102 protein-coding genes, 5 tRNA genes, 1 other RNA gene and 2 pseudogenes (1 of these 110 cut by a window edge) are annotated in these 115,343 nt (G+C 51.7%); 50 read left to right on the top strand and 60 right to left on the bottom strand.

Going from position 1 to position 115,343, the window contains the following annotated elements; all coding sequences use genetic code 11:
- Positions 1 to 76: the beginning of a biotin synthase BioB gene (gene bioB, locus OGV89_RS19415; RefSeq protein ID WP_003837062.1), read on the bottom strand. The gene continues 965 nt to the left of window position 1, outside the view; 76 of the gene's 1,041 nt are visible here — the first part of the coding sequence; the start codon lies at positions 74 to 76; its stop codon lies off the left edge, out of view.
- 76 nt (positions 77 to 152) lie between these two features.
- On the opposite strand from bioB, the gene bioA reads away from it, so the two are divergent.
- Together bioA and OGV89_RS19405 are read left to right on the top strand one after the other, a co-directional pair.
- Entirely contained in the window at positions 153 to 1,442 is a 1,290-nt protein-coding gene (bioA, locus tag OGV89_RS19410; RefSeq protein ID WP_058842497.1) for an adenosylmethionine--8-amino-7-oxononanoate transaminase, read from the top strand.
- A gap of 57 nt (positions 1,443 to 1,499) precedes the next feature.
- Positions 1,500 to 1,976: a kinase inhibitor gene (locus tag OGV89_RS19405; RefSeq protein WP_003845384.1), complete on the top strand. Its 477-nt coding sequence runs from the start codon at positions 1,500 to 1,502 to the stop codon at positions 1,974 to 1,976.
- 95 nt (positions 1,977 to 2,071) lie between these two features.
- On the opposite strand, the gene hutH is transcribed toward OGV89_RS19405, so the two are convergent.
- The 5 genes from hutH to hutI all read right to left on the bottom strand — a co-directional run bounded on the left by hutH (position 2,072) and on the right by hutI (position 8,384).
- Positions 2,072 to 3,592 (bottom strand): histidine ammonia-lyase, encoded by a 1,521-nt coding sequence (gene hutH / locus OGV89_RS19400; protein ID WP_088902527.1) that lies wholly within the window; start codon positions 3,590 to 3,592, stop codon positions 2,072 to 2,074.
- A gap of 1 nt (position 3,593) precedes the next feature.
- The gene (gene hutU, locus OGV89_RS19395; RefSeq protein ID WP_003837071.1) at positions 3,594 to 5,279 is read right to left on the bottom strand and encodes a urocanate hydratase; all 1,686 of its coding nucleotides are present in this window, start codon (positions 5,277 to 5,279) and stop codon (positions 3,594 to 3,596) included.
- Between the two features lie 136 nt (positions 5,280 to 5,415).
- Positions 5,416 to 6,135, bottom strand: coding sequence for a histidine utilization repressor (locus OGV89_RS19390; RefSeq protein WP_003023059.1), 720 nt, complete (start codon positions 6,133 to 6,135; stop codon positions 5,416 to 5,418).
- Between the two features lie 87 nt (positions 6,136 to 6,222).
- Positions 6,223 to 7,164, bottom strand: coding sequence for a formimidoylglutamase (gene hutG / locus OGV89_RS19385; RefSeq protein ID WP_199998447.1), 942 nt, complete (start codon positions 7,162 to 7,164; stop codon positions 6,223 to 6,225).
- The gene (gene hutI / locus OGV89_RS19380; RefSeq protein ID WP_032938576.1) at positions 7,161 to 8,384 is read right to left on the bottom strand and encodes an imidazolonepropionase; all 1,224 of its coding nucleotides are present in this window, start codon (positions 8,382 to 8,384) and stop codon (positions 7,161 to 7,163) included. The genes hutG and hutI overlap by 4 nt, the downstream gene beginning before the upstream one ends.
- Positions 8,385 to 8,608: 224 nt before the next feature.
- Between hutI and OGV89_RS19375 the strand changes: the two genes are divergently transcribed.
- Positions 8,609 to 9,892 carry a putative acyl-CoA thioester hydrolase gene (locus OGV89_RS19375; protein ID WP_003837077.1) on the top strand — a complete coding sequence of 428 codons (1,284 nt, stop codon included), beginning with the start codon at positions 8,609 to 8,611 and terminating at the stop codon, positions 9,890 to 9,892.
- 47 nt (positions 9,893 to 9,939) lie between these two features.
- Here the strand turns inward: OGV89_RS19375 and OGV89_RS19370 are convergent, their stop codons facing one another.
- Positions 9,940 to 15,507, bottom strand: coding sequence for a hypothetical protein (locus tag OGV89_RS19370; protein ID WP_286559147.1), 5,568 nt, complete (start codon positions 15,505 to 15,507; stop codon positions 9,940 to 9,942).
- 317 nt (positions 15,508 to 15,824) lie between these two features.
- Complete coding sequence (gene pgl / locus OGV89_RS19365; protein ID WP_003023041.1) at positions 15,825 to 16,820, bottom strand: 6-phosphogluconolactonase; 996 nt, start codon at positions 16,818 to 16,820, stop codon at positions 15,825 to 15,827.
- A gap of 165 nt (positions 16,821 to 16,985) precedes the next feature.
- On the opposite strand from pgl, the gene OGV89_RS19360 reads away from it, so the two are divergent.
- On the top strand, positions 16,986 to 17,804 hold the full coding sequence (locus tag OGV89_RS19360; protein WP_048216686.1) for a pyridoxal phosphatase: 819 nt from the start codon (positions 16,986 to 16,988) through the stop codon (positions 17,802 to 17,804).
- On the opposite strand, the gene modC is transcribed toward OGV89_RS19360, so the two are convergent.
- From modC to OGV89_RS19340, 4 genes are all read right to left on the bottom strand, one after another.
- On the bottom strand, positions 17,805 to 18,863 hold the full coding sequence (modC, locus tag OGV89_RS19355; RefSeq protein ID WP_286559145.1) for a molybdenum ABC transporter ATP-binding protein ModC: 1,059 nt from the start codon (positions 18,861 to 18,863) through the stop codon (positions 17,805 to 17,807). It abuts the gene before it with no gap.
- Between the two features lie 2 nt (positions 18,864 to 18,865).
- Positions 18,866 to 19,555 carry a molybdate ABC transporter permease subunit gene (modB, locus tag OGV89_RS19350; protein WP_003023032.1) on the bottom strand — a complete coding sequence of 230 codons (690 nt, stop codon included), beginning with the start codon at positions 19,553 to 19,555 and terminating at the stop codon, positions 18,866 to 18,868.
- Positions 19,555 to 20,328: a molybdate ABC transporter substrate-binding protein gene (modA, locus tag OGV89_RS19345; RefSeq protein WP_003023029.1), complete on the bottom strand. Its 774-nt coding sequence runs from the start codon at positions 20,326 to 20,328 to the stop codon at positions 19,555 to 19,557. Before modA ends, modB begins: the two co-directional genes overlap by 1 nt.
- A 199-nt stretch (positions 20,329 to 20,527) precedes the next feature.
- A complete protein-coding gene (locus OGV89_RS19340) occupies positions 20,528 to 20,677 on the bottom strand; it encodes an AcrZ family multidrug efflux pump-associated protein (RefSeq protein WP_003023026.1) in 150 nt (49 codons plus the stop codon).
- Between the two features lie 130 nt (positions 20,678 to 20,807).
- Here OGV89_RS19340 and modE point away from each other — a divergent pair, with 130 nt between their 5' ends.
- From modE to gpmA, 7 genes are all read left to right on the top strand, one after another.
- A complete protein-coding gene (modE, locus tag OGV89_RS19335; RefSeq protein ID WP_003023018.1) occupies positions 20,808 to 21,596 on the top strand; it encodes a molybdenum-dependent transcriptional regulator in 789 nt (262 codons plus the stop codon).
- A 67-nt stretch (positions 21,597 to 21,663) separates the two neighbouring features.
- Positions 21,664 to 23,136 (top strand): molybdate ABC transporter ATP-binding protein ModF, encoded by a 1,473-nt coding sequence (modF, locus tag OGV89_RS19330; RefSeq protein ID WP_286559142.1) that lies wholly within the window; start codon positions 21,664 to 21,666, stop codon positions 23,134 to 23,136.
- A 217-nt stretch (positions 23,137 to 23,353) separates the two neighbouring features.
- Entirely contained in the window at positions 23,354 to 24,370 is a 1,017-nt protein-coding gene (galE, locus tag OGV89_RS19325) for a UDP-glucose 4-epimerase GalE (RefSeq protein ID WP_003837100.1), read from the top strand.
- Positions 24,371 to 24,379: 9 nt separating this feature from the next.
- Positions 24,380 to 25,426: a galactose-1-phosphate uridylyltransferase gene (galT, locus tag OGV89_RS19320; protein ID WP_003837102.1), complete on the top strand. Its 1,047-nt coding sequence runs from the start codon at positions 24,380 to 24,382 to the stop codon at positions 25,424 to 25,426.
- Positions 25,427 to 25,429: 3 nt separating this feature from the next.
- Positions 25,430 to 26,578 (top strand): galactokinase, encoded by a 1,149-nt coding sequence (gene galK, locus OGV89_RS19315; RefSeq protein WP_049002444.1) that lies wholly within the window; start codon positions 25,430 to 25,432, stop codon positions 26,576 to 26,578.
- Positions 26,572 to 27,612 (top strand): galactose-1-epimerase, encoded by a 1,041-nt coding sequence (gene galM, locus OGV89_RS19310; protein ID WP_003845359.1) that lies wholly within the window; start codon positions 26,572 to 26,574, stop codon positions 27,610 to 27,612. Before galK ends, galM begins: the two co-directional genes overlap by 7 nt.
- A gap of 234 nt (positions 27,613 to 27,846) precedes the next feature.
- A complete protein-coding gene (gene gpmA, locus OGV89_RS19305) occupies positions 27,847 to 28,599 on the top strand; it encodes a 2,3-diphosphoglycerate-dependent phosphoglycerate mutase (RefSeq protein WP_003022999.1) in 753 nt (250 codons plus the stop codon).
- A gap of 107 nt (positions 28,600 to 28,706) precedes the next feature.
- On the opposite strand, the gene aroG is transcribed toward gpmA, so the two are convergent.
- Positions 28,707 to 29,759: a 3-deoxy-7-phosphoheptulonate synthase AroG gene (gene aroG, locus OGV89_RS19300; RefSeq protein WP_003022997.1), complete on the bottom strand. Its 1,053-nt coding sequence runs from the start codon at positions 29,757 to 29,759 to the stop codon at positions 28,707 to 28,709.
- A 317-nt stretch (positions 29,760 to 30,076) separates the two neighbouring features.
- Between aroG and OGV89_RS19295 the strand changes: the two genes are divergently transcribed.
- Both OGV89_RS19295 and zitB read left to right on the top strand, forming a co-directional pair.
- Entirely contained in the window at positions 30,077 to 30,451 is a 375-nt protein-coding gene (locus OGV89_RS19295; protein ID WP_003837110.1) for a YbgS-like family protein, read from the top strand.
- 113 nt (positions 30,452 to 30,564) lie between these two features.
- The gene (zitB, locus tag OGV89_RS19290; RefSeq protein ID WP_003022992.1) at positions 30,565 to 31,506 is read left to right on the top strand and encodes a CDF family zinc transporter ZitB; all 942 of its coding nucleotides are present in this window, start codon (positions 30,565 to 30,567) and stop codon (positions 31,504 to 31,506) included.
- On the opposite strand, the gene pnuC is transcribed toward zitB, so the two are convergent.
- The 19 genes from pnuC to cydA form a co-directional block, all read right to left on the bottom strand.
- Positions 31,503 to 32,222 (bottom strand): nicotinamide riboside transporter PnuC, encoded by a 720-nt coding sequence (pnuC, locus tag OGV89_RS19285; RefSeq protein ID WP_003022990.1) that lies wholly within the window; start codon positions 32,220 to 32,222, stop codon positions 31,503 to 31,505. The two genes, zitB and pnuC, sit on opposite strands and share 4 nt — an antisense overlap.
- Positions 32,223 to 32,248: 26 nt before the next feature.
- Positions 32,249 to 33,292 carry a quinolinate synthase NadA gene (gene nadA / locus OGV89_RS19280; protein WP_003837113.1) on the bottom strand — a complete coding sequence of 348 codons (1,044 nt, stop codon included), beginning with the start codon at positions 33,290 to 33,292 and terminating at the stop codon, positions 32,249 to 32,251.
- Between the two features lie 281 nt (positions 33,293 to 33,573).
- Positions 33,574 to 33,707, bottom strand: a non-coding RNA gene (locus OGV89_RS19275) — RtT sRNA.
- A gap of 22 nt (positions 33,708 to 33,729) precedes the next feature.
- Positions 33,730 to 33,805: transfer RNA gene (locus OGV89_RS19270), tRNA-Lys, on the bottom strand.
- Between the two features lie 133 nt (positions 33,806 to 33,938).
- Positions 33,939 to 34,014 (bottom strand) — tRNA-Lys (locus OGV89_RS19265).
- Positions 34,015 to 34,059: 45 nt separating this feature from the next.
- Positions 34,060 to 34,135: transfer RNA gene (locus tag OGV89_RS19260), tRNA-Lys, on the bottom strand.
- Positions 34,136 to 34,138: 3 nt separating this feature from the next.
- Positions 34,139 to 34,214 (bottom strand) — tRNA-Val (locus tag OGV89_RS19255).
- A gap of 137 nt (positions 34,215 to 34,351) precedes the next feature.
- Positions 34,352 to 34,427, bottom strand: a tRNA-Lys gene (locus OGV89_RS19250).
- A 165-nt stretch (positions 34,428 to 34,592) separates the two neighbouring features.
- Positions 34,593 to 35,384, bottom strand: coding sequence for a cell division protein CpoB (gene cpoB, locus OGV89_RS19245; RefSeq protein ID WP_003847309.1), 792 nt, complete (start codon positions 35,382 to 35,384; stop codon positions 34,593 to 34,595).
- Between the two features lie 9 nt (positions 35,385 to 35,393).
- Entirely contained in the window at positions 35,394 to 35,912 is a 519-nt protein-coding gene (gene pal / locus OGV89_RS19240; protein WP_003022983.1) for a peptidoglycan-associated lipoprotein Pal, read from the bottom strand.
- A gap of 34 nt (positions 35,913 to 35,946) precedes the next feature.
- Entirely contained in the window at positions 35,947 to 37,239 is a 1,293-nt protein-coding gene (tolB, locus tag OGV89_RS19235) for a Tol-Pal system beta propeller repeat protein TolB (protein WP_003022981.1), read from the bottom strand.
- 128 nt (positions 37,240 to 37,367) lie between these two features.
- Entirely contained in the window at positions 37,368 to 38,624 is a 1,257-nt protein-coding gene (gene tolA, locus OGV89_RS19230; RefSeq protein WP_003022980.1) for a cell envelope integrity protein TolA, read from the bottom strand.
- A 64-nt stretch (positions 38,625 to 38,688) separates the two neighbouring features.
- Positions 38,689 to 39,117 carry a colicin uptake protein TolR gene (tolR, locus tag OGV89_RS19225; RefSeq protein ID WP_003022978.1) on the bottom strand — a complete coding sequence of 143 codons (429 nt, stop codon included), beginning with the start codon at positions 39,115 to 39,117 and terminating at the stop codon, positions 38,689 to 38,691.
- Positions 39,118 to 39,120: 3 nt separating this feature from the next.
- Complete coding sequence (gene tolQ, locus OGV89_RS19220) at positions 39,121 to 39,813, bottom strand: Tol-Pal system protein TolQ (RefSeq protein WP_003022976.1); 693 nt, start codon at positions 39,811 to 39,813, stop codon at positions 39,121 to 39,123.
- Entirely contained in the window at positions 39,810 to 40,214 is a 405-nt protein-coding gene (ybgC, locus tag OGV89_RS19215) for a tol-pal system-associated acyl-CoA thioesterase (protein WP_003835413.1), read from the bottom strand. Before ybgC ends, tolQ begins: the two co-directional genes overlap by 4 nt.
- Positions 40,215 to 40,364: 150 nt before the next feature.
- Complete coding sequence (gene ybgE, locus OGV89_RS19210; RefSeq protein ID WP_003022971.1) at positions 40,365 to 40,658, bottom strand: cyd operon protein YbgE; 294 nt, start codon at positions 40,656 to 40,658, stop codon at positions 40,365 to 40,367.
- Positions 40,658 to 40,771, bottom strand: a complete 114-nt coding sequence (gene cydX, locus OGV89_RS19205; RefSeq protein ID WP_003022970.1) for a cytochrome bd-I oxidase subunit CydX — start codon at positions 40,769 to 40,771, stop codon at positions 40,658 to 40,660. Before cydX ends, ybgE begins: the two co-directional genes overlap by 1 nt.
- 14 nt (positions 40,772 to 40,785) lie before the next feature.
- The gene (gene cydB / locus OGV89_RS19200) at positions 40,786 to 41,925 is read right to left on the bottom strand and encodes a cytochrome d ubiquinol oxidase subunit II (RefSeq protein WP_003022968.1); all 1,140 of its coding nucleotides are present in this window, start codon (positions 41,923 to 41,925) and stop codon (positions 40,786 to 40,788) included.
- A gap of 15 nt (positions 41,926 to 41,940) precedes the next feature.
- Entirely contained in the window at positions 41,941 to 43,509 is a 1,569-nt protein-coding gene (gene cydA / locus OGV89_RS19195; RefSeq protein WP_003022965.1) for a cytochrome ubiquinol oxidase subunit I, read from the bottom strand.
- A 1,217-nt stretch (positions 43,510 to 44,726) separates the two neighbouring features.
- On the opposite strand from cydA, the gene glmS reads away from it, so the two are divergent.
- The 10 genes from glmS (at position 44,727) to cobO (ending at position 55,882) form a co-directional block, all read left to right on the top strand.
- Positions 44,727 to 45,176 carry a methylaspartate mutase subunit S gene (gene glmS / locus OGV89_RS19190; protein WP_003022963.1) on the top strand — a complete coding sequence of 150 codons (450 nt, stop codon included), beginning with the start codon at positions 44,727 to 44,729 and terminating at the stop codon, positions 45,174 to 45,176.
- Entirely contained in the window at positions 45,176 to 46,564 is a 1,389-nt protein-coding gene (gene glmL, locus OGV89_RS19185; RefSeq protein WP_003835417.1) for a methylaspartate mutase accessory protein GlmL, read from the top strand. Before glmS ends, glmL begins: the two co-directional genes overlap by 1 nt.
- Positions 46,565 to 46,582: 18 nt before the next feature.
- Positions 46,583 to 48,028, top strand: a complete 1,446-nt coding sequence (locus tag OGV89_RS19180; RefSeq protein ID WP_044712647.1) for a methylaspartate mutase subunit E — start codon at positions 46,583 to 46,585, stop codon at positions 48,026 to 48,028.
- A complete protein-coding gene (locus tag OGV89_RS19175) occupies positions 48,028 to 49,269 on the top strand; it encodes a methylaspartate ammonia-lyase (protein ID WP_003022953.1) in 1,242 nt (413 codons plus the stop codon). The genes OGV89_RS19180 and OGV89_RS19175 overlap by 1 nt, the downstream gene beginning before the upstream one ends.
- A 3-nt stretch (positions 49,270 to 49,272) precedes the next feature.
- Positions 49,273 to 50,643 (top strand): acyclic terpene utilization AtuA family protein, encoded by a 1,371-nt coding sequence (locus tag OGV89_RS19170; protein WP_003835421.1) that lies wholly within the window; start codon positions 49,273 to 49,275, stop codon positions 50,641 to 50,643.
- Positions 50,640 to 50,957 (top strand): DUF4387 domain-containing protein, encoded by a 318-nt coding sequence (locus OGV89_RS19165; protein WP_008320068.1) that lies wholly within the window; start codon positions 50,640 to 50,642, stop codon positions 50,955 to 50,957. The genes OGV89_RS19170 and OGV89_RS19165 overlap by 4 nt, the downstream gene beginning before the upstream one ends.
- A gap of 168 nt (positions 50,958 to 51,125) precedes the next feature.
- Positions 51,126 to 52,430: a dicarboxylate/amino acid:cation symporter gene (locus OGV89_RS19160; protein ID WP_003022946.1), complete on the top strand. Its 1,305-nt coding sequence runs from the start codon at positions 51,126 to 51,128 to the stop codon at positions 52,428 to 52,430.
- A 125-nt stretch (positions 52,431 to 52,555) separates the two neighbouring features.
- On the top strand, positions 52,556 to 53,557 hold the full coding sequence (gene glsA / locus OGV89_RS19155; RefSeq protein ID WP_032942734.1) for a glutaminase A: 1,002 nt from the start codon (positions 52,556 to 52,558) through the stop codon (positions 53,555 to 53,557).
- 60 nt (positions 53,558 to 53,617) lie between these two features.
- Entirely contained in the window at positions 53,618 to 55,270 is a 1,653-nt protein-coding gene (locus OGV89_RS19150; protein WP_003022941.1) for a class I fumarate hydratase, read from the top strand.
- Between the two features lie 9 nt (positions 55,271 to 55,279).
- On the top strand, positions 55,280 to 55,882 hold the full coding sequence (gene cobO, locus OGV89_RS19145) for a cob(I)yrinic acid a,c-diamide adenosyltransferase (protein WP_003847316.1): 603 nt from the start codon (positions 55,280 to 55,282) through the stop codon (positions 55,880 to 55,882).
- An 82-nt stretch (positions 55,883 to 55,964) separates the two neighbouring features.
- Here cobO and OGV89_RS19140 read toward each other — a convergent pair whose 3' ends face one another.
- Entirely contained in the window at positions 55,965 to 56,867 is a 903-nt protein-coding gene (locus OGV89_RS19140) for a LysR substrate-binding domain-containing protein (RefSeq protein ID WP_003022936.1), read from the bottom strand.
- A 405-nt stretch (positions 56,868 to 57,272) separates the two neighbouring features.
- Here OGV89_RS19140 and cobA point away from each other — a divergent pair, with 405 nt between their 5' ends.
- On the top strand, positions 57,273 to 58,061 hold the full coding sequence (cobA, locus tag OGV89_RS19135) for a uroporphyrinogen-III C-methyltransferase (RefSeq protein WP_003835432.1): 789 nt from the start codon (positions 57,273 to 57,275) through the stop codon (positions 58,059 to 58,061).
- On the opposite strand, the gene OGV89_RS19130 is transcribed toward cobA, so the two are convergent.
- From OGV89_RS19130 to sdhC, 9 genes are all read right to left on the bottom strand, one after another.
- Positions 58,040 to 58,930, bottom strand: a complete 891-nt coding sequence (locus OGV89_RS19130) for a PocR ligand-binding domain-containing protein (RefSeq protein ID WP_193339442.1) — start codon at positions 58,928 to 58,930, stop codon at positions 58,040 to 58,042. The genes cobA and OGV89_RS19130 overlap by 22 nt on opposite strands.
- Before the next feature lie 225 nt (positions 58,931 to 59,155).
- Positions 59,156 to 60,025 carry a succinate--CoA ligase subunit alpha gene (sucD, locus tag OGV89_RS19125; protein WP_003022929.1) on the bottom strand — a complete coding sequence of 290 codons (870 nt, stop codon included), beginning with the start codon at positions 60,023 to 60,025 and terminating at the stop codon, positions 59,156 to 59,158.
- On the bottom strand, positions 60,025 to 61,191 hold the full coding sequence (gene sucC, locus OGV89_RS19120) for an ADP-forming succinate--CoA ligase subunit beta (RefSeq protein WP_003022927.1): 1,167 nt from the start codon (positions 61,189 to 61,191) through the stop codon (positions 60,025 to 60,027). Before sucC ends, sucD begins: the two co-directional genes overlap by 1 nt.
- Positions 61,192 to 61,281: 90 nt before the next feature.
- Positions 61,282 to 62,505 (bottom strand): 2-oxoglutarate dehydrogenase complex dihydrolipoyllysine-residue succinyltransferase, encoded by a 1,224-nt coding sequence (gene odhB / locus OGV89_RS19115; RefSeq protein WP_003022925.1) that lies wholly within the window; start codon positions 62,503 to 62,505, stop codon positions 61,282 to 61,284.
- Between the two features lie 14 nt (positions 62,506 to 62,519).
- Positions 62,520 to 65,321 (bottom strand): 2-oxoglutarate dehydrogenase E1 component, encoded by a 2,802-nt coding sequence (gene sucA, locus OGV89_RS19110; RefSeq protein ID WP_044701036.1) that lies wholly within the window; start codon positions 65,319 to 65,321, stop codon positions 62,520 to 62,522.
- Positions 65,322 to 65,724: 403 nt separating this feature from the next.
- Positions 65,725 to 66,441: a succinate dehydrogenase iron-sulfur subunit SdhB gene (gene sdhB / locus OGV89_RS19105; protein ID WP_003022921.1), complete on the bottom strand. Its 717-nt coding sequence runs from the start codon at positions 66,439 to 66,441 to the stop codon at positions 65,725 to 65,727.
- A gap of 15 nt (positions 66,442 to 66,456) precedes the next feature.
- Complete coding sequence (gene sdhA / locus OGV89_RS19100; RefSeq protein ID WP_003022919.1) at positions 66,457 to 68,223, bottom strand: succinate dehydrogenase flavoprotein subunit; 1,767 nt, start codon at positions 68,221 to 68,223, stop codon at positions 66,457 to 66,459.
- Complete coding sequence (gene sdhD, locus OGV89_RS19095) at positions 68,223 to 68,570, bottom strand: succinate dehydrogenase membrane anchor subunit (protein WP_003022916.1); 348 nt, start codon at positions 68,568 to 68,570, stop codon at positions 68,223 to 68,225. The genes sdhA and sdhD overlap by 1 nt, the downstream gene beginning before the upstream one ends.
- Positions 68,564 to 68,968 (bottom strand): succinate dehydrogenase cytochrome b556 subunit, encoded by a 405-nt coding sequence (gene sdhC, locus OGV89_RS19090; protein ID WP_003831406.1) that lies wholly within the window; start codon positions 68,966 to 68,968, stop codon positions 68,564 to 68,566. Before sdhC ends, sdhD begins: the two co-directional genes overlap by 7 nt.
- Before the next feature lie 383 nt (positions 68,969 to 69,351).
- On the opposite strand from sdhC, the pseudogene OGV89_RS19085 reads away from it, so the two are divergent.
- The 6 genes and pseudogenes from OGV89_RS19085 to OGV89_RS19060 all read left to right on the top strand — a co-directional run bounded on the left by OGV89_RS19085 (position 69,352) and on the right by OGV89_RS19060 (position 75,284).
- Positions 69,352 to 69,462 (top strand): annotated as a pseudogene (locus OGV89_RS19085) (hypothetical protein).
- Between the two features lie 203 nt (positions 69,463 to 69,665).
- A complete protein-coding gene (locus tag OGV89_RS19080; RefSeq protein ID WP_003831404.1) occupies positions 69,666 to 70,949 on the top strand; it encodes a citrate synthase in 1,284 nt (427 codons plus the stop codon).
- 219 nt (positions 70,950 to 71,168) lie between these two features.
- On the top strand, positions 71,169 to 72,908 hold the full coding sequence (gene tssD / locus OGV89_RS19075; RefSeq protein ID WP_286559135.1) for a type VI secretion system tube protein TssD: 1,740 nt from the start codon (positions 71,169 to 71,171) through the stop codon (positions 72,906 to 72,908).
- Positions 72,895 to 73,179 carry a bacteriocin immunity protein gene (locus OGV89_RS19070; protein ID WP_016149801.1) on the top strand — a complete coding sequence of 95 codons (285 nt, stop codon included), beginning with the start codon at positions 72,895 to 72,897 and terminating at the stop codon, positions 73,177 to 73,179. Before tssD ends, OGV89_RS19070 begins: the two co-directional genes overlap by 14 nt.
- 170 nt (positions 73,180 to 73,349) lie before the next feature.
- On the top strand, positions 73,350 to 74,024 hold the full coding sequence (locus OGV89_RS19065) for a bacteriocin immunity protein (RefSeq protein WP_230122146.1): 675 nt from the start codon (positions 73,350 to 73,352) through the stop codon (positions 74,022 to 74,024).
- A gap of 213 nt (positions 74,025 to 74,237) precedes the next feature.
- Entirely contained in the window at positions 74,238 to 75,284 is a 1,047-nt protein-coding gene (locus OGV89_RS19060) for an AbrB family transcriptional regulator (RefSeq protein ID WP_286559133.1), read from the top strand.
- Here OGV89_RS19060 and nei read toward each other — a convergent pair.
- From nei to ybgI, 8 genes are read right to left on the bottom strand one after another with little or no spacing between them, the layout of a single operon-like run.
- Positions 75,281 to 76,072: an endonuclease VIII gene (nei, locus tag OGV89_RS19055; protein WP_286559131.1), complete on the bottom strand. Its 792-nt coding sequence runs from the start codon at positions 76,070 to 76,072 to the stop codon at positions 75,281 to 75,283. The two genes, OGV89_RS19060 and nei, sit on opposite strands and share 4 nt — an antisense overlap.
- Positions 76,073 to 76,086: 14 nt before the next feature.
- Positions 76,087 to 76,731, bottom strand: coding sequence for a pyroglutamyl-peptidase I (gene pcp, locus OGV89_RS19050; RefSeq protein ID WP_016149798.1), 645 nt, complete (start codon positions 76,729 to 76,731; stop codon positions 76,087 to 76,089).
- 9 nt (positions 76,732 to 76,740) lie between these two features.
- Positions 76,741 to 77,736, bottom strand: a complete 996-nt coding sequence (locus OGV89_RS19045) for a DUF979 domain-containing protein (protein WP_003847337.1) — start codon at positions 77,734 to 77,736, stop codon at positions 76,741 to 76,743.
- Entirely contained in the window at positions 77,733 to 78,455 is a 723-nt protein-coding gene (locus OGV89_RS19040) for a DUF969 domain-containing protein (protein ID WP_003835449.1), read from the bottom strand. Before OGV89_RS19040 ends, OGV89_RS19045 begins: the two co-directional genes overlap by 4 nt.
- 53 nt (positions 78,456 to 78,508) lie before the next feature.
- Positions 78,509 to 79,243, bottom strand: a complete 735-nt coding sequence (gene pxpA, locus OGV89_RS19035; protein WP_286559129.1) for a 5-oxoprolinase subunit PxpA — start codon at positions 79,241 to 79,243, stop codon at positions 78,509 to 78,511.
- Complete coding sequence (gene pxpC, locus OGV89_RS19030; protein ID WP_032938517.1) at positions 79,233 to 80,165, bottom strand: 5-oxoprolinase subunit PxpC; 933 nt, start codon at positions 80,163 to 80,165, stop codon at positions 79,233 to 79,235. The genes pxpA and pxpC overlap by 11 nt, the downstream gene beginning before the upstream one ends.
- Positions 80,159 to 80,815, bottom strand: coding sequence for a 5-oxoprolinase subunit PxpB (pxpB, locus tag OGV89_RS19025; protein WP_003835457.1), 657 nt, complete (start codon positions 80,813 to 80,815; stop codon positions 80,159 to 80,161). The genes pxpC and pxpB overlap by 7 nt, the downstream gene beginning before the upstream one ends.
- A gap of 15 nt (positions 80,816 to 80,830) precedes the next feature.
- The gene (gene ybgI, locus OGV89_RS19020; RefSeq protein ID WP_102190817.1) at positions 80,831 to 81,574 is read right to left on the bottom strand and encodes a radiation resistance protein YbgI; all 744 of its coding nucleotides are present in this window, start codon (positions 81,572 to 81,574) and stop codon (positions 80,831 to 80,833) included.
- A 289-nt stretch (positions 81,575 to 81,863) separates the two neighbouring features.
- Here ybgI and dtpD point away from each other — a divergent pair, with 289 nt between their 5' ends.
- Positions 81,864 to 83,345, top strand: coding sequence for a dipeptide permease DtpD (gene dtpD, locus OGV89_RS19015; protein ID WP_003847348.1), 1,482 nt, complete (start codon positions 81,864 to 81,866; stop codon positions 83,343 to 83,345).
- Between the two features lie 50 nt (positions 83,346 to 83,395).
- Here dtpD and OGV89_RS19010 read toward each other — a convergent pair.
- The 4 genes and pseudogenes from OGV89_RS19010 to OGV89_RS18995 form a co-directional block, all read right to left on the bottom strand.
- Positions 83,396 to 83,711, bottom strand: a pseudogene (locus OGV89_RS19010) (Rpn/YhgA-type helix-turn-helix domain-containing protein); the annotation flags it as partial.
- The gene (gene phrB / locus OGV89_RS19005; RefSeq protein WP_003847350.1) at positions 83,708 to 85,126 is read right to left on the bottom strand and encodes a deoxyribodipyrimidine photo-lyase; all 1,419 of its coding nucleotides are present in this window, start codon (positions 85,124 to 85,126) and stop codon (positions 83,708 to 83,710) included. The gene phrB and the pseudogene OGV89_RS19010, both read right to left, overlap by 4 nt.
- Positions 85,127 to 85,146: 20 nt before the next feature.
- A complete protein-coding gene (locus OGV89_RS19000; RefSeq protein WP_003847351.1) occupies positions 85,147 to 86,100 on the bottom strand; it encodes a YbgA family protein in 954 nt (317 codons plus the stop codon).
- An 89-nt stretch (positions 86,101 to 86,189) separates the two neighbouring features.
- On the bottom strand, positions 86,190 to 86,396 hold the full coding sequence (locus OGV89_RS18995; RefSeq protein ID WP_003022870.1) for a YbfA family protein: 207 nt from the start codon (positions 86,394 to 86,396) through the stop codon (positions 86,190 to 86,192).
- A 308-nt stretch (positions 86,397 to 86,704) separates the two neighbouring features.
- Between OGV89_RS18995 and kdpF the strand changes: the two genes are divergently transcribed.
- The 6 genes from kdpF to kdpE are packed head-to-tail and all read left to right on the top strand — an operon-like array spanning position 86,705 to position 94,486.
- Positions 86,705 to 86,794, top strand: a complete 90-nt coding sequence (gene kdpF / locus OGV89_RS18990; protein ID WP_001670793.1) for a K(+)-transporting ATPase subunit F — start codon at positions 86,705 to 86,707, stop codon at positions 86,792 to 86,794.
- Positions 86,794 to 88,473 carry a potassium-transporting ATPase subunit KdpA gene (kdpA, locus tag OGV89_RS18985; RefSeq protein ID WP_003847354.1) on the top strand — a complete coding sequence of 560 codons (1,680 nt, stop codon included), beginning with the start codon at positions 86,794 to 86,796 and terminating at the stop codon, positions 88,471 to 88,473. Before kdpF ends, kdpA begins: the two co-directional genes overlap by 1 nt.
- Before the next feature lie 20 nt (positions 88,474 to 88,493).
- The gene (kdpB, locus tag OGV89_RS18980) at positions 88,494 to 90,542 is read left to right on the top strand and encodes a potassium-transporting ATPase subunit KdpB (protein WP_200002881.1); all 2,049 of its coding nucleotides are present in this window, start codon (positions 88,494 to 88,496) and stop codon (positions 90,540 to 90,542) included.
- A gap of 8 nt (positions 90,543 to 90,550) precedes the next feature.
- Positions 90,551 to 91,117 (top strand): potassium-transporting ATPase subunit KdpC, encoded by a 567-nt coding sequence (kdpC, locus tag OGV89_RS18975; RefSeq protein WP_003835531.1) that lies wholly within the window; start codon positions 90,551 to 90,553, stop codon positions 91,115 to 91,117.
- A gap of 10 nt (positions 91,118 to 91,127) precedes the next feature.
- Complete coding sequence (kdpD, locus tag OGV89_RS18970) at positions 91,128 to 93,812, top strand: two-component system sensor histidine kinase KdpD (RefSeq protein ID WP_071688057.1); 2,685 nt, start codon at positions 91,128 to 91,130, stop codon at positions 93,810 to 93,812.
- Complete coding sequence (kdpE, locus tag OGV89_RS18965; protein ID WP_003022856.1) at positions 93,809 to 94,486, top strand: two-component system response regulator KdpE; 678 nt, start codon at positions 93,809 to 93,811, stop codon at positions 94,484 to 94,486. Before kdpD ends, kdpE begins: the two co-directional genes overlap by 4 nt.
- Before the next feature lie 100 nt (positions 94,487 to 94,586).
- Here the strand turns inward: kdpE and pgm are convergent, their stop codons facing one another.
- Positions 94,587 to 96,227 carry a phosphoglucomutase (alpha-D-glucose-1,6-bisphosphate-dependent) gene (pgm, locus tag OGV89_RS18960; RefSeq protein WP_003022854.1) on the bottom strand — a complete coding sequence of 547 codons (1,641 nt, stop codon included), beginning with the start codon at positions 96,225 to 96,227 and terminating at the stop codon, positions 94,587 to 94,589.
- A gap of 24 nt (positions 96,228 to 96,251) precedes the next feature.
- Positions 96,252 to 96,794 (bottom strand): replication initiation negative regulator SeqA, encoded by a 543-nt coding sequence (gene seqA / locus OGV89_RS18955; protein WP_003022848.1) that lies wholly within the window; start codon positions 96,792 to 96,794, stop codon positions 96,252 to 96,254.
- A gap of 194 nt (positions 96,795 to 96,988) precedes the next feature.
- On the opposite strand from seqA, the gene ybfF reads away from it, so the two are divergent.
- From ybfF to OGV89_RS18910, 9 genes are all read left to right on the top strand, one after another.
- Complete coding sequence (gene ybfF, locus OGV89_RS18950; protein WP_003847362.1) at positions 96,989 to 97,762, top strand: esterase; 774 nt, start codon at positions 96,989 to 96,991, stop codon at positions 97,760 to 97,762.
- Between the two features lie 128 nt (positions 97,763 to 97,890).
- Positions 97,891 to 98,178 carry a LexA regulated protein gene (gene ybfE, locus OGV89_RS18945; RefSeq protein WP_003022842.1) on the top strand — a complete coding sequence of 96 codons (288 nt, stop codon included), beginning with the start codon at positions 97,891 to 97,893 and terminating at the stop codon, positions 98,176 to 98,178.
- 155 nt (positions 98,179 to 98,333) lie between these two features.
- Positions 98,334 to 98,864, top strand: coding sequence for a flavodoxin FldA (gene fldA / locus OGV89_RS18940; RefSeq protein WP_003022839.1), 531 nt, complete (start codon positions 98,334 to 98,336; stop codon positions 98,862 to 98,864).
- Positions 98,865 to 99,074: 210 nt separating this feature from the next.
- Positions 99,075 to 99,161, top strand: coding sequence for a ryhB-regulated fur leader peptide (locus OGV89_RS18935; RefSeq protein ID WP_049259739.1), 87 nt, complete (start codon positions 99,075 to 99,077; stop codon positions 99,159 to 99,161).
- Positions 99,154 to 99,600 (top strand): ferric iron uptake transcriptional regulator, encoded by a 447-nt coding sequence (gene fur / locus OGV89_RS18930; RefSeq protein WP_003022836.1) that lies wholly within the window; start codon positions 99,154 to 99,156, stop codon positions 99,598 to 99,600. The genes OGV89_RS18935 and fur overlap by 8 nt, the downstream gene beginning before the upstream one ends.
- 129 nt (positions 99,601 to 99,729) lie before the next feature.
- Entirely contained in the window at positions 99,730 to 100,656 is a 927-nt protein-coding gene (tcuR, locus tag OGV89_RS18925; protein WP_044701004.1) for a tricarballylate utilization LysR family transcriptional regulator TcuR, read from the top strand.
- 97 nt (positions 100,657 to 100,753) lie between these two features.
- Positions 100,754 to 102,157, top strand: a complete 1,404-nt coding sequence (tcuA, locus tag OGV89_RS18920) for an FAD-dependent tricarballylate dehydrogenase TcuA (protein WP_016149788.1) — start codon at positions 100,754 to 100,756, stop codon at positions 102,155 to 102,157.
- Positions 102,144 to 103,283, top strand: a complete 1,140-nt coding sequence (tcuB, locus tag OGV89_RS18915; RefSeq protein ID WP_200002880.1) for a tricarballylate utilization 4Fe-4S protein TcuB — start codon at positions 102,144 to 102,146, stop codon at positions 103,281 to 103,283. Before tcuA ends, tcuB begins: the two co-directional genes overlap by 14 nt.
- 53 nt (positions 103,284 to 103,336) lie before the next feature.
- Complete coding sequence (locus tag OGV89_RS18910) at positions 103,337 to 104,632, top strand: MFS transporter (protein WP_003847370.1); 1,296 nt, start codon at positions 103,337 to 103,339, stop codon at positions 104,630 to 104,632.
- Between the two features lie 51 nt (positions 104,633 to 104,683).
- Here the strand turns inward: OGV89_RS18910 and OGV89_RS18905 are convergent, their stop codons facing one another.
- The 4 genes from OGV89_RS18905 to nagE form a co-directional block, all read right to left on the bottom strand.
- On the bottom strand, positions 104,684 to 105,016 hold the full coding sequence (locus OGV89_RS18905; protein WP_003022817.1) for a ChiQ/YbfN family lipoprotein: 333 nt from the start codon (positions 105,014 to 105,016) through the stop codon (positions 104,684 to 104,686).
- Positions 105,017 to 105,065: 49 nt separating this feature from the next.
- The gene (gene chiP / locus OGV89_RS18900) at positions 105,066 to 106,472 is read right to left on the bottom strand and encodes a chitoporin ChiP (RefSeq protein ID WP_003835544.1); all 1,407 of its coding nucleotides are present in this window, start codon (positions 106,470 to 106,472) and stop codon (positions 105,066 to 105,068) included.
- 435 nt (positions 106,473 to 106,907) lie between these two features.
- Positions 106,908 to 108,575, bottom strand: a complete 1,668-nt coding sequence (gene glnS / locus OGV89_RS18895) for a glutamine--tRNA ligase (protein ID WP_003022809.1) — start codon at positions 108,573 to 108,575, stop codon at positions 106,908 to 106,910.
- Between the two features lie 186 nt (positions 108,576 to 108,761).
- Entirely contained in the window at positions 108,762 to 110,711 is a 1,950-nt protein-coding gene (gene nagE, locus OGV89_RS18890; protein WP_016149786.1) for a PTS N-acetyl glucosamine transporter subunit IIABC, read from the bottom strand.
- Positions 110,712 to 111,053: 342 nt separating this feature from the next.
- Here nagE and nagB point away from each other — a divergent pair, with 342 nt between their 5' ends.
- The 4 genes from nagB (at position 111,054) to nagD (ending at position 115,212) form a co-directional block, all read left to right on the top strand.
- Complete coding sequence (gene nagB, locus OGV89_RS18885; RefSeq protein ID WP_200002879.1) at positions 111,054 to 111,854, top strand: glucosamine-6-phosphate deaminase; 801 nt, start codon at positions 111,054 to 111,056, stop codon at positions 111,852 to 111,854.
- A 60-nt stretch (positions 111,855 to 111,914) separates the two neighbouring features.
- A complete protein-coding gene (nagA, locus tag OGV89_RS18880) occupies positions 111,915 to 113,063 on the top strand; it encodes an N-acetylglucosamine-6-phosphate deacetylase (RefSeq protein ID WP_003022800.1) in 1,149 nt (382 codons plus the stop codon).
- A gap of 8 nt (positions 113,064 to 113,071) precedes the next feature.
- A complete protein-coding gene (gene nagC, locus OGV89_RS18875) occupies positions 113,072 to 114,292 on the top strand; it encodes a DNA-binding transcriptional regulator NagC (protein ID WP_003022796.1) in 1,221 nt (406 codons plus the stop codon).
- A gap of 167 nt (positions 114,293 to 114,459) precedes the next feature.
- Positions 114,460 to 115,212: a ribonucleotide monophosphatase NagD gene (gene nagD, locus OGV89_RS18870; protein ID WP_003022792.1), complete on the top strand. Its 753-nt coding sequence runs from the start codon at positions 114,460 to 114,462 to the stop codon at positions 115,210 to 115,212.
- Positions 115,213 to 115,343: the final 131 nt, after the last annotated feature.

The following is a 115,343-nucleotide window of genomic DNA, read 5'->3' as shown; positions in this document are numbered from 1 at the left end:
CAAACAACAGATCCAGCAGCGGTTTTTCAAATAATTCGGTGACTTGCGACATTGTCCAGCGAGAAGAATGAGCCATATTGGTATACGTTTCGTTGTTAGTTTGGTGTAGACTCGTAAACCTAAATCTTTTTAATTTGGTTTACAAGTCGATTATGACAACGGACGATCTTGCGTTTGACCAACGCCATATCTGGCACCCTTACACCTCCATGACCTCCCCGCTGCCGGTTTATCCGGTGACGCGTGCCGAAGGTTGTGAACTGATATTAGCCAGCGGTGAGAAGCTGATTGACGGCATGTCATCCTGGTGGGCGGCAATCCACGGTTACAATCACCCGCAGCTGAATGCCGCGATGAAAACGCAGATTGATGCCATGTCGCACGTGATGTTTGGCGGCATTACCCATGCCCCGGCTATTGCGCTGTGTCGCCAGTTGGTGGCGATGACGCCCGAGGCGCTGGAGTGCGTTTTTCTCGCGGATTCTGGTTCGGTCGCCGTGGAAGTCGCGATGAAAATGGCGCTGCAATACTGGCAGGCCAAAGGTGAATCCCGTCAGCGTTTCCTGACATTTCGTAACGGTTATCACGGCGATACTTTCGGCGCGATGTCGGTCTGCGATCCTGACAACTCGATGCACAGTCTGTGGAAGGGTTATCTGCCTGATAACCTGTTTGCACCCGCTCCGCAAAGTCGGATGGGCGGCGAATGGGACGAACTGGATATGGTGCCTTTTGCCCGTCTGATGGCCGCACATCGCCACGAAATTGCGGCAGTGATCCTTGAACCGATTGTGCAGGGCGCTGGCGGCATGCGCATGTACCATCCTGAGTGGTTAAAGCGCATCCGTAAGATGTGTGACCGGGAAGGCATTTTGCTGATTGCCGATGAAATCGCCACCGGATTTGGTCGCACGGGCAAGCTGTTTGCCTGTGAGCACGCTGATATCACTCCGGACATTTTGTGCCTTGGCAAAGCGTTAACCGGCGGAACGATGACCCTTTCCGCCACCCTGACCACGCGCCTGGTTGCGGAAACCATCAGCAACGGTGAAGCCGGATGTTTTATGCACGGCCCGACTTTCATGGGTAATCCACTGGCCTGCGCCGTCGCCTCTGCCAGCCTGTCGCTGCTCGAAACCGGCGAATGGCGCTCGCAGGTCGCGGCCATTGAAGCGCAGTTGCGTGAAGAACTCGCCCCGGCGGCAGATTCCCGTTGGGTCGCCGACGTGCGCGTGCTTGGTGCCATCGGCGTGATAGAAACCACGCATCCGGTGAATATGGCCGCGTTACAGAAGTTCTTTGTCGAACAGGGCGTGTGGGTAAGACCGTTTGGTAAGCTCATTTATCTGATGCCGCCGTACATCATCAAGCCCGAACAACTGCGCAGCCTGACGCAGGCCGTCAACGAGGCTGTACGCAATGCAACATTTTTTAGCGATTAATCAGCGGTAAGCTCTACGGTTTCTGGCTACACTTTTTGGCTAACGAGAGGAGTCAGCATGAAACTAATCAGTAACGATCTGCGCGATGGCGAAAAGCTTCCTCATCGCCACGTCTTTAACGGCATGGGATATGACGGGGATAATATTTCCCCGCACCTGGCATGGGATGACGTGCCCGCCGGGACTAAAAGCTTTGTCGTGACCTGTTACGATCCTGATGCGCCAACCGGCTCCGGCTGGTGGCACTGGGTGGTGGTTAACCTGCCTGCAGATACCCGAGTTTTACCACAAGGTTACGGCTCGGGGCTGGTTGCGTTGCCGGAAGGCGTGCTGCAAACACGCACGGATTTTGGTAAAGCCGGTTATGGTGGCGCTGCGCCGCCGAAGGGGGAAAACCACCGCTATATCTTTACGGTTCACGCACTGGATGTGGAGCGTATTGATGTCGATGAGGACGCCAGCGGCGCGATGGTTGGATTTAACGTCCATTTCCACTCGCTCGCCAGCGCTTCTGTTACCGCAATATTTAGCTAAGTTCTGTTATGCCGGATGTCGACTTAGCCTCATCCGGCCTACAAAGCCGACCGTAAGTCTGATAAGACGCGTCAGCGTCGCCATCAGGCAATTCTCTAGAGAAATTCAGGCAGCAATTTCAGCAATGTTCCTTGCGCTAACAGTTCGGTCGCGCACTCGATATCCGGGGCGAAAAAGCGATCCTGCGTGTAATGAGCAACCTGCTCGCGTAAAGCCTGGCGCGCCTGCTCCAGCAGCGGGCTTGAGGTTAACCCTTCGCGCAGGTCAATCCCCTGACACGCCGCCAGCCACTCTACGGCAATCACGCCGCGCGTATTTGCTGCCATCTCCCACAGTCTGCGCCCCGCCGCCGGAGCCATAGATACGTGATCTTCCTGGTTGGCGGACGTCGGTAAACTGTCTACGCTATGCGGATGCGCCAGCGCTTTGTTCTCACTCGCCAGCGCGGCAGCCGTGACTTGAGCAATCATAAAGCCGGAGTTCACCCCACCGTTTTTCACCAAAAACGGCGGCAGTTGCGACATGTGTTTATCCATCATTAACGCAATGCGTCGCTCCGATAACGAGCCGATTTCCGCAATCGCCAGCGCCAGATTATCTGCTGCCATCGCCACCGGTTCAGCATGGAAGTTGCCGCCAGAAATGACATCCCCCTCTTCGGCAAATACCAGCGGGTTGTCGGAAACCGCATTGGCCTCCACCAGCAGAACATCCATCACCTGGCGCATTTGCGTCAGACATGCCCCCATCACCTGTGGCTGACAGCGCAGAGAATACGGATCCTGCACTTTCTCACAGTTATGATGCGACTGCGAAAGCGCGCTGGTGTCGGTCAATACGTGGCGATACAGCGTTGCGGCATCAATCTGCCCACGCTGCCCTCGCGCGGCGTGAATACGGGCATCAAACGGACGACGGGAACCCAGCACGGCTTCGGTGGTCAGCGCCCCGCACACCGTTGCAGACGCAAACAGTTCCTGAGCTTCAATTAGCCCACGCAGCGCAAAGGCCGTCGAAGCCTGGGTGCCGTTGAGCAACGCCAGCCCTTCTTTTGCCTCCAGCGTTATCGGCTCCAGCCCGGCCTTTTTCAGCGCTTCGGTCGCCGGGAGCCATTCACCCTGCCAGCGCGCCTTCCCTTCTCCCAACAGCGTCAAAGACATATGCGCCAGTGGCGCCAGGTCACCCGATGCCCCCACGGAGCCTTTCGCCGGGATCAGCGGATACACCTCGGCATTCACCAGCGCAATCAGCGCTTCAATCACGCTCAGGCGAATACCGGAAAAACCGCGCGCCAGGCTGTTGATTTTCAGCACCATAATCAGACGCACCATCGCGTCGTCCAGCGCCTCGCCGACACCTGCCGCATGGGAAAGCACCAGCGAACGCTGCAAATTCTGCAAATCTTCCGTGGCGATACGGGTCTGGGCCAGCAGGCCAAAGCCGGTATTAATGCCATACGCCGTACGGCCTTCATCGACAATATTATTGACGCAGGCGACGCTGGCGTTAATAGCATCGATCGCCCCGGCATCCAGACTCAGTTTGACCGGCTGCTGCCAGATTTCACGTAGCTGGATAAAACTCAGATGGCCCGGCGTGAGTGTCATGGTGTTCATATCAGCGTTTCTCCTGCGTCGCGGCAACCATCGGCAAATTCAGCCCTTCTTCGACGGCGCATTCCACCGCAATGTCATATCCGGCGTCGGCGTGACGCATCACCCCGGTCGCCGGATCGTTATGTAAGACCCGGGCGATACGCGCCGCGGCTTCATCGGTGCCATCGCAAACAATCACCATCCCGGCATGCTGAGAGAAGCCCATACCGACCCCGCCACCGTGATGCAGCGACACCCAGGTCGCGCCGCTGGCGGTGTTAAGCAGCGCGTTCAGCAGCGGCCAGTCGGATACGGCGTCTGAACCGTCGCGCATAGCTTCAGTTTCGCGGTTCGGGCTGGCAACAGAACCTGAGTCCAGATGGTCACGGCCAATAACAATCGGCGCGGATACTTCACCGCTGCGCACCATTTCATTAAACGCCAGCCCTAGTTTCTGACGCCACTCCAGGCCGACCCAGCAGATACGCGCCGGTAAACCCTGGAAATTAATCCGCTCACGCGCCATATCCAGCCAGTGATGAAGGTGCTTATCATCTGCCACGATCTCTTTCACTTTGGCATCTGTTTTATAAATATCCTGCGGATCGCCGGACAGCGCCACCCAACGGAACGGGCCAATGCCGCGACAGAACAACGGTCGAATATAAGCAGGTACGAAGCCGGGGAAATCAAAGGCATTTTCCACGCCCATCTCTTTGGCCATCTGGCGAATGTTGTTGCCGTAATCAAACGTTGGCACGCCCATTTTGCTAAACGCCAGCATCGCCTCAACGTGCGTTGCCATTGAACGTTTCGCCGCCTGCACCGTGCCCTGCGGATCGGACACCGCTTTTGCCTGATACTCTTCCCAGCTCCAGCCAGACGGCAGATAACCATGCAGCGGATCGTGGGCGCTGGTCTGGTCGGTGACCATATCCGGGCGCACACCGCGCTTCACCAGTTCCGGCACAACGTCGGCGGCGTTCGCACACAGCGCAATGGAGACCGCTTTACCCTCGCGAGTGTATTTGTCGATACGCGCCAGCGCATCGTCAAGCGATGTCGCCTGCTCGTCCACGTAACGGGTACGCAGACGGAAATCGATTCGGCTTTGCTGGCATTCAATGTTCAGCGAACACGCCCCCGCAAGCGTAGCGGCTAACGGCTGCGCCCCGCCCATACCGCCCAGTCCGGCGGTCAATACCCAGCGCCCGCTCAGGTTACCCTGATAATGCTGACGCCCGGCCTCAACGAAGGTTTCATAAGTCCCCTGCACGATCCCCTGGCTGCCGATGTAGATCCAGCTCCCGGCGGTCATCTGGCCGTACATCGCCAGCCCTTTGGCGTCCAGTTCGTTGAAGTGTTCCCAGGTAGCCCAATGTGGCACCAGGTTGGAGTTGGCAATCAGCACGCGCGGTGCGTTGTCGTGAGTTTTGAATACGCCTACCGGTTTTCCGGACTGGACCAGCAGCGTCTCATCGGTCTCCAGTTTGGTCAGCGCGTTGACGATGGCGTCATAGCATTCCCAGTCCCGTGCGGCGCGGCCAATCCCGCCGTAAACCACCAGCTCATGCGGATTTTCCGCCACATCGGGATCCAGATTATTCATTAACATGCGCAGCGGCGCTTCGGTCAGCCAGCTTTTGGCCGTTAAGGTGGTGCCGCGTGGGGCACGAATATCCTGCTGACGATATTTGCTATGGGACATGACAGAAAACTCCTCGCGAACGTCGGATAGATAAGTAACATATACTTGTCTATACAAGTCACTGCAAGGATGATTTTAACAATTAAGATACATTTTTATTATATTGCGTCAGCAATCACGGTTTTCATCTCCTGTATCAGGACATAAACCGCCCTTGCAGTCGATAGCGGGAACCAGGGAACAGTAAACGGGCATGAGAGACAATGGATGACGCGGACCAGGTCTTGCGGCGGATCAGCAGGCAGGGATCGTGTTCTTTGATGTTCAGCAACGCGCACTCTTCGGCGCTGGCGCGAACGGCCTCAACAATATGCTCACCTTCGGTCAAGGGGGCTATCAGCGACAGGTAAGCGTGCGGCGTAGTCTGGCTGTAATCCTGCGCCAGATACTCGGGCACAATTTCGGCATTCACGCAGCGATCTTCAATCTGTACCGGCAGATCGTTCTCGTAGTGCACCATGACAGAGTGAAAAATAGAGGTGCCTTCTTTGACGTTTAATACCAAAGCCTGCTGCGCGTTTGCCCGGGTTCTTTCCAGCGTCAGCACTTCGCACCGGTGCTGATGCTGACGGGCGTTGATTTCATCCGCGATGCTGCGAATTTCAAATAGCGCGGACTGACCTTTTGGCTCGGCGACAAACGTCCCCACACCCTGCAAACGCACCAGTAAACCTTCATCCGTTAACTCACGCAGCGCCCGGTTGATGGTCATGCGGCTGAAACCATACTGCGCCACCAGCTCTGCCTCAGACGGAATGCGATCGTGAGGCTGCCAGATACCGCTGGCAATTTTTTCGCTGATCTCCTGTTTGACCTTTTCGTAAAAAGGAGCCGGAGCAGAACGGGATGGGAGCATGCGTGAGCCTTCCTTAAGCTGAAAATGTGAGTGGGTACAGTTTACAGGCATTACCCGAACCTGATAAGCGCAACGCCATCAGGTATGTCAGTGCCACCAGTGGGCGATTTGCCAGCCTAATCGCGCCGCAACCCGCGCCGCCCTGCCATCATCGTCAAAGCGTGGATTAAATTCAACCATATCCACCGCCTGTAGTTTACCGCTACGACACAGAGGCTCAATCAGTCTCAGCAGCGTCGCCAACGGTACGCCAAGCGCGGCGGGGGCCGACACACCGGGCATTTCCCACACCGGCAGCACGTCGAGGTCGATTGTCAGATAGATGACATCCAGATTGGCAATGAACTGCGCTAACTGCGCCTGCGCCGTATCACAATGCAGATCCTCCACTATGGTCACACCGAGCCGCTGGGCCTCATCCCAAAGCGCTTGGGTGTTTGCCGCCCGGCTGACGCCGATACAGGCATAGTGAAATTCACGCTGTTGTTCATCGCAAAGCTGCGCCAGCTGGCGAAACGGCGTACCGGATGTAGCCTGCCCGGCATGGCGCAAATCGAGATGCGCATCGAAGTTGACTATCCCCACTTTCGCCTGCGGGAACGCGTCCAGCACACCTGCGCCATGGGCATATGCGGTTTCGTGTCCGCCCCCCAGAACAAAGGTGCGCATATTTTCCTGCTGGCAACGCTGTACCGCATTGTGTAGCGCCTGCTGCGCGCCCTCAAGATCGGGGGCCTGCGCCACAATATTTCCCAGATCCACCAGTCGATGATGCCCATCGTGGCTGGCTAAATTCGCCAGCGCCTTGCGCAGCACATCGGGCGCTCCGGCAGCTCCCGTGCGCCCCTGATTACGTTTAACACCTTCGTCGCAGGCAAACCCGAGCAACGCTATCTGCTCGCGATACATTTCTGGGCTAAACGTCGGGCTCTGGGTGATAGTCTGAAACAGGCGCAGCGCATTCGGCGATTCGGCCCGGTCATCACGTCCCTGCCATAGCGCAGGTGAAGCAGGTTGCCAGTGAGTCATGCTATTTGTCCTTTGAATACGCGTTGGTAGAGCGGGTTGCGTCCTGGTTCATACAGGATCTCAACAGGAAGTGTGGCATCCCACACCACAAAATCGGCCACAAACCCGGCCTTCAATTGACCGTGGGTGTCGTGACGCCCCAGCGCCCGGGCCGCATGACGGGTTACGCCCGCCCATGCTTCTTCCGGCGTTAAGCCAAACTGAACGCAGGCCATATTCATCGCCCAGTGCAGGCTGATAAACGGGCTGGTACCGGGGTTAAAATCTGTCGCTACCGCCATCGGTACCTGATATTGACGCAGCAACGCTACCGGTGGGCGCTGCTGCTCTTTGAGGAAATAGAATGCGCCGGGCAGCAGCACGCCGACCGTACCGCTTTGGCTCATTGCCGCCACGCCTGCTTCATCGAGGTATTCAATATGATCGGCGGATAGCCCGTGGTAGCGGCTTACCAACTGTGCGCCGCCAAGCAATGACAGTTGTTCGACATGGCCTTTAATCGGGATGCCCAGCGCCTGCGCAGCCTGAAACACCCGCTCACTCTGCGCCAACGAAAAACCAACGCTTTCACAGAACAGATCAACGGTCTCAAACAGCCCTTGTTCCCACAGCTGCGGCAAAATGGTCTCGCACACCAGCGTAATATAGCCGTCAGGATCATCCCTGAATTCCGTTGGCGTCGCATGCGCAGCCAACAGCGTCGGGCTGATTTCAACGATATTCTCTGCCGCCAGCGCTGCCACCACGCGCAATATTTTCTCTTCTGTCGGCAAATCCAGGCCGTAGCCGGATTTTATTTCCAACAGCGTAACACCTTCTTTGATCAGCTGTTCCATCCGCTGATGGGCTACGTGTAAGAGTTGTTCATCCGTGGCGCTGCGGGTCGCCGATACGGTGGCATTGATCCCCCCACCCTGAGCGCTTATCTGCTGGTAGGAGACACCATTTAACCGCTGCTCCCATTCACCTGCGCGGTTTCCGCCAAAGACGAGATGCGTATGGCAATCAATCAGGCCAGGCGTAATCAGCCGGCCCTGCATATCAAAAGTATTGTCATGTGTGAGATATAACGATGATTCCGGGACGATATCGCGAATCTTGCCCTGGCGGACGATCAGCGCATGACCATCCACCAGCCCATATGGGGTACCACGTTCAGGATCCATAGTCGCCAGACGAACATTGCGCCAGATAACATCATCAGGGAAGAATTGCTGCATTCGACTCACCACTTGTCATAGGTTGTATAGACATTTATTTTTTATTATAGGGATGTTGTCAACCTGAAGAGCCATAATTGTTATCTATTTGTGATATAAAGACTCTCCGCGCCAGACATTGCTGCGATAAAAAACAACTTTTTACCTTTTCGCCTTCCCGTTTCGCTCAACTTAGTATAAAAAAGCAGGCTTTAATGGATAACTTTCAAAGCCCGGAGCAACCTGTGAATATATCATCAGTTTCCCGTCTGGCGCTGGCAATGGCTTTTGGCGTGACGCTGACCGCCTGTAGCTCTACGCCGCCCGATCAAATTCCTTCCGATCAGACCGCGCCAGGTACCTCTTCGCGCCCGATCTTGTCGGCCAATGAAGCGAAAAACTTCGTTGCTGCGCACTATTTTTCCGCGCTGACGCCAAACACCGCGCCATGGAGCCCTTCTTCAATTTCTCTGCCTGCACAACCTGACTTCGTCGTTGGCCCGGCAGGCACTCAGGGCGTAACCCATACCAGCATTCAGGCTGCGGTGGATGCGGCAATTATCAAACGTACGAACAAACGTCAGTACATCGCGATTATGCCGGGCGAGTATCAGGGCACGGTATACATCCCGGCAGCAACGGGTAGCCTGACGCTGTACGGTATGGGCGAAAAACCGCTGGATGTAAAAATTGGCCAGGCCATTGACGGTGACATGAGCACCGCAGACTGGCGTCGTACGGTGAACCCAGGCGGTAAATATATGCCGGGTAAACCTGCGTGGTATATGTTTGATAATTGCCAGAACAAACGTGGCACAAATATTGGTGTGATGTGTTCTGCCGTCGTCTGGTCGCAAAACAACGGTCTGCAATTGCAGAACCTGACCATCGAAAACAACCTGGGTGATAGCGTTGATGCAGGCAACCACCCGGCCGTTGCGCTGCGTACCGATGGTGATAAAGTGCAGATCAACAAGGTCAATATTCTGGGTCGTCAGAATACGTTCTTTGTAACCAACAGCGGCGTACAAAACCGTCTGGAAAACGATCGTCAGCCTCGCACGCTGGTAACCAACAGTTACATTGAAGGTGATGTGGATATCGTTTCTGGTCGTGGCGCCGTGGTGTTCGAGAACACCGATTTCCGTGTTGTGAATTCCCGTACGCAGCAGGAAGGTTACGTGTTCGCACCGGCTACTCTGTCAAACATCTACTACGGTTTCCTGGCGATTAATAGCCGCTTCACGGCAAGCGGCGATGGCGTGGCGCAGTTAGGCCGATCGCTGGATGTCGATTCCAACACTAACGGTCAGGTCGTTATCCGTGACAGCGTGATTAACGAAGGCTTTAACATGGCAAAACCATGGGCTGACAGCGTTATCGCAAAACGCCCGTTTGCCGGTAATACCGGTGCGGAAGATGACAAAGGTGAAATCCAGCGCAACCTGAACGACACCAACTTCAACCGCATGTGGGAATACAACAACCGCGGTATCGGTAGCAAAGTGGTTGCCGAGCCGAAGCAGTAACAGCGAAAAGGGATGGCTTACCGCCATCCCTGAATATGTCACTCTTTTTATTGCGCCAGCACTGGCCGGTTGCTGTAAAGGCGGTTGAGTTCTTTTCTGCTGAGTCCGCGTTCTGGAGTCTTGCTTTGAAGTAAATCATCTGCAGGCTGTACAGCGGCAGTTTCATTTTCATTACTCAATGATGGCTCCAAAACATGTGGATCGTTATCATCAAGTTGTGTATCAATCCTATCATGCTCTTGCTTCTTTGCCAGCTCTAACATATCTGACATCAATTTATCCATTGATAACTCCTTTATAAAGGCAGGGTCAGTCATAGGTGTAACTTTAGCATCTAAGAATGTACTTAAAACAGTAGCATCGTGGGTTTCAATAGTCATATTAGTAGTCACTAGATTTGGGATAAACAGTTCCTTGGGCTTTGTCCCTTCAGAAAGACTGTAACTGGTTGACGTAATAGCATTGTCTTTTATTCTTACTACCTGAAGACATCCATTATATATACGATATGCAAGCCCCTCATCAGGTATTAACCCCCCTGGTCCTACTAGCATACGACGATACATAGACAAAAAATCTTCATAACTCGCCTTAATGTTCACCAGACTATTTTTTTTATCGCTCGGCACTTCCATGTCATGGATTACATTAGCAAACTCATTACTGTGCAATAAATATTCAGCCTTTGATTTCAGAATATTAGCCATAGCATCAATTTTTTCTTTCCTATTAAAATTGGGGGCAATAGCCTTAATAGACTTGCTTGGTGTCAATTTATAGCTAGCAACTTTAAAAATATCAGTTTTATTTTTATGTTTATTTATATATTTACTTGCACTTTCATTTATATTTATTTTCACATAGCGAATAAGAGCTTGAGTAAGTATTTCATCTTTTAAATCTGAATTGAGAACTTTATCAACAAATTGGTCATGATAAAGCTCCATAAAAGCAACGCTATCGACCTTATTTTGTAGAGAAGACACTCGCCAAGACTGGAGGCCGTCTATTGACTGAACAGATCCCTTTGGAATATCTGGCGAAAATGAATATTTACCATTATCACCAATTAATAATTTGAGGTTTGTACCAATCGATAGCGATTTTTCAGGCGTCAAATCGGAACTTGGTGCATTTACTGTCTCTTTGACTTTTTGAGACTGGTGCACACCATCTGTTGATATCACGGATTCATCATGACGTTTAATTTTGTCGGTATTCTGGCTATTTTCTACTACTTTTTCATTTTTTTGAATATAAATTTCATTGCTGTTGTTGACACGCGAACGGGAGGACTCCTGTAGACGGCGGATTTCCCGGCCACTCATCGTTTTGCCAATTACATTATTTTCTTGCAATGATTGAGACGGCGCCAAGGTTCGCAGCGGCAACTCCTGCGAAATATTCTCGCTTACCGGTGACAACATGGATTCCACAGAAACAGCTGCTGTGGGTTTATCCGTACCCGTTTTAGGTAGTGAAACATTGTCATCTTGTACAAGAGCATCAATCATATCATCAAGATAATCTCTAGGTCTCGCCACATCCGACAGATCGTCACTTATCTCATTATCACCAAATGCAGAAATGCTACCCAGTGATGGGTCTGAGTACTTTTCTCCAAAAAATTGATTAAATTTCTTCTTGAAATCCGAGTTAGTTTCAATCATTTTAAAATCAAAGTAGGAGTTGCCGTCAGAATTATCACAATTATATTTTTCATCTTGATAAACCTCCAACAAACCGCTGTTCTTTAATCTAAAATTATTAATCACCTCAACAAATTGAGTTTTATCTACCCCCATTTTTTCAAGTATTGAAAGATCATATTTATAAAGTTGAGATTCAATATTCACCTCACTGATATCATCATTTTTAATAACTTCCTGCGCAATACGACCAGTGGGAACAACAACATCAAGTAATACTCTTGAATTGTTAACACTGGTTTTTACTTCCTCTTGCCACATAAATTTATCTTTAAAACTTGTCGTTTCATTAATAATGGGGTAATTAAATTTATTTTTCACATCGATAGTAACATCTGCCCCACTATATCTTTTTTTAACAAATAATTCATTTAGTGGCAAATCAACTCCATTTTTAAACTTTATAGATGTTAGTCCATTTGAACGGAAACCTTCAACGTCGGGAGATAATAGCGATTTTATTTGTACGGTTGATTCATCCTTCAATAGATAAGGAGCACCTGAGTCTACCCTGGATGCAACAAATAAAAGATCTGCCATAAAACGAAGAAAAATTCCGCCTTCACTCTTCAACTCAATATAATTTTCTGCAAGAATATTTCTAACTTCACTCTCATTACTTTTGCAAAACTCAGAAATAACTTTGCTTGAAAAGTTATTGCCATTATTTTTATATTCTTCAAAAACACCCGGAAACTTATTGACAATGGTCATTAATCTCGGATCAAGACCTTTAGTCTCACTATTGATAATGGGAATTCTATTACCAGAATTAATACTGATAATGTTCTCCTGACCAGGATTATTTTCATTTTCCGCTATTTGCGGCTTAAAATAGCTTTCGATCTTGCTAGTAGTACTATCTATCAGCTTTTGCTGAGATATACCTCCAACTTGCTCGCGAAAATCATCCAATTCCGATGGTGTCATGCTTCTTATATAATCAAATCTGTTTTCATTTATTAATGAATCAATATATTCGATAAAACCTTCATGTGAAGAACGGGTTGTTTTTGCCTCCTCTACTTGCTTAAAATACTCATAGAAATGAGAAGCAGCCAACCCTCTCTCATATTTCTTATAAATACAACCAGGAATAGTATAAATCTTACCATTCACCCCCGGTATTTTAAGATCCCCATTGCCAGATATTGGTTTATATTCTGTTGCAAGTTCATCGAGCTTACCATTGGAGTCATAAAAATATTTAACCTCGACCTTAAGAAATTTTTTATGTTCTGCATCTCCTTGCTTTTCCAACTTAGTGACACACATACCTTTTTCAGTAAACTCAACACCATCATAGGGGATACTAATTTTTTTAAAAATTGACTTTTGCCGTTCAATTTCTTTAAGCATCTCTTTTTTTTCTGCTCTATCAGAGGTTTTCCTTGCCATTTCCTCAAGAGCATTTACATTTTTTAACGTATATACTTCATTATTAAATGTTATTTTAAACTCAGGAGTATTCGGCTCCACAGGAACAGTTGAACCAGTCGATACTGTAGATGTATTTGATACAATGGTTTCTTTACCAGAATTTAACCCTACAATCAGTGTATCCTCTACAGATTCACTGGCTCGCCCCATTTCTTCTTCGTTTGACAACATATCGATAAACAGGTCTGGCTCACTGGCTTGATTCACTACAGCTTCAGTTGTCTGTGTATCAACAATATGCTCACTCGCTTCAGGCTGACTGGGTTGCCCTACTGTAGCGTTAGTTTTTGCATTTTGCGGTAAATCACTAGCCCATTTTAGAAACTCATTAACTCTTTTTGCCTGTTTCTCAGTTGCGCGACATTGTTCTTTAGATTCTTTATTCTGATGATGGCTTAGCGCCATTCCGTTTACAGAAGTTAATTTATCGTCATTAAGCGTGCTGATCTCTCTAAGCGCATGAGATGAAAATGTAAAAGCGGCACCTTTTATATCGACCATTTTTTCTATTGACGAAAGCAAATACTTCAACTGACTTTCTCTGGTAATTGCCAGATGATGATATTTTCTGGCTAACTCCCTGTTGCCCGATGTATGTTCTTTACTTGAATACGAGGCATACTTATCCCATGCCATAGCAGATTCTTGTTGTAAAAAAAGAACTTTATCTTTCGGCGATAAGTCATGGTAGTATGACCTCACGACAGAGAAGTCTTTTATAGCATCTTTAACTGCAAAAGACTCAATGTGGTTATCCAGCCAGGCAATTTGCTGTCTTGAACTTTCTCGCTCATATTTGTTTTTAAGTTCGTGAAGCCCAGATATCTTGCTATCTCTCAATTCCCTGAGTGTATCAATACCTTTCTGAGAAAACTCATACTCTACATTATTTTTTTTAAGGCACTCTGCAACCATACTCGCCATACTACCGGGTTCTGCTCCGGTGATATTTTTCAACTCTATTTTAAGTGAGATAATTTCTTTACGATATGCTTTATTTTTTAACAGATTCAACTGTCTGGCTAGTTTACCAATCTCTTGTCCATATTCTAAAGTTTTGGCATCATCATCCGTGATGCCATTATGCTCCAGATGATTGAGTAACTCCTTTTCCTTTCGTTTCAGTTCACTCTTAATTTTTTTAGGGTTTAGCGATGCCAGTTCCTCCAGACTGGAAATAGCACTCTTGATATTATCCGCTCTCGAAGATACCAGCTTAATATCTTGTATTCCGCTAAAATTATTACTGTTCACCATGTTACTCAGAGCGGTTTGATAGTCAGAGCCAGCGTAAACAGTATTAATATACAGCTTGAATTTTTCACCATTATAAATCGTAGGAAGATATTTCTCCCCATCAGCTTTAGATATAAATTTAAGATAACCCTCTTTAACAAGATTCTCAATAACTGCACAACGAAGTTTATCTTTATCTGTCCAGCCTTCCATGGATTTTGCAGACCAGTCCGCACACAGTGCATCAATCCCTTTCGCGTAATGTTTTTTAGCCGTAGACCGCGTCAGAGCCTGAGAATCTGCATGGCGTTTACTTTGTTGTAGCGCTTCCCAATTTTTACCATTAGAGTTACGGAACATTGAATTGATATTATTCTGCAAATGATACAGCTTATCCTTTCCAAAAAACTCCTTAACATCAGCATCTATTCCTATACCTATAACCCTGGCAGGAACACCACTGCCAAATTCATGAACAAGAGATTTTACATATTCACTGACTTTATTCTCTTGAGAATATTTTGATGTATCCAAAAGTGTGGGGAAGTGTGTCTCTAAAGATTCTTTTCCATATAACACGCCGAGAGGAAGTGCATTATTTTCGTTAAGAATGATATTCTGGCTTTTCTCACGGATAAATAACTTTAAATTCGCAATATTATTTGGCTTGTCAAAAGTACTATATTTTACCTCAGGCTCCTGCCAGGCAATTATATTATCCCATGAAATGGTCTTGCCGTTATATTGAATTCCTTTAGTACTAATTAATTTATTTCCTTTACTATCGGTGGCACTTTCAGCAATGAGTGTCATTCTCTCTTTTCTGTCTAACGTTCTGGCAAATGTAGTCCCATCATCCTTCTCGACCAAGGAATAGTGGACCAGAGCATTACCAACATGTTTAGCTGGTACATGTAAATTAAGGGTACCCTTGCCATCACCGCTGCCAGAATCAAGGGTCAAGGTTCCCATGACACTAACCTGCGATTTTAGAGGCACATTAATAGTCGCCGTAGCTTCACTTTTCGGTCGACAATCAGAAAGACGTCGAATGGTGTGACATGTTTCGGCTCTGGAAAGTTTTTGGCCTGATAGATTAGATACAGATTGAATGTTATCCCTAAAGTTGTCTACCGTTTTGTTTCTGTGTAATTGTTTCGGAATTGAATTTTGTACTTCAGGTACAGCGCGACATTGGCTTCCAGCATTCAATAAATAAATTTCGCTCATATTATCCCCCAGAAAATAATCCATTTAACTATCAATGTTTTGAATAAATCACAGCAAGCATATATGCAGAATCTATTCTTTTCACCGTATAGAATCTCATATGCTTTGAATGGAAAATTTCAAAAAACGCTCCATTTTCCGAAAAATTTTTACGCAAAAATTCAGTGATATTTAATGCAGAAAAAAGGAAGAAACTAAATCGTCAGCAGAAACGCAAGTCCAGCCTACTGTAGAAGGGAATTAAACAAGCAGAAACAGCAAAAGTATTTGCAATCAATCTTAAAGATAGCGACGCCCGCTAACGGGCGTCGCTATTGTTAGTACGCGTTAACCACCACCCACATCGGGCCTTGTCCAACCGCGTAACGACCGTTCTCTGTCAACAGTCCTTGTTCGCCTGCAATCTTATACACCGCGATATGGTGCGATTTTTGCCCGGCGGCAATCAGGTATTTTCCGCTGTGATCGATATTAAAACCACGTGGCTGAGTTTCGGTAGGCTGGAAACCCTCTTTAGTCAGCACGCTACCGTCTTCAGACACGCTAAAGACTGTAATCAGGCTGGCGGTGCGATCACAGGCATACAGATGACGCCCATCAGGTGTGATATGAATATCTGCTGCCCAACGGGTATCAGCGAAATCTGCAGGCATCATATCCAGCGTCTGCACACACTCAATTTTGCCGTACGGATCTTTCAGCTCCCAGACATCAACAGAGCTGTTCAGCTCGTTCACACAGTAGGCATATTGCTTATTCGGATGGAACGCCATATGACGCGGGCCCGCGCCTTCCACGGTAGTCACTTCAGCCGGTTCCTGCGCGACCAGATGGCCATCATCGCTTACGTCAAACAGGCAGATACGATCCTGTTTCAACGCCGGAACCCACAGGGTACGGTTATCCGGAGAGATGTTGGCTGAGTGGCAACCATCCAGACCCTCAACCACGTCAACCAGTTCCACCGGCAGACCATCTTCCAGACGCGTGACGCTCACGCTGCCAGCGTTATAAGAACCCACGAACACGAAACGTCCCTGATGATCGGTAGAAATATGCGTCGGGCTACCCGGCAGCGCAGACTCTGCCGCGAAGGTCAGCGCACCGTCATCAGGCGCAATACGATAAGCCAACACGCGAAACTCCGGGCGCACGCCAACATAGAGGTAACGCTTATCCGGGCTGACGACCATCGGCTGTACCTGACCCGGCACATCAACCACCTGTGTCAGCGTCAGAGAACCATCGTGATTCAGGCTCCAGACGTGGATTTGCTGACTTTCAGGGCTGGCGGTATAAACGGTTTGCTTCATGAATACTCCTTTGCTTTTTGGCAGGTGGCTGCAATTGCCTGACACACGCCTAAGGTAGACGCTTTTAACGGTGAATGCTTAATTAAGGCTCAGAATTTTGTCCGGCTCCCGTCTCGGTGTACCATTCCAACAGACATAATTCTCAACATTAATCTGGATAAACCTATGACCGCACGCGTGATTGCCCTGGATTTAGACGGTACCCTCTTGACCCCGAAAAAAACCTTGCTGCCATCCTCTCTCGAAGCGCTCTCGCGCGCCAGAGAAGCAGGCTACCAACTTATCATTGTCACAGGTCGCCATCACGTTGCTATTCATCCTTTTTATCAGGCACTGGCGCTGGATACACCTGCAATTTGCTGTAACGGTACCTATTTGTATGATTATCAAGCAAAAAAGGTGCTGGAATCCGATCCCCTTCCGGTAGACCAGGCATTACAGCTGATCGAAATGCTGGATGAACATCAGATCCACGGGCTGATGTATGTGGATGAGGCCATGCTGTATGAGCGCCCTACCGGGCATGTAGTGCGTACTGCTAACTGGGCACAAACGCTGCCGCCGGAACAGCGCCCGACCTTCACCCAGGTTCCTTCGCTGGCGCAGGCGGCGCATGACGTTAACGCCGTCTGGAAATTTGCTCTGACCGACGAAGATATTCCGAAACTGCAGCAGTTTGGCCGGTATGTCGAGCAACATCTGGGGCTGGAGTGTGAATGGTCCTGGCACGATCAGGTCGACATTGCCCGTAAAGGCAACAGTAAAGGACGACGCTTGACCCAGTGGATAGAAGCACAGGGCGGGTCAATGGAAAACGTGATTGCCTTTGGCGATAACTTTAACGATATCAGCATGCTGGAAGCCGCAGGCACCGGCGTAGCCATGGGCAACGCGGATGACGCGGTCAAAGCACGCGCCAACATCGTGATTGGTGATAACACCACCGACAGCATCGCGAAATTTATCTACTCTCACCTGCTGTAATCAGGCGGTAATCGATACGCTCTTAATTTGCGCGTACAGCCACAGGCCAGGTTTGATACCCAGTTCATCCCTGGCCCATGGGCTGATCTTCGCCCACAGCGTCTTACCGCCCACCTCAAGCTGAACTTCCACCTGACCGTTGTCGTCATAGCATTGCGCGACTTTTGCCCGGAGAACATTACGAATACTGGTCTGTTGCGGCGGTTGCAGTACCAATGAAACATCAGAGGCCTGAATACGAATACGCAGCGCGGTTTGCAGCGGTTGCTCCAGCTTGTTGACCCACAGATGCTGATCGCCAAGCGCCAGCGCGGTCATCGCGTAGTGTGGATGATGTTCCAGCACGCTGACTTTCAGAATACTGCTTTGCTGTTCCTTAGGCAGCCAGGGGTGCATCACGCTGCTGCCCCAGATATCTTCCAACGAACCAAACGCTTTGACCTGCCCGTTTTCCAGCACCATCACTTTATCTGCCAGGTGCAAAATCTCATCAAGCGAGTGGCTGACGTACAGCATCGGAATATTAATTTCCCGCGCCAGGCGTTGCAGATAAGGCAGCAGTTCGCGTTTACGCGGTATATCCAGAGAGGCTAACGGCTCATCAAGCAGCAATAACTCAGGCGCGGTCAGCAGCGCCCGACCGATGGCGACACGCTGCTTTTCACCGCCAGAAAGACCGCCTGGCAGACGGTCAAGCAGCGGTTCAATGCCCAACAACGCCACCAGCTTATCAAACTGTCCGGCCATGCTTTTCGCCATACCGTAACGCAGGTTGCCGCGCACTTTATAGTGCGGGAACAGGCGCGCGTCCTGGAAAACATAGCCCACCCGGCGTTTTTCCGGCGTTAAACAGATACCGTTCTCGACGTCGTTTAACACCCGACCGTTGAGCACGATGCGCCCGGACTGCGGCTGCGTCAGACCACTGATGGCGTTAATCAGTGAGGTTTTGCCCGCACCGGAAACGCCAAAAATAGCGGTGATGCCGCTGGCTGGCAGCGTTTCGTTGAGCGTCAGACAATGCGTCCCCAGCGTCTGGGAGAAATTAAGTTCAAGCATGATTATCGCCCCGTCCGCTCACGGCTAATACGCGCCAGCCATTCAGAAATCAGCAGCGAAATCAGCGCCAACACAATGGAAATGATACATAACCTCGCCGCCGCGCTTTCGCCGCCGGGGGTTTGGATCAGGGTATACATCGCCGAAGGAATGGTGCGGGTTTCACCAGGAATGTTGGAAACAAAGGTAATGGTTGCGCCGAATTCCCCAAGGGAACGCGCAAACGCCAGCACCGTACCAACAATAATGCCGGGCAGCATCAGCGGTAACGTAATGGTCATAAAGACGCGCCAGCGTCCGGCTCCCAGTGTGCGGGCCGCCTGCTCCAGCTTGACGTCGACACCTTCCAGCGCCAAACGAATAGCCCGCACCATGAGCGGGAAGGACATCACCGCAGCGGCCAGCACCGCCCCACGCCAGCTAAAGGCAAAAGTGATGCCAAACCAGTCGTACAGCCATTCGCCAATGAATCCGCGCCGTCCCATAGAGACCAACAGCAGATACCCCACCACCACAGGCGGCAGAACCAGCGGCAAATGCAGTACGCTGTCGAGCAGCGCTTTGCCTGGGAACTTGCATCGCACCAGTAGCCAGGCAAAGAAGATCCCAAATGGCAGACTAAACAACACGGCCAGGGAAGAAACTTTCAGGCTCAGTATAACGGCCTGCCATTCAGGATCGGTCAGTATCATTACTTGGTCGTAAATCCATAACGTTTAAAGATTTCAGCAGCCTGCGGTCCTTTCAGGTAATCATAGAACGCGCTAACCGTTGCGTTTTTGTGCCCATCAACAATCGCGATAGGGTATTCCACTTTTTTGTGCGAATCTTCCGGGAAGGTCGCCACAACTTTTACGCCCTTGCTGGCGACGGCGTCAGAACCATAGACGATCCCCAGCGGCGCTTCGTTACGCTCTACCAGCGCCAGCGCACCGCGCACGTCTTCAGCAGGAGCCAGTTTCGGGGCCAGGGTATCCCATGCACCCAGTTTTTGCAGCGCTTCTTTGGCATAAATGCCTGCCGGAACATGTTCCGGATCGCCAACAGCCAGGCGTCCACCGTTCAACAGACTGGTCCAGTTGGTTTTGCTGTCGATGGTGAAGTCTTTCTGTGCGCTGGCTTTCGGCGCAACCACCACCAGGCTGTTACCCAACAGCGTTTCACGCGTTGCGGTATCAATCGACTTCTTGTCTACCGCGTAGTCCATCCATTTCTGATCGGCAGAAATAAACAGATCGGCCGGTGCGCCTGCTTCAATCTGACGCGCCAGTGTGGAAGAAGAAGCAAAAGAGGAGACAACATCAACGTTCTTCTCTTTTTTATATTGCGTTGCAATGTCCTGCATCGCGTTGGTCAGCGAAGCCGCTGCGAAAACGGTAATCTTTCCTTCATCCGCCAGCGCATGTCCGGCAACAGTAAGAGAAAGAGTTGCCCCTGCAAACAAGCGTAACCATGTACGTGCCATCTGTAACTCCTTTGCGTTTCGTTATGTAGGCGCAAATATAACGATTAAACCAGGATTTTCCCAGTGGTTATTGATACCAATTAGAGGTTACACAAAGAAAATATCGGCAGGGAAAGCAGGATCTTGAGAAACTGTAGCGAGAGAAAACGAGTAGGAAGGCAAAAAATATAAACGCCCGACTGAGCGGGCGTTTGGGGAATCAATGATTCTGTCTGGACTGGTCTTTCTGGCCGATACCGGAGAAAATGTTGAACACTTCACCCAGTCCGTAAATCAGACCCAGAATGATGGCCATTACCACAGGTACCATGATTACGGCGAATACCAGACTTTTCAATAACTCTAACATGGTCAACTCCAGATATAGTCCTTAGTTGTATTCTAACCACATAACGCAGAAAAGCACTCCCCTTTTGTGCGGTCGGCTTTGCTCAGGCACGGTTTTCCGTCACAATACCCTTTTTTGCCAGGAGCTTGTGATGCAGGCCGAAATCCTTCTTACGCTGAAACTTCAGCAAAAACTGTTTGCTGATCCCCGTCGCATTTCTCTGCTTAAGCACATTGCGCTTTCCGGTTCCATCAGTCAGGGCGCGAAGGATGCAGGTATCAGCTACAAAAGCGCCTGGGATGCGATTAACGAAATGAACCAGCTCAGCGAGCAGACGCTGGTTGAACGTGCCACAGGCGGTAAAGGCGGCGGTGGCGCGGTGTTAACGCGCTATGGCCAACGTTTAATCCAGTTATATGATTTACTGGCGCAAATCCAACAAAAAGCTTTTGATGTTTTGAGCGATGACGATGCGCTACCGCTCAACAGCCTGCTGGCAGCTATCTCGCGTTTTTCACTGCAAACCAGCGCCCGTAACCAGTGGTTTGGCACCATTACCGCTCGCGACCACGATCAGGTCCAGCAGCATGTTGACGTCCTGCTGGCCGATGGCGAAACGCGCCTGAAAGTGGCAATCACTGCGCAAAGCGGCGAGCGTCTGGGTCTTGAGGAAGGCAAAGAAGTACTGATTTTGCTGAAAGCGCCGTGGGTGGGAATCACTCAGGACGACGCCATCGCTCAGGCTGCCGATAACCAGTTGCAGGGCACGATTAGCCATATTGAACGCGGTGCGGAACAGTGTGAAGTGCTGATGACGTTGCCAGATGGCCAGACGCTCTGCGCGACGTTGCCGATAGATCAGACCCACACATTAACTGAAGGCGCTAACGTCACAGCATATTTTAATGCTGATAGAGTGATTATCGCCACGCTGTGCTGAGTTGATTGACATCAGCCCGAAGAACACGTATCCCTGTTATTCATCGCTGCAAATAATGGGATACAAAATGTCATCGTTGCAAATTTCGCAAGGCATGTTTCGTCTTAGCGACACAAAAACGCTCCAGTTAGATGCGTTGACGTTAAACGCGGGTGATAGCTGGGCGTTTGTTGGATCTAATGGTAGCGGGAAATCTGCGCTGGCCCGCGCGCTGGCGGGCGAGTTGCCGCTCCTGAAAGGCGAACGCCGCTGCCAGTTCACACGTATTACCCGACTCTCCTTTGAGCAGCTCCAAAAGCTGGTCAGCAACGAGTGGCAGCGGAACAACACCGACCTTCTTAGTCCCGGTGAAGACGACACAGGGCGCACCACCGCAGAAATCATTCAGGATGAGGTCAACGATCCCGCCCGCTGCGCTGCGCTGGCGCAGCAGTTTGGCATTTCAGCCCTACTCAACAGGCGTTTCAAATACCTTTCCACCGGTGAAACACGCAAAACTCTGCTCTGCCAGGCATTAATGTCCACGCCAGATTTGCTGATCCTTGATGAACCCTTTGACGGGCTGGACGTCGCGTCCCGCCGCCAGTTAGCACAACTGCTCGATGAGCTGCACCAGGCCGGTTTAACGCTGGTACTGGTGCTTAATCGCTTTGATGAAATTCCCGAATTCGTGCAGTTTGCCGGCGTGCTTGCCGATTGCACACTGACGGAAACCGGCGCAAAAATCGACCTTCTGCAACAGGCATTAATCGCTCAGCTTGCCCATAGCGAGCGGCTGGAAGGCATCCAGTTACCCGAGCCGGATGAGCCTTCAGTACGCCACACATTGTCAGATAACGAGCCGCGCATTGTGCTTAACGATGGCACCGTCTCGTATAACGATCGCCCTATCCTGCATCATCTGAGCTGGCGGGTAAATCCGGGGGAACACTGGCAAATCGTCGGCCCCAACGGTGCGGGGAAATCAACCCTGCTCAGTTTAATCACCGGCGATCATCCCCAGGGATATAGCAACGACCTGACCCTGTTTGGCCGACGCCGGGGCAGCGGTGAAACTATCTGGGATATCAAAAAACACATTGGCTATGTCAGCAGCAGCCTGCATTTGGATTACCGGGTAAGTACAACAGTTCGCAACGTTATTCTCTCCGGTTATTTCGATTCAATCGGCATTTATCAGGCCGTCTCCGACAGGCAGCACAAGCTGGTACAAAAGTGGCTGGATATTCTTGGCATCGATAAACGTACCGCGGATGCTCCATTTCATAGTCTTTCCTGGGGACAGCAGCGGCTGGCATTGATTGTTCGTGCTCTGGTGAAACATCCTACATTGCTGATCCTCGATGAACCCTTGCAAGGATTAGATCCGCTCAACCGCCAACTGATCCGTCGGTTTGTGGATGTCCTGATCGGTGAAGGCGAAACTCAGCTTTTGTTCGTCTCTCATCACGCCGAAGATGCCCCGGCCTGCATTACCCATCGGCTAGAGTTTGTACCCGAGGGAGATATCTACGCTTATCGACAAACCTCTCTGCGTTAATTTTCATGCCAGGGCGTTTATCACTCCCTTTTTTCTGCTTTTTTTTCAGACAATCGCTGAAATAACGACCTAACATAATGATTTATAATAAATTAACCAGCAGCATCGAGTGAAAATCTTGGAGTGTAAACGATTCCACTAATTTATTCCGTGTCACACTTTTCGCATCTTTGTTATGCTATGGTTATTGCATACCATAGGCTTAACGGAGCGAATTATGAGAGTATTGGTTACAGGTGGTAGCGGTTACATTGGAAGCCACACTTGCGTGCAGTTGCTGAAAAACGGTCACGAGGTGGTGATCCTGGATAATCTCTGCAACAGCAAGCGCAGCGTACTGCCCGTCATTGAGCGTTTAGGCGGCAAGCATCCGACCTTCGTGGAAGGAGACATCCGTAACGAAGCGCTGATAACCGAAATTCTGCACGATCATGCCATTGATACGGTCATCCATTTTGCCGGTTTAAAAGCCGTTGGAGAATCCGTTGCCAAGCCGCTGGAGTACTATGACAACAACGTCAACGGCACTCTGCGTCTGGTGAATGCAATGCGCGCAGCCAACGTGAAAAACTTCATTTTCAGCTCCTCCGCGACCGTCTATGGCGATCAGCCGCAAATTCCTTACGTTGAAAGCTTCCCCACCGGCACGCCACAAAGTCCGTACGGCAAAAGCAAGCTGATGGTGGAACAGATCCTGACCGATCTGCAAAAAGCTCAGCCCGACTGGAGCATTGCCCTGCTGCGCTACTTTAACCCTGTTGGCGCTCATCCGTCAGGAGATATGGGGGAAGATCCGCAAGGTATTCCAAACAACCTGATGCCTTACATCGCGCAGGTTGCCGTTGGCCGCCGCGAGTCTCTTGCCATATTTGGCAATGACTACCCTACTGAAGATGGCACCGGCGTACGCGACTACATCCATGTGATGGATCTCGCCGACGGCCACGTTGCCGCCATGGAAAAACTGGCAGGCATTCAGGGTGTGCATATTTATAACCTCGGTGCAGGCATCGGCAGCAGCGTGCTGGACGTGGTCCACGCCTTCAGCAAAGCCTGTGGTAAACCGGTGAATTACCACTTCGCCCCGCGCCGTGAAGGCGATCTTCCGGCCTACTGGGCTGATGCCAGCAAAGCCGATCGCGAGCTCAACTGGCGCGTGACCCGCACATTGGATGAAATGGCACAAGATACCTGGCACTGGCAGTCACGCCACCCACAGGGATATTCGGATTAAGGACCAATCATGACGCAATTCAATCCTGTCGATCATCCACACCGCCGTTTTAACCCGCTCACCGGGCAGTGGATCCTCGTATCACCGCATCGCGCCAAACGCCCGTGGCAAGGGGCGCAGGAAACTCCGTCTAAGCAGGTACTACCTGCACATGACCCGGACTGCTTCCTGTGCGCTGGCAATACGCGCGTTACCGGCGACAAAAACCCGGATTACACCGGGACCTATGTCTTTACCAATGACTTTGCGGCGCTGATGTCCGATACCCCCGACGCGCCGGACAGTCACGATCCGTTGATGCGCTGCCAGAGCGCGCGCGGTACCAGCCGCGTGATTTGCTTCTCACCCGATCACAGCAAAACGTTGCCGGAACTCAGCGTCCCTGCACTGACAGAAATCGTAAAAACGTGGCAGGAGCAGACCGAAGACTTAGGGAAAACCTATCCCTGGGTGCAGGTATTTGAGAATAAAGGCGCAGCGATGGGGTGCTCGAACCCGCACCCACACGGACAAATTTGGGCCAACAGCTTTTTGCCTAACGAAGCCGAACGTGAAGATCGCCTGCAGAAAGCGTACTTCGCCGAACAAGGCGCGCCAATGCTCGTTGATTACGTCCAGCGCGAACTGGCGGACGGCAGTCGTACGGTCGTAGAAACCGAGCACTGGCTGGCGGTTGTGCCTTACTGGGCCGCGTGGCCGTTCGAAACGCTGCTGCTGCCGAAAGCGCATGTGCTGCGTATTACCGATTTGAGCGACGAACAGCGTGCTGACCTGGCGCTGGCGTTGAAAAAACTGACCAGTCGTTACGACAATCTGTTCCAGTGTTCATTCCCCTACTCCATGGGCTGGCACGGAGCACCGTTTAACGGTGAAGAAAACCAACACTGGCAGTTGCATGCACACTTTTATCCGCCGCTGCTGCGTTCCGCGACTGTGCGTAAATTTATGGTCGGATATGAAATGCTGGCAGAAACCCAGCGCGACCTGACGGCAGAACAAGCGGCTGAACGACTGCGTGCGGTCAGCGACATCCATTTTCGCGAATCCGGAGTTTAAATAATGAGTCTGAAAGAAAAAACACAATCTCTGTTTGCAGAAACATTTGGCTACCCTGCCACCCATACTATTCAGGCACCGGGTCGTGTAAACCTGATCGGCGAGCATACCGATTATAACGACGGCTTCGTTCTGCCTTGCGCCATCAACTATCAAACCGTTATCAGTTGTGCGGCACGCGACGATCGAAAAGTCCGCGTGATCGCCGCTGATTACGACAATCAGATTGATGAGTTCTCGCTTGATGCGCCGATTATCGCCCACGACAGCCAGCAGTGGTCAAACTACGTGCGTGGCGTAGTGAAACATCTGCAAAAGCGCAATAACACCTTTGGCGGCGCTGATCTGGTGATCAGCGGTAACGTCCCACAGGGCGCGGGGTTAAGTTCTTCTGCCTCGCTGGAAGTTGCTGTGGGTACGGTATTCCAGCAGCTCTATCATCTGCCGCTCGACGGCGCGCAGATTGCCCTGAACGGTCAGGAAGCTGAAAACCAGTTTGTCGGCTGTAACTGCGGCATTATGGATCAGTTGATCTCGGCACTTGGTAAGAAAGATCATGCGCTACTGATCGACTGCCGAACGCTTGGCACCAAAGCAGTTTCTATGCCTGAGGGCGTAGCGGTGGTGATCATCAACAGTAACTTTAAACGTACGCTGGTCGGTAGCGAATACAACACCCGTCGCGAACAGTGTGAAACCGGCGCTCGTTTCTTCCAGCAGCCAGCGCTGCGTGATGTTAACCTTGAAGCGTTTAACGCCGTCGCCCACGAATTGGATCCGATCGTCGCCAAACGCGTTCGCCACGTGATCACGGAAAATGCGCGTACCGTTGAAGCAGCACAGGCGCTGGAAAAAGGCGACCTGCTGCGTATGGGCCAACTGATGGCGGAATCTCACGCCTCAATGCGCGATGACTTTGAAATTACCGTGCCGCAAATTGATACGCTGGTTGAGATTGTCAAAGCGACCATTGGCGATAAAGGCGGTGTACGCATGACCGGCGGCGGCTTCGGCGGCTGTATAGTGGCGCTGATCCCGCAAGATTTGGTGCCAGCCGTACAGCAAGCTGTCGCTGAGCAGTACGAAGCAAAAACTGGAATTAAAGAAACATTCTACGTCTGCAAACCTTCTCAAGGAGCCGGACAATGTTAAACGAAATCCCCGTGCAGGCTCCGGACGGTCAGCCGTTTCGCCTGCTCACCCTGCGCAATGACGCAGGGATGGTGGTCACGCTGATGGATTGGGGCGCGACCCTACTCTCTGCGCGTATTCCGCTCAGCGATGGTAGCGTGCGCGAAGCATTACTCGGTTGCGCCAGCCCGGAACAATACCCGGAACAGGTTGCATTTCTGGGGGCTTCGATTGGTCGCTACGCTAATCGTATCGCCAACAGCCGTTATACCTTTGCTGGCGAAACCGTTGAATTAATACCAAGTCAGAGCGACAACCAGCTGCACGGCGGGCCGGACGGTTTCGACAAACGTCGCTGGCAGATAGTCAATCAAAATGACCGCCAGGTGCTGTTCGCCTTAACGTCCGACGATGGCGATCAGGGCTTCCCTGGCCATCTTTGCGCTACCGTGCAGTATCGCCTGACTGACGATAATCGTATTTCGATAACCTACCGCGCCACGGTCGATAAGCCCTGCCCGGTGAATCTGACGAATCACGTTTATTTCAACCTCGACGGTGACAAAACGGATGTGCGCCAACACAAGCTGCAAATCCTCGCCGACGAGTACTTGCCGGTTGATGAAATGGGCATCCCGCACGACGGACTGAAATCCGTCGCTGGTAGCACTTTCGATTTCCGTACGCCTAAGATCATCAGCAGTGAATTTCTTGCCGATGACGATCAGCGCAAGGTAAAAGGTTACGATCACGCCTTCCTGCTCCAGGCACAGGGCAATACGCATACGCCGGTCGCTCGACTGTGGTCCCAGGATGAAAAACTGCAGATGGAGGTCTACACCTCCGCCCCGGCATTACAGTTTTATTCCGGGAATTTCCTCGGCGGTACGCCATCCCGTGGTCCTGATGCCTACGCCGACTGGCAAGGTCTGGCGCTGGAAAGCGAGTTCCTGCCGGACAGCCCGAACCATCCGGAATGGCCGCAGCCAGACTGCTTCCTGCGTCCTGGCGAAGAGTACGCCAGCGTGACGGAATACCGGTTTATTCCAGCTTAATCGTTCCCCCCCTCCCAGGCCCGATGACGTAACGTATCGGGCCTGTTGCTTGTTTATCACAGTAGAACCGCTCAAATCCCCACCGTTCAAAGACAAAATCGCAACCTTGAGTTCACAAGAACCTTACACTGTGGCGCTATTTTCGCTATGGTTATGCGTAAGGATTGCCGCTGACGCATTACGGCAATATAATGAGAATTATTATCATTAAATATGATTTATAGGAGTGAGTGTATGGCTGTAACTAAGCTGGTTCTGGTACGTCACGGTGAAAGTCAGTGGAACAACGAGAACCGTTTTACCGGTTGGTATGACGTTGATCTGTCCGAGAAAGGTGTGGGCGAAGCAAAAGCGGCAGGTAAACTGCTGAAAGAGGAAGGCTACAGCTTCGATTTTGCTTATACCTCTGTGCTGAAACGTGCCATTCACACCCTGTGGAACGTACTGGACGAACTGGATCAGGCCTGGCTGCCGGTTGAGAAATCCTGGAAACTGAACGAACGTCATTACGGCGCGCTGCAGGGTCTGAACAAAGCTGAAACCGCTGAAAAATACGGTGACGAGCAGGTTAAACAATGGCGTCGCGGCTTTGCGGTAACGCCACCGGAACTGACCAAAGATGACGAGCGTTATCCGGGTCACGATCCGCGTTATGCGAAGCTGACCGACAAAGAGTTACCGGTTACCGAAAGCCTGGCGCTGACCATCGATCGCGTTATCCCCTACTGGAACGAAACTATTCTGCCGCGCATGAAAAGCGGTGAGCGTGTGATTATCGCCGCTCACGGTAACTCTCTGCGTGCGCTGGTTAAATACCTGGATAACATGGGCGAAGATGAGATCCTTGAACTGAACATTCCGACCGGCGTACCGCTGGTATATGAGTTCGACGAAAACTTCAAACCGATCAAACACTACTATCTGGGTAACGCTGACGAGATCGCAGCAAAAGCGGCAGCCGTTGCGAACCAGGGTAAAGCGAAGTAATTTTCATCCCGGGTCAAACGAAAAAAGCGTGGAATGCTCCACGCTTTTTTATTGCCAGATAGTGGCGTTGCCTTATCCGGCCTACCGAGCGTAGCCCGGATGCGTTTTTACCCGCGGCGTGCTTTTACCGCTTCTGCCAGTTGGCGTAAGACCGCATCGGTGTCTTCCCAGCCAATGCAGGCGTCAGTGATGCTCTTACCGTAGGTCAGCGGCTCGCCGCTATCCGGGTTCTGATTACCCTCGACCAGATGGCTTTCGATCATCACGCCAATAATCGCTTTTTCTCCACCAGCGACTTGCCCGCAAACGTCTTTCGCAACATCCATCTGCTTTTTGAACTGCTTGCAGGAGTTGGCATGGCTAAAGTCGATCATCACTTGTGCAGAGAGCCCTGCTTTGATCAGACCTTCTTTCACATCGGCAACGTGCTGAGCGCTGTAGTTAGGTTCTTTGCCCCCGCGCAAAATAATATGGCAATCGCCGTTACCGCTGGTATTTACGATCGCCGAATGACCCCATTTGGTTACAGACAGGAAGCAGTGTGGCGCCCCTGCTGCGTTGATTGCATCAATCGCAACTTTGATCGTGCCATCGGTACCGTTTTTAAAACCAACCGGGCAAGACAGACCTGATGCCAGCTCGCGGTGTACCTGAGATTCAGTGGTACGAGCCCCAATCGCGCCCCAGCTCATCAGATCGGCAAGGTATTGCGGCGTGATCATATCGAGGAACTCACCCGCAGCCGGCAATCCGCTATCATTGATATCCAGCAGCAATTTACGTGCAATGCGCAGCCCATCGTTGATTTGGAAGCTGTTGTCCATATGCGGATCGTTGATAAGCCCTTTCCAGCCGACGGTGGTTCGCGGTTTTTCAAAATAGACGCGCATGACAATTTCAAGCTCGCCTTTTAACTCTTCGCGCAGCGCCAGCAGGCGGGCGGCGTACTCTTTAGCGGCTGCCGGATCATGAATAGAGCACGGCCCAATTACCACTAACAGGCGATCATCGCTTCCTTTCAGAATTTTATGAATCGCTTTACGGGCATGAGCCACCGTGTTTGCGGCATTTTCAGTAGCGGGGAATTTTTCCAGCAATGCGACTGGCGGTAATAACTCGTTGATCTCTTTAATGCGTAAATCGTCGTTCTGATAATTCATGATTATTCCAGCGTTGCCATACTTATATAAATGAATGCAATCCCTCCAATCTATATCTTCAGTCATAAAGTGTAAACGGGGTTTTACACTTTGGACGGATTAATCCTGGAATTGGCCAAAAAAACACAATAAAGTAGCGAAAAACGAGATCCAACCTACAATTTATAACTGTAACAGCTTTAATTTTCATAAATTTCAAGATTCTATGCTGGGTTTAATTTCTCAGGCAAAACTATTAACCACATATTGATGATGTAACTGGCACATGCACTGTTGGAAGACGTTATCCGACATATCGACCATAACAGGAGCATATTATGCATATGACAAAGCTGGCTTCACTCTTTCTTACCGCTACACTCAGCCTCGCCAGCGGCGCGGCGCTGGCTGCTGAAACCAATACGCAGTCCAATAACGGCCAGGCAAATTCCTCGGCGGATGCCGGCCAGGTCGCCCCAGACGCACGCGAAAACGTGGCACCAAATAACATCGACAACAGTAACGTGAATTCGGGTGGCACAATGCTGCACCCGAACGGTTCATCAATGAACCATGAAGGGATGACCAAAGACGAGATGCACAAAAACACCATGTGTAAGGACGGTCGCTGCCCTGATGTGAATAAGAAGGTTGAGACCGGAAACGGCATTAATAATGATGCCGAGACAAAAACTGATGGCACTACGCAGTAACGCTGAAAATAAAGCTAATAACGGGAGAGCAATAGCTCTCCTTTTTAATTTTATCATCCCAAAAACGGTATGATGGCATACAGTAAAGATGAGAATAACAAAGGGATGGCATAATGGCGCACTCGCATACTCATAATTCCTCTGAGCAACCCAAGGACAATAATGCCCGCCGCTTGATGTTTGCATTCTGCATTACAGCCGGATTTATGTTGGTTGAAGTGGTAGGTGGAATACTTTCAGGTTCACTGGCCTTGTTGGCTGATGCCGGGCATATGCTCACTGATGCCGCAGCGCTCCTTTTCGCGCTGCTGGCCGTCCGGTTTTCCCATCGACCGCCCACAATACGACACACCTTCGGCTGGCTGAGGCTCACGACACTGGCCGCGTTTGTTAATGCCATCGCATTGGTCGTGATCACTATTTTAATCGTCTGGGAAGCCATTGAGCGCTTTCATACGCCCCGCCCCGTGGCAGGCGGTATGATGATGGTTATAGCCGTCGCAGGTTTACTCGCCAACGTGCTGGCTTTTTGGGTTCTACACCGCGGCAGTGAGGAGAAAAACCTGAACGTCCGCGCCGCGGCACTACATGTGATGGGCGATTTACTCGGCTCGGTCGGGGCGATCATCGCTGCGCTTATTATTATCTGGACGGGCTGGACGCCTGCGGACCCGATTCTCTCGATTCTGGTTTCCGTGCTGGTACTGCGCAGCGCCTGGCGACTGTTAAAGGATAGCGTTAATGAATTACTGGAAGGTGCCCCGCTGACGCTGGATATTGCCGCACTGCAGCGCCATCTCAGCCGGGATATCCCCGAAGTCCGCAATGTACACCATGTCCATGTCTGGATGGTGGGTGAAAAACCGGTAATGACGCTGCATGTGCAGGTGATCCCGCCGCACGATCATGATGCCCTGCTGGAACGTATTCAGCATTTCCTTATCCACCACTACCAGATTGAACACGCGACGATCCAGATGGAGTATCAGCCGTGCAATGGGCCGGACTGCCACCTGTACCAAGGCGTGTCCGGCCATTCACATCATCACCATTAATGGGACAGCGCGCGGGAACCCCGCTCACGCGCGCTGTTAATCCACATCCTGCTACCATTCAGGGCGATAACCGTCAGGATCATATACTCCAGCGACATGGCATATACGCCTTGTAGGGCGAAAATCACTACGCTTATTACGTTAATGATCACCCACAGCAGCCAGTTTTCGACGTATTTGCGCGTCATCAGGATCATCGCCGCAATCGACAACACCATCATGCAGGAGTCCCAGAACGGGAATGCATCGGGTTGCAACTCAGGCACAACAACCTGTAATCCTAATGCCTGCATAATGTTCACCGCAATGCGGGTCAGGAATGCAAAGACCGGATCGATATAGACCGACATCAGACCGATCGCTACCACGCAAGCCGCCAGCCAGCCGATCGCTTTTGGTAACGGCAGCCAGCGAATTTTCAGTTCCGCTTCATGCTGGTTAGTTTGCCTGGACCAGGCATACCAGCCGTAGATGTTGGCGGCAAAGAAGAAAACTTGCAGCAACAGGCTTGCATAGAGCTGGATCTGAAAGAAGATAATCGCAAACAGCGTGACGTTTATCAGGCCGAAGAAGTAATTGCTTATTTTCTCAAGACTCGCCAGACCAATACACAGCAACCCGGCGATCGTCCCCACAGCTTCGATCCACGACAGATCGTAACCGCCAGCGCCGATCGGAATATGTACCAGAATGTTCTGCGTGCTAAAAAAGTCCATCTTTTCCCCCAGAGCAAAAAAATTAATTAAGCTCGAAGTGTAGCCGCAAATTCCAACATGCGGTTTAACGGCAACAACGCCCCTTCTCGCAGCGCAGCATCAACATGTATCTCATGAGCCGCTCCGCCTTGTTCCAGGCCCTCAGCAATCGCCTTGAGGCCGTTCATCGCCATCCACGGACAATGCGCACAGCTGCGACAGGTTGCCCCCTCGCCAGCCGTCGGCGCTTCAAGCAATTCTTTATCCGGAACGGCCTGCTGCATTTTGTAAAAAATGCCCCGGTCAGTCGCCACAATCAGTTGTTGATGCGGTAACGATTTAGCTGCGTTGATTAACTGGCTGGTTGAGCCAACCGCATCGGCCATATCAACTATAGACTGAGGGGACTCCGGGTGCACCAACACCGCAGCATCAGGGTAAAGCCCCTTCATGCGTGTTAAAGCCTGAGTTTTAAATTCGTCGTGGACGATACAGGCCCCCTGCCAACAAAGAACGTCTGCACCGGTCTGTTTTTGCACGTAGTTGCCCAGATGTCTGTCCGGAGCCCAGATGATTTTTTCACCTAAACTATCAAGATGCTCAATAAGTTCTACCGCGATACTGGACGTGACAACCCAGTCCGCACGTGCTTTAACGGCAGCGGAGGTATTGGCGTAAACCACCACAGTACGATCAGGATGCGCATCGCAAAACGCGCTGAAAGCATCAATCGGGCAACCCAGATCTAATGAACATTCCGCCTGTAAGGTCGGCATCAGGATGGTCTTTTCCGGGCTGAGGATTTTGGCGGTTTCCCCCATAAACCTCACTCCTGCAACCAACAGCGTAGAGGCAGAATGTTTTGAGCCGAACCGCGCCATCTCCAGAGAATCAGAAATACAGCCACCGGTCTCTTCGGCCAATTGCTGAATTTCAGGATCGGTGTAATAGTGCGCGACCATAACGGCATCACGCTCTTTCAACAGGCGCTTGATTTTTTCACGATAAAATTGCTTTTCATCCACACTCAGCGGGGCTGGCTTCGGCGGAAACGGATAAATTGCTGCTTCTGGATCAAACATCACGCTCATCTTGCTTTCTCGTTTTACTAGCTTAACGAAATAACCGATTAAAAGCGTGACGCACGCCGTATTCGGTTAGATTTGTTTTATATGCTAAACAAGATAGCGGATTGGCGTAAGAAAGTCACAATAATTGCGTGTGATGAATGCCGGATGGCGACTGACGTCTTATCCGGCCTACGTGAATAGTGTCGTCTGTAGGACTGATAAGCGAAGCGCATCAGGCAAGCAGGTTCGAATCGTTGATTCTGCGCATAGCAAAAAAGCGCCTTTAGGGCGCTTTTTTACACTGGTGGGGCGTGCAGGATGACTCGCTACGCTCGCCCTTCGGGTCATCGCCGTAAACGGCTCCGTTGTCTCACTTCGTTCGACCCGAACCTGCTGCAGGTTCGAATCATGAAATCCTGCGCATAGCAAAAAAGCGCCTTTAGGGCGCTTTTTTACACTGGTGGGGCGTGCAGGATTCGAACCTGCGACCAATTGATTAAAAGTCAACTGCTCTACCAACTGAGCTAACGCCCCCTTATGGGGTTTACTTCTTTATACTTTCAGGATGGTGGGTCGTGCAGGATGACTCGGCTTTGCCTCGCCCTACGGGCCGTTGCTTACGCAACGTTATCCTTCACGTTTTACAATCGCGTTCCACCTTAGCGATTGGTGGGTCGTGCAGGATTCGAACCTGCGACCAATTGATTAAAAGTCAACTGCTCTACCAACTGAGCTAACGACCCGCTCGGGTATAACCTGAAAATTTTTACTCGGTACCACCAATAAATTGGTGGGGCGTGCAGGATTCGAACCTGCGACCAATTGATTAAAAGTCAACTGCTCTACCAACTGAGCTAACGCCCCGAGTGGTGGGTGATGACGGGATCGAACCGCCGACCCCCTCCTTGTAAGGGAGGTGCTCTCCCAGCTGAGCTAATCACCCGATACTACGCTGGATACTACTTACTAACTGAGTTAGTGGTGGGTCGTGCAGGATGACTCGACTTCGTCTCGCCCTACGGGCCGTTGCTTACGCAACGTTATCCTTCACGTTTTACAATCGCGTTCCACCTTAGCGATTGGTGGGTCGTGCAGGATTCGAACCTGCGACCAATTGATTAAAAGTCAACTGCTCTACCAACTGAGCTAACGACCCACTTTTTTTGCCGCTTTCGGGCTGTTTGATATCCCTTGGCAACGGCGGCATATATTACTGATTTCAGATTTTAGCGCAACAAAAATTTCGATGTAAATAACTCAACTGCTTAGGAATCACACGACGCGACCAGAATTAACACGATTTCTGGTCGCATGGTGTTCATTACATCGCGCCAAGGCGTTTTTGCGCTTGTTTCGCGCCATCAGTGCCAGGGTATTTAGTGATAACCTGCTGATAAACGGCTTTAGCTTTTGCTGTGTCACCTTTGTCCTGCATGATGACGCCGACTTTATACATCGCGTCTGCAGCCTTTGGTGATTTCGGGAAGTTTTTAACTACTGAAGCAAAATAGAACGCTGCATCATCTTTTTTCCCCTTGTTGTAATTCAACTGACCCAGCCAGTAATTCGCATTTGGCAGGTAAGTCGAGTCTGGGTACTTTTTGATGAAGTTCTGAAATGCTTCAATCGCATCATCCTGGCGGGATTTATCCTGCACCAGAGCAATGGCCGCATTGTAATCAGTGTTCGCATCGCCAGTCTGCGCCGGGGCTCCTGACGCTGCCGCTGCGCCCGCGTCAGGCGTAGGGGTTGCTGCTGCCCCACTCTGATCACTACCTGCAGACTGCGCCGCAGGCGCACTACCGCTGCCAAGATTATTAATCTGCAACAATATTTGCTTCTGGCGTTCAACAACCTGGTTCAACTGATACTGATTTTCCTGAATTTGACCACGCAGGGAATCAATATCGGACTGATTATCGGAGAGTTGTTGCTGGAGTTGGGTTAAAAGCTGACTGTGAGCGTTAGAAATACGCTCGAGTTGAGTGACACGGTCTTCGACCGAGCCTGAGCCGACACTACTGATTGGCGCCTGAGCAAAAGCGGCCCAAGGGGCCGCTATGCCAACCAGTAACGACAGACTCAACAGATGATGTCTGAAGTTACTGCTCATGCAATTCTCTTAGTAAACCAGTACGGCGCGACGGTTTTTGGCGTAAGCCGCTTCGTCATGACCCAGTACTGCAGGTTTTTCTTTACCGTAAGAAACGATGGAGATCTGGTCAGCAGAAACGCCTTTACCCTGCAGGTACATCTTAACGGCGTTCGCACGACGCTCACCCAGGGAGATGTTGTACTCAGGAGTACCACGTTCGTCCGCATGACCTTCTACGGTGACTTTGTAAGACGGGTTGCTACGCAGGAAGTTAGCGTGAGCATCCAGCATTGCAGCGAAATCAGAACGGATATCGTACTTGTCCAGATCGAAGTAAACGATGTTGTTCTGCTGCAGCTGTTGCATCTGAAGACGCGCTTGCTCTTCAGAAGACATGTTGCCGCTGCCGTTTGCATCCATACCAGTGCCGGCACCCAGCATGCCTTCGCTGCCGTCATTGCTGGCGTTCTTGTTAGAAGAACACGCTGCAATAGCCATAACAGGCAGAGCAATCATCAGCCCTTTCAGCACTTTGTTCAGTTGCATTTCAATGATTCCTTTATTAATCAATTATTTATTATCACAGATACGGCGACCAGGCAGGGAATTTAACCTGTCCATCAGTTGCCGGAAGACGCGCTTTGAAACGCCCATCTGTAGAAACCAAATTCAGCACGGATCCCATCCCCTGAGAAGAGCTGTAGATTACCATAGTGCCGTTAGGTGCCAGACTTGGCGTTTCGTCCAGGAACGTTGACGACAGAACTTGTACGCCACCCGCTACCAGATCTTGTTTAGCAATGTGCTGCTGACCGTTGGCCGAACTTACCATTACCATAAATTTACCGTCGCTGCTCACATCCGCATCCTGGTTTTGCGAACCTTCCCAGGTAATGCGCTGCGGAGCACCGCCGTTGACGTTAACTTTATATACCTGCGGACGACCGGCCTGGTCAGATGTAAAGGCCAGGTTTTGGCTGTCCGGGAACCAGGTCGGTTCCGTGTTGTTGCTACGACCATCCGTCACCTGACGGATCTGACCGGAACCAATGTCCATGACATACAGGTTCAGGCTACCGGTTTTAGACAGGGCAAACGCCAGTTTGCTGCCATCCGGAGAAAACGCAGGCGCACCGTTGTGACGTGGGAACGACGCTACCTGACGAACCGCGCCATTAGACAACGTCTGAATAACCAGTGCAGAACGACCACTCTCGAAGGTTACGTACGCCAGTTTTGAACCGTCCGGAGACCACGCCGGAGACATCAGCGGCTGCGGAGAACGGTGTACCACGAACTGGTTGTAACCATCGTAGTCGGACACACGTAATTCGTACGGGAACTGACCACCGTTGGTCTGAACAACATAAGCGATACGGGTACGGAATGCACCTTTAATGCCGGTCAGTTTTTCAAACACTTCGTCACTTGCAGTATGCCCCGCGTAACGCAGCCACTGCTTGTTCACTTTATAAGTGTTCTGTGCCAGTACGGTACCCGGTGCGCCACCGGTGTCAACCAGCTGATAGGCAACGCTGTAAGAACCATCCGGGTTCGGCGTAACCTGGCCGACGACTACGGCATCAATGCCCAGCGCAGACCAAGCGGCAGGTTGAACTTCCTGCGCGGTACCAGGCTGCTGAGGCAGACGAGAACGGTCTAACGGGTTAAATTTACCGCTGTTACGCAGGTCAGCACCTACGATACCACCGATATCTTCAGGTGCAGCACCCGGTCCTGCCCACTGGAAGGGGACAACACCAATCGGGCGCGCCGAGTCCACCCCCTGGGTGATCTCGATACGTACTTCTGCGTGCAGCACCGCTGCCCACAGCATCAGAAAACCAAATGCTACTCGTAATGCCTGCTTCATCATATCTCCCTTATCTGGACGGAAAGCCCACGATAATTTAGCAGAATGTTAACAAACTCAAATACACAAAACTACCACAACTCAGTATCAACCTTAGACCGTTTCCCCTGATTTCTCAGGGGTCGTTATTACAGTTTGAAGTCCAGTTTGGCATCTTTTACTTTTTCATAAACTGCCTGGCTAGGCGGTTTAGGAATTCTGGCGGTTTTCGCAGCCGTCAGCGCAGCCTGACACAATGCTGGATCCCCACCCTCTTCGGTCACATCCAGTAACAGACCATCGGGTGCTAACTTGATATGTAATACGCAAGATTTACCTGCATACAAATCTGCACCATACAGACGGCTCTGGATCGCATTACGAATTTGAGATGCGTAAGCACTGATATCAGCACCAGATGCACCGCCATTGGCACCACTTGTACCACTATCTTTCGCCGGTTGGCCGTTTCCTTTCGCTCCACCGCCCGATTTCGGTGCATTCTTACCGGAGCTCAGGTCACCCAACAAGTCGTCAACGCCAGAGGCTGCAGCGGCTTTTTCGGCCGCAGCCTTTTTAGCAGCAGCTGCTTTATCTGCCGCAGCTTTCTTATCGGCAGCGGCTTTCTCGGCTGCAGCTTTTTTGTCTGCTGCTGCTTTTTCCGCTGCGGCTTTCTTATCAGCCGCCGCTTTTTCAGCAGCGGCCGCTTTCGCGGCGGCGGCTTTTTCTGCTTTCTCAGCGGCAGCTTTCTCGGCTGCTGCTTGCTTAGCGGCTTCAGCCTGTGCTTTCTTCGCAGCGTCCGCGGCAGCCTTAGCAGCTTGTGCTTCGGCAACTTTCTTCGCATCAGCAGCGGCTTTAGCAGCTTCCGCCTCAGCTTTTTTCTGTGCGTCAGCAGCGGCTTTCTTCGCGGCATCTGCCGCTTGTTTCGCCTGTGCATCAGCTTTAGCCTTCGCGTCTGCAGCAGCCTTCGCCGCAGCTTCTTCAGCCTGTTTCTGTTGCTCTTGCGCTTTCGCGGCGGCGGCTTCAGCTTGCTTCTGCTGTTCCGCCTGTTCGCGCACTTTTTCCTGCGCGGCTAAGCGTTCTTTTTCCAGCTGCTTCAGTCGCTCTTGCTCAGCTGCCTGTTTCTCGCGAAGTTCTTCAGCTTGCTGCTGCGCCTGCTTTTCACGCTGCTCTTCAGCACGTTTCGCGCTTGCCTGCTGTTGCTGCTGCCTGTCGTACTGTTGCACAACGGCGCCAGGATCGACCATAACGGCGTCGATGGACGAACCGCCACCGCCGCCGGCTGAAGCATCAATGTGCTCATCGAACGAACTCCAGATCAGCGCTGCAAATAAAATGACATGCAGCACCGCTGAAATAATTATCGCCCTTTTGAGCTTGTCGTTTTGTTCGGTTGCCTTTGACACTCTCGGTTCCCAAAAAACTGTTCGCCTGTTACGTGCTATCTTTCAAGCCAGCAAAACGCCGTCATCAGATTGGCTGCGTCATCAAGCCAACCGATTTTACGCCTGCACTGTGTAACAAGTTCAGCGCTTTAATTATTTCATCATAAGGCACGTCTTTCGCACCACCGATTAAAAAGACCGTTTTCGGATTGGTCTGCAGGCGACTTTTCGCTTCCGCGATAACCTGCTCCGGCGGCAGTTGATCCATACGATCTTTCTCAACCACCACGCTGTATTGCCCAATACCGGAAACTTCAATAATGACCGGGGGTTCGTCGTTACTGCTGACGGCTTGCGATTCGGTCGCATCCGGCAGGTCGACTTCCACACTCTGCGTAATGATCGGTGCGGTTGCCATAAAGATCAGCAACAGCACCAGCAGTACGTCGAGCAGCGGTACAATATTGATTTCGGACTTGAGTTCGCGACGACCTCGTCCACGCGTTCTGGCCATGGCTTACCCCTTGTTGCTCTCGCTAACGGTAAACGCCTGGCGGTGTAGAATCGCGGTGAACTCTTCCATAAAGTTGTCGTAATTCAGTTCCAGTTTGTTCACGCGCTGGTTCAGACGGTTGTAGGCCATAACCGCCGGGATTGCCGCAAACAGACCGATAGCCGTTGCAATCAACGCTTCCGCGATACCCGGTGCAACCATTTGCAGCGTCGCCTGTTTTACCGCGCCCAGCGCGATAAATGCGTGCATGATCCCCCAAACGGTACCGAACAGACCGATATACGGGCTGATGGAGCCAACGGTTCCGAGGAATGGAATATGCGTTTCCAGCGTTTCCAGCTCACGGTTCATCGAGATACGCATCGCACGGGAAGCCCCCTCAACGACCGCTTCCGGCGCGTGACTATTTGCCCGATGCAAACGAGCAAACTCTTTGAACCCGCTGTAGAAAATTTGTTCTGAGCCAGCCAAATTATCACGACGCCCCTGGCTTTCCTGGTACAGGCGCGACAATTCAATGCCGGACCAGAACTTGTCTTCAAATGCTTCGGCTTCACGTGAAGCAGCATTAAGAATACGGGTCCGCTGGATAATAATGGCCCAGGATGCGATTGAGAAACCAATCAAAATCAACATGATAAGTTTAACCAGAAGGCTTGCCTTCAGGAACAAATCAAGGATATTCATGTCAGTCACTGCTTAAACTCCGCGACAATAGACTTGGGAAGCGCACGAGGCTTCATTTTGAGTGGATCAACGCAAACAATCAGAACTTCGGCTTCATTCAGCACGGTGTTCTCTGCGTTGACAATGCGTTGCGTGAAAACCAAAGAGGTGCCACGCATTGACGTAATTTCGGTTTGAACTTCGAGCATATCGTCGAGCCGGGCAGGCGCAAAATACTCGAGGGTCATCTTGCGCACCACAAAGGCTACACGTTCAGCCAACAGGACCTGCTGACTGAAGTGATGATGACGCAGCATCTCTGTGCGCGCTCTTTCATAAAAAGCGACGTAGCTGGCGTGGTAAACCACCCCACCGGCATCGGTATCTTCATAGTAGACACGAACCGGCCATCGAAACAGCGTTGTATTCACTTTACATCCCGGTAATGCAACAAAAGGTTAGTGCTTTCAAACTTCGCTACTATACGCGCGGGAATGGTGCTTTGGAATGGGGGAAAGTAAACGGAGAGTAAAAAATTATGGGCTTATGCAAGCCCATAAATATTTAAGGATGTTTCTTATTCAAAAGAAGAAGAAAAACAGACCAACAACGAGGACGATATCCGCGATCAGCGGGCAGAAGATACCCTGCCAGTGTACGGCACGAGGACGAAAGCCAACGCCGTGAATGATGCCTGCGCAGACCGCCCACATCAGCAGAAAACCATGCCAGATTTCAAGCTCACTGGTTTTGGCCGCGAAACGTGACGGATCCCAGAATATGCAGCCGGCCAATACGATTGCCAGCACAAATGAAAGCGCCCGCAAGGGGCGCTTGTCCATCGCGTTGTATAACATCGCGATAATGTTGGTCATTAGCTATCTTCTTGTCCGGCTTTGCCTGATTCAACGTGCTCAAGCGCCAGCGCTGTGATTATCCCAAATGCACAGGCAAGAAGCGTTCCCAAAATCCATGCGAAATACCACATTTTAAGCTCCTTACTTAGTACAGAGAGTGGGTGTTGCTTTCAATATCTTCTTTAGTGATGCGACCAAACATCTTCCAGTAACACCAGCCGGTGTACAGCAGAATGATCGGTACAAACACACAAGCTACATACGTCATCAGATTCAGCGTCAGCTGGCTGGACGTTGCATCCCACATGGTCAAACTTGCGTTCATCATGGTGCTGGATGGCATCACAAACGGGAACATTGCGATACCGGCAGTCAAGATGATGCAGGCTAACGTCAGTGAAGAGAAGACGAATGCCCAGGCCCCTTTCTCCATACGAGAAGTCAGAATGGTCAACAGCGGCAGAACCACGCCCAGTGCAGGAACCAGCCACAGGATAGGTGCATTGTTAAAGTTCACCATCCATGCGCCAGCCACGCGAGCCACTTCTTTGGTCAGCGGGTTGGAGGCGGCATGATGATCCAGGGCTGAGGTCACAACATAACCGTCAATACCGTAAATCACCCATACACCGGCCAGCGCGAAGCAGACCAGAGTCACCAGCGCCGCAACCTGTGAAGTTGCACGAGCACGCAGATGCAGTTCACCTACCGTACGCATCTGCAGATAGGTCGCACCCTGGGTGATGATCATCCCAACGCTCACGACACCTGCCAGCAGACCAAACGGATTCAGCAACTGGAAGAAGTTACCGGTGTAGTACAAACGCATGTAGTCATCTACGTGGAACGGAACCCCTTGCAGCAGGTTGCCGAACGCCACGCCAATCACCAGCGGTGGCACGAAGCTACCAATGAAGATGCCCCAGTCCCACATGTTGCGCCAGCGCATGTCTTCAATCTTGGAGCGATAATCAAAACCGACCGGACGGAAGAACAAAGACGCCAGTACCAGGATCATCGCCACATAGAAACCGGAGAACGCAGCGGCATACACCATCGGCCAGGCAGCGAACAGTGCGCCACCCGCGGTGATAAGCCAAACCTGGTTACCGTCCCAGTGCGGGGCGATGGAGTTAATCATAATTCGACGCTCGGTATCATTACGACCGAGGAAACGGGTGAGCATGCCCACCCCCATGTCGAAGCCATCAGTGACCGCGAAACCAATCAGCAGAATGCCAACCAGCAGCCACCAGATAAAACGCAATACTTCATAATCGATCATTTGACGACTCCTGTCTTAGCGTGCCGGCTGAGAAGTCACAGTGGACTGCTCGTAGTGATAACGACCGGTTTTCAGGCTACTCGGCCCAAGGCGTGCGAACTTGAACATCAGATACAGTTCAGCCACCAGGAACAGGGTATACAGGCCGCAAATCAACAGCATCGAGAAGATGAGGTCGCCAGCAGTCAGCGAAGAGTTCGCTACGGCTGTTGGTAACACTTCACCAATCGCCCACGGTTGACGACCGTACTCTGCGACAAACCAACCGGATTCAATAGCAATCCACGGCAGAGGAATCGCGTACAGCGCAGTGCGCAGCAGCCATTTTTTCTCACCGATACGGTTACGAAGCACAGTCCAGAAGGACACCGCGATAATTGCCAGCATCAGAATGCCGCATGCCACCATGATACGGAAAGCGAAGTACAGCGGCGCAACGCGAGGGATAGAATCTTTCGTTGCCTGCTGAATTTGCGCTTCGGTCGCGTCGGTGACGTTATCCGTATAGCGTTTCAGCAGCAGACCATAACCTAGGTCTTTCTTCATGCTGTTGAACTGGTCGCGAACGGCCTGGTCGGTAGTACCAGCACGCAGTTCTTCCAGCAACTGATACGCTTTCATCCCGTTACGGATACGCTCTTCGTGCTGCACCATCAGGTCTTTCAGACCAATGACCGGTGTATCAACAGAGCGGGTGGCGATGATGCCCAGCGCATAAGGAATTTGAATCGCAAAATGGTTTTCCTGCGCATCCTGGTCCGGAATACCGAACAGCGTAAAGGAAGCCGGTGCAGGCTGAGTTTCCCATTCTGCTTCAATCGCTGCGAGTTTGGTTTTCTGCACGTCGCCCATTTCGTAACCGGATTCATCACCCAGAACGATAACAGACAGAATGGCAGCCATACCAAAGCTGGCAGCGATGGCAAAAGAACGTTTAGCAAACGCGAAGTCACGACCGCGCAGCATATAGTAGGAGCTGATACCCAGAACGAACATCGCGCCGCATACATAACCAGATGCCACAGTGTGAACAAATTTCACCTGTGCTACCGGGTTGAGCACCAGTTCAGAGAAGCTCAGCATCTCCATACGCATGGTTTCGAAGTTGAAATCCGCTGCGATTGGGTTCTGCATCCAGCCGTTCGCAACCAGAATCCACAGCGCGGACAGGTTAGAACCCAGGGCCACCAGCCAGGTGACACACATATGCTGGACTTTACCCAAACGGTCCCAGCCGAAGAAGAACAGACCTACAAAGGTGGATTCGAGGAAGAAGGCCATCAAACCTTCGATCGCCAGCGGCGCACCGAAAATATCCCCTACATAGTGGGAGTAGTAAGACCAGTTAGTCCCGAACTGGAACTCCATGGTCAGACCGGTAGCCACACCCAGAGCGAAGTTGATACCAAACAACTTGCCCCAGAACTTGGTCATATCTTTATAAATCTGTTTGCCGGAAAGGACGTAGACCGTTTCCATAATGGCCAGCAAGAACGCCATACCGAGCGTCAGTGGCACAAACAGGAAGTGGTACATCGCGGTCAAGGCAAACTGTAAGCGCGACAGTTCGACTATATCTAACATCATGACTCCTTGCTCATCGCATGAAGACTCCGAGAGTGAACCCCGTTAGAAAGGGTCACACGCATGCCCCAATACAAATTTATCTGCTTCCTTACGCCGCTACTCTTTCTTCTCTTGTGAAGAAAGGACAATGGAGAAAGGTTACAAACATGTTAATAAAACACTCAAATTGATCCCGCAATTATATTACGCCGTAAAATCCTTACAATAAACAGGTTTTTATCGAGACAAATTTGCATTTTTCGATAGTGATCAATTTATAGCTAATTTACCACTTTCAGACCAATTTGATCTGCAGCAATTTAACCTCTTTTGATGCTGTTTTCCAAGTTTTAAACATTGATTTAAATCAATTTTCAAATTTAATGTTAATAGTGTTTAACACTCGCATGACTAGTGAATGCGATGTTAACAACATGTTTTTCAATGAGTAATTGCCGTTACTACAAATGATAGGATATTTATTTAAATGTACACGATCTTTTAACCAGCCCGGCTGACAAAATTGATAGCAGATAAAGAATCACTAATGCTAGGTAGCTCACAGTTTTTTGTTTAGCAAGTCATGGACTTGTTATTTCATACAAATTATTCATTTAAATTTTACTTATAATTAACACCGAGATGTAACTATCTCAGCTGGAAGAGAAAACGTTCCACATTGACCGATGCATTGCGTTTGGTGTTCTGCGAGAAAACGCTGGCGTTTCGCTTAAATCATCACTGAAAGTTATCTTTAACGCCCACTCTGCACTTATGTGGCAAAGATTAAATATGCCACAAACATTTCATTATCATTTTTATCCTAAAATTAACAAAAATGAATTGTGACATATAAGATTAAAAAATAAAAAACCGTTACGTCGTTCACAAGTTAATTAGTAATTGTGGTTTTTGAAATTATTAAAAACACGACATAAATGGCGCGCATAACAAAATAAGATTTCGATCACAAACATGGCAAGTAATTTATTACCCATTTTTCTAATAAATTAAAACCGGCCAAGAAAATATGATACATCCTACTGATTACAAAGGGATTTTATAACAACCAAATATAACAATCATTTTTCTCAGGATATTTTGAAAATAGATCAATTGCTTCCTTTTTCGCTTCCACAGAAACTCCAACCCTATTAAGAGGTTGTCACAATCCATGTTCTAAATATTAGAAAATAATTTCACTTATTGACCATCAGCCCTACAGAGGATTACCCATGAAGAAATCTACACTTGTTATTGGCGTCATCGGTGCTGACTGCCATGCAGTAGGTAATAAAGTTCTGGATCGCGTTTTTACCGCTCATGATTTTCACGTAATCAACCTCGGGGTGATGGTGAGCCAGGATGAATATATTGATGCTGCGATTGAAACAGGCGCCGATGCCATCGTGGTGTCCTCTATCTACGGTCATGGCGACATTGATTGCCTCGGATTACGTGAGCGCTGCATCGAACGCGGCCTTGGCGACATTCTGCTGTACGTCGGCGGCAACCTGGTCGTCGGTAAACATGACTTCGCCGATGTGGAAGTGAAGTTTAAAGAGATGGGCTTTAACCGGGTCTTCGCCCCCAGTCACGATCTGGAAGATGTTTGCGCGCTTATCACTAATGATATTCACCAACACAATGGCCTCGAACAGCGTTGCCTGGAAGAGGCCATCTGATGCAAACAGTTTCTGTCGATATCGGCTCGACATGGACCAAGGCAGCCCTCTTCGCCCATGAAGGCGAGGATTTAACCCTGATAAACCATGTCCTGACCCCAACCACCACACATCATCTGGCAGACGGTTTTTTTGCCAGCCTGAATCAGGTGCTGAATGTTGCCGATGCTCGCCCGTTACTGAAAAGTGGTGAAGTGCAGTTGAAATACTCCTCCTCAGCGAAAGGTGGGCTTGCCGTTGCAGCAATGGGGCTGGTGCCTTCCATTACGCTGGAATCGGCAAAAGTTACCGCCCATTCGGCAGGAGCGAAAATCGCGCAATATTATTCGTACAAGCTGAACCGTCATGACATCCAGGAGCTGGAGTCATCCCCTCCAGATATTCTGCTGTTTACCGGCGGTACAGACGGTGGCGAAGAAAGTTACGGCCTGGCGAATGCGCATGCGCTGGCAGGCTCAAAGCTTGATTGCGCCATTATCTACGCCGGAAACCGGGACATTCAGGATGAAATACAAACGATTCTGGGACATAAGGATTTGACCACGGTAGACAACATTCTGCCTGACCTCGATCACCCGAATCCGTTTGCCGCACGCCAGGCGATTTGTGATGTGTTCTTGTCACGCATTGTCAAAGGCAAAGGTCTGGACGTCATTGTTGGCGAAACAGGCGAAGAGCCAATGCCGACGCCATGGACGGTCTATGAGTTAGTCAAAGCCATTAGCGATTACGACAGCGCATGGAAGGAATTCATGCTGATTGATATGGGCGGAGCCACCACGGATGTCTATTCGGCAAGCGCGAATACCCTCTCCCCCGATACCGTCCTGCATGGTGTTCCTGAACCGTTCGTCAAACGTACCGTAGAAGGCGACCTGGGCATGCGCGTTTCCGCCGTCGTGGTGGGAGAAAGCACGCAGGATATGGTGAAAGTCATCTTCGCCCAACAACCACAGCGCGAGGAAGCGTTTTACCGCTACCTGCGCCATCTGGTAGGGCAACCGGATTACCTGCCACTCAGTGAGGAAGAGAAATATTACGACACCCTGCTGGCAGGTTTATGCGTGGGCTATGCCGCTGAGCGCCACGCGGGCACTAAAAAGCAGGTTTGCACCTGCGTGGGTAACGTGGATTTACAGATGGGTCGCGATCTCACCACCGTACGCAAAGTCGTCGGTTCAGGGGGATGGCTCTCTCGCGCCAGCCAGTTTGATATCCATAACTGGCTCAAATACCGGGAGCTGGACGACCAGGGGAAAAGAATTCTGTTACCGAATCAGTTTGAGTATTACCGCGATTCAAATGGCCTGCTCCCGCTTCTGGCAAACGTCGCCAGGCTGTACCCGCAAGCCGCTGCTCGCACCAGCATTCAGTGTTTAACCCTATAAAACTTAAGGCAGCTACGAATGGAACTTCGAAATAAAAAATTGACCCATGACGAATTCATGACCGAAAGGCATCAGGTATTACAAACCTGGGAAACCGGCAAAGACGTTGAGAACTTCGAAGATGGCGTGAAGTACCAGCAATCAATTCCAGATAAAAAACGCTTCTCCCTTGCCCTGCTGAAAGCCGATCAGGAAGGTAAAACCCTGAGCCAGCCACGTGCAGGCGTAGCATTAATGGATGAGCATATTGCGCTGCTCAAAACATTGCAGGAAGAGTGCGACCTCCTGCCGAGTACTATCGATGCCTATACCCGTCTGAACCGCTATGAAGAAGCCGCTGTCGGGATCCAGAAATCCATCGAAGCAGGTACTTCCAAGCTGAATGGTTTACCAGTCGTCAATCACGGGGTTGCTGCCTGCCGCCGGATGACTGAATCGCTGGAAAAACCGATCCAGGTTCGCCACGGTACGCCGGATGCGCGCCTGCTGGCAGAAATCGCCATGGCCAGTGGCTTCACCAGCTACGAAGGCGGCGGTATCTCCTACAACATCCCTTACGCCAAACGCGTCACCCTGGAAAAATCCATTCGCGACTGGCAGTACTGCGACCGTCTGATGGGTCTGTACGAAGAGAACGGCATTCGCATCAACCGTGAGCCGTTTGGCCCGCTGACCGGTACCCTGATCCCGCCGTTTATGTCCCACTCGGTGGCGATTATTGAAGGTCTGCTGGCGCTGGAACAAGGCGTGAAATCCATTACCGTCGGCTACGGCCAGGTCGGTAGCCTGACGCAGGATATCGCCGCTATTCAGGCGCTGCGTGAACTGTCCCACGAATACTTCCATAACCATGGCTTCGACGATTACGAACTGAGCACCGTTTTCCACCAGTGGATGGGCGGATTCCCGGAAGATGAAGCGAAAGCCTTCTCCGTTATCGCCTGGGGTGCAGCGGTTGCTGGTATGTCGGGTGCCACAAAAGTGATCACCAAAAGCCCGCACGAAGCGTTCGGTATCCCAACCGCGGCAGCTAACGCCCAGGGTCTGAAAGCGTCACGCCAGATGCTCAACATGGTCAGCGACCAGAAATTCCCGCAGTGCGCTTCCGTGGAGCAGGAAGTTGACCTGATTAAGAGCGAAGTCCGCGCGGTGTTGAAGAAAGTCTTCGAACTGGGCAATGGCGACATTGCGCGCGGTACGGTGCTGGCCTTTGAAGCTGGCGTACTGGATGTACCTTTCGCTCCTGCCGCCTGTAACGCCGGTAAGATCCTGCCTGTTCGCGATAACACAGGCGCAATCCGTATTCTTGAAGCCGGTGCCGTGCCGCTGCCGAAAGATATTCTCGCCCTGCACCACGACTATGTCGCAGAGCGCGCACATTTTGAAGGCCGCAAGCCTTCTTTCCAGATGGTCATTGATGACATCAACGCCGTATCCCACAGTAAATTAATAGGAAGACCATAATGAAAATCAAAAAGGCCCTTTTCACCGCTGGCTACTCCTCATTTTATTTTGACGATCAGCAGGCCATCAAAAATGGCGCCGGTCATGACGGGTTTATCTACACCGGCGATCCGGTCACGCCTGGATTTACCTCTGTTCGTCAGGCGGGTGAATGTGTTTCCGTACAACTGATTCTGGAAAACGGCGCGGTAGCTGTGGGCGATTGCGCAGCGGTGCAATATTCAGGTGCAGGCGGTCGTGACCCGCTGTTCCTGGCTGAAAACTTCATTCCGTTCCTCAACGACCACATCAAGCCGCTGCTGGAAGGTCGTGACGTTGATTCGTTCCTGACCAACGCCCGTTTCTTTGATGAATTGCGTATTGACGGCCATCTGCTGCATACCGCCGTACGTTATGGTCTGTCTCAGGCACTGCTCGACGCGGCGGCACTGGCTACCGGTCGTCTGAAAGCCGAAGTGGTTTGTGATGAATGGCAACTGCCATGCGTTCCGGAAGCCATTCCGTTATTTGGTCAGAGCGGCGACGACCGTTATATCGCCGTCGACAAGATGATCCTCAAAGGTGTGGATGTCCTGCCGCATGCCCTGATCAATAACGTTGAAGAGAAGCTGGGCTTTAAAGGTGAAAAACTGCGTGAGTACGTCCGCTGGTTGTCTAACCGCATCCTGAGCCTGCGCACCAACGAAAGCTATCACCCGACACTGCATATTGATGTCTACGGCACCATTGGTCTGATCTTCGATATGGATCCAGTGCGTTGCGCCGAATACATCGCCAGCCTGGAAGCCGAAGCTCAAGGTCTACCGCTGTACATTGAAGGCCCGGTTGATGCCGGTAACAAGCCGGATCAGATCCGCATGTTAACCGAGATCACTCAGGAGCTGACTCGTCTGGGTTCCGGCGTGAAAATCGTTGCGGATGAATGGTGTAACACCTATCAGGACATCGTGGACTTCACCGACGCGGGCAGCTGCCACATGGTGCAGATTAAAACCCCGGATCTGGGCGGTATTCACAACATCGTTGATGCAGTGCTGTATTGCAACAAACACGGAATGGAAGCCTATCAGGGCGGTACCTGTAACGAAACGGAAATCAGTGCTCGTACCTGCGTACACGTCGCGCTGGCCGCGCGTCCAATGCGCATGCTGATCAAACCGGGTATGGGTTTCGATGAAGGTCTCAACATCGTGTTTAACGAAATGAACCGCACCATCGCGCTGTTGCAAACTAAGGATTAAGAGATGGCACGCACATTTAAGATCTTATCGCCTACGGCTATCCTGGGTTATGGCTTCCCGGAAGAAAGTTTTCGTAAAGCCATGGAAGAGTCACCGGATCTTATTGCTGTTGACGCAGGTTCCTCCGATCCTGGCCCCCACTACCTGGGGGCAGGTAAACCCTTTACCGACAGGGCCGGTGTGAAACGCGATCTGCGCTATATGATTATGGCAGGCGTTAAGAACAACATCCCGGTCGTGATCGGCACAGCCGGTGGTTCTGGCGCAGCTCCGCATCTGGAGTGGTGTCGCCAAATAATCCATGAGATCGCGCAGGAAGAAAAACTGTCTTTCTCAATGGCGCTAATTCCGTCTGATGTCGACAAAGAAATCGTTCATCAGGCACTGGATAACGGCAAAATCACCGCGCTCGATTTTGTGCCTGAACTGACTCACGAGGCCATTGAAGAGAGCACCTACATTGTCGCGCAGATGGGCGTCGAGCCTTTCCAGCGTGCGCTGAAAGCCGGTGCACAGGTGGTCCTGGGCGGACGTGCCTACGATCCGGCCTGCTTCGCCGCGCTGCCGATTATGCAGGGCTTTGATGAAGGTCTGGCGCTTCATTGCGGTAAGATCCTTGAGTGTGCTGCCATTGCCGCCACCCCTGGCTCCGGCTCCGATTGTGCGATGGGGATTATCGACGACAACGGCTTTACGCTGAAGGCGTTCAATCCCAAGCGTAAGTTTACTGAAACTTCTGCTGCGGCGCACACCCTGTACGAGAAGTCAGATCCTTACTTCCTGCCAGGGCCAGGCGGTGTGCTGAACCTGAAAGCGTGCACCTTTACCCAGGTTAACGAGGGTGAAGTGTATGTCAGCGGTTCACGCCATGAAGAAACACCGTATGCGTTGAAACTGGAAGGTGCACGCCAGGTTGGCTTCCGTTGCCTGACCATCGCCGGAACACGCGACCCGATTATGATTGCCGGGATTGACACGATTCTTGAAGAGGTACAGGCAAGCGTTGCACGTAACCTCTCCCTGAACGACGACAGTATCCGCATGACGTTCCACTTGTACGGTAAGAACGGTGTGATGGGCAACCATGAACCGATGAAAACTGCGGGCCATGAACTGGGAATTTTACTGGATGTCGTTGCGCCGACGCAGGACATCGCCAACAGCGTTTGCTCGCTGGTGCGCTCTACCCTGCTGCACTACGGCTATGAAAATCGCATTGCGACTGCGGGCAACCTCGCCTTCCCGTTCTCGCCATCTGATATTCAGAGTGGACCGGTGTATGAGTTCTCGATCTATCACCTGATTGAAGCGAGCGATGCGCTGCGTTTTGATTTCCACATTGAACAGGTGACGCCAGAAGGAGTTCAGGCATGAAACACTCAATTTGTTCACTGGCACAAGTTATTCGCTCGAAAAACGCCGGACCGTACGAACTGGTTTTAGATATTTTATTTAAAACCCGGGAAGATTATCAGCGCGTAAAACGCTCAGAGCAATTAACACCGCAGCTTATTGCCGGTTTATATAACGTTAAACCTGACTTTATTCACAATATTGTATGGTTCGATCCGGCGAATGCCGTAAAAATCGTCATGCCGCGCGATATTATTTCCGGTAACGTCGGTGACAATGATGTTTATGGTGCACAGCAACACGCACCATTATTAAGTATTGAGTTCGACTTGTAACAAAAAACACAATAACAACCATTGGGGCACAGAATTCAGCTGTATCACAGTGCTTCGAATTATTCATGCGGTTGGTCACAACAGGCGTGCGTCTGAGCTGCTGTCCAGGCTCAGGCGCACGCCACCCTACACAATTCCAATTACCAACCTTTATCCGATGGAGTACACATGAAGAAAATAAGTTTAACGAAGATGATCATATTAGGCCTGATACTCGGCATGATTGCCGGGGTGGCCATAAATAATATGGCCGCGGCTGAAACAGCAAAATCTTATGCAGCAGATATTTCCATTTTTACCACTATATTCTTACGTATGGTGAAAATGATTATCGCACCATTGGTTATTTCAACTCTGGTTGTGGGTATTGCCAAAATGGGTGATGCCAAAACGCTCGGACGTATATTTTCGAAAACCTTCTTCCTGTTTATTTGCGCGTCATTGCTGTCAATCGCGCTGGGTCTGGTTATCGTTAATATCTTCCAGCCAGGCGCAGGTATCAACTTTGTGCCACATGACGTCGGCGCTGTTGCCGCCGTTAAGTCAGAGCCATTCACGCTGAAAGTGTTCATCTCACACGCGGTACCGACCAGTATTGTCGATGCGATGGCGCGTAACGAAATTCTGCAGATCGTCGTGTTCTCAATCTTCCTTGGTTGCAGCCTCGCTGCGATTGGTGAAAAAGCCGACCCTATTGTGAAAGTGCTGGATTCACTGGTGCACGTGATGCTGAAGTTGACGGGTTACGTCATGCTGTTTGCGCCACTGACCGTTTTTGCCGCTATTTCAGGTCTGATTGCCGAACGTGGTCTGGGTGTGATGGTTAGCGCCGGGATCTTCATGGGTGAGTTCTACCTGACGCTGGGTATGCTGTGGGCGATCCTGATTGGCCTGTCTACTATGATCGTCGGGCCTTGCATCGCACGGTTAACTAAATCAATCCTCGAACCCGCTTTGCTGGCCTTTACCACTTCAAGCTCTGAAGCCGCCTTCCCGGGTACGCTGGACAAGCTGGAAAAATTCGGCGTTTCCTCAAAAATTGCCAGCTTCGTTCTGCCTATCGGTTACTCCTTTAACCTGGTCGGCTCCATGGCTTATTGCTCCTTTGCCACTGTCTTTATTGCTCAGGCGTGCAACATCGAACTGAGCATGGGCGAGCAAATTACCATGTTGTTAATTCTGATGCTGACCTCTAAAGGGATGGCGGGTGTACCGCGTGCCTCGATGGTCGTTATCGCCGCCACACTGAACCAATTCAACATTCCGGAAGCGGGTTTGATCCTGCTGATGGGCGTCGATCCGTTCCTCGATATGGGTCGTTCCGCTACCAACGTCATGAGTAACGCCATGGGCGCTGCCATTGTGGGCCGTTGGGAAGGCGAACACTTCGGCCAGGGTTGCCGTGGAACTGCGCCAGTGAAGTCACCGGAACAGGAACGCCCGGTTACCGAAACGGAAGTCGCTTTGTCCTGATACTACGTTATTGCCGGATGGCGCTTGCGCTTATCCGGCCTACATAACGTTTAACTATCCGTAGGCCGGATTAGGCGGTACGCCGCCATCCGGCATCAAGATGAGCACACCAACAGGAATGCATAATGAATAAAACAATTCTCGGCGTGAGTCTCTTTTCTTTCAGTGTCTTGTTTAGCGCAACCACATTCGCGCAAACCACGCCCGACTACGCCAAGCTGATAGAACAGGCTCATCAGAAGTACAAAAGTAATAACGATGGAAAAGTCGCCGACTACATCCCTGCTCTGGCGACCTATAGCCCGAAAAATTTTGCCATCACCATTGCGACGGTGGACGGCAAGATCTACCAGGTTGGCGATGTTAACAAACCTTTCCCAATGGAATCCCTGAGTAAAGTGTTCACCATGGCGCTCGCCATGGAGCAGCACGGTCCTCAGGTAGTGCTGGATAAACTTGGCGCCAATGCCACCGGCATGCCGTTCAACTCAGGTTTGGCCGTTGAACTGACCAAAGGCGCGCCTGAAAACCCACTGGTAAACGCCGGGGCCATGAGCACCGTTAGCCTGATTGAAGCCAAAGACAAAACCGATCGTTGGAACAAAATCCTCGACAACCTGAACGTCTGGGCCGATGCCACTCTCACCGTGAACGAACCGGTTTTCAAATCTGAAATGGAAACCAACCAGCACAATCAGGCGCTGGCCAAACTGATGGAATCCTATAACAGCTTCTATGGCAACACTGACGAAGCCGTTGAAATTTATACCCGCCAGTGCTCGGTGGATATCACCGTTGAGCAACTGGCCAAAATGGGTGCCGTACTGGCGAACAAAGGCAAATCTCCGTTCAACGGCAAACAGTTGCTGAATGAGAAATATGTTCCACAGGTACTGGCAGAAATGGCAATTGCCGGACTGTACGACGGCAGCGGTAAATGGCTGTACACCGTTGGCATTCCGGCGAAAAGCGGCGTCGGCGGCGGCATGGTTGCCGTTGTCCCAGGCGAATATGCGATTGCGGTCTATTCTCCGCCGCTTGATGAAGCCGGAAACAGCGTTCGTGCCCAGAAAACTATCGAATATGTCGCCGAAGCGACAAAAGCCAACGTCTTTTTAGCCAAATAACTTTACGCCGGATGGCACATTGCTTATCCGGCAAACAATACGAAGAGGTGAGAAGTAAACATGTCTAAACCATTTGTCTGGCAGGAACTCTTTGTTCAGAGTAAAGATAGTACCGAATATGAATTACTGAGTAACCAGCACGTTACGGTAACGGAGTTAGACGGAGAGGAAGTTATCAAGGTTGCACCGGAAGCGTTAACCTTGTTAGCACAGCAGGCGTTTTATGAGGCTTCATTTTTCCTGCGCGCCGGACATTTAAAACAGATTGCCAGCATTTTGCACGACCCACAGGCCAGCGGTAACGATAAGTACGTCGCATTGCAGCTGCTGCGCAATGCAGAGGTTTCAGCTAAAGGTGTACTGCCTAACTGCCAGGACACCGGGACGGCAACCATTGTGGCCTGCAAAGGACAACATGTCTGGACAGGCGGCGATGACGCCGAAGCCTTAAGCAAAGGCGTGTATACCACCTTCACCGAAAACAATCTGCGTTACTCGCAAAATGCCCCGCTGGACATGTATACCGAGGTCAATACTCAGACAAACCTGCCGGCGCAAATCGACATCAGCGCCACGCCGGGTAATGAATATAAATTCCTGTTCGTTAACAAAGGCGGCGGTTCTGCCAATAAGGCGGCGTTATTCCAGGAAACCAAATCCATTCTGCAGCCGGAAAAGCTCACCGCGTTCCTGATCGAAAAAATGAAATCACTGGGTACAGCCGCTTGCCCGCCGTATCACATCGCTTTTGTGGTTGGGGGCTTATCCGCCGACCAGACGCTGAAAGTTGCCAAACTGGCTTCAACCAAATATTACGATAATCTGCCCACCAGCGGGAATGAGCTGGGCCAGGCGTTCCGTGATACGGCGCTGGAAGCCGAGTTGCTCAATGCCAGCCGTGAGTTTGGCATCGGGGCGCAGTTTGGCGGCAAATACTTTGCCCACGATATTCGCGTAATTCGCTTACCGCGCCACGGCGGCTCCTGCCCAATCGCGATGGCCCTCTCCTGCTCTGCCGACCGCAATATTAAAGCCAAAATTAATAAACACGGTATCTGGCTGGAAAAACTCGAGCATAATCCGGGCAAATTTATCCCCGATTCTCACCGGGTAGAAAACGGCGCCCAGACCGTACAACTGGATCTGAATCGTCCGCTGCGTGAGATCCTGCATGATCTCTCCGCCTTGCCCATTGGTACACGTCTGTCGTTAAGCGGCCCGATTGTTGTGGCTCGCGATATCGCTCACGCGAACATCAAAGCGCGACTGGATAACGGTGAACCGATGCCGGAATACATGAAAAAGCATATCGTTTACTATGCTGGTCCAGCCAAAACCCCGGAAAATCAGGCCTGCGGCTCAATGGGACCCACCACCGGTGGGCGCATGGATGGGTATGTCGATGCTTTCCAGGCACAAGGCGGCAGCCTCATTATGCTCACCAAGGGTAACCGCAGCCAGCAGGTCACTGATGCCTGTCACAAACACGGTGGATTTAGCCTCGGCAGCATTGGCGGTGCCGCAGCCCTACTGGCGCAACAGTACGTGAAGAGTCTGCAGTGTCTTGAATATCCAGAACTGGGAATGGAAGCGGTGTGGATGATGGAAGTTAAAAATATGCCCGCCTTCGTATTAGTGGATGACAAAGGTAATAACTTCTTCAGCCAGTTCGAGCAGCAGCATCGCTGCGCAACCTGTCCGGCAGGGCATTAAGGAGTTTCCATGGAAGCGCGCGCCAATAACGACAGACACCGTCAGCGTCAGCAGAAGCTAAAAGAGCAGGTTGATACCCGCGTAGCGGCGGCAACGGAGAAGAAAGGGATCCTGATTGTCTTCACCGGCAACGGAAAAGGAAAATCCACCGCAGCCTTTGGCACGGCAACGCGCGCAGTGGGTCACGGAAAAACCGTTGGCATCGCGCAGTTTATTAAAGGTCAGTGGGATAATGGTGAGTACAACACACTGCAACCGCTCGGCGTCGAATTCCATATTATGGGTACCGGATTTACCTGGGAAACCCAAAATCGGCAAGCAGATATCGAAGCGGCAACGGTTGTCTGGCAGGAAAGTAAGCGCATGCTGGCTGATGCGCATTACGATCTAGTGGTGCTGGATGAACTCACCTACATGCTGGCTTACCACTATCTGGATACGCAAGAGGTTATCAACGCCATCGAAAATCGTCCTGCCGGTCAGAGCGTTATCGTCACAGGACGCGGATGCCATACGCTGTTACTGGAACTGGCCGATACGGTCAGTGAAATACGCCCGGTCAAACACGCGTTTGACCGCGGTATTCAGGCACAGATTGGGATCGACTGGTAGCCGTTCTTTTGCCGGATAACGATGCTAACGCGTCTTATCCGGCCTACCCATCGTTGTAGGCCTGATAAGGCATAAGCCACCCTCAGGCAGCCGATACTACGGACTTACTGAGCAACCAGTTGCGGAAAATCTGTAAATGCTCGGATTCCGATTTTTCTTCACGCCACGTCATAATAAATCGATTCCCGGTACGCATCGGAACATCGCAAGGAATGACCATATCGCCACTGTCCAGATCGTGCTGAATGGCAAAACGCGGGAGCAGCGCAACGCCCAGATTAGAGCGGACCGCCGCGATCAGCATCGATAACAAATCAAATCTCGGACCTTTATTCACCAACGGACTGCTGACATCTGACAGCGCAAACCATTCCTGCCACCCTTTGATGCGCGTGCTTTGGTGCAATAGCGGGAATTCGTTTAGTAATTCGTTTACCGCCAGTTTTCGTTCCGGTTCGGCCAGCAAACAGCGACTGCATACCGGCAGAATCTCCTCTTCAAACAGGTACTCAACCCCTGACCATGGCGAATAAAAGTCTTCGCGCATGATTGCCGCGTCATACTCTCGATTGAGAAAATCACCAATATTCGCGAGGGAATGAATGTTCACGATAATATCAGGATTAAGTTTGTTAAATTCACGCAGGTTTGGGATCAGCCAGTGCGTGCTGAACGTCGGATTCACCGCCAGCTCAATAACCTGTACCGTCGGCTGCCAGGTCATTATCGTCGTCGTATCTCGTTCAAGCTTATTTAACGTTTCTTTAACAATGCTTAAATAGTGTTTGCCGGCCGCATTTAAAAAAATGCGTTTTTTGGCGTGATTAAATAGCGCGGTATTGAGAAAATCCTCCAGTGCATTTACCTGGCGGAAAACAGCACTTTGTGTTAAAGCCAGCTCTTCAGCTGCCCGGGTATAACTTTCGTGACGCGCAACCACTTCAAAAGTTACCAGCAACTCCGTCTTGGGTATTTTTCCTCTCATAACCTCTTCCATTTGCAGCGTACAAAAATAGTTTAATTTATAAAAAATAATTCAAGACACCCAGATAAGCATCGAGAGTTATATTTTATTTTATCCATTGATGTCATTGATCCAATCCATGATTTACTCACACTGATGACGGGTAAATATTAACCAATAATACTTAAGGGAAACAATAAACACAATTTAAATAAGGTTAAACTTAAGCAAATAGTGCCAATAAGTTCTTAATAATTTTTCAAGTCATCTTGTTTATTGCAGAAAAAACTTTGCGAGATTAATCAATATTATCAATGCGATAATTTTGGATAATTTCACGTTATAACTTACGGGCAAACGACTGCTTTTTATCATTCCTTGATGTAGTTTCTGCCTTTTTTTGTTAGCCGTGATAAAGGACACAATGTGAAAACTTTCGGAAAGGTCTGGCTCGTTGGGGCAGGTCCCGGTGATATTTCATTACTTACCCTCAAAGCAATGATGTGCATTAAACAGGCTGACGTCATTATTTACGATCGGCTGGTCAATCCTAAAATTTTGGAATGGGCATTACCAGATTGCCTGCTTATCAATGTCGGCAAAAACCCAGGCTTCCATTGTGTACCCCAGGATGAAATCAATGCGCTGCTTGTCCAGTATGCCCAAACTCACAATAATATTGTACGCCTGAAAGGTGGCGATCCGTATGTTTTTGGACGCGGGGCTGAAGAAGTTGAGGATCTCGTCGAGACGGGCATCCCGTTTGAAGTGGTGCCGGGTATCAGCTCAACCATTGGTGGCCTGACCTATGCCGGGATTCCGGTAACACACCGCGATTTCGCCTCGGGATTTCACGTCGTGACCGGCCATACGCGGGAGGGCAACCAACAGCAGGACTGGCGTCAACTGGCAAAACTGAATGGTACGCTGGTTATCGTCATGGGTATCGCCAATCTGGCGTTTATCTGTGAGGAATTATTGATGGGTGGAAAATCAGCAGATACGCCTGCAGCGCTTATTATGTCTGCCACCCGCGATAATCAACGCCGACTGACCTGTACGCTCGGTTCACTACTGAGCAAGGCGCAGGAAGCTAACATCCTTCCCCCTGCACTGATAGTGATTGGTGATGTGGTAACCCTGAGCGATCGGCTCTCTTTTATCCCTGAAGCCTTCAAGCTGCCAGAAAACCTTTACTGTGACAGTCTGGCATGACGAAAAGACTGGGGCGACGTTTGATGCGCCGCCCGGAAAACGCGGCAAAAGTAGCTGGTTTGTGCGTATTGGAGTTTCCGGGCAATGCTGTCTATGGAATGAACGGGATCGTGCAATAACTCCCCCGCTTTTTGCATTTTTTTCTGATTCACCCAGGTTTTAAAGTTAACGCCCTGCCGTTTCTTAAAAAAACGGCTGAAATAGTTTGCGCTTAAGCAGACGTGAGCTGCTACGGATTCAAGGGATAATTCACCATACAAATTCTCATCGATATAACGCAACGCTGCCAGTAGCTTTTTCTCGTGTCGGGAAGGTTCTGTAAAATAATGACGCATGTAACTGGTCGCTGGGATAACAATCTCATCAGATTGTTGTTCTGTCTCAAAATTATCAATAATAAAATTCAATAAATTTGCTGATGCCACCAGCGTATTATTATCGACTACCGCCACCTTACTCCATTCAGTTTTTATTTTTGGTTCATCCATCCATGAGCATTCATTATCAATAATGATTGTTTTATATTCCTGATATTTTGCCCGCACCTGCCCACAGAGCATAAAACCGTACAGATTCCCCTCGCGAATTAATGGCATAGAAAACAGACTTAGCCCTGCATGACAGCTGAGTATTCTGGGTTTAAGGTGTTTTAATCCTTCAAAAGCACAATACTTGTCACACTTTTGGCAACTCACACAATAGCGTTCATCCGCCCGCATTAATGTGCAGAACGAATTAAAATTATGACAATCCGAGAGAATTTTTCCGGTAACATCAACCACGACGGTGGCTAATCCAGTCGCACTGGAAAATACCTTTGCTATTGAGAAAAAACGTTGTAGGTAATCATCCTGAATTTTCAACGACACGGTATCCTCCGGCATTAATCAAATTAAAGCCGGTAATATGCAGAATTTAATTAAGAGAAAGAATGATGTTCACCGCAAAAAATAATCTTATTTATGCAGATGATTATGAGTAATTTGCAAGATTCAGATAACTAAAAATAAAAAAAGGCCATCATCAGATGGCCAACCATGTCGAAACGGGACCAGCCCTTGACTACGCAGAGAGTCAGGGCTGTTTTTTATTTATTACTTAATAACGGTTTTCAGCGCTTCGCCGATATCGGCCAGGCTACGAACAGTTTTCACGCCTGCAGCTTCCAGCGCAGCGAATTTCTCATCCGCCGTACCTTTCCCACCTGCGATGATCGCACCCGCGTGACCCATACGCTTACCTTTCGGCGCAGTCACACCCGCGATGTAACCCACAACCGGCTTGGTTACATGATCTTTAATGTATGCCGCCGCTTCTTCTTCAGCGCTACCGCCGATCTCACCGATCATGACGATCGCTTCAGTCTGCGGATCTTCCTGGAACAGCTTCAGGATGTCGATGAAGTTAGAACCTGGGATCGGGTCGCCACCAATGCCCACACAGGTGGACTGGCCGAAACCGTAGTCGGTAGTCTGCTTAACCGCTTCATAGGTCAGGGTACCTGAACGGGAAACGATACCCACTTTACCCGGCTTGTGAATGTGGCCCGGCATGATGCCGATTTTGCACTCGCCCGGGGTGATAACACCTGGGCAGTTCGGGCCGATCATGCGCACGCCAGCTTCATCCAGCTTCACCTTCACGGTCAGCATATCCAGCGTCGGAATGCCTTCGGTGATGGTGATGATAAGCTTGATGCCTGCATCGATTGCTTCCAGAATGGAGTCTTTGCAGAACGGTGCCGGAACGTAGATAACGGTGGCGGTAGCGCCAGTCGCTTCTACAGCTTCACGCACGGTGTTGAACACCGGCAGGCCCAGGTGCGTGGTACCGCCTTTACCTGGCGTTACGCCGCCAACCATCTGCGTACCGTAAGCAATCGCTTGTTCGGAGTGGAATGTCCCCTGGCTACCGGTGAAGCCCTGGCAGATAACCTTGGTATCTTTATTAATTAAAACTGACATTATTTCCCCTCCACTGCGGCAACAACCTGCTGAGCTGCATCCGTCAGACTTTTCGCTGCAATAATATTCAGGCCGCTATCAGCCAGTTTTTTCGCGCCGAGTTCAGCGTTGTTACCTTCCAGACGTACCACGACCGGAACGTTTACACCTACTTCTGCTACCGCGCCGATGATACCGTCAGCGATCAGGTCGCAACGTACGATACCGCCGAAGATGTTAACCAGTACGGCTTTAACATTGTCATCAGAGAGGATAATTTTGAACGCTTCGGTTACACGCTCTTTGGTCGCACCGCCACCAACGTCGAGGAAGTTAGCCGGTTCGCCGCCGTGCAGCTTAACGATGTCCATGGTGCCCATTGCCAGGCCCGCACCGTTAACCATGCAACCGATGTTGCCGTCGAGCGCAACGTAGTTCAGTTCCCACTGCGCAGCCTGCGCTTCACGCGGATCTTCCTGAGACTGGTCGCGCATTTCGCGCAGGTCAGCCTGGCGGAACAGCGCGTTGCCGTCAGCACCCAGTTTGCCGTCGAGGCAGATCAGGTCACCCTGCTTGGTGACAACCAGCGGGTTGATTTCGATCAGCGCCAGGTCGCGCTCCAGGAAGATAGTCGCCAGACCCATGAAGATCTTGGTGAACTGCTGAACCTGTTTACCTTCCAGACCCAGTTTGAACGCCAGCTCGCGACCCTGGTAAGGCATCGGGCCTGCCAGCGGATCGAGCGCCACTTTGTGGATCAGGTGCGGGGTTTCTTCCGCTACTTTTTCGATTTCCACGCCGCCTTCGGTAGAGGCCATGAAGACCACGCGACGGGAGCTACGGTCAACAACTGCGCCGAGGTAAAGTTCTTTACCAATGTCGGTCGCGGCTTCAACCAGAATCTGATTTACCGGTTGGCCATGAGCGTCTGTCTGGTAAGTCACCAGACGTTTACCCAGCCAGTGTTCAGCAAAAGCGCGAATGTCTTCTTTGCTGTTCACAACCTTCACACCGCCCGCTTTACCGCGGCCACCAGCGTGAACCTGACATTTCACTACCCACGGGCCAGCGCCGATTTTTGAAGCGGCTTCTTCTGCTTCACGCGGAGTAGTACAGGCATAACCCACCGGTGCCGGTAAGCCATAGCGGGCAAAAAGTTGTTTTGCCTGATATTCATGTAAGTTCATGTGTTCTGTCCATCCTTCAGGTAATCGTTATCTTTTACCCGTAGGTCTGATAGGCATCCAGACCTACGGGGCAGGTGATACTCTTATTAACTACACGTCCAGCAGCAGGCGCGTTGGATCTTCCAGCAACTCTTTAATGGTTACCAGGAAGCCTACTGACTCACGACCATCGATCAGACGGTGGTCATAAGACAGCGCCAGATACATCATCGGCAGGATTTCAACCTTGCCATCTACCGCCATCGGACGATCTTTGATGGCATGCATACCCAGGATGGCGCTCTGCGGTGGGTTGATGATCGGCGTGGACATCAGGGAACCGAACACGCCACCGTTAGTGATGGTGAAGTTACCGCCCGTCAGATCTTCAACCGTCAACTTGCCGTCGCGACCTTTAACTGCCAGTTCTTTAATGTTCTTCTCGATGTCTGCCATACCCAGCAGATCCACATCACGCAGGACCGGCGTGACCAGGCCACGCGGCGTGGAGACCGCCATGCTGACATCAAAGTAGTTGTGATAAACCACGTCATCGCCGTCGATGGACGCGTTCACTTCCGGATAGCGTTTCAGCGCTTCAACTACCGCTTTCACGTAGAAAGACATAAAGCCCAGACGGATACCGTGGCGTTTCTCGAACGCATCACCGTATTGCTTACGCAGGTCCATGATTGGCTTCATGTTGACTTCGTTGAAGGTGGTCAGCATGGCGGTGGAATTTTTCGCTTCCAGCAGACGCTCGGCCACGCGTTTGCGCAGACGGGTCATCGGAACACGTTTTTCGCCACGCGCGCCCAGTTGAGCCTGTGGTGCTGGTGCTGCTGCCGGCGCTTTTGCTTCGGCTTTCGCAGCCGGGGCTTTCGCCAGATGTTTTTCAACATCTTCACGCGTGATACGACCGCCGACACCGGTGCCGTTGATAGCGCTGGCTTCGAGGTTATGCTCACCCAGCAGGCGACGGATCGCCGGGCTCAGGGCATCGTTGTTCTGCTCAGCAAGAGACGCCTGCTGGCGCTGTGCCGGAGTAGAATCTTTCTCTTCAGACTTAGCGCTGGTTTCTTTACCGGTGCTGTTGCCTTCACGCAGGCGACCAAGGATCTGGCGAGAAGTGACGGTTGTCCCTTCATCTTCCAGAACCGCATCAAGAATACCGTCCGCTGATGCCGGTACTTCCAGTACCACTTTGTCAGTTTCGATTTCTACCAGTACTTCATCACGACGTACTGCATCGCCCGGTTTTTTGTGCCAGGTTGCAACCGTTGCATCCGCTACGGATTCAGGCAGGTCGGGAACAAGAATATCTACGCTACTCATTATTTATCCTTTATTTAATCGACGTTCAGCGCGTCATTTACCAGATCTTGTTGCTGCTTCTGGTGAACGGACATATACCCTACTGCCGGAGAGGCAGAGGCCGGGCGACCTGCATAACGCAGAGCTGACCCAAATGGAATTACTTCACGGAAATGATGCTGGCTGCAGTACCATGCGCCCTGGTTGAGCGGCTCTTCCTGGCACCAGACAAAATCATGTACATGAGCAAACGGTTTCAGCGCTTCCTGCACCGCTTTATGCGGGAACGGATAGAGCTGTTCGATGCGCACAATGGCAACATCTTTTTGGTCGTTCTTGCGGCGTTGCTCCAGCAGGTCGTAATAAACCTTACCAGAACACATCACGACACGCTTCACGCCTTTCGGATCAAGTTCATCGACTTCGCCAATGGCTGGCAGGAAGGTGCCATTTGCCAGTTCGTCCAGCGTAGACACCGCCAACGGATGACGCAGCAGCGACTTCGGTGACATCACCACCAGCGGACGGCGCATACCGCGCAGCGCCTGACGACGCAGCATGTGGTAGACCTGTGCCGGGGTAGACGGGACGCAAACCTGCATGTTTTGCTCAGCGCAAAGTTGCAGATAACGTTCCAGACGCGCGGAGGAGTGCTCCGGACCCTGACCTTCGTAGCCGTGCGGCAGCAGCATCACCAGACCGCACATACGGCCCCATTTCTGCTCGCCGGAAGAGATGAACTGGTCGATAACCACCTGCGCACCGTTGGCGAAGTCGCCGAACTGCGCTTCCCAGATGGTCAGCGTGCGCGGTTCTGCCGTGGCATAACCATACTCGAACGCCAGTACCGCTTCTTCAGACAGCACGGAGTCCCATACGCGGAACGTGCCCTGGCCGTTATGCACATGCTGCAGCGGCGTGTAGGTTGAACCGTTCGCCTGATTATGAATGACCGCGTGACGGTGGAAGAAGGTTCCGCGACCGGAGTCTTCACCCGACAGACGAACCGGAATGCCTTCGTCCACCAGCGTGGCGTAAGCCAGATTCTCTGCCCCACCCCAGTCGAATAGCTTCTCGCCTGCGGCCATGGCCTGACGGTCGCCGTAAATTTTGGCAACACGCGACTGCATTTCAACGGCTTCAGGCACGGTGCTGATACGTTTTGCCAGCTCCTGCAGACGCTTCATCTCAACCTTGTTCGGGTAGCTTTCGTCCCACTCGTGGTTGAGGTACGGCGACCAGGTGAAGGAGTGCATGTTCATTGGACGCCACTCTTTCACCACGCATTCACCAGCATCCAGCGCATCACGGTACAGATTGACCATTTCGGTCGCATCTTCCAGCGTGGCGACTTTGTCCGCTTCCAGCTTGTCAGCGTAGATTTTACGCGGGGTCGGATGCTTTTTGATTTTCTGATACATCAGCGGCTGGGTTGCGCTCGGCTCGTCGGCTTCGTTGTGGCCGTGACGGCGGTAGCACACCAGATCGATGAACACATCGCGTTTGAAGGTGTTACGGAAATCCAGAGCCAGACGCGTCACGAAAGCGACCGCTTCCGGGTCATCCGCGTTAACGTGGAAGATTGGCGCCTGAACCATCTTACCGATGTCGGTGCAGTACGGAGTAGAACGCGCATCCAACGGGTTAGAGGTAGTAAAGCCCACCTGGTTGTTGATGACGATGCGAACGGTACCGCCCACTTCGTAACCACGCGCTTTCGACATGTTCAGGGTTTCCTGAACCACGCCCTGCCCGGTTACCGCCGCATCGCCGTGGATGGTGATTGGCAGTACTTTGTTGCTGCTCGGCTCGTCCAGACGATCCAGACGTGCACGTACGGAGCCGATAACCACCGGGCTAACGATTTCCAGGTGCGACGGGTTAAACGCCAGCGCCAGGTGTACCAGACCGCCTTCGGTTTCGATATCAGACGAGAAGCCCATGTGGTACTTCACGTCACCGGTGCCGAGGTGTTCTTTATGTTTGCCCGCAAATTCGTCGAACAGTTCCTGCGGGCGTTTACCCAGTACGTTAACCAGAACGTTCAGACGACCACGGTGCGCCATGCCCAGTACCACTTCACGGGTACCGCTGTTACCCGCGTGGCGGATCATCTCTTTGAGCATTGGGATTAACGCATCACCGCCTTCCAGCGAGAAGCGTTTCGCGCCCGGGAACTTCGCGCCCAGGTAGCGTTCCAGTCCTTCTGCTGCGGTCAGTTCGCTCAGGAAGCGTTTCTTCTCTTCGGTACTGAATGCGGCACGGCCAGACTCGATACGCTGTTGAAGCCAGCGTTTTTCTTCGGTGCTGGTGATGTGCATATACTCGGCGCCAATTGGGCCGCAGTAGGTTTGTTTCAGCGCAACAACCAGGTCGCTCAGCTTCATGGTGTCTTTGCCGCCGGCAAAAGAACCTACGTTAAAGCTTTCCTGGAAATCCGCATCGGTCAGATCGTGGAAAGACGGGTCCAGATCGGCCACATTTTCTTGCTGCCACAGTCCCAGCGGATCAAGATTCGCATGCTGATGACCGCGGAAACGGTAGGCGTTAATGAGCTGCAGGACTTTAACCTGCTTCACATTGGCATCAGGGTCGGAGATAGAAGAAGAGTAACGTGGAGTAATCAACGCCTGCCGACGGAAATAATCACGTGTTTTTGAGTGGAGTTGATCCGGTTTGACTCCGGTACCAGGTAACTGCTGGAACGTCGAACGCCAGTTAGCATCTACCGAGTCAGGGTCGGTTAAGAAGTCTTCATAGAGCTGTTCTATCCAGCTCTGGTTAGAACCAGAGAGGTAAGAAGAGTCCAACCAGGCTTTCAAAGCGCTGTTCTGCATCGTGATCCCTTAAGCATCTTTTCTGCTTATTTAATACTCTAAATAGATCGCGTTTCAGGAAGGTGGCAAGCTTGCGAATCCCAGGGAGCTTACATCCAGTAAGTGACCAGGGTGAGCAAGTGCAGCCAACGCACATGCAACGTGAACTATGACGAGTATTTCGCCGTGGATACTACCACGCACACCGATGTGCGTGCCGGGGTTCACTTGTTGCGGACTGTCGTGTCATCTGCGTCCGCTAAGGAACCTTTAAAAACTGTCTAATAATCTTCGCTGTTCAGGCTACGACTGCGTTGCGGCCTTGTCTCGCTCTGAACATCTCGATTATTACTACTCATATGGCAGTTTTTAGAGGTTTCCTGTACTACCGGGGAATCACTTCCCCGGCAACGACTACAAAAACTTACGCACTACGTTTGAGCAGCATCGACTTAATATGGCCGATGGCGCGCGTCGGGTTCAGTCCTTTAGGACATACGCTGACGCAGTTCATGATGCTATGACAGCGGAATACGCTGAAAGCGTCACTTAAACCTTCCAGGCGGCTGTCGGTCTCGGTATCGCGGCTATCAATTAAGAAGCGATACGCGGCCAGCAGGCCTGCCGGGCCAATAAACTTGTCCGGATTCCACCAGAATGATGGGCAGGACGTTGAGCAGCATGCACACAAAATACATTCATACAGCCCATCGAGCTTCTCACGCTGCTCAGGCATTTGTAAATGCTCACGAGCCGGCGGATTTTTCCCATTATTCAACAAGTAAGGCTTAATCTTCTCATACTGTGCGTAGAATTGCCCCATGTCTACCACCAAATCGCGCACAACCGGTAAACCCGGCAGCGGGCGAATGACAATTTTCTTGCCCGGCTGATTCAGCGCAGAAATAGGTGTGATACAGGCCAGTCCATTTTTGCCGTTCATATTCAGACCGTCGGAGCCGCAGACCCCTTCACGGCAGGAACGGCGGAACGACAGAGACGGATCTTTTTCTTTCAGCTGCATCAATGCATCCAGCAGCATCATGTCGCGCCCTTCTTCCGCCTCCAGGGTGTAATCCTGCATACGCGGAGCGTCGTCAACATCCGGGTTATAGCGATAAACTGAAAACTCGAGTTTCATTGTCCTGTCTCCGCATTAATAAGTACGAATCTTCGGCGGGAATGCCGGGCGCAGCTTCGGTTCCATATTGACTTGACGTCGCGTCATGGATTCCGACTCTGGCAGGTACAGGGAATGGCACAGCCAGTTTTCATCATCACGTTCCGGGAAGTCGAAGCGGCTATGCGCGCCACGGCTTTCGGTACGGAAGTTTGCAGATACTGCAGTGGCGTACGCGGTCTCCATCAGGTTATCCAACTCCAGACACTCAACGCGCTGGGTGTTGAACTCGCTGGAGGTATCGTCCAGACGGGCATTTTTCAGGCGTTCGCGAATCGCTTTCAGCTCTTCCAGACCTTTCGCCATCGCATCGCCTTCGCGGAAAACCGAGAAGTTATGCTGCATACATTCTTGCAGCGCTTTGCGAATCGCCACCGGGTCTTCACCGTTACGGTTACCGTTCCAGCGGTTCAGTCGTGCCAGAGAAGCATCGATTTCATCTTCGGTCGCATCCAGCAGGTCACCCTGCTCAGCGATAGATTCCTGCAGATGCAGACCCACCGCACGACCAAACACCACCAGGTCCAGCAGCGAGTTGCCGCCGAGACGGTTGGCACCGTGAACCGATACGCAGGCGATTTCGCCTACCGCAAACAGTCCCGGGATCACCACATCTTCGCCCTGCTCATTCACAGTCAGCGCCTGGCCAGTAACTTTGGTCGGAATACCACCCATCATATAGTGGCAGGTTGGGATAACCGGAATCGGCTCTTTAACCGGGTCAACGTGAGCAAAGGTACGGGACAGTTCGAGAATGCCCGGCAGACGGGATTCCAGCACTTCTTTACCCAGGTGGTCGAGTTTCAGCTTAGCGTGCGGACCCCACGGGCCGTCGCAGCCGCGACCTTCACGGATTTCGATCATGATGGAACGCGCCACCACGTCACGACCCGCCAGGTCTTTCGCATTCGGGGCATAACGCTCCATGAAGCGCTCACCGTGTTTGTTCAGCAGGTAGCCACCTTCACCACGGCAGCCTTCTGTGACCAGAACGCCCGCACCGGCGATACCGGTTGGGTGGAACTGCCACATTTCCATATCCTGCACCGGCACGCCAGCGCGGATAGCCATACCAACACCGTCACCAGTATTGATGTGGGCATTGGTGGTGGACTGATAAATACGGCCAGCACCACCGGTCGCCAGCACGGTCGCACGGGCTTTGAAGTAAACTACCTCACCGGTTTCAATACACAACGCGGTACAACCGACAATCGCGCCATCGGCATTTTTTACCAGATCCAGCGCATACCATTCTGAGAAGATGGTGGTATGGTTTTTCAAGTTCTGCTGATACAGCGTATGCAACAGCGCATGACCGGTACGGTCTGCCGCTGCCGCAGTACGTGCCGCTTGCTCACCGCCGAAGTTCTTCGACTGGCCGCCAAACGGACGTTGATAAATTGTGCCATTGTCGAGGCGAGAGAACGGCAGCCCCATGTGGTCCAGTTCCAGAATCGCTTCCGGACCGGTTTTACACATATATTCAATAGCGTCCTGGTCACCAATGTAGTCCGACCCTTTAACGGTGTCGTACATGTGCCATTCCCAGTTATCTTCATGGGTATTACCGAGCGCAACGGTGATGCCACCCTGCGCGGATACGGTATGGGAACGGGTTGGGAACACTTTAGAGAGCAGCGCACAAGTCTGCCCGCTCTGGGAAATTTGCAGCGCCGCGCGCATACCTGCGCCGCCGGCACCAATCACAACAGCATCAAATTCTCTGACTGGCAGTTTCATTACACACCCCACACCACAACAAATCCATAAATGACGTAAACCACCAGCGCAACAACGATAGCCAGTTGCAGAATCAGGCGCACAGCCAGAGGTTTAACGTAGTCGGTCAACACCTGCCACATGCCGATCCAGGCATGAATCAAGATGGAGAAAAGTGCCAGCAGGGTGAAGACTTTGGTGAATGCCGATGAGAAGAAACCGGTCCAGACTTCATACGTCAGCTCGCCGCTGGTGGCGAAGAAACCGACCATAAAGATGATGTATAACGTCAGAACGATAGCGGTAGCACGGACCAGAATGAAGTCATGTACGCCGTTGCGTCCTAATGCGGAGGCGTTGCTTACCATACGAGGACTCCTGCGAGAAGTGAAAGCACGACAATGATAACGAAACAAATTTTGGCGGAGCGTGTCCCTGCTTCGAGGGTTTCTTCGATATAGCCAAAATCCATCAACAGATGGCGAATGCCCATTACGGCGTGATATGCCAGCGCAATCAGGATCCCCCACAGAATTAACTCCACAAAGAAGTTATTCATAATGGATGACGCGGTGAGGAAACCTTCAGGGGAGGAAAGGCTGGTACCCAATAACCACAACAGAATCCCGACCGCCACGAAGGTGATCACTCCGGATACGCGATGGAGAATGGACGCTATCGCCGTGATTGGGAACCGGATCGTTTGCAGATCCAGATTGACAGGTCTTTGTTTTTTCACATTTCTTATCATGAATAACGCCCACATGCTGTTCTTATTATTCCCTTTAGACTTCGGGTACAGAAGATGAAGACACCTGTAGCCTGAAAGACGACGGGATTTCCTTCCTCCGGTCTGCGTGCGGGTCAGACAGCGTCCTTACTATAACTACGCGTCATATAAAACACTGCTTCCAGATGCTAAAACGACACGTTACAACGCTGGTTGGCTCGGGATTGCAGGGTATTCCGGAGACCTGGCGGCAGTATAGGACGTTCACAAAATCATTACAATTAACCTACATATAGTTTGTCGGGTTTTATCCCGAACAGTGACATAGGTCACGATAACAACATTATTTTAATTTTTAATCATCTGATTTGACAATCATTAAACAAAGTTGTTACAAACGACACCAGAAAAAGCATATAATGCGTAAAAGTTATGGGGTCACTCTTTCACCGGAGATTTAGTTATGTAACAGTGTGGAAGTATTGACCAATACCTTCAGGACAGTTATTAGTGATAGACAGGTTAAATAATTCGGATTGCTAAGTTCTTGATTTGCAGTTTATTCGCCATAAAAAGACCGTTTTACCTGCAAGCGCCCATAGCTCTGTACCCAGGTCATCCCCTCTTTCGCAGAGCGGCGAGCCAAATAACAAACTGGTAACGGTTTATTGATGCACGAAGGCAAATTTGAGTTCCGGCAGTCTTAAGCAATAAGGCGCTAAGGAGACCGTAAATGGCTGATACTAAAGCAAAACTCACTCTAAATGGTGACGCTGCTATTGAACTGGATGTGCTGAAAGGTACGCTCGGTCAGGACGTTATTGATATTCGTAGTCTTGGCTCAAAAGGGATGTTTACTTTTGACCCAGGTTTTACCTCTACCGCATCCTGCGAATCCAAAATTACTTTCATCGACGGTGACGAAGGTGTTTTGCTGCATCGCGGCTTCCCGATTGACCAGTTGGCGACCGAGTCCAACTATCTGGAAGTGTGTTATATCCTGCTGTACGGCGAAAAACCGACGCAGGAAGAGTACGACGAGTTCAAAACCACAGTCACTCGCCATACCATGATCCACGAGCAGATCACGCGTCTGTTCCACGGTTTCCGCCGCGACTCTCACCCGATGGCCGTTATGTGCGGTGTCACCGGAGCGCTGGCAGCGTTTTATCATGACTCGCTGGATGTAAACAACGCGCGTCACCGTGAAATCGCCGCCTTCCGCCTGCTGTCCAAAATGCCAACCATGGCAGCGATGTGCTACAAGTATTCCATCGGGCAGCCGTTCGTGTACCCGCGTAACGATCTCTCCTACGCCGGTAACTTCCTGAACATGATGTTCTCTACGCCGTGCGAAAAATACGAAGTGAATCCGATTCTGGAACGCGCCATGGACCGTATCTTAATCCTGCACGCTGACCACGAACAGAACGCCTCAACCTCTACTGTACGTACCGCGGGCTCTTCTGGCGCTAACCCGTTTGCCTGCATCGCGGCTGGTATCGCTTCCCTGTGGGGACCAGCACACGGCGGCGCAAACGAAGCTGCGCTGAAAATGCTGGAAGAAATCAGCTCTGTTAAACACATTCCGGAATTTGTTCGCCGCGCGAAAGACAAGAATGATTCCTTCCGCCTGATGGGCTTTGGTCACCGTGTTTATAAAAACTATGACCCGCGCGCTACCGTCATGCGTGAAACCTGCCACGAAGTGCTGAAAGAACTGGGCACCAAAGATGATCTGCTGGAAGTGGCGATGGAACTTGAGCACATTGCGCTCAACGACCCATACTTCATCGAGAAGAAACTCTACCCGAACGTAGACTTCTACTCCGGCATAATTCTGAAAGCGATGGGGATTCCGTCCTCCATGTTCACCGTTATCTTCGCCATGGCGCGTACCGTTGGCTGGATTGCACACTGGAACGAAATGCACACCGACGGCATGAAAATCGCCCGTCCGCGTCAGCTGTACACCGGCTACGACAAGCGCGATTTTAAATCTGATATTAAGCGTTAATTGTTCAGGCCACCGGGTAATTCCGGTGGCTTTTCTCAGACCCTACTCAAATTACCGCATTCATCTCATCAATATTATTCTCATCAGCTAATTCGTCCCAAAATACATTTCAGACATGCGCCCCTTTTATATAGCATTAATCGCCAACGCATAATTTGATTTTTAAATTTATTAGCTATTTAATTCGGTCTTATAAAATACATCTCTGGATTAAATGGCATGGGCGATCTTATTTACCTGAAGATAACAGGTGAACAACAAGGAAATATTTCTTCCGGCTGCGGCACTTACGCGTCAGTAGGGAATCGCTGGCAGGAAAACCATCCTGATGAGATTTTTGTTTTTTCACTTTCGAATGGATTAGCTAATACTGATTCTGGTATTAATACCCAGCTACTGAACTTCACAAAACTAATTGATAAAAGCACACCATTATTGATTAATGCCATCAATAATAATGAACGTCTGTTTATTGAAATTGATTTATGGAGAATAAACAGATTTGGTAGATGGGAACGCTACTATTATATTCAATTAAGAAATGCATCGGTAAAAAGCATACAAACCTATGTGGCCCTAAACGAGCTGGATACCGAAGAAATTGCAGTATCGTATGACTATATTCTTTGCAAACACCTGATTGCCAACACTGAGTTTGACTACCTGGCATTGCCTGCTGAGTACAACCGTTTGTTTATACCACCCCGCCCTCAGCCGGTCAGTACGATAAAACCCATAGTGAAACGCCCTTCTCCCCCTGCACCACACATTCCAGCAGTTACGCCGGTCTATGCCAAATCCTGTCTGAAAGAAAAAGGCTGTACAGACGCGGGGAGCCGTGAAGAATCGGCTGAAAACTTCGGACAGATGGCGGTTTTCGCACAATCTTCCGTCGATGATTGTTGCGGATATGCACAGCCCGCAGAAGCCTCGGCCGCGCTGCCGATCTTAGGTGGGCTGACGCAGGTGTGGGGCGAGTGGTCACTCAGTGGCATGCTCAGCGCCGCACGCGGCGTTCCTTATATCGGCGCGTTGGCTTCCGCGCTGTATATTCCGTCCGCGGGTACGGACAGTGCACGCGTTCCCGGACGCGATGAGTTCTGGTATGAAGAAGAACTACGGAAAAAGGCGCTGGTAGGTGGCACTGCCACCACCCGGGTTCGTTTTTTCTGGGGAACCGACATTCACGGTAAATCGCAAGTCTACGGCGTGCATACCGGCGAAGGTACTCCTTATGAAAACGTGCGCGTCGCGAATATGCTGTGGAACGATGAACATCATCGCTATGAATTTACGCCTGCCCACGACGCAGACGGGCCGTTAATCACATGGACGCCGGAAAATCCTGCGACGGGTGATGTACCTGAACATACTGGAAACGATGTTCCACCGCTGGATCAGCCAACCATTCTGGTAACACCCATCCCGGATGGCAAAAACGAATACACCACGCCACCGTTCCTTGTGCCGGATGTCGCCGATTTTAACGATTATATTCTGATTTTTCCGGCCGATTCAGGCATTCAGCCGATATATGTATACCTGAAAACAGCCCGGGACGACCCCGGTACAGCAACCGGCCACGGTGAAATTTTATCCGGAAATGGTCGTTGGCTTGAGGCCGCCAGTTCTGGGCTGGGAGCGCCGATACCTGCACAGGTGGCGGATAAGCTGCGAGGAAGAACATTTCGCAACTTTGACCATTTCAGAGAAGAATTCTGGCTTGCGGTGTCAGAATGCCCTGAGCTTATGAAGGATTTTAAACCATCTAACCAAACCCTGATAAGAATGGGGTTGGCACCATATCCTATTCCTTCAGAGCAGGTAGGCGGCAGAACGACTTTTGAACTTCATCACGTAGAAGAAATCCAGCATGGCGGAGAAGTTTTTAATATGGATAATATAAACATTACTACTCCTCGCTTACATATAGGAATACATAAAAATGCTAATAGATAATGAAAAAACCATAAGCGATTACACTGAGTCAGAGTTCATTGCTCTGCTATCTAACTTTTTTGAGAATAAACATGGGCTAAATGCCAAGGATTTTGGTAAATTTATCGATGATCTACAACTACATGTAGTCAAAGTCACCCAGCACCCACTTGGTAATGGACTGATTTTTAATACACCAGATGAGATTGAATGTTCACCCTTGGGAATATTCAAGGAAATAAAAAAATGGAGAGCATCTCATGGCTTAGAGTTATTTAAAGATTCTAAATAAGCTCTGCAAAGAAATTTATTAAAACAGTGAATATATGAATCATCTTAAGCAAAAACTCGAAGACTACACCGAAGCTGAATTCATATGAATTCTCCACAAATCCACGCTACCTGGGAGAAATAGACCGTGAATATTACATCGACTCATTAGTCGATCATTTCGATAAAATAGTGGATCATCCGGAAGGTAATGGTTTGATTTTTTATCCCCCAGATGACCGAGAAGACAGCCCGCAAGGCGTCATTGATGAAATCAAAAGATGGCGTAAGTCCAGGGACTCCCACTATTTAAGGATTCTGACAATGCCTCTGCCTGAACGAATGAGACCAGTTAAGGTCAGTAGTCGCAAGATCAAGGAACTGTCACAAAAAGCCACACAGATACTTGCAAGAATTGATAAAGGCGCAAAGGAAGAAGACTCTGCGCTAAGGAGCATGATTGATGAATGGAACAGCCAGGTCGTTTCTCCCCGAACATTTTCTGATTTCAGAGACTTTTCCTCCTGGACTAACGCCGTAGAGTTTACTCGTATAGCGTTTACCAGAGCACAATGGTATGCCGATTTTACATGGGACGAACTGATTCAAACCATTCGTACTGTGTGCGATCCCAAGTGCAAGGAATCCGAACAAGATCATGCCCTTTCATTACTCGAGAAAAATTTTGACGGTAATCCATCCGATCTTATTTTTTGGCCGAATGAATGGTTCCAGAATCCTGATATGTTACATGTTGAGTTAACTACTGAGGAAATCGCAGGGTATTTAGTGGCCCGATCCAGTAGATATTTAGATGATGCACCAAAAATGGAGCTAAAATACTCAATTCCTCTAGCCAATTCTTAAAAAAGGTGAATCTATCTTCATTTTATCCTGAACTCGTTATGCCAACCTCTAATGTTCTTAAGGTCTGCCGTTCGATCCTGTGGCAGACCGCCAATATACCTGACTCCGTCACTGGCTAATCCGTTTTTATTGATACTTGATATTTTTTTCAGCGGACTTTTTCTCTATGCTGTATCAACACGTTAAACGCAGCATATAACTCAGGAGCATGGGATGCCTGTTTTGCAGTGGAGCCTGTTGTTTGTGCTATCGCTCGTGCTTTCCCTGCTCTTTCTGTTTATCCATCTTCCAGGCCCCTTGCTGCTCGGTTCGATGATCGTTGGCATCATCTTCAGTCTGCGCGGCATCTCTCTGCATCCTCCCCGCTGCACATTTCTTGGCGCGCAGGCGATTCTCGGCTGCATGATTGCCCAAAATCTGACCGGTTCAATCTTCACAACCCTTGCAGCCCACTGGCCGATGGTGATTGTTATCCTGCTGGCAACCCTTATCAGCAGCGCGATAATCGGCTGGCTGCTGGTTCGCTACAGTACGCTACCGGGGAACACCGGCGCATGGGGCTCGTCACCAGGCGGCGCAGCGGCAATGGTTGCAATGGCCCAGGATTATGGTGCCGACATCCGACTGGTGGCGTTTATGCAGTATCTGCGTGTACTGTTGGTGGTCGGCGCGGCAGCGATGGTCACCCGGCTGGTGATGGGCGACCAGGCGCTGGCGGTCAGTGAACAAATCATCTGGTTTCCGCCGCTAAGCGGCAATCTTTTCAGCACTCTGATGCTGGCCGCCGTTGCCGGCACGGCTGGACGCTTACTGCGTATTCCCTCTGGCGTCATGCTATTGCCGATGCTGGTGGGTGCCTTGCTGAATGCAAGCGGAGTGATGGTGATTGAACTGCCGGAATGGCTACTGGCGATAGCCTATATGGCCATCGGCTGGCAAATCGGCCTTGGCTTTGACAAACAGATCTTTCTAATGGCATTACGACCACTGCCGCAGATCCTGTTGTCCATTTTTTCACTAATGGCGATCTGCGCAGCTATGGCCTGGGGACTGGCGCATTACATGCAGATTGATTTTCTCACTGCCTATCTGGCAACCAGCCCAGGTGGCGTGGATTCTGTCGCGGTGATTGCCGCAGGAAGCCACGCTGATATGGCGCTCATCATGGCGATGCAAACCCTGCGACTGTTCAGCATTTTGTTAACTGGCCCCGCAGTCGCGCGGTTTATTTCGGTGCACGCGCCAAAACGGCCCGCTTAGTGCTGACATCCCGGACACCAGTAAAAAGGTCGCGAAGAGAGCATCGTTTTCTCGATAGTCCCACCACAACGCTCACAGGCTTCGCCGTCCCGATGAAAGACCTTGAAGCGAAACAACGCACCGTGATGCTTATTCTCATCGGCCAGCCCGCGGGTATTATAAGACAGGCGCGGAATATCAAGCAGCGCATGTGCCAGTTGATCCAGTTGCTCATCACTAAGCTGCGACGCTTTATGCTGCCCGGTCAACCCAACCTGCCAAAGGATCTCTACCCGCAGGTAGTTACCTAATCCCGCCAGAAAAGCCTGGTCCAGTAGCAGACCAGAAAACTGGCGATTGCAAAAACGCGGAGATAACAGACGCGCTTTAACGTCATCGGGCGTTAAACGTAAATCCAGTACATCCGGCCCTACCCGTTGCAGGAACGGGTGGGTGGCGAGCTGTTCTGGCGTCAGCATTTCGATATCAGACGCGCTATACAGCAGGATAGTTTTGTCTTGCGTTTGCAATCTGACACGGAGTACCCGCGAGGTCTGCGGGATGTTGCCCGTATCCACCACTCGCCACACGCCATAGAGCTGATTGTGACTGTACAGCGTCAGGCCATTGGAAAAATGGGTCAGTAATGCTTTCCCTCGCGTTTCAAGCTGGGTAACACTCTGCCCAATTAGTTGAGATTCATACGGTTTTAACTGCTCAAAGGCAAACCAGACTTCCGTCAGGGGTTTGCCTTTGACTGCCGCCTCCAGGTTATCCGCCGCGCGGCGGATCTCCGGGCCTTCAGGCATAATACTGTCCTTTGTTAATGTGTTGCGCCGCCCGTCACAGCGATATCGCTTTCCACCTGCAAGGCGGTGGCAATTGCGACTTCCAGCGCCCGGCGTACTGTTTCAGCCGCCATACTTGGCGCCCCGGGATGCTGTGCGGCCTGTTGCGGCAAATAAGGGATGTGAATAAAGCCGCCCTTCACCGCCGGTGCGTCGCGTAGTTTATGCAGCAGGCCATACATCACGTGGTTACACACGAAAGTGCCAGCGGTCTGGGAAACCGAAGCCGGAATTCCCGCGTTGCGCATAGCCATAACCATCGCTTTGATCGGCAGCGTGCTAAACCATGCCGCTGGACCATCGGCTACAACCGGCACATCTACCGGCTGTTGCCCCTGATTATCCGCAATACGCGCATCGTCAACGTTAATCGCCACGCGTTCCACGGTGATATCCGTGCGACCACCCGCCTGCCCCACCGCCAGAACCAGCGATGGCGACAGCGCGTCAATCGCGCCATTGAGTACGGCAAGAGACTCGCCAAAGACGCACGGCAGTTGGCGGGCAACGACGCGGCATCCACCGATGATAGCATTATCGAGTCCCGAGACCACTTCCCAGGAAGGGTTAACTGACTCGCCGCCAAAGGGTTCAAATCCCGTGATGAGTACTGTTTTCATCCTGTCACCTTACAAGAACATCAGGAAATACATCAGGAACACGTTGACCAGCAGCAGCAGTATGCCGGTTGGCACCTGCGCCTTAATCACCGCGTTTTTGTCCGGTAGTTCCAGCAGCGCAGCAGGGACAATGTTAAAGTTCGCCGCCATCGGCGTCATCAGTGTCCCGCAATAACCGGAGAACATACCAATCGCCGCCATTACCGCCGGATTACCGCCGTGTTGCAGTACAAGAATCGGAATACCAATCCCAGCGGTCACGATCGGAAAAGCAGCAAACGCATTGCCCATCACCATAGTCAGCAATGCCATGCCGATGGTGTACACCGCCACTGCGATAAAGCGACTGTCTACCGCCAGATATTCCTGCGTCAGATATGAAATGCCGCTGCCTACGCCCGCTGCCGTAAACAACAGCCCGAGCGTAGCCAGAATCTGTGGCAGGATGAACGCCCAGCCGATGGAGTCCAGCAGACGGCGCGCCTCCTGGATCGGTTGATGCACCCGCTCATGGGTCATTTTTATTGCCATCGCCAGACCAATCAACGAACCTGCGGTCATGGAAAAAAGCGTCACCAGCGTGGCGTGATTACCCGGCCCAAACAGCGCATCCTGTAAGCCCGGAATATGGTTGAACATCAGCACGCCAATAACCGTTACTACCGGGATCGCCAGCGCCGGGAAAAAAAGGCGGTTGCCCAAGCGACTGGCACTTTCTTCGCGCTGTTGCTGCGTCCGTTGATGGTAACTTCCCAGCTTCACGCCGCCAAAACCGGCGATCAGCGCCAGGACGACCACCGCAATACCGACGGCAATATGCACCGCGCGCTTGTCGCCAAACAGCGAGAATGTCCAGTCGCCAAGCAGAAACAGTACGCCGTATATGCCCCAAAACAGGCCAGTGGTGAAACGACGCGGGTTCGCTTTATCCTGCCAGGACATGACGGCCACAATCAGTAATACCGCGCCCGCCAGCCAGTAGAGATAGCTTTGTTGAAAATTCATTGCGCTTCCCCTTTCGCTGCGGCATTCGCTTTCGCCACCTCACGTTGCAAATAGCTATCCAGACGCCACAAACGTGTGCCGTGGATCAGGAAAGCACAAATTGCCGTTGGGATCCCCCATAGGGCGATATGCAGCGGTTCGGTCTGGATCCCACCAGACTCCAGCATAAAGTTATGCATGAAGATGATGGCGCCGAAAGCAACAAAGATATCTTCACCGAAAAACAGCCCGACGTTATCGGTCGCCGCTGACATTGCGCGCAGTCGATAGCGTACCGCCCCAGGTATCTCGCCGTGATTTTTCTCAGCGGCCCCTTCCGCCATCGGCGCCAGCAGCGGACGCACCATTTGCGGATGCCCCCCCAGACTGGTGAGTCCTAATGCAGCGGTCGCTTCGCGAATGAACAGATAAACAATCAGCAGGCGGCCGCTGGTAGCGCTGCGGATTTTTGCAATCCACGCCTGCGCACGCTCTTTCAGACCGTGACGTTCCAGCAGACCGATTACCGCCAGTGGGATCAGCAGGATAAACGGTAGGTTGCGGGTGTTAAGAAAACCTTCACCCAGTTTCTCGAGAATAGTGGCGATAGGCATATGCGCCGCCAGCCCCGTGACGATCCCGGCAATAATAACCACCAATACCGGGTTAAAACGTAAAAGAAATCCGACCACGATGACGGCGATCCCCGTCAATGGCCAGAGAGAAATAGCCTCTCCCATAATTAAATCCCTTATGTTGTTGTGTAATATATTATTGTTTTGTATGAATAAATTTATGCGCTAATTTGAATATTGCATGCTTCAAAGGCGCTACGCAAGCGGCGGGCAAAAGCGAGTGCGTGCTCGCCATCCCCATGAATGCATACCGTCTGGGCAGTCACGCTCGCCCATGTCCCACTTTGGCTTTTTACTCTGCCGGATTGCACCATTTCTAACGTTTGCGCCAACGCCTGCTCTTCATCCTCAATCAGTGCGCCCGGCTGACTACGCGGCACCAGGCTGCCATCGGCCTGATAACCCCGATCGGCAAACACCTCCTGACGCGTTACCAGGCCATAGTGTTCTCCAGCACTAATCAGTTCGCTTCCCGCCAGTCCCACTAAAATCAGCGACGGATCGCAGGCATGAACCGCTTTCGCAATCGCATCAGCCAGTTGAGGATCTTTCGCTGCCTGGTTATAGAGCATGCCATGCGGTTTGACATGATGCATCACACCGCCCTCCGCCCGCGTGATGGCAGCCAGCGCGCCAATTTGATACAGCGTCTGCGCATACACCGTTTGTGCAGGCAGGGTCATGGCGCTACGGCCAAAATTTTCCCGATCCGGAAAGCTGGGATGCGCACCTATCGCTACGCCATTTTTTAGCGCTTCGCGCACGCTTGAGAGCATGGTTTGCGCATCGCCTGCGTGAAACCCACAGGCGATGTTGGCCGATGACACCAATCGCAGCAACGCTGCATCGTTCGCACATCCCTCACCGAGGTCTGCATTGAGATCAATTTTCATTGTTAAGCCGCCATGCTAACTGTTCCAGGTAACGCTGCTGGTCGTACCGCGCCTTCAGCGCTTCCTCCAGCGAACACTGCACAAAATGAATCGGTTGACCGAGCGGGATCTGCGCCAGATGATACATATCTGCCTCAATAATACAGGCGATGCGCGGATAACCGCCCGTCGTCTGCGCATCGTTCATCAGCACAATTGGCTGGCCATTATGTGGAACCTGCACCACGCCGGGGAGCAAGCCATGTGATAGCAGCTCGCGATCGGTCGTGCGCGTCAGCGGCTGCCCCTGAAGACGATACCCCATACGGTTACTTTGTGGGCTAAGTTGCCACGGTGAGCGCCAGAACGAAGCCTGCGATACCTCATCAAACTCCTGATATTCAGGTCCGGGCAGCGCACGAATGAGATTACCCCACATCAGTTGCTTAACACCTTGCGGCTCGCTGAATTTCCGGGTAGATACGCCAATCGCCAGTCGATCGCCATCACGCAGTAGACGCCCTTCAAACCCACCAATGCCCACTTTCAGATCGGTACTACGCGAGCCCATCACTTCAGGAACATCAATACCGCCCGCTACCGCCAGATAACTGCGCATGCCATGAAGCGGACGTTTTAGCGTCAGGCGCTGCCCGGCTTTTACCGGTAACCGCCATCCGCTCCACACGGGCGTACGATCCAGATGCGCTTCGCATCCGGCACCGGTCAGGGCAAACCAGCCATCGGCTTCAAACTCCACCACCAGTTGCCCCAGCGTGATTTCCAGCGCTGCGGCATTCGCATCATTACCCACCAGCAGGTTAGCCACGTTCAGCGCCGGTTTATCCAGCGCCCCACAGTGACTGATTCCGGATTGACGAAAACTATGACGTCCCCCGTCCTGTACTGAGGTGTACATGCCAGCGCGGATGATGTTTAACATATCCCCTCCTTCTGCGGGACAAAACGCACGGTATCGCCAGCCCGTAACAGAATCGGCTCCTCCCGTTTTGGATCAAATAACGAAACGGAGGTACGCCCAATCAATTGCCACCCGCCAGGCGTGGAAAGCGGGTAGATCCCCGTTTGAGATCCACCGATACCGACAGAACCTGCCGGAACAAGCAAACGCGGTTCCGCACGTCTGGGGGTATGCAGTTGTTCAGGTAAGCTCCCGAGATAGGGGAATCCCGGCTGAAAACCGATAAACCACACCACGTAATCAACCGACGCATGAAGTTCCACAACCTGCTTGTCACTTAATCCGCTGTGCCGGGCGACCTCTGCCAGATCGGGGCCGGCCTCACCGCCATAGGTAACAGGAATTTCAATAAAGCGCGAATCCGGCTCCAGTGCTTCGCTCTCTTCCCACCAGCGTTGTAGGCGCTCAATCGCATCCAGCGCCAGCGTTTGCGGGTCGCGCAAGGTCACCGTGATATTGTTCATGCCTGGAATAGCTTCCAGTACATTCGGGGCATCAACCAGACGCTGGGCCAGACGCCAGATGCGTTTCTGAGTCGCCAGCGTAATGGGTGGCTCCAGTTCAAGAACCACTGCCGTTTCACCTAACAGATAACAACGCGCTCGCTGCACTTTCGTCCCTCTTTATTACGCTGGATTAGGAATATCGATAAAAGTCACGTCCAGATCGGTATTTTCATTAAGCCAATCGCTTAATGCGCGAATGCCGCCGCGTTCGGTCGCATGGTGACCGGCAGCATAAAAATGCAGCCCCTGCTCGCGGGCTGAGTGAATGGTTTGCTCTGAAACTTCACCAGTGATAAAAGCGTCGACGCCAAATCGGGCTGCGCTATCAATAAAACTTTGACCGCCCCCGGTACACCAGGCGACGCGCTGAACTTTTTCCGGACCGGTATCACCACACCATAACGGTTTACGGCCTAAACGCGCTTCAATCCACGATGCCAACTCCAGTCCCGGAACCGGCATGGAGAGTTCTCCCCATGGTACCAGCTGTTCGATCTCACCCATCACGGTAATCCCCAACAGCGCGGCCAACTGCGCGTTATTCCCCAGTTCCGGGTGAGCATCCAGCGGCAGGTGCCAGCCATACAGGTTGATATCGTTTTCCAACAGCGTTTTCAGACGATGGCGCTTCATGCCGCGAATTACCGGAGATTCGCCTTTCCAGAAATAACCGTGATGAACGATAACCGCATCGGCCTGCAGGCGCACCGCCTCATCCAGCAGCGCCTGACTTGCGGTCACGCCGGTCACGATTTTATGCACCGTCTCTTTGCCCTCAACCTGCAAACCATTCGGCGCATAGTCGCTAATGGCGGCGCTGTTCAGTTTGTCGTTGATCAGTTGTTCCAGTTCGGTGTTTTTCATCATCGTCCTCGTAGTCATTAATTCTGCCTGCCTAATCAGCAACACAGCTTAGGTTAAAATAGCGTCCTCGCCTGCGTTCGTCGATAGCCATTTCACTGACACATCAAGAAACAATCACACCCGCTTTGAACATGATTTGCTTACCACTACGCGATCCAATTCATGTATATTTATGCAATCAGACAGCATATTGCAAAAATAATCAGATCTGTATCAAAGTTACAACTTTAAGGAAACACACTCGCGCAGTACGCTCAGCCTGTCGCGAGGCATTTACTTCGAGAAAATAATGAATAAACAAGCATCTCAACCACGGGCGATTTATTACGTCGTCGCGCTACAAATCTGGGAATATTTCAGTTTTTACGGCATGCGTGCGCTGCTGATCCTGTATCTCACTAACCAGCTCAAGTACGACGATAATCACGCATATGAACTGTTCAGCGCCTACTGTTCGCTGGTCTACGTCACCCCCATTCTCGGGGGATACCTGGCAGATAAAGTGCTCGGTAATCGAATGGCGGTGATGATCGGCGCATTTTTAATGGCGGTGGGACATCTGGTATTGGGCGCAAGCGAAATGGCTCCGGCGTTCCTTTATTTGTCGCTGGCGATCATTGTCTGCGGCTACGGTCTGTTTAAATCCAACATTAGTTGCCTGCTGGGCGAGTTATATCAACCTGAAGATCCGCGTCGCGACGGTGGATTCTCTCTGCTCTACGCAGCCGGTAACATCGGTTCGATCATCGCACCGATTGCCTGCGGATACGTGCAGGAAGAGTACAGCTGGGCGATGGGCTTTGCGCTGGCTGCGATTGGCATGCTGGCAGGGTTGGTGATTTTCTTATGCGGTAATCGCCATTTCGCTCATACCACTGGCGTCAACAAGGCTGTGCTGTGTGCGAAAAAGTATATGCTGCCAAACTGGGCCTGGCTGTTAGTTCTGCTGGTTGCAGCACCGTTACTGATTACCGTCCTGTTCTGGAAAGAGTGGTCCGTTTACGCACTGATTGTTGCCACGGTTATTGGTCTGGCGGTTCTGGCGAAGATTTACCGTCAGGCGCAAACCCAAAAGCAGCGCAAAGAATTGGGGCTTATCGTCACGCTGACCTTCTTCAGCTTGCTGTTCTGGGCCTTTGCTCAACAGGGCGGCAGCTCGATTAGCCTGTATATTGACCGCTTCGTAAATCGCGATATTTTGGGGTATTCCGTCCCGACCGCGATGTTCCAGTCGGTTAACGCCTTTGCCGTTATGCTGTGCGGTATCGTGCTGGCCTGGGTAATCAAAGAAAGCGTTGGCGGCAATCGTACCGTACGTATTTGGGGTAAATTCGCCCTTGGCCTCGGTTTAATGAGCGCAGGGTTCTGCATTCTGACCTTAAGCGCCCGCTGGTCCGCAGCTTACGGCCACTCTTCCATGCCGCTGATGGTATTGGGGCTGGCGGTCATGGGCTTTGCCGAACTGTTTATCGACCCGGTGGCGATGTCGCAAATTACGCGTATTGAGATCCCTGGGGTGACTGGCGTATTAACAGGCATTTATATGCTGCTGTCCGGCGCCATCGCCAACTATCTGGCAGGCGTTATCGCCGATCAGACGTCGCAAGGCTCGTTTGATGCTGCTGGCGCTATCAACTACTCCATCAATGCGTATATTGATGTCTTTAGCGAAATTACCTGGGGCGCGCTGGCCTGCGTGGTGTTGGTGCTGCTGATTTGGCTGTACCAGTCGCTTAAGTTCAGAAACCGTCCGCTGGCGGTAGAATCCTGAGTGTAAGGGCCCGATGATGTAATACTATTCGGGCCTGTTTTTTCGGGTAATTACGCATAACTTGCAGCGAGTTCCTCTTCAGAAAGACCTGTAACCATTAGCACAATGTCGCGATCTATTCCCTGCTCCAACATAGTTTGCGCTATACGTAATGCAACTTCTCCTGTGTTGGGGGATCCGTTGTGCCATTTTTTGCATAAACTCATTAAAGCGAGATTAATCGCCGGATCGTAGGATGTAATTAAGCATCGCCTGCAGTTGCGTGTCATTAGCGCATCCGGTAAGTAGTAGCGTGGTCAGTTGCTCTACCAGCCCCATCAAATCCCGCTGACGGATATGTTTTTGCATTAATTCCAGCAGCGCTATCCCTTACGCGCCGCCTCATATGCCGCCAGCGTCGCCAGCCTTGCCTGTTTATGATCCACAATCGGGCGAGGATAACTTAGTGTTACCTGCGCTTTTTCTGCCCACGACCACGGGTCATGAATGGCTTTATCCGGCACGTCGCGCAGTTCCGGCACCCACTGGCGGATAAACTCACCGTCACGGTCGAATTTTTCGCCCTGCGTCGTGGGGTTAAAGATACGGAAATACGGTGCGGCGTCGGTTCCGGTTGAGGCTGCCCACTGCCAGCCGCCGTTATTGGCCGCGAGGTCACCATCAATCAGTTGCGACATGAAATATTGTTCGCCTTTACGCCAGTCAATCAGCAGGTCCTTCACCAAAAAACTGGCGGTAATCATGCGTAATCGATTATGCATCCAGCCCGTGGCGTTGAGCTGACGCATCGCCGCATCCACAATAGGGTAACCCGTACTACCCGTTTTCCAGGCCTGCAAATGCGTCGGATTATTCTGCCATTGCACGCGATCGGTCCAGCGGATAAAGGGTTGATACCGACACAGCGCCGGATGGTAAGTCATCAGATGACGATAAAATTCACGCCAGATAAGCTCGTTCAGCCAGACGCTACCCCTGCCGCCCTCAAGCGCCTGCGGCTGCTCCGCGAGCAGTCGATTCAGGCACTGGCGCGGTGATAGTCCTCCTGTCGCCAGGCTCGCGGATAATCGACTGGTCCCGTCAATCGCGGGAAAATCACGCTGCTGCTCGTATTCTCCCGCCGCCTGCTGGCAAAAATGGCGTAATTGCGCGATGGCCAATTTTTCATCTGCAACAAACCTCTGCGCATCAAAATCTTGCTGCGGATAGCTTAGCGTTATTGCGCTTAACGACGTGCTGAGTGCGCCGCTGTCCCTCATTTTCGGCGCGCTAACGCATTCTGGAATACCGTCTTTAATCCGCTTCAGCCAGGCATTTTTAAACGGCGTGAACACTTTATACATCTCATGATTGCCGGTCATCACCGCCCCCGGGGGCAGGATCACGCTGTCGTCAAACCCTTCGCACACCACCTGAGGTAAGGACTTTTCGACGGCAGCATCACGCTGGCGTTCGTTTATTTCATATTGATAGTTATAAAATAATCGACCGACGTCATGCTGCAGGCAGACACTTTTGATGGTGTCCACGCTGGCCGCAAAATCAGCCACTTCGTAAAACAGTAAAGGGATACCTTTTTCTGCCAGCGCTGTTTGTAACGCATTCAACTGCGCGCAGGTAAATGCCGCCTGGCGCGGAGCCATATCGTGGGCCTTCCACTGCTCGGGGGTAGCGATATATAACGCCAGCACCTGCGCAGAACGATCCCGACAAGCCGCCGCCAGCGCGAGGTTGTCGTGCAGGCGTAAATCACGCCGAAACCAGACCAAATGGGTGGTCATAACACTCCTGAAGAAAAAACTTAACGCCCGTAGCGCAAACGCAGAGCCTCTGGCCAGGGATTGAAATAGCGCTGCCCGGAGAGATAAGCATCCGGATATTCCGCCATATAGTGTTTGAGTAATGTTATTGGCGCAAGCAGCGGTTGAGTCGAACGTCGATACCCGTCAATGAGAGAGGCCAGCTCCTGCCGCTGACGAGAATTTAATTGCGTACGGAAATAGCCCTGGACATGCATCAGCACGTTGGTATGGTTGCGCCGGGAGGGAAGATGCGCCAGCAAACTCATCAGCCTTAAGCGATACTCGACAAAATAAGCCTGCAAATCTTGCCATTCGCCGATCGCCGCGACAAAACGCCCGAGTTCGCGATAGTCCGGCTGGGAATGGGCCAACAGTAATAGCTTGTAACGGCTGTGATAATCGATTAGTGCTCCGCGCGTTAACCCTTGCTGACGGATACCGTTGAGCTCGTGCAAGGCATAAATGCGCTCAACAAAATTTTCCCGAATCTGCGGGTCGTGCAAACGCCCGTCCTCTTCCACGGGAAGCCAGGGTAACGTCGACATCAGCACAGATGTAAAGATCCCTCGTCCCGCTTTACGGTTGTTTTTGCCTTCCGCGTCGTAGACCCGCACCCGTTCCATACCGCAACTAGGCGATTTTGCACAGACAATATAGCCACACAAATGCTCCAGACGATCGCTTTGTCGCTGACTAAAAGCCGTCATTACGTCTGTCAAATCACCCTCGCGCTTATCACTAAAACGCAGGGAGACAGCCTCGCCCTCTTTGACCAGATGCAGCGCAGGTCTCGGGACCGGTAACCCGATACCCATTTCAGGGCATACGGGTTCGAAAGCGACCCACGGCGACAGTTCTTCCACAGCAAAGGCCAGCCGCTTGTGCCCACCATCATAGCGAACCGCCTCCCCCAACAGACAGGCACTTATACCAACAGGGATTTTCTCGCTCATGATCGCTCCTTTCTCATTCCTGAGATAAGTGTAGCTATCATGAACAAAAAAGCCGCTGATATCAGCGGCTTTTGGGGATTTATTAGCTATCAGTAGAAATCGCAGGTGGCTTTTTCAGCCTGCTCCATCCACACCGGTTTATCACTGGTTTTAGACCAGACGCGGTGCAGGTAGCTGTAAAAACGGGCGCGGTCTTTCCAGAACAACATGACCGGCAGCGCCAGCACGCCCGCCACAACGGCAAAGGTACGGCGCAAGAAAACAATGTGTGCTGGATATTCTTTATAAAAGTCCATAATCCTCTCCCATATATCTGTTCGGTGAATCGCACCGGAAAAATAAACTTGGTTAACTGATGAAAATAATACCGCCTTGTGTGTAATTTTGCTACTCATCCGACCACTTATTTTTATCTATTGATGCTCCGTTTAGCTAAAAACTGTAATTAAGTTACATAAAAGTTAAATTAATACTAATCATTAGTTAAATAATGGTCTTTGCCATTTTTATACTTTTTTTACACCCCACCCACTGATTTTTGCGAAATCTTTGCAAGCAAAAATCTACGCTCTGGTTATCACATTTATGCCACTGGAGGTGCACCGTGAGTGCAGGCGTGATAACCGGCATTGTGCTGGTCTTTTTATTATTAGGTTATTTGGTGTATGCCCTGATTAATGCGGAGGCGTTCTGATGGCGGCCCAAGGATTTTTACTCATTGCCAGTTTCTTGCTGGTGCTGTTTGTCATCGCCAGACCGCTGGGCTTTGGGCTGGCTCGACTGATCAATAATACGTCCCTGCCGGGCCTTGCTGGCGTGGAACATATGCTGTGGCGCTCTCTGGGCATCTCGCAGCAGGAGATGAACTGGCGGCAGTATCTGTTGGCGATCCTCGCGCTCAATGTACTGGGCCTGCTGGTCCTGTTTTCGATGCTGATGGCGCAAAACCTGCTGCCGTTAAATCCCCAGCAACTGCCAGGGCTTTCGTGGGATCTGGCGCTTAACACCGCGGTGAGTTTTGTCACTAATACCAACTGGCAATCCTATGCTGGTGAAACCACCTTAAGCTACTTCAGCCAGATGGTCGGGCTGACCGTACAAAACTTCCTGTCAGCGGCAACCGGGATTGCGGTGATTTTTGCCCTGACCCGCGCCTTCACGCGCCAGAGTATGAACACCTTGGGCAACGCCTGGGTCGATCTGATTCGCATTACGCTGTGGATCTTGCTCCCCATTGCATTGCTCATTGCGCTGTTCTTCATTCAGCAAGGTGTGCTGCAAAACGTGTTGCCCTATCAGCCCATCACCACCCTTGAAGGGGTGAAACAACTGCTGCCGATGGGGCCCGTCGCCTCACAGGAAGCGATTAAGATGCTTGGCACTAACGGGGGCGGTTTCTTTAACGCTAACTCATCACATCCGTTTGAAAACCCTACCGCATTGACCAATCTGGTACAGATGCTGGCTATTTTCTTAATTCCTACCGCGCTGTGTTTTGCCTTTGGTGATGTGGTGGGCGATCGTCGCCAGGGACGGACCCTGCTGTGGGCCATGTCGCTGATATTTGTGGTCTGCGTAGCTGTGGTGATGTGGGCCGAAGTTCAGGGCAACCCGCACCTGATGGCATTCGGTGCAGACAGCAATATCAACATGGAAGGCAAAGAGAGCCGCTTTGGCGTGCTGGCCACGAGTCTGTTTTCCGTCGTGACGACAGCGGCATCTTGCGGCGCTGTCGATGCTATGCATGACTCCTTCACCGCACTGGGCGGCATGGTGCCGATGTGGTTAATGCAGATTGGTGAAGTGGTCTTCGGCGGCGTGGGTTCAGGTCTGTACGGCATGCTGCTGTTCGTGCTGCTGGCGGTATTTATCGCCGGGTTAATGATTGGCCGCACACCAGAGTATCTGGGTAAGAAAATCGACGTGCGCGAAATGAAAATGACCGCGTTGGCGATTCTGGTCACCCCTGCGCTGGTCCTGATCGGCACAGCGATCGCCATGATGACCGAAGCTGGCCGCAGCGCCATGCTAAACCCGGGTCCACACGGGTTTAGCGAAGTGCTGTATGCCGTGTCGTCCGCCTCGAACAACAACGGTAGCGCCTTCGCCGGGTTAAGCGCCAACAGCCCGTTCTGGAACTGCCTGCTGGCCTTATGCATGTTCTTCGGTCGCTTCGGCGTGATCATTCCCGTGATGGCGATTGCCGGATCGCTGGTCAGTAAAAAGATCCAGCCAGCCAGCTCCGGTACGCTACCTACCCACGGAGCGCTGTTTGTCGGGTTGTTGATCGGTACGGTGTTACTGGTTGGCGCTCTCACCTTTGTTCCTGCCCTGGCGCTTGGCCCGGTCGCAGAATACCTGTCATTACACTGAGTGATGCGGAGCACATTACTATGAGTCGCAAGCAACTGGCGCTGTTCGAACCCTCTCTGGTCGCACAGGCGCTGACGGACGCCGTGAAAAAATTAAGCCCACATACCCAGTGGCGTAATCCGGTGATGTTTATCGTCTGGTTGGGCAGTCTGTTAACGACCCTGTTAACCGTGGCGATGGCAACAGGCCATATGCCGGGTAATCCTTGGTTTACCGGCGCGATAAGTCTGTGGCTGTGGATTACCGTTCTGTTCGCCAACTTTGCTGAAGCGCTGGCGGAAGGACGCAGTAAAGCTCAGGCCAATAGCCTGAAAGGCGTCAAAAAAACCGCCTTTGCCCGCAAGCTTCGCGAACCGAAATACGGCGCGGCAATGGATCACGTCCCTGCCGATGATTTACGTAAAGGCGATATCGTGCTGGTGGAAGCTGGCGATATTATCCCGTGTGACGGCGAGGTGATCGAAGGCGGCGCGTCGGTAGATGAAAGCGCCATTACCGGTGAATCCGCGCCGGTGATTCGTGAATCCGGTGGTGATTTCGCCTCCGTCACCGGCGGGACTCGCATCCTCTCCGACTGGCTGGTTATCGAATGCAGCGTAAACCCTGGTGAAACGTTCCTCGACCGGATGATCGCCATGGTTGAAGGTGCACAGCGGCGTAAAACGCCCAATGAAATTGCCCTGACGATCCTGTTGATAGCCCTGACCATCGTCTTTCTACTGGCTACGGCCACGCTGTGGCCGTTTTCCGCCTGGGGCGGTAGCGCGGTCAGCGTCACGGTATTGGTTGCGCTGCTGGTGTGTTTAATTCCTACGACGATAGGCGGGCTGCTCTCCGCGATTGGCGTCGCCGGGATGAGCCGCATGTTGGGTGCGAACGTCATTGCCACCAGCGGACGTGCAGTAGAAGCGGCGGGTGACGTGGATGTACTGCTGCTGGATAAAACCGGCACCATTACGCTAGGTAACCGCCAGGCTTCAGATTTTCTGCCCGCCCACGGCGTGGACGAAAAAACGCTGGCCGATGCCGCGCAGCTTTCATCCCTGGCCGATGAAACGCCGGAAGGCCGCAGCATCGTGATTCTGGCTAAACAGCGCTTTAATCTGCGTATACGCGACGTGCAATCGCTACACGCCACCTTTGTACCGTTTACCGCCCAAAGTCGGATGAGCGGGATCAACATCGACAACCGTATGATCCGCAAAGGGTCGGTAGATGCTATTCGTCGTCACGTCGAAGCCAACGGCGGCCACTTCCCCGCCGACGTTGAGCAGAAGGTCGAAAACGTCGCACGCCTTGGCGCTACGCCGCTGGTGGTTGCTGAAGGCTCCCACGTACTTGGCGTGATTGCCCTGAAAGATATCGTAAAAGGCGGGATTAAAGAACGTTTTGCCCAACTGCGTAAAATGGGGATCAAAACGGTGATGATCACTGGCGACAACCGTTTGACCGCCGCCGCAATCGCCGCGGAAGCCGGAGTGGATGACTTCTTAGCCGAAGCCACACCGGAAGCCAAGCTGGCGTTGATTCGTCAGTATCAGGCGGAAGGTCGTCTGGTGGCGATGACCGGCGACGGAACTAACGACGCACCAGCCCTTGCGCAGGCGGATGTTGCCGTTGCCATGAACTCCGGAACCCAGGCAGCGAAAGAAGCGGGCAACATGGTGGATCTCGACTCCAACCCCACCAAACTGATTGAAGTGGTGCACATTGGTAAACAGATACTGATGACGCGCGGTTCGCTAACCACCTTCAGTATCGCCAACGACGTGGCAAAGTATTTCGCCATTATCCCGGCCGCGTTCGCCGCCACCTACCCGCAGCTCAATGCGCTGAACGTGATGGGGCTGCATTCGCCGGACTCGGCGATCCTCAGCGCGGTTATCTTTAACGCACTGGTTATCGTCTTTCTGATCCCACTGGCGCTGAAAGGCGTGAGTTACAAACCGTTATCCGCTTCCGCGATGCTGCGCCGCAATTTGTGGATCTATGGCCTGGGTGGTCTGGTTGTGCCGTTTATCGGTATCAAAGCAATTGATTTACTGCTGACCCTGCTGGGTCTGGTGTGAGGTTTCAGATGAGTGGATTACGTCCTGCATTATCAACATTGATTTTCCTGATGCTTATCACCGGCGGGGCATACCCGCTGCTGACCACTGCGCTGGGGCAATGGTGGTTTCCCCACCAGGCTAACGGTTCGCTTCTCCGCGAAGGTCAGATTGTTCGCGGCTCCGAGCTCATTGGGCAACAGTTTACCGCTGCCGGTTATTTTCAGGGACGCCCCTCAGCCACAGCGGAAATGCCCTATAATCCAATGGCTTCAGGCGGCAGTAATCTGGCAGCCAGCAACCCGGAACTGGATAAACAGCTGCAAAGCCGGATTGCCGCGCTGCGTGCCGCTAACCCGCAGGCAAATCCTGCCGTTCCGGTAGAGCTGGTAACAGCTTCCGCCAGCGGGCTGGATAACAACCTGACGCCAGCTGCGGTGGCCTGGCAAATCCCCCGCGTGGCGCAGGCTCGCAACCTCAGCGTTGAAGAGGTCACACGCCTGGTTGCACAATACACGCAAAAGCCGTTGGTCAGTTTTATTGGCCAACCGGTGGTGAACCTGGTGGAACTTAATTTAGCGCTGGATAAGCACTGAGAAAAAGGACATGCATAACGAACCCTTACGCCCCGACCCCGATCGCCTGCTGGAGCAGACCACCGCTCCGCACCGGGGAAAACTAAAAATTTTCTTCGGCGCGTGTGCAGGCGTCGGTAAAACCTGGGCCATGCTGGCAGAGGCCCAGCGGCTGCGGGCGCAGGGATTAGATGTGCTGATTGGCGTGGTGGAAACCCACGGACGCAAAGAGACCGCCGCGCTGCTGGACGGTCTCAGCATCCTGCCGCTAAAGCGACAGGCGCGCCATGGTCGTCATATCAGCGAATTCGATCTCGACGCGGCGCTGGCCCGCCGCCCGGCACTCATTTTGATGGATGAACTGGCGCACAGTAATGCGCCAGGCTCACGCCACCCTAAACGCTGGCAAGATATTGAAGAGCTGCTGGAAGCCGGTATTGACGTTTTTACTACCGTCAACGTGCAGCATCTGGAAAGCCTCAATGATGTGGTCAGCGGCGTCACCGGCATTCAGGTTCGCGAAACCGTCCCCGATCCTTTTTTCGATGCCGCTGACGATGTGGTGCTGGTCGATCTTCCCCCCGACGATTTGCGCCAGCGCCTGAACGAAGGCAAGGTCTATATCGCCGGTCAGGCGGAAAGAGCCATCGAGCATTTCTTTCGCAAAGGTAACTTGATCGCGCTACGTGAGCTGGCCCTGCGCCGCACGGCCGATCGGGTTGACGATCAGATGCGTGCCTGGCGTGGACGTCCGGGAGAGGAGAAAGTCTGGCATACCCGCGACGCCATATTGCTGTGTATTGGACACAACACCGGCAGCGAAAAGCTCGTGCGTGCCGCCGCGCGTCTGGCAGCGCGCCTCGGCAGCGTATGGCATGCAGTGTATGTCGAAACGCCAGCGCTGCACCGACTGCCCGAAAAACAACGCCGCGCAATTTTAAGCGCCCTGCGATTAGCCCAGGAGCTGGGTGCAGAAACCGCCACCCTTTCCGATCCCGCTGAAGACAAAGCAGTAATCCGCTACGCCCGTGAGCATAATCTGGGAAAAATTGTCCTCGGACGTCCGACTACGCGACGCTGGTGGCGCAGTGATTCCTTTGCTGACAAACTGGCCCATCACGCACCGGATCTCGACCTGATGATTGTTGCGCTCGACGAACCACCTTCGCGCCCTGTGCTGCAAACTGCAGATAGCCGCACCTTTAAGGATAAGTGGCGGGTTCAAATTCAGGGTTGCGTGGTTGCCGTCGCGCTGTGCGCCATCATTACGTTGATTGCCATGCAGTGGTTGATGGCCTTTGACGCCGCCAACCTGGTGATGATCTATTTATTGGGTGTGGTGGTTATCGCCCTCTTTTACGGACGCTGGCCGTCAGTGCTGGCAACCTTTATTAACGTTGCCAGCTTCGATCTCTTCTTTATTGCCCCACGCGGTACGCTGGCCGTTTCCGACGTCCAGTACCTGCTTACCTTTGCCGTGATGCTAACGGTAGGGCTGGTTATCGGTAATCTCACCGCTGGAGTGCGTTATCAAGCACGGGTAGCGCGTTATCGTGAACAGCGTACGCGTCATTTATATGAGATGTCGAAAGCGCTGGCCGTCGGACGGAGCCAGCAGGATATCGCCGCCACCAGCGAACAGTTTATTGCCTCAACGTTCCAGGCCCGCAGCCAGGTTTTACTGCCCGGTGAGAACGGTAAGCTGGCCCCTCTCACTCATCAACAGGGCATGACGCCGTGGGATGACGCCATTGCCCAATGGAGCTTTGATAAAGGGCAACCGGCCGGCGCAGGCACTGACACCTTACCCGGTGTGCCATATCAAATTTTACCGTTAAAAAGCGCCGACAAAACGCATGGGCTGCTGGTTGTGGAACCAGGAAATTTACGCCAGCTGATGATCCCCGAACAGCAACGCCTGCTGGAAACTTTCACTTTACTGGTCGCCAGTGCGCTGGAGCGTTTGACGCTGACCGCCAGCGAAGAGCAGGCCCGGTTTGCCAGCGAGCGTGAAAGCATTCGCAATGCCCTGCTCGCCGCCCTTTCCCACGATTTACGCACACCGCTGACGGTATTGTTTGGTCAGGCAGAGATCTTAACGCTGGATCTGGCAAGCGAAGGATCGCCGCACGCGCGCCAAGCCAGCGAAATTCGCCAGCACGTCCTGAATACGACCCGACTGGTTAATAACCTACTGGATATGGCGCGAATTCAGTCTGGCGGCTTTAATCTTAAGAAAGAGTGGTTAACGCTGGAAGAGGTGGTCGGTAGTGCCCTGCAGATGCTGGAGCCAGGACTCTCTGCTCCTATTAATTTGTCGCTACCCGCACCGTTGACGCTGATCCACGTCGATGGCCCGCTATTTGAACGGGTGCTGATTAACCTGCTGGAAAACGCTGTTAAATACGCAGGTCCAGCGGCGCAAATCGGTATTGATGCCAGCGTCGATGGTGAACATCTGCAACTGGACGTCTGGGATAATGGCCCTGGCATTCCATCGGGAATGGAGCAACGAGTTTTTGACAAGTTTTCCCGGGGAAATAAAGAGTCATCTGTACCGGGCGTTGGGCTGGGGCTGGCAATCTGCCAGGCCATTGTGGACGTGCACGGCGGTACAATTTCCGTCCACAATCGCGCGCAGGGAGGAGCATGTTTCCGTGTTACACTGCCCCAGGAAATCCCCCCTGAACTTGAAGATTTTCATGAGGATATGTGACGAACGTACTGATTGTTGAAGATGAACAGGCTATCCGTCGCTTTCTGCGCACCGCGCTGGAAGCCGATGGTCTGCGTGTATATGAAGCGGAAACGCTGCAACGTGGTCTGCTGGAAGCCGCCACGCGAAAACCCGATCTCATCATTCTCGATCTCGGTCTGCCGGACGGTGACGGCATTGATTTTATTCGTGACCTGCGACAATGGAGCGCGATACCGGTAATTGTGCTTTCAGCCCGCAGCGAAGAAAGTGATAAAATTGCCGCCCTGGATGCCGGTGCCGATGACTATCTCAGTAAACCCTTTGGTATTGGCGAGCTACAGGCGCGATTGCGCGTGGCATTGCGTCGCCACGCCAGCGGCACGTCTCCCGAGCCGGTGGTGCATTTTTCCAACGTAAAAGTAGATATCGCCGCCCGACTCGTACATCGTGGTGATGAAGAGATTCATTTGACGCCGATTGAGTTTCGCCTGCTAGCGGTACTGCTGAATAATGCCGGAAAGGTACTGACGCAGCGCCAGTTGCTCAATCAGGTTTGGGGACCAAACGCCGTCGAACACAGCCACTATCTGCGAATTTACATGGGACACCTGCGCCAGAAACTGGAACTGGACCCGGCACGTCCGCGTCATTTTCTGACCGAAACCGGGATTGGTTATCGGTTCATGCCATGACGTTAAGTTGAATATAAAAAGCCGGACCAGCGTATTTGCTGTCCGGCTTTTTCATTATTCATGCCGAATAGCGACGCTAGCGTCTTATCCGGCCTAAGGTTTACGCGTTCTTCAGCACTTCGCTGACGATCTCAACCGCTTCTTTTTCGATCTGCTTGCGATGCTCTTCACCGAGGAAGCTTTCGCAGTAGATCTTGTAAGCGTCTTCCGTACCAGAAGGACGCGCGGCAAACCAGCCGTTGTCAGTCATCACTTTCAGACCGCCGATAGAAGCGCCGTTGCCCGGTGCAGCCGTCAGACGCGCGGTGATCGGGTCGCCCGCCAGCGTACTGGCGCTCACCATTTCCGGAGACAGCTTAGACAGCGCCGCTTTCTGCGCGGAGGTCGCGCTTGCCTGCAGGCGGTTGTAGCTCGGTGCGCCAAAGCGAGCAGCCAGTTCGTTGTAGTGTTCCTGCGGGTTCTTACCGGTCACTGCGGTAATTTCTGCCGCCAGCAGGCACATGATGATGCCGTCTTTGTCGGTTGACCACGGTGTACCGTCGAAACGCAGGAAAGATGCCCCCGCGCTCTCTTCCCCACCAAAGCCAAAACTGCCGTCAAACAGACCGTCAACAAACCATTTAAAGCCAACCGGCACTTCAACCAGTTTACGCCCTAAATCATTCACTACACGGTCAATCATCGCCGATGACACCAGCGTCTTACCGACGGCAACATCTTTGCCCCACTGCGGACGATGCTGGAACAGGTAGTTGATCGCCACCGCCAGATAGTGGTTCGGATTCATCAGCCCTGCCGGGGTGACGATACCGTGACGGTCGTAGTCTGGGTCATTGGCAAAGGCCAGATCGAACTTGTCGCGCAGCGCCAACAGCCCCGCCATCGCACACTCGGAGGAGCAGTCCATGCGGATTGCGCCATCTTTGTCGAGATGCATAAAGCGGAAAGTCTGATCAACGTGATCGTTAACGATAGTCAGGTTCAGGTTGTAGTGCTTTGCAATACGCTTCCAGTATTCGATACCGGAACCGCCCAGCGGATCGACACCCAGCGTCAGACCCGCTTTCTGGATCGCCGCCATGTCTACGATGTCAGCCAGTCCTTCAACAAACGGCTGAACCAGATCCTGCTCTTTCACATGACCAGATGCCAGCGCAGCGTCCAGCGACATACGCTTCACGCCTTGCAGACCGGCCGCCAGCAGCGCGTTGGCTCTGTCTTCCACCACTTTGGTGACATTGGTGTCTGCCGGACCACCGTTTGGCGGGTTGTATTTAATGCCGCCATCTTCCGGCGGGTTGTGGGACGGCGTGATCACAATGCCGTCAGCCAGCGGGCCGCCTTTTTTGTTGTGGACCAGGATAGCGTTCGATACAGCAGGGGTTGGCGTAAAGCCGTTATTTTCCTGCACGATGACGTCAACGCCGTTCGCCGCCAGCACTTCCAGTACAGAGATAAAAGCCGGTTCAGACAGCGCGTGGGTATCCTTGCCCACATAGCACGGGCCAGTAATCCCGTTTTTCGCACGTTCTTCAGCAATCGCCTGGGCGATAGCCAGAATATGCGGCTCGTTAAAACTATGACGACCTGCACTGCCGCGATGTCCGGACGTACCGAACTTAACAGCGTGCTCAGCGTTCCCTGCCGTTGGTTTCAGTACATAGTACTGTGCCGTCAGTTGGGCGACGTTAATCAAATCACTCTGTTGCGCAGGTTGACCTGCACGATTGTGGATTGCCATTGCCTGGTCCTTCTAATGCAAGGATTAAATTGTTCCGCAAACCTTTTCAATCAATTCCGCAGGGAATTGCATTGACTGCATGATGTGTTCAACCATGCTGCATTTACGGCCGGTATTGGTATTGGTGATCACCCAGTACGGCGTGCCTGGCACGTGCTTCGGTTTGGTTTGATTACCATTTTTCAGCAGCGTCTGTTCATCAGCTGCAAAATAAACACGCGTACGACCATGCAACGATTCCGTTGCTTCGGCGAACGCGTTTTGATCCAGTGAATAGAGTGTAGACAGCACCAGCATAAAGCGATTTACTGCCTTCTTCTGTTCCGCGTATTCGTCGGACAGCAGCAGTTCACGCATCGCGCGCACTTTATCTTTTACGGGGTTAACCGGCTTGGCTTCCACGACAGGTTGCACAGCGCGGACTTCTTTGACTATCGGAGTGACAGGCTGTGATGCGGCGGAAAATTTCAACATACGCCGTAAAATGTCGGATGCGCTCTCGCCAATATGCTTGGTGTGGCTGGCAATATAGCTATAGAGTTCATCATCAACTTCAATCGTTTTCATCTTAATCCAGTGCAGTGTTTAGCTGAATACAAGTTGTCGGGGTAAACACACGTAGTGTAAAGGCAAATCCCAACAGCGGATAGCGTCAAGCCTGGTGGCCAGCAAAACTCAGAGTAACCGTAGTTGTTGCAGCCATGTGGCAGAATGGTCAACATGATACCCTAACCCGTGAGTGTGAAAAAAAGAACTTTGCCATGAAATTGAATATCCGAGCGCAATCTGCGCAAAACCTGCACAATAATTCTCCCATCGTCCTGGTTCACGGCTTGTTTGGCAGTCTGGATAACCTGGGGATCCTGGCACGCGATCTAGTAACCGACCACGACATCATCCAGGTCGATATGCGAAACCATGGCCTCTCCCCTCGTTCACCTGAGATGAATTATCCGGCCATGGCGCAAGATCTGCTGGATACGCTGGACGATCGGCAGATCGAAAAAGCGATCTTTATTGGCCACTCGATGGGCGGTAAAGCTGTCATGGCGCTGACTGCGCTGGCTCCGGAACGTGTCGAACGGCTGGTCGCCATCGACATTGCTCCCGTTGACTACCATGTTCGCCGCCACGATGAGATTTTTGCGGCAATCAATGCCGTAACCGATGCACAAGCGTCCTCACGCCAGCAGGCGGCAAGCGTCATGCGCCAGCACCTGCAAGAGGAAGGTGTTATCCAGTTTCTGCTGAAATCCTTTGTTGACGGCGAGTGGCGCTTTAACGTTCCCGTATTGTGGGATCAATATCCGCATATCGTCGGTTGGGAAACCATTCCTGCGTGGGAGCACCCGGCGCTGTTTATCCCAGGCGGCAACTCACCGTATGTTACCGAAGCGTATCGCGAACAACTGCTGGCGCAATTCCCACAAGCTCGTGCGCACGTTATAGCAGGCGCCGGGCATTGGGTGCATGCCGAAAAACCGGAGGCGGTGCTGCGCGCCATCCGTCGTTATCTGAGCGAGCAGGCTAACTGATTAAAAACTCAGCGTCTGCGCGCGATTACGCGCGCGGGCGTTGGCGTGTCTCCCCTGCTGATGTATTATGGCGCGCTATCCATCCGGGCAGACGCCTGGCTGATTGTTTCCCCGAAGTCACCAAGATCATGGCCAAAGAACAAACGGACCGTACGACATTAGATCTGTTCGCGCAGGAGCGTCGCCCGGGACGACCCAAAACTAATCCGCTCTCGCGTGATGAACAGTTACGTATTAATAAACGTAATCAGCTTAAGCGTGACAAAGTTCGCGGGCTTAAGCGTGTCGAACTGAAACTGAACGCTGATGCCGTTGACGCTCTGAACGAGCTGGCTGAGGCACGCAACATGAGTCGCAGTGAACTCATCGAAGAGATGCTGATGAACCAACTCAGCGCATTGCGCGGTCAGGCATAGTCTGAATTTCTGCTCTAAATCATAAATCGTGTAGCACAGAGTGCAGTCCTGCGTGTTTGCTGTTTCCGCATGCCAGACTGTTCTGCTATGATTGCCCTTATCCGTGGGCAATGCGCCACCACCATTTCAATAAGTTTCAAGAGGTTATTTTACTCATGGCAATCACTGGCATCTTTTTCGGCAGCGACACCGGTAATACCGAAAACATCGCAAAAATGATTCAAAAACAGCTTGGTAAAGACGTTGCCGATGTTCATGACATTGCAAAAAGCAGCAAAGAAGACCTCGAAGGGTATGACATTCTGCTGCTCGGCATCCCAACCTGGTACTACGGTGAAGCGCAGTGCGACTGGGACGACTTCTTCCCTACCCTCGAAGACATTGATTTTAACGGCAAACTGGTTGCATTGTTCGGCTGTGGCGACCAGGAAGATTACGCAGAATATTTCTGCGATGCGTTAGGGACCATTCGCGATATCATCGAACCGCGCGGCGCAACCATCGTTGGTCACTGGCCAACGGCAGGTTATCACTTTGAAGCGTCCAAAGGTCTGGCTGACGACGACCATTTTGTCGGTCTGGCTATCGATGAAGATCGCCAACCTGAACTGACCGCAGAACGCGTAGAAAAATGGGTTAAGCAGATCTCTGAAGAGCTGCACCTCGACGAAATCATTAATGCCTGATTTCGTGTGGCGCAGATTTCCATCTGCGCCGCATCAATAGATAAAACCAATCAAAATAATTGCTACAAATTTGTAACTTTTTCGTCTGACCCTGTACAATGGCTGGATGCCAATCGGGTGTTGCACAGTGTGTTTGTCGGCGATACCACGTTTTGATTAACAATATATGCCAGAGACTTGCAGTTTTCATTTAGCCATGGCAGTTCTATAATGAATCGCATTATCTCAAGTGCAATTTCTGTCACTTCTGTTAATGAAGTGAATCGTTTAGCTACAGGACAGATTCCGCATGACTGACAACAATACCGCATTAAAGAAGGCTGGCCTGAAAGTAACGCTTCCTCGTTTAAAAATTCTGGAAGTTCTTCAGGAACCGGATAACCATCACGTCAGTGCGGAAGACTTATACAAACGCCTGATCGATATGGGTGAAGAAATTGGTCTGGCGACCGTGTATCGCGTGCTGAACCAGTTTGATGATGCCGGTATCGTGACCCGCCATAATTTTGAAGGTGGTAAATCCGTCTTCGAATTGACTCAACAGCATCATCACGATCACCTCATCTGCCTTGACTGCGGCAAAGTGGTCGAGTTCAGCGATGATTCCATCGAAGCCCGCCAACGTGAGATTGCGGCTAAACATGGCATTCGCTTAACTAACCATAGCCTCTATCTTTACGGTCACTGTGCCGAAGGCGATTGCCGCGAAGATGAGCACGCCCACGACGGCAAATAATGTAATGCTTTCTGAAAAGCCAACCATCCGGTTGGCTTTTTTTATGGGCGTTACCTGCCCTTTTCCCCTTCCCTCCGCTCCTGTGTTGCTTTAATGTAAAAATCAATTGCCCCCTTCCGGAGAGTCGAAATGGAACTTCGCCAGCTACGCTATTTTGTGCGCATTGTAGAAACCGGCAGCATGGGTAGCGCGGCGCTCGATCTCAATATCGGGGTTTCGGCACTCAGTCAGCAAATGTCGCGTCTGGAAAACGAACTCGCTATTCGCCTGCTGCAGCGCACTTCGCGAGGCGTGACCCCCACCAGCGCCGGACTGGCTTTTTACTCCCAGGCGCAGCTGGCGCTCCGTCACGCAGACGATGCAATCCTCGCCGCGCGTGAATCCCGGCTTTCCGGGCACGTCAGCGTCGGCATGGCTCCCAGTACCGCTTCAGTTCTCGGTATGCCTTTTATTCACGCCATGCGGGAAAGCTATAGCGATGTTCGCCTGCATGTGGTGGAAAGTCTCTCTGGTAATTTGGAACGGATGATTAATACCCGACAGATTGATCTGGCTGTGGTGTTTCAAAAAGAAAAGATCCTGCGCTGGAGTGCCAGACCGATTCTCGAAGAACGGCTGTTTTTGATTGGGACCCATGCCCTACTGGCTGATATTACCGATGACAATATTTCTCCAGCCGAATTGGCACGTATTCCATTGATAATGCCAAGCCCAGGCCACGGTCTGCGCGGCAGGCTGGAAGCAATTTGTCAGGAACACGCGCTGAACATTGAGATTGCTACAGAAATTGATGGTCTGGCGCTGCTGATGCGCGCCGTGCGCAGTGGCATTGGCGCCACTCTTCAACCCGGAGCGGCGATTTCCCATCTCGATAAAGAGACGCTAAGAGTGATCGGCGTCCATAATCCGATACTTAGCCGCCCCAACTTTCTGGTGAGCCTCTCTGACGATGAGCTCACCCCGGCGGGCCTCGCAGCCCGCGTAGTGCTGACGAAAGTGATGCATCAACTGGTGGAAGCAGGACGCTGGCCAGGCGCCATCCTTTACAATAACTAAAGCCCTCTTTAGCACTACGTCATAGCGCCCGCACAAGCCGTTCGCATACATTTTAATTACAAATTTAACAATTGGTTAAATGGTAATGGAGTATACGATGGTTGATGTTCTGGTGATTGGCGGTGGCAATGCTGCCTTATGCGCTGCCCTTACCGCCCGGGAGCAAGGCGCTTCCGTTTTACTACTCGAAGCGGCTCCCCGGGAATGGCGTGGGGGAAATTCCCAACACACGCGTAACCTGCGCTGTATGCATGATGCACCGCAGGATGTGCTGGTGGAAAGCTATCCGGAAGAGGAGTTCTGGCAAGATCTGCAGCGCGTCACGGAAGGAAATACCAACGAAGCCCTGGCTCGTCTGGTGATCCGCACCTCTTCACAGTGTCGCGACTGGATGCGCCGACACGGCGTCAATTTTCAACCTCCTCTCTCTGGCGCTTTACACGTGGCGCGAACCAACGCCTTTTTTATGGGCGGTGGCAAGGCCCTGGTGAATGCCTATTATCGCAGCGCAGAAAAACTGGGAGTGCAGATCCGCTATAACACCCCCGTTCAGGCGCTTGAACTGCGTAATGGCGAGTTCGTGGCGGCGCTGGCAGGTGAAGAGCGCATCACAGCTAAATCCTGCGTGCTTGCCGCTGGCGGGTTTGAGTCAAACCGCGAATGGCTACGAGAAGCGTGGGGAGAGAACGAGCGCGGCGAATGGCCTGCAGATAACTTTCTGATTCGCGGCACGCGCTTTAACCAGGGCGTACTGCTCAAATTTATGATCGATGCCGGAGCCGACATCATCGGCGAACCCTCCCAGTCACATTGCGTAGCTATTGACGCCAGAGCGCCGTTATATGACGGCGGGATTTGTACCCGCGTGGACTGTGTTTCTCTCGGCATAGTCGTCAACCGTGACGCTGAGCGTTTTTATGATGAAGGCGAAGATTTCTGGCCCAAACGCTACGCCATTTGGGGACGACTGGTCGCCCAACAGCCCGGGCAGATTGGCTACTCCATTATCGACAGTAAAGCCATCGGTCACTTCATGCCTCCGGTCTTTCCTGGCGCACAGGCTAATACGCTGGCGGAACTGGCTCATCAGTTGGGGCTGAATGGCGAACACTTTACCCACACCGTGACGGAGTACAACAACGCCTGCCAGCCCGGCCAGTTCAACCATACCATTCTGGATAACTGCACGACAAAAGCGTTAACCCCCGCGAAGACACACTGGGCGCGACCACTGGACCAGCCGCCTTACTACGGCTATGCCCTGCGGCCAGGGATCACCTTCACCTATCTCGGGTTAAAAGTAAATGAACGCGCTGCCGTACACTTTGCCGGGCAGCCAAGCCGCAACCTGTTCGTCGCCGGAGAGATGATGGCGGGCAACGTGCTGGGCAAGGGCTACACCGCAGGCGTGGGCATGTCAATCGGTACCACTTTTGGCCGTATTGCCGGAAAAGAAGCCGCGCTGGCCGCACGTAAGGAGACTCGTCATGAGGCAGCTTGAGAAACTGATTATCGACGCGCAAATTATCACCGAACCGGAAGCGGAAGTTGAACGCGTGATGCAGGTCTGCAACGCCTGTCGCTATTGTGAAGGATTTTGCGCCGTGTTCCCGGCAATGACGCAGCGCCTGGAATTCGGTAAAGCGGATATCAATTATCTGGCAAACTTGTGCCATAACTGCGGTGCCTGCCTGCACGCCTGTCAGTATGCCCCGCCTCATGAGTTTGCCATCAACGTGCCGAAGGCGATGGCAGAAGTCCGGCTTGAAACCTATCAGCACTACGCGCAACCCGCGGCCTTTGGCGCGCTTTATCGTCGCGCAGGCGTCACCGTGACGCTGGCGCTGGTTTTCGGTCTGACTCTGTTTTTACTGCTCGCCATGGGGTTAAAAGGCTCGTTACTCCATCCACCGCTGGCCGGAGATTTCTACCAAATTTTCCCGCATAGCCTGCTGGCCTGGATGTTTGGTTCGGTATTTATTCTGGCGATAGGTCTGCTGATGGCGGGCGTTATCCGCTTCTGGCGCGAGATCTCTCCCGGTATGCCACGTTCCGTCGAAATTGCTGAAGCTTCACACGATGCGCTGACGCTAAAGTATCTCGATGGCGGGCACGGTAAAGGTTGTAATGAAGCAGATGATGCCTTCACTCTGATGCGGCGCCGTTTTCATCACTTCACTTTCTACGGTTTTCTGCTCTGCTTTGCCGCCACCGTGGTGGCGACGGGCTATCACTATTTCGCAGGTATTGAAGCGCCCTATCCGTTCTTCAGCTTGCCGGTGATGTTGGGCACATTAGGCGGCATTGGCCTGGTTGTCGGCCCGGCTGGCTTGCTATGGCTCAATCTCAAGCGCTCACCGCTACATGGCGACGCACGGCAAAAACCGATGGATCGCGGTTTTATTTTACTGCTGCTGCTGACCAGTCTGACCGGTTTAGCCCTGCTGGCAGGAAGAGACTCGTCCTGGATGGCTATTTTGCTCGCCATTCACCTCGGCGTGGTCATGGCGCTCTTTCTGACCATTCCTTACGGAAAATTTGCCCATGGATTTTACCGCTGCGCAGCCTTACTCAAGTGGGCGATTGAGAAACGGCGCGGCAAACAGGCGGGGGTCACAGACAAATAACCCGCACACTCTTACCTCTATAAATATTATGATAAGACAGTGGAGCAAACCCAATGACACAACAACCATCGCGCGCCGGAACTTTCGGCGCAATACTGCGGGTAACCAGCGGTAATTTTCTCGAACAGTTCGACTTTTTTCTGTTCGGGTTTTACGCCACCTATATTGCAAAGACCTTCTTTCCCGCGGAGAGTGAATTTGCCGGGCTAATGTTAACTTTCGCCGTTTTTGGCTCGGGTTTCTTAATGCGACCCGTTGGCGCCATTGTGCTGGGTGCTTACATCGACAGAATTGGTCGTCGTAAAGGCCTGATGGTGACGCTGGCGATTATGGGCTGCGGTACCCTGCTGATAGCCCTGGTACCTGGCTATCACAGTATTGGCCTGCTGGCTCCCGTGCTGGTATTACTTGGACGATTATTACAGGGATTTTCTGCAGGCGTAGAGTTAGGCGGCGTCTCGGTTTATCTTTCGGAAATCGCCACGCCTGGCAATAAAGGCTTCTACACCAGTTGGCAGTCGGCCAGTCAACAGGTCGCCATTGTGGTGGCGGCGCTGATTGGTTACTGTCTGAACGCTACCCTGGGACACGATCAGATCTCGGAATGGGGCTGGCGCATTCCCTTCTTTATTGGTTGCATGATTATTCCTTTGATCTTCGTGCTCCGCCGCTCGCTGCAGGAAACAGACGCATTTTTACAACGCACGCACCGCCCCGACACTCGGGAAATTTTCACCACTATCGTCAAAAACTGGCGTCTTATCGCTGCAGGTACGCTGCTGGTGGCGATGACCACAACGACATTTTACTTCATCACCGTCTACACCCCGACCTACGGCAGGGCTGTACTCCACCTGAGCGCTCGCGACAGCCTGGTGGTCACCATGCTGGTCGGTATTTCTAACTTTATCTGGCTGCCCATTGGCGGGGCAATTTCTGACCGAATTGGTCGTCGTCCGGTGTTAATGGGGATTACCGTACTCGCTCTGATCACCACCTGGCCGGTAATGCACTGGCTCACCGCCGCGCCAGATTTCACTCGCATGACATTGGTCCTGCTTTGGTTCTCATTCTTTTTTGGTATGTATAACGGGGCAATGGTAGCCGCACTCACCGAGGTGATGCCGGTCTATGTGCGTACGGTGGGCTTTTCACTGGCATTCAGTCTTGCCACAGCGATTTTTGGCGGCCTAACGCCGGTCATATCCACGGCACTGGTTCAGCTAACCGGGGATAAAAGCTCACCGGGATGGTGGCTGATGTGCGCGGCACTTTGCGGACTCGCTGCCACGGCAATGCTGTTTGTCCGGCTAAGTCGGGGTTATCAACCAGTGGAAAATAAGCTCTGAAATGCAAACGGGCGGAAAATTCTCCGCCCGTTGTCTTTTTCATTTTTTGAATTACTGTGCGGCATTCTTGCTGCGAATTTCCTGCCAGACTTTATCGCAATCAGCATTAACGGCCTGATCGTTACCCGTGCGCGTGGCCTGGATACACTGCTGATAATCCAGCACGCGTACGCTTTCTTCATTGGCAAACTGCTGGTGCTGTTTTTCTTTCTTCAGTACATTCAACACGCTTTGGCAGGCTTCTATTTTTTCCGGCGATCCTTGAGCGGTATTAATACATGCGCTGTAGGCTTCTTTCAGACGGCTGTCTTCTTTCGGTGCAGGGGATTGCGTACAAGCCACCAGCCCTGATGCCATAACGGCGATGAGTATCAGTTTTTTCATAGCACGTTCCTCAACGAGGCGGCAGGCGCCCGGCCTGCCGCTATTGGCATTAGAAGATAGTGAACGGAGCAATAACGATGAATTTCACGTCACGCTCATCCTGGAAGATGTTGCCGTAACCACCACCCCAGCTCGGAATATCTGAATGGTTGTCGTACTGAGTGAAGTGCAGTTTAAACATAGTGCCCTTCGCACGACCATCCTGCAGGGTGTAGACCGCATCCAGGCTGTAAGAAGATTCTTCGATAGTGCGGTTTTTGTCGTAGTACGCATCCGGGTTGAGCTGCCAGGTAGCGGGTTTAGCATCCCATGCGTAAACGTAGGACGCGCCCACTGCCCAGCCCGGCAGGTTCCAGTTCTTCAGGTCATACATTGCGCCGAAGAAGACTGCCTTTTCGCCGTTGGCGTTGAAGTCAGAACGGTTATCCCACCACACGTCCAGGCGACCGTTTGATGAGGCGTAGGTCGGGGTCATACGCTGCAGGAAGTAGCCTTGCTGCCCATCTGCTTTAACCCATGTGCCTTCCAGACGCAGGTCAACCACTTCCGCTACTTTATAACCGAAGGTCAGCGCCTGCAGCCAGGCCGTGCCGTCATAAATATCGTTCACGGTGCGGTCGTCAACTTTGTCACGTGCGCCGTAGAATTGATAGCTGGTAGTAAACGGGTTACCGCCTAAATCGAATTTGTAGCTGGCTTTGGCGAAGTACTGATCGACGTAGCCTTCAGACTGACCAAATGCCGCTTCCAGCAACAGGTTATTTTTGAAGTCATATTTCGCGCCGATTGAATGCAGGTAATCAACGCTGGTCTTTTTATCAGCCTGATAGAATTTATCGACTTCGGTGTGCCACGGCGCTTTATATTCGTTAGCCCACATATAGGAGAAGCTTAGTGCGCCAGCATCACCATAGTCGAAGTTGGCACCGGCTTCAGCCCCCTGATAGGTACCTGGCATAAAGCTCCAGTGCGGTGCCAGCAAAGTCTGCCCGGTTGGTTGAATGTAACCGGCACGCGCCCAGGTTGGGCCGTATTTAAATTTAGCTGCTGCTTTATAAAGGCTAATCCCGCTCTTATCGCCGGAGTAATCCTCGTCATAGCCTTTATTTTTGGAAGAGAATGCGATTTCGTTTGGATGGCCGCTTTCGCTACTTTCGTTCATTTCAATAGCGGTAAATGCTGCGATATCAATACCAAACATATCGGCCGCATAACCGGACTGGAAGTCGAGGTTAGCGTTCCAGGTGGAGTGAGAAAGGTTGGTTTTGTATTTGTCATGATCGGTCACATCTTTACGGTCACGCTCACGCTGCCAGTAATAGATGCCGCCGGTTAAGGTTGAGTCATCAATAAATCCTTCGGCGTGTACCTGCGGAGCGACAACAAAACCCGACATTGCTGTGATACCGGCGATAGCCAGCGCCAGCGTACTACGTTTGCCACTAAACGTACGCATATGTTAATCCTCTTTGACATAAAAATGCTGCCGATATAAGCGGACAGCGAAAAAACAAAAATTAAAAAAGTAGCGCCAAGAAAACCTCAGTGACTACAATGAATAGACTATTTTTCGCGACGCGAATTATCAATCTCTTTCTGTAACGAGTATGTAATAGTATGAGCAACCGCACATATTTCATTGCTTTCTGTTACATTTTCATTGGGAGATAAAAAAGCGTTGAAAAAATGAAAAAATCGCTTGTTTTCCATAGAGATGAAATCGGTTTCAGCCCATTTCACATTGAGGTAAGTTATTTAAACGTAAAAACATTCAGCCGATTTATTATTACAGACATGTAATTAATTCGCTGCGCAAACGGAGCCTGTCAAACGGTTTTTTTGCGAAAAAAAACGCCGCATAAAGCGGCGTTTAGAGAGGATGTGTTGCGACTTATTCGCCCGCTTTAGCCCACGTATCACGCAGACCAACGGTACGGTTAAACACCAGCTTGTCAGCCGTTGCATAACGGCTGTCCAGGCAGAAGTAACCTTCACGCTCAAACTGGAACGCTTTACCTGCAACCGCAGCCTGCAGCGACGGCTCACCGTAACCCTGCTTAATGACTAGCGATTCCGGGTTAATAACGGACAGGAAGTCTTCCGCCGCACCTGGGTTTGGCACGCTAAACAGACGGTCGTACAGACGGATTTCAATCGGTAGCGCATGGGACGCGCTCACCCAGTGAATAACGCCTTTAACTTTACGACCATCGGCCGGATCTTTGCTCAGGGTGTCAGCATCGTAGGTGCAGAAAATGGTGGTGATCTTACCTTCTGCATCTTTCTCAACACGTTCGGCCTTGATCACGTATGCATTACGCAGACGTACTTCTTTACCCATCACCAGACGCTTGTACTGCTTGTTCGCTTCTTCGCGGAAGTCTGCGCGATCGATCCAAATTTCACCGCTAAACGGTACTTCACGGCTGCCCATTTCCGGTTTATTCGGATGGTTAGGCATAGTGACCAGCTCGCTTTCGCCCTGCGGGTAGTTTTCGATAACCAGTTTCACCGGATCGATAACCGCCATCGCGCGCGGAGCATTTTCGTTCAGATCTTCGCGGATGCAGGATTCCAGAGAAGCGATCTCAATGGTGTTGTCCTGTTTGGTCACGCCAATGCGTTTGCAGAACTCACGGATCGCGGCAGCTGTGTAACCGCGACGACGCAGGCCAGAGATCGTCGGCATACGCGGATCGTCCCAGCCTTCAACGTGCTTGTCGGTCACCAGCAGGTTCAGCTTGCGCTTAGACATCACGGTGTATTCCAGATTCAGGCGCGAGAATTCGTACTGGCGCGGATGAACCGGAATGGTGATGTTGTCTAGCACCCAGTCGTACAGACGACGGTTATCCTGGAACTCCAGCGTACACAGTGAATGCGTAATGCCTTCCAGCGCATCGCTGATGCAGTGGGTAAAGTCGTACATCGGGTAGATGCACCACTTGTTGCCGGTCTGGTGGTGTTCGGCGAACTTAATGCGGTACAGCACCGGATCGCGCATCACGATAAACGGCGAAGCCATATCGATTTTCGCACGCAGGCAGGCCTTACCTTCTTCAAAGCCACCGGTACGCATTTTTTCGAACAGCGCCAGGTTCTCTTCAACGCTACGATCGCGGTACGGGCTGTTTTTGCCTGGCTGAGTCAGCGTGCCACGGTATTCGCGGATTTCGTCCGCTGACAGTTCGTCAACGTACGCCAGCCCTTTATTAATAAGCTCTACCGCATAGGCGTGAAGCTGATCGAAGTAATCCGAAGAGTAGCGAATGTCGCCAGTCCAGTGGAAACCTAACCATTCAACGTCGTTTTTAATCGACTCAACGTACTCGATATCTTCTTTAACCGGGTTCGTATCATCAAAACGCAGGTTGCACTGGCCCTGGTAATCTTGCGCAATGCCAAAGTTCAGACAAATGGATTTCGCGTGGCCAATGTGCAGATAGCCATTTGGCTCCGGCGGAAAACGGGTATGGATAGTGGTGTGCTTACCACTGGCCAGATCTTCATCGATGATCTGACGAATAAAGTTACTCGGGCGGGCTTCAGCCTCACTCATCGTGGATTCCTCAAAGCGTAAACAACGTATAACGGAGTATGATCTTATAAGCGACGTCAGGAGACAACTATTAGTTGCACAAAAAAGCTGTTCAGCAGGAGATATGAGGGCATTTGCTGCAAAAAAAAGCGGCGGAGGACTATCCCCCGCCGCTTAAGGCACTTAACTCACTTTACTCAGGAGCAGTTACTTACCTTTAATCTCATACAGTGGTGTTTGACCGGCAACCACATGACCTTCGGCTTTAATGACCAGAGCGCCAAAATCATCGCTGTTGCTACACACAACCGGGCTTATCATAGAACGTGCGTTAGCGTTCAGGAACTCCAGATCCATTTCCAGAATCGGTTGGCCTGCAGTAACTTCCGCACCTTCTTCAACCAGACGCTTAAAGCCTTTACCTTCCAGCGCGACGGTGTCGATGCCCATATGGACCACGATTTCCGCGCCTTTAACAGTTTCCAGGCAGAACGCGTGGTTAGTGTTGAAGATTTTCACGATGGTGCCCGCAGCCGGAGCAACCACAATTTTATCCGTTGGTTTCACCGCCACGCCGTCACCTACAGCTTTGCTGGCGAAGGCTTCATCAGGAACCTGCTCCAGCGCAACTACGTCACCGGTAATCGGAGAAACCAGCGCTTCAACGGTGACTGCATTCGCTACCGCCTGCGGTTTTGCTACCGGAGCCGCTGCTGCTGGCGCACTTTCACCAGACGCTGCTGCCACCGGGCCACGCGCGACAACTTTCTTCATTTCGTCGCCGATGGATTCAGCTTTCGCCCCCACGATGACCTGAATTGTTTGCTTATTCAGCTTAACGACACCCGATGCTCCTAAACGTTTACACATCGCATCGTTTACGCGACCGGAGTCGGCAACGGTCAGACGCAGACGAGTGATACAGGCATCAATCGCTTTCAGGTTATCAGTGCCACCAACCGCTGCAATGTAGCTGGTTGCCAGTTGAGCCAAACCTTCTTCAGTGTTGCTGTTGGCTTCTTCAGTAACGATATCGTCTTCTTTATCTTCGCGGCCCGGCGTTTTCAGGTTAAACATACGAATAACCGCGCTGAACAACACAAAGTAGATAACGAAGAACACCAGACCCATCACCACCAGCATCCAGACGTTCTGGCTTGCTGCCGGCAGGTTGTACATCAACACGTAGTCGATAGCACCTGCGGAGAAGGAGAAGCCTGCGTGGATCCCCAGCAGTGTTGCAACGAACAGGCTGATACCCGTTAACAGTGCGTGCAGGAGGTACAGCAGCGGAGCCAGGAACATGAACAGGAATTCCAGCGGCTCGGTAACACCGGTCAGGAACGCGGTGATCGCAACGGACAGCAGCATACCGCCAACCATCGGACGACGTGCTTTCGGAGCCGCGAAGTACATCGCCAGCGCCGCACCCGGCAGACCAAACATCATGATCGGGAAGAAGCCAGACATGAACATACCCGCAGTGCCGTCACCCGCGTAGAAGCGGTTGATGTCACCGTGGAATACGGTACCTGCAGCGTTAGTAAATTCGCCAATCTGGAACCAGGCGATAGTATTCAGCACCTGATGCAGACCGGTTGGGATCAGCAGACGGTTGATGAAACCAAAGATACCGGAACCCAGCGCGCCAGCGCCCACGATCCACTCACCACCCGCATGGATGGCATTCTGTACCGGTGGCCATACGTAACCGAAGATAGCAGCCAACACCAGACAGAAGAAGCCAGTGGCGATCGGCACGAAGCGTTTGCCGCCAAAGAAGCTCAGGAAGTCAGGCAGTTTGATACCAGACCAGCGGTTATACACGGCACCGCCGACCAGACCGGTGATGATACCAGCCAGCACGCCCATATTGATTGCAGGGTTAATGGTAACCATTGCTTTGGTCAATATGAAATAACCGACCGCACCTGCCAGCGCTGCTGCACCTGCGCTGTCTTTTGACCAGCTGGAAGCAACACCGATCGCAAATATTAATGCGAGGTTATCAAAGATGGCCCCACCCGCTTGCGCGATGAAGGGTACGTTAAGTAAATCTGGTTGGCCGAATCGCAGCAGCAGTGCCGCGACTGGCAGCACAGCGATGGGGAGCTGTAACGCCCTACCCAGCCGCTGGAAAAAACCTAAAATATTCATTTTATTCCCCCTACGAGACCCCGATTAGGCTTCTTTGAAGCCATATTTTTATTGTGTGACCATTCCTGACAGCAAGATTCTGGAACAACGATATTAACCATTCATCTACATTCAGAGTGTGTGAAAAATTAATTCGTATCGCAAATTAAACGCGTGTTTTTTGTGATTTCAGTCACCAAATATCGTTATTAACCCTCCCTTCCACTGGCTAACTACGAAAACTTATTTTATCATTCAAAAAATCGAAACGGATTGATCCTTACCGATGCAAAACCAGGTTACGCTTAATACTGCACAGAGACTCAATCCGCCAATTGCTTACATTTACTTTTGAGGTGAAGAATGAGACTGATCCCCCTGAATACCGCTGAACAAGTCGGCAAATGGGCTGCTCGCCATATCGTTAGCCGTATTAACGCGTTCAAACCAACGGCAGATCGTCCGTTCGTTCTGGGCCTGCCGACTGGCGGTACTCCGCTGACAGCTTATAAAGCATTGGTTGAAATGCACAAAGCGGGCCAGGTGAGCTTCAAGCATGTTGTTACTTTCAATATGGACGAATATGTTGGCCTGCCGAAAGAGCATCCGGAAAGCTACCACAGCTTTATGCACCGCAATTTCTTTGATCACGTTGATATTCCAGCAGAAAACATCAACCTCCTCAATGGTAATGCGCCGGATATTGATGCAGAATGCCGTCAGTATGAAGAAAAAATCCGTTCTTACGGTAAAATCCACCTGTTTATGGGCGGTGTAGGCAACGATGGTCACATCGCGTTCAACGAACCGGCTTCCTCTTTGGCTTCCCGTACCCGTATCAAAACGTTGACTCACGACACACGTGTTGCTAACTCACGCTTCTTTGACGGCGACGTAAGCCAGGTGCCTAAATATGCGCTGACCGTTGGCGTGGGTACCCTGCTGGATGCCGAAGAGGTGATGATCCTGGTTCTGGGCCACCAGAAAGCACAGGCGCTGCAAGCCGCCGTTGAAGGCAACGTTAACCACATGTGGACCATCAGCTGCTTGCAGTTGCATCCAAAAGCCGTTGTGGTCTGCGATGAGCCTTCCACCATGGAACTGAAAGTGAAGACGCTGAAATACTTCAACGAGTTAGAAGCGGAAAATATTAAAGGTCTGTAATTGATGTCTCCGCCCTGTCGATGAGTTGCAGGGCGGCATTTTTTGAAATCGGGGGTCGGAATGTATGCTTTAACCCAGGGCCGGATCTTTACCGGTCACGAAATTCTTGATGACCATGCGATTGTTGTCGCCAATGGCCTGATTGACAGCGTTTGCCCACTGGCTGAGTTACCGTCAGGAATTGAACAGCGCTCACTGAATGGGGCCATTGTTTCCCCCGGTTTTATTGATGTACAGCTAAACGGCTGCGGCGGTGTACAGTTTAACGATACGGCAGAAGCCGTGACCGTTGAAACGCTGGAAATCATGCAGAAAGCCAATGAAAAATCTGGCTGCACCAACTATTTGCCAACGCTTATCACCACCAGCGATGACCTGATGAAACAGGGTGTTCGCGTGATGCGTGAATACCTGGCGAAACACCCGAATCAGGCATTAGGACTTCATCTTGAAGGCCCGTGGCTGAACCTTGTGAAAAAAGGTACCCATAATCCGGGATTTGTCCGTCAGCCGGACGCTGCGTTGGTTGATTTCCTGTGCGATAATGCGGATGTGATCACCAAAGTCACACTGGCACCAGAAATGGTCCCGGTAGAGGTCATCACCAAACTGGTTAATGCCGGTATCGTGGTTTCTGCAGGTCACTCCAATGCAACGGTCAAAGAAGCCAAAATCGGTTTCCGCGCAGGCATCAGCTTTGCGACCCATTTGTTCAACGCGATGCCGTACATTACCGGTCGTGAACCAGGTCTGGCGGGCGCAATTCTTGATGAAGCCGATATCTACTGCGGTATCATCGCCGATGGCCTGCACGTTGATTACGTTAACATTCGTAATGCTAAGCGCCTGAAAGGCGACAAGCTGTGCCTGGTCACTGACGCGACCGCGCCAGCAGGTGCAAACATTGAACAGTTCATTTTCGCTGGTAAAACAATATACTACCGCAATGGACTGTGTGTTGATGAGAACGGTACGTTGAGCGGTTCATCATTAACCATGATTGAGGGTGTACGCAATCTGGTCGAACATGCGAATATCGCTCTCGACGAAGTCCTGCGCATGGCAACGCTCTACCCTGCTCGCGCCATTGGCGTCGACAAACAACTCGGCAGTATCGCGCCAGGCAAAGTAGCCAACCTGACTGCGTTCACGCACGACTTTAAAATTATCAAGACCATCGTTAATGGCAACGAGGTCGTTACTGAGTAAGAGAAAGAATGACACCAGGCGGACAAGCTCAAATAGGTAATGTTGATCTCGTAAAACAGCTTAACAGCGCGGCGGTTTATCGCCTGATTGACCAGCATGGGCCAATCTCGCGAATTCAAATTGCCGAGCAAAGCCAGCTTGCCCCCGCCAGCGTAACCAAAATTACGCGTCAGTTGATCGAACGCGGGCTGATCAAAGAAGTCGATCAGCAGGCCTCCACCGGGGGCCGCCGCGCTATCTCTATCGTCACAGAAACCCGCAATTTCCACGCAATTGGCGTACGCCTGGGTCGCCACGATACGACGCTCACTCTCTATGATATGAGCAGTAAAGTGGTCGCCGAAGAGCATTACCCTCTCCCGGAGCGCACCCAGGAAACGCTGGAATATGCGCTGCTCAACACCATTGCCATCTTTATTGAGAGCTGTCAGCGGAAAATCCGCGAGCTGATCGCAATTTCTGTCATCCTGCCAGGCCTTGTCGATCCTGAAAGCGGCGTCATCCGCTATATGCCACACATTCAGGTCGAAAACTGGGGGCTGGTCGAAGCGCTCGAAAAACGCTTCAAAGTCACCTGCTTTGTTGGTCACGATATTCGCAGCCTGGCGCTGGCTGAGCACTATTTCGGGGCAAGCCAGGATTGCGAAGACTCCATTTTGGTGCGAGTGCACCGCGGAACCGGCGCGGGAATTATTTCCAATGGCCGCATTTTCATCGGTCGCAATGGCAACGTCGGTGAGATTGGTCATATTCAGGTTGAGCCGCTGGGTGAGCGTTGTCACTGCGGTAATTTCGGCTGTCTGGAAACCATTGCGGCCAACGCCTCTATCGAACACCGCGTACAAAACTTGCTAAAGCAAGGCTATCCAAGCCGGCTCACGCTGGATGATTGCAGTATCAAAGCCATCTGTAAGGCAGCGAATAAAGGCGATAATCTGGCAGCAGAAGTCATTGAGCACGTTGGTCGCCATCTGGGTAAAACCATCGCTATCGCCATCAACCTCTTTAATCCGCAGAAAATCGTCATTGCGGGCGAAATTACCGAGGCTGATAAAGTGCTGCTGCCTGCAATAGAAAGCTGTATCAACACGCAGGCGTTGAAGGCGTTTCGCCATAATTTACCGGTGGTTCGGTCCACGCTGGATCACCGCTCCGCCATTGGCGCCTTTGCGCTGGTGAAACGCGCAATGCTTAACGGGACTTTGCTGCAACGTTTGCTGGAAAGCTAATACACGTCATCCTTCAAGCTGCCTCTGCGTTAGCTGCATCTGCTCACCCCGGTCACTTACTTCCAGTAAGCTCCGGAGGTTCGCAGACTTGCCGCCTTGATGCGACTCGAATGATGTAGTGTATTTTGTGTATAGTAATGCCTTCTTTTTTTAATGTCGGATTGTCCATGGCCATTAAGAATGTAATTTGTGATATCGACGGCGTGCTGATGCACGACAATGTTGCTGTACCGGGTGCGGCAGAATTTCTGACTGGGATCCTGGAAAAAGGTCTGCCGTTAGTCCTGCTGACTAACTACCCTTCGCAGACCGGGCAAGATCTGGCAAACCGCTTCGCCACCGCAGGTGTGAATGTCCCTGATAGCGTCTTTTATACTTCCGCGATGGCTACCGCTGATTTTCTTCGTCGCCAGGAAGGAAAAAAGGCCTATGTGGTTGGTGAAGGCGCGTTAATTCACGAACTGTATAAAGCTGGATTTACCATTACCGACGTGAACCCCGATTTTGTGATTGTTGGCGAGACGCGTTCCTATAACTGGGACATGATGCATAAAGCGGCGTATTTTGTCGCCAACGGCGCTCGTTTTATCGCCACTAACCCGGATACCCACGGTCGCGGCTTTTATCCCGCCTGTGGAGCACTCTGTGCCGGTATTGAGAAGATCTCAGGTCGTAAACCATTTTATGTCGGCAAACCAAGCCCGTGGATTATTCGCGCGGCGCTCAACAAAATGCAGGCGCACTCAGAAGAAACCGTCATTGTTGGCGACAACCTGCGCACCGATATTTTGGCAGGTTTTCAGGCGGGTCTGGAAACTATCCTGGTACTGTCTGGCGTATCCAAGCTCGATGATATTGACAACATGCCGTTCAGACCAAGCTGGATTTACCCGTCTGTTGCTGAAATTGATGTGATTTGATTCGCAGGCCGGATAAGACATAAGTTCATCTTATTCGGCAATTATGCAGCGTTATTGCCGGATGGCGGCGTCATCGTCTTATCCGCCCCACGAAGTCTCTCCATTCAATAAAACCGCTATAAAACTGTCGA

This window comes from Citrobacter sp. Cf125 (assembly GCF_030333935.1).
In the GTDB taxonomy this organism is placed as follows: domain Bacteria; phylum Pseudomonadota; class Gammaproteobacteria; order Enterobacterales; family Enterobacteriaceae; genus Citrobacter; species Citrobacter freundii.
The sequence above is the reverse complement of the archived record's forward strand: the minus strand, read 5'-3'. Positions and strand labels throughout refer to the sequence as shown.

What these genes read in the sequence shown, in the direction of transcription:
- OGV89_RS19040 (WP_003835449.1), bottom strand. Translation starts at nt 78,455, where the DNA reads ATGGGAGAGGCTATTTCTCTCTGGCCATTGACGGGGATCGCCGTCATC.
- cydX (WP_003022970.1), bottom strand. Translation starts at nt 40,771, where the DNA reads ATGTGGTATTTCGCATGGATTTTGGGAACGCTTCTTGCCTGTGCATTT.
- kdpC (WP_003835531.1), top strand. Translation starts at nt 90,551, where the DNA reads ATGAGTGGATTACGTCCTGCATTATCAACATTGATTTTCCTGATGCTT.
- nagB (WP_200002879.1), top strand. Translation starts at nt 111,054, where the DNA reads ATGAGACTGATCCCCCTGAATACCGCTGAACAAGTCGGCAAATGGGCT.
- OGV89_RS19000 (WP_003847351.1), bottom strand. Translation starts at nt 86,100, where the DNA reads ATGAGCGAGAAAATCCCTGTTGGTATAAGTGCCTGTCTGTTGGGGGAG.
- pxpC (WP_032938517.1), bottom strand. Translation starts at nt 80,165, where the DNA reads ATGTTAAACATCATCCGCGCTGGCATGTACACCTCAGTACAGGACGGG.
- pnuC (WP_003022990.1), bottom strand. Translation starts at nt 32,222, where the DNA reads ATGGACTTTTTTAGCACGCAGAACATTCTGGTACATATTCCGATCGGC.
- galT (WP_003837102.1), top strand. Translation starts at nt 24,380, where the DNA reads ATGACGCAATTCAATCCTGTCGATCATCCACACCGCCGTTTTAACCCG.
- kdpB (WP_200002881.1), top strand. Translation starts at nt 88,494, where the DNA reads ATGAGTCGCAAGCAACTGGCGCTGTTCGAACCCTCTCTGGTCGCACAG.
- OGV89_RS19080 (WP_003831404.1), top strand. Translation starts at nt 69,666, where the DNA reads ATGGCTGATACTAAAGCAAAACTCACTCTAAATGGTGACGCTGCTATT.
- kdpA (WP_003847354.1), top strand. Translation starts at nt 86,794, where the DNA reads ATGGCGGCCCAAGGATTTTTACTCATTGCCAGTTTCTTGCTGGTGCTG.
- nagE (WP_016149786.1), bottom strand. Translation starts at nt 110,711, where the DNA reads ATGAATATTTTAGGTTTTTTCCAGCGGCTGGGTAGGGCGTTACAGCTC.
- nei (WP_286559131.1), bottom strand. Translation starts at nt 76,072, where the DNA reads ATGCCTGAAGGCCCGGAGATCCGCCGCGCGGCGGATAACCTGGAGGCG.
- nagD (WP_003022792.1), top strand. Translation starts at nt 114,460, where the DNA reads ATGGCCATTAAGAATGTAATTTGTGATATCGACGGCGTGCTGATGCAC.
- OGV89_RS19165 (WP_008320068.1), top strand. Translation starts at nt 50,640, where the DNA reads ATGAAACACTCAATTTGTTCACTGGCACAAGTTATTCGCTCGAAAAAC.
- nagA (WP_003022800.1), top strand. Translation starts at nt 111,915, where the DNA reads ATGTATGCTTTAACCCAGGGCCGGATCTTTACCGGTCACGAAATTCTT.
- cobO (WP_003847316.1), top strand. Translation starts at nt 55,280, where the DNA reads ATGGAAGCGCGCGCCAATAACGACAGACACCGTCAGCGTCAGCAGAAG.
- pal (WP_003022983.1), bottom strand. Translation starts at nt 35,912, where the DNA reads ATGCAACTGAACAAAGTGCTGAAAGGGCTGATGATTGCTCTGCCTGTT.
- hutI (WP_032938576.1), bottom strand. Translation starts at nt 8,384, where the DNA reads ATGCAGCAATTCTTCCCTGATGATGTTATCTGGCGCAATGTTCGTCTG.
- nadA (WP_003837113.1), bottom strand. Translation starts at nt 33,292, where the DNA reads ATGAGCGTGATGTTTGATCCAGAAGCAGCAATTTATCCGTTTCCGCCG.
- tcuR (WP_044701004.1), top strand. Translation starts at nt 99,730, where the DNA reads ATGGAACTTCGCCAGCTACGCTATTTTGTGCGCATTGTAGAAACCGGC.
- tolR (WP_003022978.1), bottom strand. Translation starts at nt 39,117, where the DNA reads ATGGCCAGAACGCGTGGACGAGGTCGTCGCGAACTCAAGTCCGAAATC.
- OGV89_RS19360 (WP_048216686.1), top strand. Translation starts at nt 16,986, where the DNA reads ATGACCGCACGCGTGATTGCCCTGGATTTAGACGGTACCCTCTTGACC.
- nagC (WP_003022796.1), top strand. Translation starts at nt 113,072, where the DNA reads ATGACACCAGGCGGACAAGCTCAAATAGGTAATGTTGATCTCGTAAAA.
- OGV89_RS19175 (WP_003022953.1), top strand. Translation starts at nt 48,028, where the DNA reads ATGAAAATCAAAAAGGCCCTTTTCACCGCTGGCTACTCCTCATTTTAT.
- OGV89_RS18905 (WP_003022817.1), bottom strand. Translation starts at nt 105,016, where the DNA reads ATGAAAAAACTGATACTCATCGCCGTTATGGCATCAGGGCTGGTGGCT.
- galK (WP_049002444.1), top strand. Translation starts at nt 25,430, where the DNA reads ATGAGTCTGAAAGAAAAAACACAATCTCTGTTTGCAGAAACATTTGGC.
- modB (WP_003023032.1), bottom strand. Translation starts at nt 19,555, where the DNA reads ATGATACTGACCGATCCTGAATGGCAGGCCGTTATACTGAGCCTGAAA.
- glnS (WP_003022809.1), bottom strand. Translation starts at nt 108,575, where the DNA reads ATGAGTGAGGCTGAAGCCCGCCCGAGTAACTTTATTCGTCAGATCATC.
- OGV89_RS19295 (WP_003837110.1), top strand. Translation starts at nt 30,077, where the DNA reads ATGCATATGACAAAGCTGGCTTCACTCTTTCTTACCGCTACACTCAGC.
- sucA (WP_044701036.1), bottom strand. Translation starts at nt 65,321, where the DNA reads ATGCAGAACAGCGCTTTGAAAGCCTGGTTGGACTCTTCTTACCTCTCT.
- sdhB (WP_003022921.1), bottom strand. Translation starts at nt 66,441, where the DNA reads ATGAAACTCGAGTTTTCAGTTTATCGCTATAACCCGGATGTTGACGAC.
- sdhD (WP_003022916.1), bottom strand. Translation starts at nt 68,570, where the DNA reads ATGGTAAGCAACGCCTCCGCATTAGGACGCAACGGCGTACATGACTTC.
- dtpD (WP_003847348.1), top strand. Translation starts at nt 81,864, where the DNA reads ATGAATAAACAAGCATCTCAACCACGGGCGATTTATTACGTCGTCGCG.
- ybfF (WP_003847362.1), top strand. Translation starts at nt 96,989, where the DNA reads ATGAAATTGAATATCCGAGCGCAATCTGCGCAAAACCTGCACAATAAT.
- galM (WP_003845359.1), top strand. Translation starts at nt 26,572, where the DNA reads ATGTTAAACGAAATCCCCGTGCAGGCTCCGGACGGTCAGCCGTTTCGC.
- sucC (WP_003022927.1), bottom strand. Translation starts at nt 61,191, where the DNA reads ATGAACTTACATGAATATCAGGCAAAACAACTTTTTGCCCGCTATGGC.
- aroG (WP_003022997.1), bottom strand. Translation starts at nt 29,759, where the DNA reads ATGAATTATCAGAACGACGATTTACGCATTAAAGAGATCAACGAGTTA.
- glmS (WP_003022963.1), top strand. Translation starts at nt 44,727, where the DNA reads ATGAAGAAATCTACACTTGTTATTGGCGTCATCGGTGCTGACTGCCAT.
- OGV89_RS19045 (WP_003847337.1), bottom strand. Translation starts at nt 77,736, where the DNA reads ATGAATTTTCAACAAAGCTATCTCTACTGGCTGGCGGGCGCGGTATTA.
- OGV89_RS19390 (WP_003023059.1), bottom strand. Translation starts at nt 6,135, where the DNA reads ATGCTCCCATCCCGTTCTGCTCCGGCTCCTTTTTACGAAAAGGTCAAA.
- gpmA (WP_003022999.1), top strand. Translation starts at nt 27,847, where the DNA reads ATGGCTGTAACTAAGCTGGTTCTGGTACGTCACGGTGAAAGTCAGTGG.
- modC (WP_286559145.1), bottom strand. Translation starts at nt 18,863, where the DNA reads ATGCTTGAACTTAATTTCTCCCAGACGCTGGGGACGCATTGTCTGACG.
- fur (WP_003022836.1), top strand. Translation starts at nt 99,154, where the DNA reads ATGACTGACAACAATACCGCATTAAAGAAGGCTGGCCTGAAAGTAACG.
- odhB (WP_003022925.1), bottom strand. Translation starts at nt 62,505, where the DNA reads ATGAGTAGCGTAGATATTCTTGTTCCCGACCTGCCTGAATCCGTAGCG.
- glsA (WP_032942734.1), top strand. Translation starts at nt 52,556, where the DNA reads ATGAATAAAACAATTCTCGGCGTGAGTCTCTTTTCTTTCAGTGTCTTG.
- OGV89_RS19070 (WP_016149801.1), top strand. Translation starts at nt 72,895, where the DNA reads ATGCTAATAGATAATGAAAAAACCATAAGCGATTACACTGAGTCAGAG.
- ybgI (WP_102190817.1), bottom strand. Translation starts at nt 81,574, where the DNA reads ATGAAAAACACCGAACTGGAACAACTGATCAACGACAAACTGAACAGC.
- pgl (WP_003023041.1), bottom strand. Translation starts at nt 16,820, where the DNA reads ATGAAGCAAACCGTTTATACCGCCAGCCCTGAAAGTCAGCAAATCCAC.
- OGV89_RS18995 (WP_003022870.1), bottom strand. Translation starts at nt 86,396, where the DNA reads ATGGACTTTTATAAAGAATATCCAGCACACATTGTTTTCTTGCGCCGT.
- bioA (WP_058842497.1), top strand. Translation starts at nt 153, where the DNA reads ATGACAACGGACGATCTTGCGTTTGACCAACGCCATATCTGGCACCCT.
- sdhC (WP_003831406.1), bottom strand. Translation starts at nt 68,968, where the DNA reads ATGTGGGCGTTATTCATGATAAGAAATGTGAAAAAACAAAGACCTGTC.
- OGV89_RS19180 (WP_044712647.1), top strand. Translation starts at nt 46,583, where the DNA reads ATGGAACTTCGAAATAAAAAATTGACCCATGACGAATTCATGACCGAA.
- modE (WP_003023018.1), top strand. Translation starts at nt 20,808, where the DNA reads ATGCAGGCCGAAATCCTTCTTACGCTGAAACTTCAGCAAAAACTGTTT.
- sdhA (WP_003022919.1), bottom strand. Translation starts at nt 68,223, where the DNA reads ATGAAACTGCCAGTCAGAGAATTTGATGCTGTTGTGATTGGTGCCGGC.
- OGV89_RS19370 (WP_286559147.1), bottom strand. Translation starts at nt 15,507, where the DNA reads ATGAGCGAAATTTATTTATTGAATGCTGGAAGCCAATGTCGCGCTGTA.
- OGV89_RS19405 (WP_003845384.1), top strand. Translation starts at nt 1,500, where the DNA reads ATGAAACTAATCAGTAACGATCTGCGCGATGGCGAAAAGCTTCCTCAT.
- cydB (WP_003022968.1), bottom strand. Translation starts at nt 41,925, where the DNA reads ATGATCGATTATGAAGTATTGCGTTTTATCTGGTGGCTGCTGGTTGGC.
- seqA (WP_003022848.1), bottom strand. Translation starts at nt 96,794, where the DNA reads ATGAAAACGATTGAAGTTGATGATGAACTCTATAGCTATATTGCCAGC.
- tssD (WP_286559135.1), top strand. Translation starts at nt 71,169, where the DNA reads ATGGGCGATCTTATTTACCTGAAGATAACAGGTGAACAACAAGGAAAT.
- OGV89_RS18935 (WP_049259739.1), top strand. Translation starts at nt 99,075, where the DNA reads ATGAATCGCATTATCTCAAGTGCAATTTCTGTCACTTCTGTTAATGAA.
- tcuA (WP_016149788.1), top strand. Translation starts at nt 100,754, where the DNA reads ATGGTTGATGTTCTGGTGATTGGCGGTGGCAATGCTGCCTTATGCGCT.
- cydA (WP_003022965.1), bottom strand. Translation starts at nt 43,509, where the DNA reads ATGTTAGATATAGTCGAACTGTCGCGCTTACAGTTTGCCTTGACCGCG.
- modF (WP_286559142.1), top strand. Translation starts at nt 21,664, where the DNA reads ATGTCATCGTTGCAAATTTCGCAAGGCATGTTTCGTCTTAGCGACACA.
- glmL (WP_003835417.1), top strand. Translation starts at nt 45,176, where the DNA reads ATGCAAACAGTTTCTGTCGATATCGGCTCGACATGGACCAAGGCAGCC.
- ybgE (WP_003022971.1), bottom strand. Translation starts at nt 40,658, where the DNA reads ATGACCAACATTATCGCGATGTTATACAACGCGATGGACAAGCGCCCC.
- OGV89_RS19340 (WP_003023026.1), bottom strand. Translation starts at nt 20,677, where the DNA reads ATGTTAGAGTTATTGAAAAGTCTGGTATTCGCCGTAATCATGGTACCT.
- zitB (WP_003022992.1), top strand. Translation starts at nt 30,565, where the DNA reads ATGGCGCACTCGCATACTCATAATTCCTCTGAGCAACCCAAGGACAAT.
- OGV89_RS19160 (WP_003022946.1), top strand. Translation starts at nt 51,126, where the DNA reads ATGAAGAAAATAAGTTTAACGAAGATGATCATATTAGGCCTGATACTC.
- ybfE (WP_003022842.1), top strand. Translation starts at nt 97,891, where the DNA reads ATGGCCAAAGAACAAACGGACCGTACGACATTAGATCTGTTCGCGCAG.
- phrB (WP_003847350.1), bottom strand. Translation starts at nt 85,126, where the DNA reads ATGACCACCCATTTGGTCTGGTTTCGGCGTGATTTACGCCTGCACGAC.
- hutU (WP_003837071.1), bottom strand. Translation starts at nt 5,279, where the DNA reads ATGTCCCATAGCAAATATCGTCAGCAGGATATTCGTGCCCCACGCGGC.
- OGV89_RS19140 (WP_003022936.1), bottom strand. Translation starts at nt 56,867, where the DNA reads ATGAGAGGAAAAATACCCAAGACGGAGTTGCTGGTAACTTTTGAAGTG.
- pcp (WP_016149798.1), bottom strand. Translation starts at nt 76,731, where the DNA reads ATGAAAACAGTACTCATCACGGGATTTGAACCCTTTGGCGGCGAGTCA.
- galE (WP_003837100.1), top strand. Translation starts at nt 23,354, where the DNA reads ATGAGAGTATTGGTTACAGGTGGTAGCGGTTACATTGGAAGCCACACT.
- chiP (WP_003835544.1), bottom strand. Translation starts at nt 106,472, where the DNA reads ATGCGTACGTTTAGTGGCAAACGTAGTACGCTGGCGCTGGCTATCGCC.
- fldA (WP_003022839.1), top strand. Translation starts at nt 98,334, where the DNA reads ATGGCAATCACTGGCATCTTTTTCGGCAGCGACACCGGTAATACCGAA.
- OGV89_RS19170 (WP_003835421.1), top strand. Translation starts at nt 49,273, where the DNA reads ATGGCACGCACATTTAAGATCTTATCGCCTACGGCTATCCTGGGTTAT.
- pxpA (WP_286559129.1), bottom strand. Translation starts at nt 79,243, where the DNA reads ATGAAAATTGATCTCAATGCAGACCTCGGTGAGGGATGTGCGAACGAT.
- pgm (WP_003022854.1), bottom strand. Translation starts at nt 96,227, where the DNA reads ATGGCAATCCACAATCGTGCAGGTCAACCTGCGCAACAGAGTGATTTG.
- OGV89_RS18910 (WP_003847370.1), top strand. Translation starts at nt 103,337, where the DNA reads ATGACACAACAACCATCGCGCGCCGGAACTTTCGGCGCAATACTGCGG.
- OGV89_RS19150 (WP_003022941.1), top strand. Translation starts at nt 53,618, where the DNA reads ATGTCTAAACCATTTGTCTGGCAGGAACTCTTTGTTCAGAGTAAAGAT.
- tcuB (WP_200002880.1), top strand. Translation starts at nt 102,144, where the DNA reads ATGAGGCAGCTTGAGAAACTGATTATCGACGCGCAAATTATCACCGAA.
- kdpD (WP_071688057.1), top strand. Translation starts at nt 91,128, where the DNA reads ATGCATAACGAACCCTTACGCCCCGACCCCGATCGCCTGCTGGAGCAG.
- hutG (WP_199998447.1), bottom strand. Translation starts at nt 7,164, where the DNA reads ATGACTCACTGGCAACCTGCTTCACCTGCGCTATGGCAGGGACGTGAT.
- sucD (WP_003022929.1), bottom strand. Translation starts at nt 60,025, where the DNA reads ATGTCAGTTTTAATTAATAAAGATACCAAGGTTATCTGCCAGGGCTTC.
- hutH (WP_088902527.1), bottom strand. Translation starts at nt 3,592, where the DNA reads ATGAACACCATGACACTCACGCCGGGCCATCTGAGTTTTATCCAGCTA.
- tolB (WP_003022981.1), bottom strand. Translation starts at nt 37,239, where the DNA reads ATGAAGCAGGCATTACGAGTAGCATTTGGTTTTCTGATGCTGTGGGCA.
- modA (WP_003023029.1), bottom strand. Translation starts at nt 20,328, where the DNA reads ATGGCACGTACATGGTTACGCTTGTTTGCAGGGGCAACTCTTTCTCTT.
- OGV89_RS19060 (WP_286559133.1), top strand. Translation starts at nt 74,238, where the DNA reads ATGCCTGTTTTGCAGTGGAGCCTGTTGTTTGTGCTATCGCTCGTGCTT.
- cpoB (WP_003847309.1), bottom strand. Translation starts at nt 35,384, where the DNA reads ATGAGCAGTAACTTCAGACATCATCTGTTGAGTCTGTCGTTACTGGTT.